Source organism: Paenibacillus sp. J31P13 (genome assembly GCF_056269295.1).
The window spans coordinates 115343-230685 of record NZ_JBWDNR010000005.1 but is presented as its reverse complement, the minus strand read 5'-3'; the positions used below and the strand labels follow the sequence as shown (position 1 = coordinate 230685).

106 protein-coding genes, 1 riboswitch and 1 other annotated feature (1 of these 108 cut by a window edge) are annotated in these 115343 nt (G+C 44.2%); of the genes, 31 read left to right on the top strand and 75 right to left on the bottom strand.

From position 1 onward, the window contains the following. Positions 1-115: 115 nt before the first annotated feature. The 11 genes from AC0YOD_RS18320 to AC0YOD_RS18270 form a co-directional block, all read right to left on the bottom strand. Entirely contained in the window at positions 116-982 is an 867-nt protein-coding gene (locus AC0YOD_RS18320; RefSeq protein ID WP_475800766.1) for a 5'-3' exonuclease, read from the bottom strand. Between the two features lie 35 nt (positions 983-1017). After that, positions 1018-2223, bottom strand: a complete 1206-nt coding sequence (locus tag AC0YOD_RS18315) for an aminotransferase class I/II-fold pyridoxal phosphate-dependent enzyme (RefSeq protein ID WP_475800765.1) — start codon at positions 2221-2223, stop codon at positions 1018-1020. 8 nt (positions 2224-2231) lie between these two features. Further along, positions 2232-2612, bottom strand: a complete 381-nt coding sequence (locus AC0YOD_RS18310) for an arsenate reductase family protein (RefSeq protein WP_475800764.1) — start codon at positions 2610-2612, stop codon at positions 2232-2234. A gap of 37 nt (positions 2613-2649) precedes the next feature. Next, entirely contained in the window at positions 2650-3621 is a 972-nt protein-coding gene (locus tag AC0YOD_RS18305; protein ID WP_475800763.1) for an RluA family pseudouridine synthase, read from the bottom strand. After that, the gene (locus tag AC0YOD_RS18300) at positions 3621-4193 is read right to left on the bottom strand and encodes a cob(I)yrinic acid a,c-diamide adenosyltransferase (RefSeq protein ID WP_475800762.1); all 573 of its coding nucleotides are present in this window, start codon (positions 4191-4193) and stop codon (positions 3621-3623) included. The genes AC0YOD_RS18305 and AC0YOD_RS18300 overlap by 1 nt, the downstream gene beginning before the upstream one ends. A 103-nt stretch (positions 4194-4296) precedes the next feature. Further along, a complete protein-coding gene (locus AC0YOD_RS18295) occupies positions 4297-5517 on the bottom strand; it encodes an aminotransferase class I/II-fold pyridoxal phosphate-dependent enzyme (RefSeq protein ID WP_475800761.1) in 1221 nt (406 codons plus the stop codon). 13 nt (positions 5518-5530) lie between these two features. After that, on the bottom strand, positions 5531-6022 hold the full coding sequence (locus AC0YOD_RS18290; RefSeq protein ID WP_475800760.1) for an Lrp/AsnC family transcriptional regulator: 492 nt from the start codon (positions 6020-6022) through the stop codon (positions 5531-5533). A 106-nt stretch (positions 6023-6128) separates the two neighbouring features. Continuing rightward, positions 6129-6533, bottom strand: a complete 405-nt coding sequence (locus AC0YOD_RS18285) for a spore coat protein (protein ID WP_475800759.1) — start codon at positions 6531-6533, stop codon at positions 6129-6131. A 57-nt stretch (positions 6534-6590) separates the two neighbouring features. Further along, positions 6591-6812 (bottom strand): hypothetical protein, encoded by a 222-nt coding sequence (locus AC0YOD_RS18280; RefSeq protein WP_475800758.1) that lies wholly within the window; start codon positions 6810-6812, stop codon positions 6591-6593. Positions 6813-7026: 214 nt separating this feature from the next. Next, positions 7027-7692 carry a DUF2642 domain-containing protein gene (locus tag AC0YOD_RS18275; RefSeq protein WP_475800757.1) on the bottom strand — a complete coding sequence of 222 codons (666 nt, stop codon included), beginning with the start codon at positions 7690-7692 and terminating at the stop codon, positions 7027-7029. A 114-nt stretch (positions 7693-7806) separates the two neighbouring features. After that, complete coding sequence (locus AC0YOD_RS18270; RefSeq protein WP_475800756.1) at positions 7807-8421, bottom strand: hypothetical protein; 615 nt, start codon at positions 8419-8421, stop codon at positions 7807-7809. Positions 8422-8816: 395 nt separating this feature from the next. Here AC0YOD_RS18270 and AC0YOD_RS18265 point away from each other — a divergent pair, with 395 nt between their 5' ends. Continuing rightward, complete coding sequence (locus tag AC0YOD_RS18265; RefSeq protein WP_475800755.1) at positions 8817-9170, top strand: hypothetical protein; 354 nt, start codon at positions 8817-8819, stop codon at positions 9168-9170. A gap of 89 nt (positions 9171-9259) precedes the next feature. After that, positions 9260-10330, top strand: coding sequence for a CotH kinase family protein (locus tag AC0YOD_RS18260; protein WP_475800754.1), 1071 nt, complete (start codon positions 9260-9262; stop codon positions 10328-10330). Between the two features lie 46 nt (positions 10331-10376). On the opposite strand, the gene cysK is transcribed toward AC0YOD_RS18260, so the two are convergent. The 5 genes from cysK to AC0YOD_RS18235 all read right to left on the bottom strand — a co-directional run bounded on the left by cysK (position 10377) and on the right by AC0YOD_RS18235 (position 16238). Further along, positions 10377-11294: a cysteine synthase A gene (gene cysK, locus AC0YOD_RS18255; protein ID WP_475800753.1), complete on the bottom strand. Its 918-nt coding sequence runs from the start codon at positions 11292-11294 to the stop codon at positions 10377-10379. Between the two features lie 25 nt (positions 11295-11319). Beyond that, the gene (locus AC0YOD_RS18250) at positions 11320-12525 is read right to left on the bottom strand and encodes an MFS transporter (RefSeq protein ID WP_475800752.1); all 1206 of its coding nucleotides are present in this window, start codon (positions 12523-12525) and stop codon (positions 11320-11322) included. 145 nt (positions 12526-12670) lie between these two features. After that, positions 12671-13279, bottom strand: a complete 609-nt coding sequence (locus AC0YOD_RS18245; RefSeq protein WP_475800751.1) for a hypothetical protein — start codon at positions 13277-13279, stop codon at positions 12671-12673. Between the two features lie 110 nt (positions 13280-13389). Then, positions 13390-13812, bottom strand: a complete 423-nt coding sequence (locus AC0YOD_RS18240; protein WP_475800750.1) for a DUF350 domain-containing protein — start codon at positions 13810-13812, stop codon at positions 13390-13392. Positions 13813-13871: 59 nt separating this feature from the next. Continuing rightward, positions 13872-16238 (bottom strand): endonuclease MutS2, encoded by a 2367-nt coding sequence (locus tag AC0YOD_RS18235; RefSeq protein WP_475800749.1) that lies wholly within the window; start codon positions 16236-16238, stop codon positions 13872-13874. Positions 16239-16415: 177 nt separating this feature from the next. On the opposite strand from AC0YOD_RS18235, the gene AC0YOD_RS18230 reads away from it, so the two are divergent. From AC0YOD_RS18230 to AC0YOD_RS18220, 3 genes are all read left to right on the top strand, one after another. After that, the gene (locus AC0YOD_RS18230) at positions 16416-16775 is read left to right on the top strand and encodes a phage holin family protein (RefSeq protein ID WP_475800748.1); all 360 of its coding nucleotides are present in this window, start codon (positions 16416-16418) and stop codon (positions 16773-16775) included. A 217-nt stretch (positions 16776-16992) separates the two neighbouring features. Next, positions 16993-17385, top strand: coding sequence for a cupredoxin domain-containing protein (locus tag AC0YOD_RS18225; RefSeq protein ID WP_475800747.1), 393 nt, complete (start codon positions 16993-16995; stop codon positions 17383-17385). Positions 17386-17624: 239 nt separating this feature from the next. Next, positions 17625-18305, top strand: a complete 681-nt coding sequence (locus AC0YOD_RS18220; protein WP_475800746.1) for an SDR family NAD(P)-dependent oxidoreductase — start codon at positions 17625-17627, stop codon at positions 18303-18305. 111 nt (positions 18306-18416) lie between these two features. On the opposite strand, the gene AC0YOD_RS18215 is transcribed toward AC0YOD_RS18220, so the two are convergent. From AC0YOD_RS18215 to pheS, 3 genes are all read right to left on the bottom strand, one after another. Further along, a complete protein-coding gene (locus tag AC0YOD_RS18215) occupies positions 18417-21734 on the bottom strand; it encodes a hypothetical protein (RefSeq protein WP_475800745.1) in 3318 nt (1105 codons plus the stop codon). Positions 21735-21932: 198 nt separating this feature from the next. Continuing rightward, positions 21933-24374 carry a phenylalanine--tRNA ligase subunit beta gene (gene pheT, locus AC0YOD_RS18210; protein WP_475800744.1) on the bottom strand — a complete coding sequence of 814 codons (2442 nt, stop codon included), beginning with the start codon at positions 24372-24374 and terminating at the stop codon, positions 21933-21935. Positions 24375-24398: 24 nt separating this feature from the next. After that, complete coding sequence (gene pheS, locus AC0YOD_RS18205; RefSeq protein ID WP_475800743.1) at positions 24399-25433, bottom strand: phenylalanine--tRNA ligase subunit alpha; 1035 nt, start codon at positions 25431-25433, stop codon at positions 24399-24401. Between the two features lie 60 nt (positions 25434-25493). Next, positions 25494-25786, bottom strand: a binding site (T-box leader). Positions 25787-26057: 271 nt separating this feature from the next. On the opposite strand from pheS, the gene AC0YOD_RS18200 reads away from it, so the two are divergent. Then, the gene (locus tag AC0YOD_RS18200; RefSeq protein WP_475800742.1) at positions 26058-27338 is read left to right on the top strand and encodes a class II aldolase/adducin family protein; all 1281 of its coding nucleotides are present in this window, start codon (positions 26058-26060) and stop codon (positions 27336-27338) included. 1436 nt (positions 27339-28774) lie between these two features. Here AC0YOD_RS18200 and AC0YOD_RS18195 read toward each other — a convergent pair. The 6 genes from AC0YOD_RS18195 to AC0YOD_RS18170 form a co-directional block, all read right to left on the bottom strand. After that, complete coding sequence (locus tag AC0YOD_RS18195; RefSeq protein WP_475800741.1) at positions 28775-29218, bottom strand: alpha/beta hydrolase family protein; 444 nt, start codon at positions 29216-29218, stop codon at positions 28775-28777. Positions 29219-29254: 36 nt separating this feature from the next. Then, the gene (locus AC0YOD_RS18190; RefSeq protein WP_475800740.1) at positions 29255-29461 is read right to left on the bottom strand and encodes a hypothetical protein; all 207 of its coding nucleotides are present in this window, start codon (positions 29459-29461) and stop codon (positions 29255-29257) included. A gap of 24 nt (positions 29462-29485) precedes the next feature. Further along, entirely contained in the window at positions 29486-30430 is a 945-nt protein-coding gene (locus tag AC0YOD_RS18185; protein WP_475800739.1) for an SGNH/GDSL hydrolase family protein, read from the bottom strand. 63 nt (positions 30431-30493) lie between these two features. Beyond that, positions 30494-31195, bottom strand: a complete 702-nt coding sequence (locus AC0YOD_RS18180) for a response regulator (RefSeq protein ID WP_475800738.1) — start codon at positions 31193-31195, stop codon at positions 30494-30496. Next, positions 31192-32052 (bottom strand): sensor histidine kinase, encoded by an 861-nt coding sequence (locus AC0YOD_RS18175; protein ID WP_475800737.1) that lies wholly within the window; start codon positions 32050-32052, stop codon positions 31192-31194. The genes AC0YOD_RS18180 and AC0YOD_RS18175 overlap by 4 nt, the downstream gene beginning before the upstream one ends. A 23-nt stretch (positions 32053-32075) precedes the next feature. After that, the gene (locus AC0YOD_RS18170; protein ID WP_475800736.1) at positions 32076-33398 is read right to left on the bottom strand and encodes a copper resistance D family protein; all 1323 of its coding nucleotides are present in this window, start codon (positions 33396-33398) and stop codon (positions 32076-32078) included. A 270-nt stretch (positions 33399-33668) separates the two neighbouring features. Between AC0YOD_RS18170 and AC0YOD_RS18165 the strand changes: the two genes are divergently transcribed. Then, entirely contained in the window at positions 33669-33815 is a 147-nt protein-coding gene (locus AC0YOD_RS18165) for a hypothetical protein (protein WP_475800735.1), read from the top strand. Positions 33816-33891: 76 nt separating this feature from the next. Here the strand turns inward: AC0YOD_RS18165 and AC0YOD_RS18160 are convergent, their stop codons facing one another. Beyond that, the gene (locus tag AC0YOD_RS18160) at positions 33892-34785 is read right to left on the bottom strand and encodes a helix-turn-helix domain-containing protein (protein WP_475800734.1); all 894 of its coding nucleotides are present in this window, start codon (positions 34783-34785) and stop codon (positions 33892-33894) included. 199 nt (positions 34786-34984) lie between these two features. Here AC0YOD_RS18160 and AC0YOD_RS18155 point away from each other — a divergent pair, with 199 nt between their 5' ends. The 3 genes from AC0YOD_RS18155 (at position 34985) to AC0YOD_RS18145 (ending at position 38831) form a co-directional block, all read left to right on the top strand. Next, positions 34985-35872 (top strand): AraC family transcriptional regulator, encoded by an 888-nt coding sequence (locus tag AC0YOD_RS18155; RefSeq protein ID WP_475800733.1) that lies wholly within the window; start codon positions 34985-34987, stop codon positions 35870-35872. Positions 35873-35980: 108 nt separating this feature from the next. Next, positions 35981-37264, top strand: coding sequence for a glycoside hydrolase family 27 protein (locus tag AC0YOD_RS18150; RefSeq protein ID WP_475800732.1), 1284 nt, complete (start codon positions 35981-35983; stop codon positions 37262-37264). 187 nt (positions 37265-37451) lie between these two features. Continuing rightward, positions 37452-38831: a Glu/Leu/Phe/Val family dehydrogenase gene (locus tag AC0YOD_RS18145; RefSeq protein ID WP_475800731.1), complete on the top strand. Its 1380-nt coding sequence runs from the start codon at positions 37452-37454 to the stop codon at positions 38829-38831. A 58-nt stretch (positions 38832-38889) separates the two neighbouring features. Here AC0YOD_RS18145 and AC0YOD_RS18140 read toward each other — a convergent pair whose 3' ends face one another. Continuing rightward, positions 38890-40221, bottom strand: a complete 1332-nt coding sequence (locus AC0YOD_RS18140; protein WP_475800730.1) for a VWA domain-containing protein — start codon at positions 40219-40221, stop codon at positions 38890-38892. Positions 40222-40371: 150 nt separating this feature from the next. Here AC0YOD_RS18140 and AC0YOD_RS18135 point away from each other — a divergent pair, with 150 nt between their 5' ends. Continuing rightward, on the top strand, positions 40372-40674 hold the full coding sequence (locus tag AC0YOD_RS18135) for a hypothetical protein (RefSeq protein WP_475800729.1): 303 nt from the start codon (positions 40372-40374) through the stop codon (positions 40672-40674). A 123-nt stretch (positions 40675-40797) separates the two neighbouring features. On the opposite strand, the gene AC0YOD_RS18130 is transcribed toward AC0YOD_RS18135, so the two are convergent. The 3 genes from AC0YOD_RS18130 to AC0YOD_RS18120 form a co-directional block, all read right to left on the bottom strand. Continuing rightward, the gene (locus tag AC0YOD_RS18130; protein WP_475800728.1) at positions 40798-41760 is read right to left on the bottom strand and encodes an aldolase catalytic domain-containing protein; all 963 of its coding nucleotides are present in this window, start codon (positions 41758-41760) and stop codon (positions 40798-40800) included. A 364-nt stretch (positions 41761-42124) separates the two neighbouring features. After that, complete coding sequence (locus tag AC0YOD_RS18125) at positions 42125-42877, bottom strand: GTP cyclohydrolase II (protein ID WP_475800727.1); 753 nt, start codon at positions 42875-42877, stop codon at positions 42125-42127. A 28-nt stretch (positions 42878-42905) separates the two neighbouring features. Then, a complete protein-coding gene (locus AC0YOD_RS18120; RefSeq protein ID WP_475800726.1) occupies positions 42906-43670 on the bottom strand; it encodes a DODA-type extradiol aromatic ring-opening family dioxygenase in 765 nt (254 codons plus the stop codon). Positions 43671-43819: 149 nt separating this feature from the next. Between AC0YOD_RS18120 and AC0YOD_RS18115 the strand changes: the two genes are divergently transcribed. Together AC0YOD_RS18115 and AC0YOD_RS18110 are read left to right on the top strand one after the other, a co-directional pair. Next, on the top strand, positions 43820-44173 hold the full coding sequence (locus AC0YOD_RS18115; RefSeq protein ID WP_475800725.1) for a winged helix-turn-helix transcriptional regulator: 354 nt from the start codon (positions 43820-43822) through the stop codon (positions 44171-44173). 97 nt (positions 44174-44270) lie between these two features. Next, positions 44271-44433: riboswitch (cyclic di-AMP (ydaO/yuaA leader) on the top strand. A 5-nt stretch (positions 44434-44438) separates the two neighbouring features. Continuing rightward, entirely contained in the window at positions 44439-44864 is a 426-nt protein-coding gene (locus tag AC0YOD_RS18110; RefSeq protein ID WP_475800724.1) for a hypothetical protein, read from the top strand. A 176-nt stretch (positions 44865-45040) separates the two neighbouring features. On the opposite strand, the gene kduD is transcribed toward AC0YOD_RS18110, so the two are convergent. From kduD to AC0YOD_RS18080, 6 genes are all read right to left on the bottom strand, one after another. Beyond that, entirely contained in the window at positions 45041-45796 is a 756-nt protein-coding gene (gene kduD / locus AC0YOD_RS18105; protein ID WP_475800723.1) for a 2-dehydro-3-deoxy-D-gluconate 5-dehydrogenase KduD, read from the bottom strand. A 4-nt stretch (positions 45797-45800) separates the two neighbouring features. Then, on the bottom strand, positions 45801-46595 hold the full coding sequence (locus tag AC0YOD_RS18100; RefSeq protein WP_475800722.1) for a DeoR/GlpR family DNA-binding transcription regulator: 795 nt from the start codon (positions 46593-46595) through the stop codon (positions 45801-45803). 25 nt (positions 46596-46620) lie between these two features. Further along, positions 46621-47451, bottom strand: a complete 831-nt coding sequence (gene kduI / locus AC0YOD_RS18095; protein WP_475800721.1) for a 5-dehydro-4-deoxy-D-glucuronate isomerase — start codon at positions 47449-47451, stop codon at positions 46621-46623. 152 nt (positions 47452-47603) lie between these two features. Then, on the bottom strand, positions 47604-48713 hold the full coding sequence (locus tag AC0YOD_RS18090) for a DUF1648 domain-containing protein (protein ID WP_475800720.1): 1110 nt from the start codon (positions 48711-48713) through the stop codon (positions 47604-47606). A 51-nt stretch (positions 48714-48764) separates the two neighbouring features. Continuing rightward, positions 48765-49157, bottom strand: coding sequence for a GntR family transcriptional regulator (locus AC0YOD_RS18085; RefSeq protein ID WP_475801028.1), 393 nt, complete (start codon positions 49155-49157; stop codon positions 48765-48767). 140 nt (positions 49158-49297) lie between these two features. Continuing rightward, complete coding sequence (locus AC0YOD_RS18080) at positions 49298-51271, bottom strand: glycoside hydrolase family 127 protein (protein ID WP_475800719.1); 1974 nt, start codon at positions 51269-51271, stop codon at positions 49298-49300. Between the two features lie 141 nt (positions 51272-51412). On the opposite strand from AC0YOD_RS18080, the gene AC0YOD_RS18075 reads away from it, so the two are divergent. Further along, complete coding sequence (locus AC0YOD_RS18075) at positions 51413-52285, top strand: helix-turn-helix domain-containing protein (protein WP_475800718.1); 873 nt, start codon at positions 51413-51415, stop codon at positions 52283-52285. A 678-nt stretch (positions 52286-52963) separates the two neighbouring features. Here AC0YOD_RS18075 and AC0YOD_RS18070 read toward each other — a convergent pair. Next, positions 52964-53998, bottom strand: coding sequence for a dienelactone hydrolase family protein (locus tag AC0YOD_RS18070; RefSeq protein ID WP_475800717.1), 1035 nt, complete (start codon positions 53996-53998; stop codon positions 52964-52966). A gap of 243 nt (positions 53999-54241) precedes the next feature. On the opposite strand from AC0YOD_RS18070, the gene AC0YOD_RS18065 reads away from it, so the two are divergent. Continuing rightward, on the top strand, positions 54242-55453 hold the full coding sequence (locus AC0YOD_RS18065; protein WP_475800716.1) for an aspartate aminotransferase family protein: 1212 nt from the start codon (positions 54242-54244) through the stop codon (positions 55451-55453). A gap of 130 nt (positions 55454-55583) precedes the next feature. Here AC0YOD_RS18065 and AC0YOD_RS18060 read toward each other — a convergent pair whose 3' ends face one another. After that, positions 55584-56318 carry an SDR family oxidoreductase gene (locus AC0YOD_RS18060; RefSeq protein ID WP_475800715.1) on the bottom strand — a complete coding sequence of 245 codons (735 nt, stop codon included), beginning with the start codon at positions 56316-56318 and terminating at the stop codon, positions 55584-55586. A 102-nt stretch (positions 56319-56420) separates the two neighbouring features. On the opposite strand from AC0YOD_RS18060, the gene AC0YOD_RS18055 reads away from it, so the two are divergent. Beyond that, positions 56421-56693: a hypothetical protein gene (locus AC0YOD_RS18055; protein WP_475800714.1), complete on the top strand. Its 273-nt coding sequence runs from the start codon at positions 56421-56423 to the stop codon at positions 56691-56693. Positions 56694-56696: 3 nt separating this feature from the next. Here AC0YOD_RS18055 and uxaC read toward each other — a convergent pair whose 3' ends face one another. Together uxaC and AC0YOD_RS18045 are read right to left on the bottom strand one after the other, a co-directional pair. After that, complete coding sequence (uxaC, locus tag AC0YOD_RS18050) at positions 56697-58103, bottom strand: glucuronate isomerase (protein ID WP_475800713.1); 1407 nt, start codon at positions 58101-58103, stop codon at positions 56697-56699. 20 nt (positions 58104-58123) lie between these two features. Then, positions 58124-59416: a Gfo/Idh/MocA family protein gene (locus AC0YOD_RS18045; protein ID WP_475800712.1), complete on the bottom strand. Its 1293-nt coding sequence runs from the start codon at positions 59414-59416 to the stop codon at positions 58124-58126. 131 nt (positions 59417-59547) lie between these two features. Between AC0YOD_RS18045 and AC0YOD_RS18040 the strand changes: the two genes are divergently transcribed. From AC0YOD_RS18040 to AC0YOD_RS18025, 4 genes are all read left to right on the top strand, one after another. Continuing rightward, entirely contained in the window at positions 59548-60399 is an 852-nt protein-coding gene (locus AC0YOD_RS18040; RefSeq protein WP_475800711.1) for a helix-turn-helix domain-containing protein, read from the top strand. A 149-nt stretch (positions 60400-60548) separates the two neighbouring features. Next, on the top strand, positions 60549-61553 hold the full coding sequence (locus tag AC0YOD_RS18035; RefSeq protein ID WP_475800710.1) for a Gfo/Idh/MocA family protein: 1005 nt from the start codon (positions 60549-60551) through the stop codon (positions 61551-61553). A 43-nt stretch (positions 61554-61596) separates the two neighbouring features. Next, positions 61597-62547 carry a cupin domain-containing protein gene (locus AC0YOD_RS18030; RefSeq protein ID WP_475800709.1) on the top strand — a complete coding sequence of 317 codons (951 nt, stop codon included), beginning with the start codon at positions 61597-61599 and terminating at the stop codon, positions 62545-62547. Between the two features lie 31 nt (positions 62548-62578). Then, on the top strand, positions 62579-63658 hold the full coding sequence (locus AC0YOD_RS18025) for a Gfo/Idh/MocA family protein (protein ID WP_475800708.1): 1080 nt from the start codon (positions 62579-62581) through the stop codon (positions 63656-63658). 64 nt (positions 63659-63722) lie between these two features. On the opposite strand, the gene AC0YOD_RS18020 is transcribed toward AC0YOD_RS18025, so the two are convergent. From AC0YOD_RS18020 to AC0YOD_RS17995, 6 genes are all read right to left on the bottom strand, one after another. Beyond that, positions 63723-65609: a glycoside hydrolase family 9 protein gene (locus AC0YOD_RS18020; protein WP_475800707.1), complete on the bottom strand. Its 1887-nt coding sequence runs from the start codon at positions 65607-65609 to the stop codon at positions 63723-63725. Then, a complete protein-coding gene (locus AC0YOD_RS18015) occupies positions 65609-66562 on the bottom strand; it encodes an aldo/keto reductase family protein (protein WP_475800706.1) in 954 nt (317 codons plus the stop codon). Before AC0YOD_RS18015 ends, AC0YOD_RS18020 begins: the two co-directional genes overlap by 1 nt. Before the next feature lie 66 nt (positions 66563-66628). After that, the gene (locus AC0YOD_RS18010) at positions 66629-67285 is read right to left on the bottom strand and encodes a ThuA domain-containing protein (protein WP_475800705.1); all 657 of its coding nucleotides are present in this window, start codon (positions 67283-67285) and stop codon (positions 66629-66631) included. 26 nt (positions 67286-67311) lie between these two features. After that, a complete protein-coding gene (locus AC0YOD_RS18005; RefSeq protein WP_475800704.1) occupies positions 67312-68007 on the bottom strand; it encodes an SDR family oxidoreductase in 696 nt (231 codons plus the stop codon). A gap of 50 nt (positions 68008-68057) precedes the next feature. Then, positions 68058-68516, bottom strand: a complete 459-nt coding sequence (locus AC0YOD_RS18000) for a VOC family protein (RefSeq protein ID WP_475800703.1) — start codon at positions 68514-68516, stop codon at positions 68058-68060. A 77-nt stretch (positions 68517-68593) separates the two neighbouring features. Then, positions 68594-69640, bottom strand: coding sequence for a LacI family DNA-binding transcriptional regulator (locus tag AC0YOD_RS17995; protein WP_475800702.1), 1047 nt, complete (start codon positions 69638-69640; stop codon positions 68594-68596). A gap of 287 nt (positions 69641-69927) precedes the next feature. Here AC0YOD_RS17995 and AC0YOD_RS17990 point away from each other — a divergent pair, with 287 nt between their 5' ends. Beyond that, positions 69928-71415 (top strand): WG repeat-containing protein, encoded by a 1488-nt coding sequence (locus AC0YOD_RS17990; RefSeq protein WP_475800701.1) that lies wholly within the window; start codon positions 69928-69930, stop codon positions 71413-71415. 93 nt (positions 71416-71508) lie between these two features. Here the strand turns inward: AC0YOD_RS17990 and AC0YOD_RS17985 are convergent, their stop codons facing one another. The 3 genes from AC0YOD_RS17985 to AC0YOD_RS17975 all read right to left on the bottom strand — a co-directional run bounded on the left by AC0YOD_RS17985 (position 71509) and on the right by AC0YOD_RS17975 (position 75134). Continuing rightward, positions 71509-72723 carry a GTP-binding protein gene (locus AC0YOD_RS17985; RefSeq protein WP_475800700.1) on the bottom strand — a complete coding sequence of 405 codons (1215 nt, stop codon included), beginning with the start codon at positions 72721-72723 and terminating at the stop codon, positions 71509-71511. Between the two features lie 195 nt (positions 72724-72918). Then, positions 72919-73992: a Gfo/Idh/MocA family protein gene (locus AC0YOD_RS17980; RefSeq protein WP_475800699.1), complete on the bottom strand. Its 1074-nt coding sequence runs from the start codon at positions 73990-73992 to the stop codon at positions 72919-72921. Beyond that, entirely contained in the window at positions 73989-75134 is a 1146-nt protein-coding gene (locus AC0YOD_RS17975; protein WP_475800698.1) for a Gfo/Idh/MocA family protein, read from the bottom strand. Before AC0YOD_RS17975 ends, AC0YOD_RS17980 begins: the two co-directional genes overlap by 4 nt. A 180-nt stretch (positions 75135-75314) precedes the next feature. Between AC0YOD_RS17975 and AC0YOD_RS17970 the strand changes: the two genes are divergently transcribed. The 3 genes from AC0YOD_RS17970 (at position 75315) to AC0YOD_RS17960 (ending at position 77957) form a co-directional block, all read left to right on the top strand. Continuing rightward, the gene (locus AC0YOD_RS17970) at positions 75315-76172 is read left to right on the top strand and encodes a helix-turn-helix transcriptional regulator (protein WP_475800697.1); all 858 of its coding nucleotides are present in this window, start codon (positions 75315-75317) and stop codon (positions 76170-76172) included. A 92-nt stretch (positions 76173-76264) separates the two neighbouring features. Next, positions 76265-76705, top strand: coding sequence for a MarR family winged helix-turn-helix transcriptional regulator (locus AC0YOD_RS17965; RefSeq protein WP_475800696.1), 441 nt, complete (start codon positions 76265-76267; stop codon positions 76703-76705). Positions 76706-76742: 37 nt separating this feature from the next. Continuing rightward, a complete protein-coding gene (locus AC0YOD_RS17960) occupies positions 76743-77957 on the top strand; it encodes an MFS transporter (protein WP_475800695.1) in 1215 nt (404 codons plus the stop codon). A 251-nt stretch (positions 77958-78208) separates the two neighbouring features. Here AC0YOD_RS17960 and odhB read toward each other — a convergent pair whose 3' ends face one another. From odhB to ilvB, 15 genes are all read right to left on the bottom strand, one after another. After that, positions 78209-79429, bottom strand: coding sequence for a 2-oxoglutarate dehydrogenase complex dihydrolipoyllysine-residue succinyltransferase (gene odhB, locus AC0YOD_RS17955; RefSeq protein WP_475800694.1), 1221 nt, complete (start codon positions 79427-79429; stop codon positions 78209-78211). Positions 79430-79435: 6 nt separating this feature from the next. Next, positions 79436-82360: a 2-oxoglutarate dehydrogenase E1 component gene (locus tag AC0YOD_RS17950; protein ID WP_475800693.1), complete on the bottom strand. Its 2925-nt coding sequence runs from the start codon at positions 82358-82360 to the stop codon at positions 79436-79438. A gap of 365 nt (positions 82361-82725) precedes the next feature. Further along, a complete protein-coding gene (locus tag AC0YOD_RS17945; RefSeq protein WP_475800692.1) occupies positions 82726-83688 on the bottom strand; it encodes an acetylxylan esterase in 963 nt (320 codons plus the stop codon). A 26-nt stretch (positions 83689-83714) separates the two neighbouring features. After that, entirely contained in the window at positions 83715-84953 is a 1239-nt protein-coding gene (locus tag AC0YOD_RS17940; protein ID WP_475800691.1) for an MFS transporter, read from the bottom strand. Between the two features lie 38 nt (positions 84954-84991). Then, entirely contained in the window at positions 84992-86515 is a 1524-nt protein-coding gene (locus AC0YOD_RS17935) for a leucyl aminopeptidase (RefSeq protein WP_475800690.1), read from the bottom strand. 180 nt (positions 86516-86695) lie between these two features. After that, positions 86696-88069 carry an ATP-binding protein gene (locus AC0YOD_RS17930; RefSeq protein ID WP_475800689.1) on the bottom strand — a complete coding sequence of 458 codons (1374 nt, stop codon included), beginning with the start codon at positions 88067-88069 and terminating at the stop codon, positions 86696-86698. Positions 88070-88305: 236 nt separating this feature from the next. Continuing rightward, positions 88306-89664, bottom strand: coding sequence for an anti-sigma factor domain-containing protein (locus AC0YOD_RS17925; RefSeq protein WP_475800688.1), 1359 nt, complete (start codon positions 89662-89664; stop codon positions 88306-88308). Then, complete coding sequence (gene sigI / locus AC0YOD_RS17920; RefSeq protein ID WP_475800687.1) at positions 89661-90485, bottom strand: RNA polymerase sigma factor SigI; 825 nt, start codon at positions 90483-90485, stop codon at positions 89661-89663. The genes AC0YOD_RS17925 and sigI overlap by 4 nt, the downstream gene beginning before the upstream one ends. A gap of 125 nt (positions 90486-90610) precedes the next feature. Beyond that, positions 90611-91027: a hypothetical protein gene (locus tag AC0YOD_RS17915; RefSeq protein WP_475800686.1), complete on the bottom strand. Its 417-nt coding sequence runs from the start codon at positions 91025-91027 to the stop codon at positions 90611-90613. A 275-nt stretch (positions 91028-91302) separates the two neighbouring features. Beyond that, positions 91303-91851 (bottom strand): peroxiredoxin, encoded by a 549-nt coding sequence (locus tag AC0YOD_RS17910; RefSeq protein ID WP_475800685.1) that lies wholly within the window; start codon positions 91849-91851, stop codon positions 91303-91305. Positions 91852-91994: 143 nt separating this feature from the next. Continuing rightward, positions 91995-93074 carry a 3-isopropylmalate dehydrogenase gene (leuB, locus tag AC0YOD_RS17905; RefSeq protein WP_475800684.1) on the bottom strand — a complete coding sequence of 360 codons (1080 nt, stop codon included), beginning with the start codon at positions 93072-93074 and terminating at the stop codon, positions 91995-91997. A 244-nt stretch (positions 93075-93318) separates the two neighbouring features. Then, the gene (locus AC0YOD_RS17900; RefSeq protein ID WP_475800683.1) at positions 93319-94863 is read right to left on the bottom strand and encodes a 2-isopropylmalate synthase; all 1545 of its coding nucleotides are present in this window, start codon (positions 94861-94863) and stop codon (positions 93319-93321) included. Positions 94864-95003: 140 nt separating this feature from the next. Further along, positions 95004-95996, bottom strand: coding sequence for a ketol-acid reductoisomerase (gene ilvC / locus AC0YOD_RS17895; RefSeq protein WP_475800682.1), 993 nt, complete (start codon positions 95994-95996; stop codon positions 95004-95006). Between the two features lie 119 nt (positions 95997-96115). Beyond that, positions 96116-96598: an acetolactate synthase small subunit gene (ilvN, locus tag AC0YOD_RS17890; RefSeq protein ID WP_475800681.1), complete on the bottom strand. Its 483-nt coding sequence runs from the start codon at positions 96596-96598 to the stop codon at positions 96116-96118. Next, complete coding sequence (gene ilvB / locus AC0YOD_RS17885) at positions 96595-98340, bottom strand: biosynthetic-type acetolactate synthase large subunit (RefSeq protein WP_475800680.1); 1746 nt, start codon at positions 98338-98340, stop codon at positions 96595-96597. Before ilvB ends, ilvN begins: the two co-directional genes overlap by 4 nt. Positions 98341-98909: 569 nt before the next feature. Here ilvB and AC0YOD_RS17880 point away from each other — a divergent pair. Beyond that, on the top strand, positions 98910-99371 hold the full coding sequence (locus AC0YOD_RS17880; protein ID WP_475800679.1) for a GNAT family N-acetyltransferase: 462 nt from the start codon (positions 98910-98912) through the stop codon (positions 99369-99371). 6 nt (positions 99372-99377) lie between these two features. Here the strand turns inward: AC0YOD_RS17880 and AC0YOD_RS17875 are convergent, their stop codons facing one another. The 5 genes from AC0YOD_RS17875 to AC0YOD_RS17855 form a co-directional block, all read right to left on the bottom strand. Then, on the bottom strand, positions 99378-99785 hold the full coding sequence (locus AC0YOD_RS17875) for a hypothetical protein (RefSeq protein ID WP_475800678.1): 408 nt from the start codon (positions 99783-99785) through the stop codon (positions 99378-99380). A 153-nt stretch (positions 99786-99938) separates the two neighbouring features. Next, positions 99939-100301, bottom strand: coding sequence for a 50S ribosomal protein L20 (gene rplT, locus AC0YOD_RS17870; RefSeq protein WP_475800677.1), 363 nt, complete (start codon positions 100299-100301; stop codon positions 99939-99941). Between the two features lie 46 nt (positions 100302-100347). Then, positions 100348-100548, bottom strand: a complete 201-nt coding sequence (gene rpmI, locus AC0YOD_RS17865) for a 50S ribosomal protein L35 (RefSeq protein WP_475800676.1) — start codon at positions 100546-100548, stop codon at positions 100348-100350. Between the two features lie 36 nt (positions 100549-100584). Then, positions 100585-101178 carry a translation initiation factor IF-3 gene (gene infC, locus AC0YOD_RS17860; RefSeq protein ID WP_475800675.1) on the bottom strand — a complete coding sequence of 198 codons (594 nt, stop codon included), beginning with the start codon at positions 101176-101178 and terminating at the stop codon, positions 100585-100587. 221 nt (positions 101179-101399) lie between these two features. Beyond that, complete coding sequence (locus AC0YOD_RS17855) at positions 101400-102638, bottom strand: glycosyltransferase family 2 protein (protein WP_475800674.1); 1239 nt, start codon at positions 102636-102638, stop codon at positions 101400-101402. Positions 102639-103359: 721 nt separating this feature from the next. Between AC0YOD_RS17855 and AC0YOD_RS17850 the strand changes: the two genes are divergently transcribed. Then, positions 103360-103932, top strand: coding sequence for a phosphatase PAP2 family protein (locus AC0YOD_RS17850; RefSeq protein ID WP_475800673.1), 573 nt, complete (start codon positions 103360-103362; stop codon positions 103930-103932). On the opposite strand, the gene trmB is transcribed toward AC0YOD_RS17850, so the two are convergent. Together trmB and AC0YOD_RS17840 are read right to left on the bottom strand one after the other, a co-directional pair. After that, the gene (trmB, locus tag AC0YOD_RS17845; RefSeq protein WP_475800672.1) at positions 103929-104690 is read right to left on the bottom strand and encodes a tRNA (guanosine(46)-N7)-methyltransferase TrmB; all 762 of its coding nucleotides are present in this window, start codon (positions 104688-104690) and stop codon (positions 103929-103931) included. The genes AC0YOD_RS17850 and trmB overlap by 4 nt on opposite strands. Positions 104691-104936: 246 nt before the next feature. Then, positions 104937-105146 carry a hypothetical protein gene (locus AC0YOD_RS17840; RefSeq protein ID WP_475800671.1) on the bottom strand — a complete coding sequence of 70 codons (210 nt, stop codon included), beginning with the start codon at positions 105144-105146 and terminating at the stop codon, positions 104937-104939. 290 nt (positions 105147-105436) lie between these two features. Here AC0YOD_RS17840 and mnmL point away from each other — a divergent pair, with 290 nt between their 5' ends. The 3 genes from mnmL to AC0YOD_RS17825 all read left to right on the top strand — a co-directional run bounded on the left by mnmL (position 105437) and on the right by AC0YOD_RS17825 (position 108051). Next, on the top strand, positions 105437-106429 hold the full coding sequence (gene mnmL / locus AC0YOD_RS17835) for a tRNA modification radical SAM protein MnmL/YtqA (protein WP_475801027.1): 993 nt from the start codon (positions 105437-105439) through the stop codon (positions 106427-106429). Further along, positions 106395-106985: a tRNA 5-(aminomethyl)-2-thiouridylate-methyltransferase MnmM gene (gene mnmM, locus AC0YOD_RS17830; protein WP_475800670.1), complete on the top strand. Its 591-nt coding sequence runs from the start codon at positions 106395-106397 to the stop codon at positions 106983-106985. The genes mnmL and mnmM overlap by 35 nt, the downstream gene beginning before the upstream one ends. Before the next feature lie 91 nt (positions 106986-107076). Continuing rightward, the gene (locus AC0YOD_RS17825) at positions 107077-108051 is read left to right on the top strand and encodes a type I phosphomannose isomerase catalytic subunit (protein ID WP_475800669.1); all 975 of its coding nucleotides are present in this window, start codon (positions 107077-107079) and stop codon (positions 108049-108051) included. 105 nt (positions 108052-108156) lie between these two features. Here the strand turns inward: AC0YOD_RS17825 and AC0YOD_RS17820 are convergent, their stop codons facing one another. Together AC0YOD_RS17820 and AC0YOD_RS17815 are read right to left on the bottom strand one after the other, a co-directional pair. Further along, positions 108157-110052: a B12-binding domain-containing radical SAM protein gene (locus AC0YOD_RS17820; RefSeq protein ID WP_475800668.1), complete on the bottom strand. Its 1896-nt coding sequence runs from the start codon at positions 110050-110052 to the stop codon at positions 108157-108159. Between the two features lie 154 nt (positions 110053-110206). After that, positions 110207-111751 (bottom strand): stalk domain-containing protein, encoded by a 1545-nt coding sequence (locus tag AC0YOD_RS17815; protein WP_475800667.1) that lies wholly within the window; start codon positions 111749-111751, stop codon positions 110207-110209. Positions 111752-111938: 187 nt separating this feature from the next. Between AC0YOD_RS17815 and AC0YOD_RS17810 the strand changes: the two genes are divergently transcribed. Further along, positions 111939-112889, top strand: coding sequence for an RluA family pseudouridine synthase (locus AC0YOD_RS17810; RefSeq protein ID WP_475800666.1), 951 nt, complete (start codon positions 111939-111941; stop codon positions 112887-112889). A 67-nt stretch (positions 112890-112956) separates the two neighbouring features. Continuing rightward, positions 112957-113292 carry a DUF1904 family protein gene (locus tag AC0YOD_RS17805; protein ID WP_475800665.1) on the top strand — a complete coding sequence of 112 codons (336 nt, stop codon included), beginning with the start codon at positions 112957-112959 and terminating at the stop codon, positions 113290-113292. 41 nt (positions 113293-113333) lie between these two features. Here the strand turns inward: AC0YOD_RS17805 and AC0YOD_RS17800 are convergent, their stop codons facing one another. Together AC0YOD_RS17800 and AC0YOD_RS17795 are read right to left on the bottom strand one after the other, a co-directional pair. Continuing rightward, positions 113334-115307, bottom strand: coding sequence for an ArnT family glycosyltransferase (locus AC0YOD_RS17800; RefSeq protein ID WP_475800664.1), 1974 nt, complete (start codon positions 115305-115307; stop codon positions 113334-113336). Beyond that, positions 115291-115343: the end of an MFS transporter gene (locus AC0YOD_RS17795; protein ID WP_475800663.1), read on the bottom strand. 1261 nt of this gene lie beyond the right edge of the window; 53 of the gene's 1314 nt are visible here — the last part of the coding sequence; its start codon lies beyond the right edge, outside the window — the gene reads right to left on this strand; its stop codon occupies positions 115291-115293. The genes AC0YOD_RS17800 and AC0YOD_RS17795 overlap by 17 nt, the downstream gene beginning before the upstream one ends.

Below are 115343 nucleotides of genomic sequence, written 5' to 3'. Positions count from 1 at the left end.
CCTAAAGCTACCTAAACCAACCTAGCTAGACCTAGCTAGACCTAGCCTATGCTCCTAGCCCTAACAAAAAAGCCTCTTTCAAAGTCGAATGACCGTGAAAGAGGCTTTTTACCGTCTAGCTTATTAAAGCAATTAAGCTTTTGAACTCTAGCTCATCGAATTTACGCAGAACGTTGTTACGGTCATATGCCCAGCAGCAGCCATCAAGTGGGGCAGCAACCGGCACATCGCAACGAATCGTTGCCAGCTCGCGGGATAAATGAAGCATAGCAAGGTCTGCCTCAATTTTAGCCCTGATCGTTTTGGACACAGCATCTAAATTAGCGAGCAGCCCTTCTATGGAGCCATGCTCTAGGATGAGCTTATGCGCCGTTTTTTCGCCTATTCCTTTTACTCCAGGGTAGTTATCGCTCGTATCACCCATGAGCCCCTTCATATCAATGATTTGAGCAGGCGTCAGCTGACGCTCCTCCATCAATGTATCAGGGGTATACACCATGTAATTGCCAATCCCCTTCTTCATAATCGCTACCGAGACACGATCATCAACAAGCTGCAGCATATCATGGTCACCTGTTACGACGAAAATATGAGCTTGATCCTTTAGAGCCGCCGCCAAGGTACCGATGCAGTCATCAGCCTCGAATCCTTCAATACCAATATTGGGTACATCAAAGCTAGCTACAACTTCTTTCACTAGCTCAAACTGCGGAACCAAATCCTCTGGAGCGGATGGTCGATTAGATTTGTAACCGTCATATTGCTCTGTACGAAAGGTTGTGCTTCCCATGTCCCAGCAGCAAGCAACATGAGTGGGATTAAAGGTATTAATGGCATCCATAAAATAGCGGACGAAGCCATGTACGGCATTTACGGGGACCCCTGCACTTGTTTTGCGAACACTCCCGCCAAAAGACGTAGCGAAATACGCACGAAACAAGATGGCCATCCCATCTACTAAAAGCAAACGTTGTTCACTCATTTTGTTTGTTCCTCTCTTTCTTACTCGTTTTACTATTATTGTCCGCGAATGAATTTCCCAATCCTTTTCGCAGCTTCCTTCAAACGTTCTTCGCTCTCTACCAACGCAATTCTCACAAAGCCTTCACCCTCTGAGCCGAATGCCTCACCTGGTACGACAACAACCCCCGTTTGCCGGAGCATTTCCTGGGAAATTCGTCTTGAGTTCCAAGGCTCATCCATTGTCCACTGCATAGGAGGAAGCTGCGCCCAGACAAACATCGTTGCCTTCGGAGCGACAATCGACCAACCCTCCCCTTGAAGTGCCTCGAGAAAAGCATCTCTTCTTTGCTCATAGAGCTTTCCTGCCTTGGGAGCATCGCTATTCATCATCGCTTCCTTAAGCGCAACCATACCCGCTTCTTGTATGGGATCAAACACACCATAATCGATGTTTGCCTTCAATTCGCGAAGAGCGCCTACTGCTGTTCGATTCCCAACTAGAAAACCGATCCTGCAGCCTGCCATATTGAAGCTTTTTGATAAGGAATGGAATTCAACCGCTCCCTCAATCGCACCTGGTATTTGCAAAATACTAGGCGGCTCGCAGCCGTCGAAGCCCATTTCAGAATAGGCTAAGTCATGAACAACTAATACACCATGTTTGCGGGCTTTCTTCAATAACCGTTCAAAAAACGCTAAATCTGCAACGGCCGATATGGGATTGTTAGGATAATTCAGCAGAATAAAAGTCGCTCTGTCCCATTCCTCATCTGGTATAGCCTCAAGATCAGGCATATAGCCATTCTCCTCACGCAATGGCATGAGTAAGCTCTCAACACCTGCTAAAGCCAAAGATCCTTCATAAATAGGATAACCTGGATTAGGCAGCATCGCCATATCTCCGGGATCACAGAGCGCCATTGCCAAATGAGCCAGTCCATCTTGAGAGCCTAGCAGTGTAACGATTTCATTCACAGGATCAAGATCAACGCCAAAACGATGTTTCATCCATTCCGCTGCATGCTCACGAAAGGGCAATCCGCTTTTTACAGCGGGATAAGCATACATATCACTTCGAAGAGCAGCATCACTCAGCGCTTGCCGCACAGCCTCTGAAGGCGGTTGATCTGGGCTGCCGATTCCGAGGTCAATAATATCCATTCCGCTCTCAGCGGCTGCTCGTTTCCATGCAGCAACCTCAGCAAATATAGAGGAGCCTAGAAGAGAGAGCCTATTTGATCTCCATTTCTTTTGCGGCATTCGTCCAATCACCCTTTTCCGTTGTTCCAAACTTGTTCATATTGCTCTTCTTTATAGCCAACGGTTACTGTCTTGCCGTCTGTCACGATTGGACGCTTGATGAGCATACCGTTTGATGCAAGCAAAGCATACTTCTCATCCTCAGTCATAGCTGGAAGCTTGTCCTTTAGGCCAAGCTCTCTATATACGTCACCCGAAGTATTGAAGAACTTCTTCAGCTCTAAACCGCTGTTTGCGACAAGCTCCTTTAGCTCATTCACTGTTGGTGTTTGTTCGACAATATGGCGGGAATTGACCTCATTGCCCTTGCTTTGCAATGATTTCAACGCCGTTCTGCAAGTACCGCATTTAGGGTATTGAATAATCGTTAACTCATTTTGTTTAGTCATTGTTGAAGAGCCTCCATTATATAGGTGTCTAACGACTTTAACTATCGTTAATATTTTCCGAAAGGATTTGCTCCAGTTGAAGAAGCTCAGGTGGGAGAGCAGCCTGCCATTCCATCCATTGCTTCGTCAGTGGATGCGTAAAGCCTAATATCTCCGCATGTAACGCTTGACGACCGACTGCTAATTCCCATTGCTCGACAACCCCTACCTTCGGACCGTACATCTTATCACCAATTAAGGGGCAGCCCAGATGCTGCATATGAACGCGAATTTGATGCGTTCGTCCTGTCTCCAGCTTCAATCGAATAGCAGAAGCAATACCTTTACCTTCATGGATACCAAATTGCTTTACTGTCTCGTAGTGCGTAACGGAAGGATAGCCCTCCGGCGTGACAATTCGTACATGTGGCTCATCTGGATTACGATCGATCGGTGCATCAACGGTTCCTTTTTCAGGATTTGGACTGCCATACACATAGGCTCTATAAAGCTTTAAAATGCCATTTTCCTGCATTTGCTCGGACAATTGCTGATGCACGTATGATGTTTTTGCAATTGCGACAAGACCGGAGGTTTCCTCATCCAGCCGATGTACAGGTCTAAACCTCACCTGTTCGCCTTGCTGCTGCCAATGATAAACAACTCCGTTAGCCATCGTTCCTGTATAATGACCATGTGTGGGATGAACAATCATCCCGGCAGGCTTATTCACGATAAGGAGACTCTCGTCTTCAAACACGATATTTATAGGGATTTCTTGAGGTAAAATATCTTCAGATATCTCCCGCTCCATCCTTACGCGAATGACATCACCTTGGACTACGGGAGCAGTCGTATACGCTCTAATCTCATTTACCGTGAGCCCATGCTCTGTTTGCTTCACTTGAGAGAGCAGCTTGCGTGACACGCCAAGCTGCCTCTCCAGCACCGTTCGCACGGATTTGCCATGCTCCGCTTCGCTCACAACGGCGATTAACGGTTTATAATATCGACGGTCCAGTTCTTCCATCATTTTTTGGGTTTGCCAAATACGTTAGCACTCCGTACATATTCCGTATCCGGTACACCTAATTTCGCATTTGCCACTCTTGCAGCGGCAAAGAAAAAGTCAGACAATCGATTTAAGTAGGCTTGAACCTCGGGATTAGCTGCATGTTCAGCGGCGAGCGTAACAACACGGCGCTCAGCCCGACGGCAAACCGTTCTGCATACATGAAGCTGAGCAGATAGAGCGCTGCCCCCTGGCAAGATGAATCTCGTTATCTCAGGTGCCTCTGAAATGTATTGATCAATTACACCCTCTAAACGAACAGCGGGTTCCCCATTTATTTTAAGAGGCGCTCCTTCCTGTGCATAGGCAAGATCTGATCCGCAATCAAAAAGCTCTTGTTGTATATCTATCAGCAGAGCAGCCATTTCAGCTAGATCCTCATACTTGGACGCTTCAGCCGCAGCTTGACCTACAAAGCAATTAAGCTCATCGATCGTGCCATAGGCTTCCACACGTATATCATCCTTGCGCACACGTCCGCCAATTAGGGATGTTTGACCACCGTCTCCAGTTTTTGTATATAATTTCATCTTCGTTAGCCTCGCTTTCATCTCAATCTCTTTAATCATACAAACAGCAGGCCGGATACGCTCCTGACCTGCTGCTGGTTGAGGTAAAAAATGATTGCAGTCTCTATCCCTGCTGCTTCACTTTATAAACAAAATTACTTATGCGATCAAGCGCTTCAATCAGATTCGTAACGGACGTCGCGTAAGAGCATCGGATATGCCCTTCCCCGCCTAGACCGAATACATCTCCAGGTACTGCCGCAACATTAGCTTCTTCCAGAAGCCGTTGTGCAAATTGTTCGCTCGTCAAGCCCGTTGAATCAATAGAAGGGAATGCATAAAATGCACCCTGCGGATCATGACAGTGAAGACCCATATCCCGAAATCCTTTGACAACAAGCCTACGCCGTTGATTATAAGACTCAACCATACGGTTCTTCTCTTCCAATCCATGCTTCAGTGCTTCGAGTGCAGCATATTGCCCCATTATCGGTGCACACATAACGGTAAACTGATGAATTTTAAGCATGGCTGCAATTATATCCGGATGTCCGCAAGCATAGCCCATTCGCCAGCCTGTCATTGCAAAAGCCTTGGAGAAGCCGCTGACAAGAATGGTACGATCCTTCATACCAGGCATTGCAGCGAAGCTTACATGCTTGGAATCATACGTCAGCTCAGCATATATTTCATCTGAGATCACGATCAGATCATTCTCTTCGACAATCTTTGTTATAGGCAGCCAATCCTCATAAGTCATTATGGCACCTGTTGGATTGCTTGGGTAAGATAAAACAAGTATTTTGGAACGAGGCGTGATAACCGCTTGAAGCGATTCTGCCTTCAATTTAAATTCATCTTTAGCATATGTCTCGATGCCTACCGGCTTGCCGCCAGTGAGCGTCGTAATTGGTGAGTATGATATATAACATGGCTCAGGAATCAAAATCTCATCTCCAGGCGTTATCAACACCCGAAGAGCAAGATCAATGGCTTCACTTCCGCCTACCGTAACAAGAATTTCATCTGCAGGATTATAAGCTACCGAGAATTGATCGTTCAAATACTGACCAATCGCCTCGCGCAGCTCAGGCATACCTGCGTTTGATGTATATTGTGTTTTTCCCGATTCCAGTGCGAATACTGCCGCTTCCCTAACATGCCAAGGCGTAACAAAATCCGGTTCGCCTACCCCAAGAGTAATGACATCCTTGCGTGTGCTTACCAAATCAAAAAACCGACGGATACCCGACGGTTTGATGCCACGAGCTAGCGGGGACAAGTAGTTAGTCATTGACTGTTGCTGCACAGGTGTGGTGGGTTGTTTTTGTTCATCTTTGATCATTGCCATCACCTTTTCACGGCGAAACCATCAAGCGATGGTCACCTTCATGCTCTTCGAAGATAATGCCGTCTTGTTTGTATTTTTTTAATATGAAAAATGTTTTGGTTGATAGTACCGCATCAATTGGTGATAATTTATTAGAAACAAAAGAGGCAACCTCTTTCAAATTTTTACCTTCAACTTCTACACACAGATCATAGGCACCGGACATCAAATAGACAGATTTCACTTCCGGATATAAATAAATACGCTCCGCTATTCCTTCGAATCCGCGACCGCGCTCTGGTGTGATTTGAACCTCTATAAGTGCTGTTACCTTCTGATCATCGATTTTGCTCCAGTTCACGACAGTTGCGTACTTCACAATGACGTGGTCGTTCTCAAGCTCAGTGATCGCTTGCTTCACTTCATCTACGGATACGTCAAGCATAGTTGCAATCAATTCAGCATCTCGTCGCGCATCTTCCTTCAGCAGATCTAACACTTTCAACTGTAATTCTGTCATTGTATAACTCCTTCCAATACGCGTGCGATTATAAAGAATATTTTACAACGAATTCGAAATTCCTGCAAACAAAGTGTCAACAATAAAAAAAGACCCCGAAGGGTCTCTACATGTAATGAGATTGATTTCCTTGTTGCTGGTTGAAGGGCTGTTGTCCGTTAGGCGTATACATCGAGTTGTTCTGTTGCTGTCCACCAAGATTTTGCTGCAAAAACTGTTTCGTCTTTTGCTGCGTTTGTTGATAGGACTTTGCCTGCTTGTCCAAGTCTTGGCGCAAAGCGGGTGAAGAGGTATTATACATGTTTTGCTGTTTCATTGCTTCGAACAATTGACCTTGCATCGTCAAAGTGCTGTTCATCAATTTCGTAAACATTTGACGAATATCTGGACAAGTCGATTCCGTTGCCGCTGTAGTATACTCGCGAACGATCCGTTTTAGATCAGAAAGCACTGTACTCACCAAATCTTCCTCAGTCAAAATAGGCTTATGCTGCTGTTGTTGCTGATACATTCGTTGTGCCTCCATTCATTTTTTAAAAGTAAGACTATACCTGTAAATCAGCTATCATTATTGTGGTTGAGTTGGCGCTATTTGTTGATGATGCTGAATAGCGTGAAGCAGTGAATCATAATGCTGTTGATGCGTTTGTACCATTTGCGCACATAAATTGCGAAGGGCTGGTGTAGTCCCTTCAATTGCAACAATTGCACATTGCTTAATTTGTAAATCCTCGTTTGACATAGAGTCTGCGATGTACTCCAGCTCTTTACCAGTCATTTGCTGCATCATGTGTTTTCTCCTCCAATTTTTTTGCTAGGCAAAGGAATCTCTCCACAAGCCCTAAGTAATGGTTAATCCAAATTTCGTACCACAAGTATTATGACCCTTTTTCCTTTATTTATGTGCTCATGCACTTTCAATTTTGTTAGCCGAGATATCAAGTAAAAAAAGACAAAGAGACTGTCACTATGCCCAATAACAGGCTAAGAAACAGTCTCTTTGTCTACGGAATATGAACCGTCTTTACATGATCAAAGTGTAAGAAGACGGAGTTGCCGCCTGCTGATGAGAGCTCAAGTATGCTCTGATCGACACTTTTCAAAACACCAATTTTGTTTGAATTTTCACCTAAATCAAGGACAACGAATTCTCCAATCAATTTTCTCAGCTGTTGATCAAATGTTCTTGCGAGCGTAAGCGGAGAGGGCTTAAGAGGAAATTGCTCGGGTGTTAGCGTATAGGGAGTTACATTCGGATTGTAAGGTATTAGATATTTCATATGGTGCAATGAAATAATAATCGTATGGTATACAGGGGAATAGAAAACAAAAAAATCATTCATGACAGTCGTTAAATAACCGTGGATGGACTGATTACCTGTAATATATACCTCTGAGAACATACCTTTTGCGTTCATTAACATCTTTCGATATGAAATGGGTTCATTGAAAGGCTCAAATGGCATTTCTGGCACTTCAAATATTTCTTCATCTTTTTGTGAAGCACGCAGCTGCTGAATATGAATAAGCGGTATATACAGGAATTGTGTTCCATTATGCAGCACTAAAATATCTTGACCAAACTCGATTAATTTCCCTCGTATGGGTGCCGCTTTACCTGAAACCTCCAATTCGACCCTTTGATCCAGCAGCGGATGACGGTTTTTCATGCGAATAACCTCCTTTTCATCCGGATTAATAGTAGCCGAGCGATGATGCTAGACCATCGCCCGATAAGTTTTTATCCTTTTTTAATTGCATGGCGGATCGATGCTTTTCCGGATTTAACGGCTTTTATTGCTTCGATTAGATCCAGATCGATTTCCTTGTGATTTATTATTGTTTTTGTTGTTGTTACTTTTATTGCCGTTTGAACGATTATTATTATTTAATTCACGAATGGCTTTGATATGATCTGTTTGTATTTGCAAAACTTCTCTGCCGTGAACCAATAAGACAGAGTTTCTATTTACTTGACAAAGGAAGCCTTCAACCTTTTCAGGTCCGTTTGTATTGATTTGTACAAATTTATGGCTTAATTCGCAAATTACGCCTTCGAAGTTTCTTGCTTTGATGAAATTTCTGCAACGATTGCCGGATCTGTTGCCACTTTTATTATCTTTACCATTAACCTCACTAATACTTTTCACGTGAGAAAGCGCAACGTAGACAACGCCTTTATCTGTGCATAATACGAGATAATCACTTTTGACAGCGAGTAATTTGCCTTCAAGACATTCAGGTCCTCCACGGTTGATCTTCACATTTTTACCAATCAAGCTCTCAAGGAAGTTATGGCTTTTGTTACAGCTTCTATGACTTCTGTTGCTCTCATTGCTCACATTGTTGCTTCGTTGACATTGACCTGCAAATTGACTTTGATTCCAAAAAATACTCATGATTAAATCCCTCCGATAATTTCATTAATAATAGTTTCCAATCTTAAAAACTTAAAATCTTAAAATCTTACAAAATACCGAGTCGAGCTATCGATCCCAAAAACTCTCAAACTATCAACCTTCAATCTAATAAACACTCAAACACTCAAACGGATTTTCCCAACTGGCGTCTGGATCCTATCACTTGCAAACTGATAATCTATCGGCATGCATCCCTCCATTACTCGCTTAACCTTCATCTGTCATGGGAGAAGATTTATAATATATTTATATGTATCTCCTAATGTAGAGTTACTAGATTACTAACCATTTATTAAAGATTGTGTCTTTTGATCTGTTACTAAATATAGGTAGGAATCATATTCTATAGCATGGTCATATAAGGAGGAATTTTTTTGCAAAGGAGCAGAAAGAGGAAAATAAATCAAGAAGCAAGAGCAAACCATGCGAGAGCTTACTTTATTGGCAATATCTCCGATGATGAATGTGCGATAGAGGATGTTTCTTATAATCATTCTGAAAGCGATCGAACTGTCGGCACTCGCTCGAATAATCAAATTAGCGATGACCGCACGACAGGCAATCGCTCAAGCAATCAAATTGACATGGACCGTACGAGCGGCAATCGCTCTTCTAATGGGAACCGGATAAAGATTGAACAAAGCAGCCATATATCTAACGGTTCCGAATCTGGCGATGGAATGACGGGATTCATATGGGAAATCAATATTAAATTCACAAAATTGTGACCATCTAGGCTAAACCTGAATACGGTGAATAAGATCATGAGCCTATCGTCTAACGGTAGGCTTTATCTTTTGCCTCGGGAGATGGTTAGATGGCTATGGAATCTTTGCCTGTTCGTTCCATTCAAATGAATGCTGATGATCTTCAAGATATAAAGGAGCATGCCTGGAACCATGTGTTCAAACCAGCTCAGCTTCAACGGGACGGTCAAACCTATGGTGCGCAATTTGGGCTACGTGGTGGTCATACTCGAAATTATTCAAAAAAATCGTACGAAGTCCGAATGGATAATGGAAGGACGCTTCATTGGAACGCGGAATATGATGATCCTTCGATGATGCGGAACGCGCTCTCCTTTTATTACTTCAATCAAATTGGTGTTCCTTCACCGGAGACCACTCACTTTTGGCTTATTCTTAATGGGGAACCGCAAGGTGTTTATTTGGAAATAGAAGCAGTTGATGAACTGTTTTTTGCAAAGAGAGGCATTTCTTATCGCTCGCTTGTCTACGCAGTCAATGATAGTGCGGATTTCAGCTTAACGGATCCGATATCCAAGGATAAGAAGCCTTCCTTATTTGACGGATACGAAATAAAGCTTGGTAAAACGGGGACAAAAAGCAGACTTGTATCTTTCGTGCGCAATCTCAATCGGATGTCCGGTCGTAATCTTAGCTTGCATGCCACACGCAAGCTGGATGTGTCTCAATATTTATTGTGGTTGGCCGGAGCCGTATTAACAGGAAATTATGATGGATTTGATCAGAACTATGCGCTATATGAGCATCGTACAAGCGGGAAGTATCGCATTATTCCGTGGGATTACGAAGGTACATGGGGGAGAAATTGCTATGGAAAGTCTTGCGGCAGCGATCTCGTTCGATTACAAGGGTATAATAAGCTAACAGAAAAGCTTTTTACATTCCCCTCTTGCCGTCGTAAATATCGGATGATCATGAGGAAGCTGCTGAAAACCTCTTTTACTTACGAGAAGCTTGAGCCTGTTATCCATAGGATGCATGAGCAGCTTTCGCCTGCTATTCGCAATGATTATACTCGCAAAGCAAGCTATGATACCTTCCTCTCCGAGCCATCCTTCATTCGTCATTACATCGAAGAAAGAAAAGAAATATTGCAGCAATCATTGCGGGAGTGGGAATAGACCACTCCCGTAATGATTTACTAGATCAAATACATCTTTGTTAGATTTAAAAAATATTCATGCTCATATAACGTTCACCTGTATCCGGAGCAATGCATAGAACTCGCTTGCCAGGTCCTAAGCGCTTAGCTATTTGCATGGCTGCCCATACTGAGGCACCAGAAGACGGTCCCAGCAGCAAACCTTCCTGTGTTGCCAAAGCTCTCATTGTATGAATAGCATCGTCATCCGATACCTGAATAATTTCATTATAAATCGAAGTGTTAAGGATAGAAGGTACAAAGCCAGGGCTCGTACCAACCAGCTTATGCGGTCCCGGCTCACCTCCTGACAATACGGGCGACCCTTGCGGTTCTACAACTGCCACATAAAGATTCGGAATAAGTTCTTTCAGCTTTTCACCTGTTCCGGTTATCGTTCCGCCAGTTCCAGCAGTTGCTACGAATGCATCAAGCTTGCCTTCCGTTTGATCCATAATTTCAATAGCAGTCGTTGTACGATGAATGTCAGGATTTGCGTGATTCTCAAATTGGTTAGGAATATAGCTTCCTGGACGCTCAGCTCGCAGTTCTTCTGCTCTGCGGATGGCTCCAGGCATACGTTCAGCTGCCGGAGTCAGCACGACCTCTGCACCATAAGCCTGAAGAAGCTTGATACGCTCAGGCGTCATGTTATCTGGCATAACCAAAATCATTTTATAACCTTTAGCTGCCGCATTCATAGCAAGTCCAATACCAGTATTGCCGCTCGTCGGCTCAATAATAGTGTCTCCAGGCTTAATAAGTCCGCGTTTCTCTGCATCTGAAATAAGGGAGAAAGCAGCACGATCCTTTACGCTGCCGCTTGGATTAAAGTACTCTAGTTTAACGCAAACCTCTGCGCTGTTCTCATCTACAAGTCGGTTTAATCTTACAACGGGGGTATTTCCAATTAATTGTGTAACATCGGATACGATTTTAGACATGCGCTTCCCTGCTTCCCTATGATGGTTAAATCCTCTTGCTCTGTTGCTGCTCTAAAAATGGCTTCATAAACCACCAGCCTGCAATCGGCACGATACCAACTGCAAACAACAGCCATGTAATGGCTGCCGTTGAATGATTCATTGGCAATAAAATTAAATAAGAGGATAAGCCAATGATCCTTCCGACTACAAGCCCTGCTTCTCGAAGCACGATAAATTCCTCCCGCTCCCTAGCGCTCTCCTCAGATTTACCGATAAGATCAAATACGCTGGAAGTCATTGGAATAATATACAACGGCATAAATAGAGAGGTTCCGATCCCAAACAATAATAATGTCGTGAAAGATACTTCCCAGAATAGAGGTAAAATAACAACTCCTATCATGACAGTACCAATCAGCATGGAGAGTTTGCGATTTTTTTTCTTTAGCATTTTACCGACTATCCAAAAACTGATCAGTGCGGTTAACGATGTAACAAGTGAAAAGGTTCCAAGCTTGCTTTCGTTTTGTGTTGCTACATACACTGTTAATCCGACTAAAAACATAAAGACACCTTCACGTACGCCCTGTGCAGCAATTGCTGGAAACATGCGACGCCAAGGATTTCCTTTTTGCATAAGCTGTTGAATCCCATGCTTCCAATTATAAGTACCTTGTCCATCCCTTTTCTTCAGCCAAAAGCTCAAGATAACACTAACGAGATAGATTACAAGCGATATAGTAAAGATAAGACGATAGCCCTTCTCCCCTTGCATCGTCGTTATGAGCAACCCCGATACCCAAGGAGCAACGATACCAGCCGCAGATGCCAGAAGACCGGCCCATCCGTTGTAGCGATCACGATTATCTGGTTCAGTCACTTCGAAATAAATAACATTGAATGCGATCCAAAAAAATCCAAGCGCAATTCCATACAGCATTCCAAGCGGCACGCTATAGGTTTTCGCCTGCTGACCCAGGAGCAGCACCGTGAAATAGAACACGCCCGACAAAACAATGCCGATACGCAAGCTGTACATCTTATTATGTTCTTTTACCCATTTCCCAGCAATCCAGAACGTTAAACCGCTCAATACATACTGACCCAATGTAAACCAACCGATCAGCATATAGGACTGACTGGCTTTCCAAAGATACACAGGCACAAAGGTACCGGATAATGCATTCGCTACACCGTAAAGTGCTTGAACAATAAGCAGCAGCACGCCCTGTCCGCCCAACGTTTTCACAAAACGATTCCTCCTCGCGCTAGCAGAAGGCCATGCTCTAGTCAGATCAACTATAAGCATGTCCTCCCTAAGCCGTTAGAATTACGTTTTGTAAGGTTCCCTGTTTTGCAGAAAGCCATGCCCGTCCAATATTGCCAGTTCCGTCCTATTCGTTTGGCGTTAAGCGCTCCAGCAAGCCATTTCGATCCTCGTGACTAAGCATAGTGGAGGTTTGATAGCATGACGGACAGACGTAGAGATTGATTTTGAAAGGAGTCGACAAAACTGGTGCGCCGAGAGATGGTGAAATTTTTGGTTGGAATTGTGGTTCACTTATTACCTGTGTTCCTGCTTCCAGCATGTATGATCGGCATGAAGGGCATTCCGGCACCTCGAATTGGTCGTCTAGAATGCGTTGAACCGTTTCCTCAACTGCAAATCTAGCGCTATCCGCACTCCGGTAGCCCTCACCCTTTTTCAACCAGCTTTTGTGATCGGAGTCATCATCGTCGTAAGCTTCTTCCTCAACGTCCTCTTCATCAGGTTCGTTTGATGCTTGGCCCTGCCGAGCATCTTTTCTTGCGTCTGAAGCTCTGGCAGCTTGAACAGCCTGTTCATACTCATCTTCTTCTACTTCATCCTCATCATAGCCAAGCTCAATTGTGCGGTATGCACTGAGTTCATTGCTGCAGTGGGGACAATGCTGTTCTGGTCCAATTTCCTCATCCCATACAATTTCTGTTAAACACCAAGGACATATAACTTGCTCTTCCATTATTTCTCTTCCCCTCTAGTGATTCATAATATATACGATACCAAATACAAAAAATAAAACAGCTACAACGGCTAAAATTTTCCACAAATAATTCATAACGCTTCCTCCACTTATAAAATGACGGTTGCACCGATAACATATGACAGCGATACCGATATAATCATCGCAATAAGTCCAACGGCACGGTTATCGCGAGATATTTCATCATCTATGCGAAATACAGGGGTCAAAAACTCAAATAAAAAATAAGCAGCCAATAGGATGACATACCCAAAAGCACCCCAAATCAAGCTCTGATAGACGGAGTCATTAGCTTCAATGGAGAATCGGAAAATATTGCATATTCCGAATATTTTCCCTCCTGTTGCCATCGCTACTGCTACATTTCCTTTTCTAATTTCTGTCCAGCATTTATATCTCGTTACCAGCTCGAAGATGGATAAAAATACGATGAGCGAAAGAACCGTTACCGATACATAAACAAGAGATGCGGCATACGGATTGCTAAGAAGCTTATCGACTTCATTTTCCATACGAAGTTCCCTCCTTCACCAGACATTTAGGCATGATCGTTGTACCAAAGGGCTAACCTCTACTTCAGCTCAGCAACGGTAACACCAATTCCGCCTTCACCGTAATTACCAATCCGGAAGCTCTTCACATGGCTATGCTTACGCAAATATTGTTGAATACCTGTTCGAAGCACACCCGTTCCTTTGCCATGGATAATGGAAACCTGAGCAAGGCCTGATAAAAAGGCTTCATCCAGAAATCGATCTACCTCAAGAATAGCCTCTTCCAGGTTTTCTCCGCGCAGATCAAGCTCCATCTTTATATTTTCTTCGCGAGAGCGCTTCAAGCTTGCTGCTTGCTTTAACGGTTGTGCTTTCGCTGTGGATGAGGATTTAACGAGCTCAAGATCATCCAGCGCTACCTTCATTTTCATTATACCAAGCTGTACGGTTGCATCAGAGCCATGCAGCTCGACGACAATTCCTTTTTGATTCAAGCTATATACGGTTACCTCATCGCCTGCTTCAATTTTTGCTGGTTTAGCAGCGCCTTTAGAGGCTCCGCGTTTAGCTTTGCGCTGCTCTGGAGCAGCCTCATCCAGCTTGCGTCTTGCCTCGATAAGCTTATGCTCTTTAACAGAAGCCCCTTCCTCCATCGCCAGCTTGCGCAGATCTGTAATAATCTGCTCAGCTTCCCTTTTCGCCTTAGCAATCGTCTCGCGGGCTTCATCTTGGGCTTTAAGCAGCATCTTTTCCTTCTGCTCTTGGAATCGTTCGCGCTCCGTCTCATGTCGAGCTTTAAGCGCCTCCATCTCACGGCGCAGCGATTCTGCGGTTTGCCGCTCACTCTCTGCACCTAGTCGATTCTCCTCCAAGGAAGCAATCATATTCTCCACACGTTGATCCTCTTCGCTTACTTCGCCTCTTGCCAGATCGATAATGGAGCGCGATAGTCCCAAGCGTTCGGCAATAGCAAAGGCATTACTTCTGCCGGGCACGCCCACAAGCAGACGATAAGTAGGGCTTAGAGTTGCAACATCAAATTCCATACTTGCATTTATGACACCTTTGCGATTGTAAGCATAGGCTTTCAATTCACTGTAATGGGTTGTTGCCACAATCCGGCTTTCCATGGCATGCACATGCTCCAATATCGCAATGGCGAGAGCAGAGCCTTCAGCAGGATCTGTTCCTGCACCAAGCTCATCAAGCAGAACCAAGCTTTTGGAGGTCATGGCATTCAGTATCCGAACGATATTTTTCAAATGACTAGAGAACGTACTAAGGCTTTGCTCAATGCTCTGCTCATCGCCGATATCAGCATATATGGCATCAAATACACAGAGCTGGCTGCCGTCTTCCGCAGGAACGAACAAGCCTGACATGGCCATCAAACTAAGAAGTCCAATGGTCTTTAGGGAAACAGTTTTCCCTCCTGTATTGGGACCTGTCACAATAATGGCCGTGTAGTTATTGCCAAGCTCCACATCAATCGGAACCACATGCTCAGGCGCAATTAGAGGATGTCTTCCTCGTTTAAGCTTAAGAAACCCTCTGTCATTCATTCGAGGCAGTGTCGCCTTCATGAGATGAGCAAGCCGAGCTTTGGCATAGGCAAAGTCAATTTGACCAAGCTGCCCTAAATTAAAAACCAAATCCTCAACGTGATCAGAGGTTAAGGCAGTAAGCTTCTGCAATATTTTCTCAATCTCACGTAATTCCCCAGCTTTAAGCTCACGAAGCTTATTATTCATTGCAACGATTGTCTCGGGCTCGATGAAGAGGGTTGCTCCTGAGCCTGATTGATCATGAACGATCCCGCCGAAATGTGAGCGGTACTCCTGCTTGACTGGAATAACATATCTGTCATTGCGAAGCGTTATAATCGCATCCTGAAGCATTTTTTGGACAGAGGAGGAACGAATCATCTGTTCCAGCTTTTCACGAATTCGGGATTCCCCGTTCCGAAGCTCTCGTCGAATCGATGCTAATTCAGTACTCGCGCTATCCATTACTTCAGCTGCCTCATCAATACAATCAAAAATAGCATCCTCAAGCGGCTTATGCTCGCTTATTTGATCCGCAATATCCTGAAGCATTGGAATTGGATTGTCTTGATGCAGATTGCTGATATGCTTCTTCACTCGGCGACCGCCACGGGCAGTAGATGCAATATCGAGCAGTTCTGCTGGATTAAGTGTGCCGCCAATTCGCGCCCTGTGCAGCGGTGCTTTAATATCCACTATGCCGCCGAACGGCGCACTTCCCTTCAGACGGTCAGCCATATAGGCTTCATCTGTAATCTGAAGCGCCCTCTTCACCATCTCCAAATCAGAAACAGGCATTAGCTCTTCAGCAACCGACATACCAAGTGATGTGGCAGCATGCTGTGACAATCTATGTATGATCTTTGGAAATTCAAGTGTCGTCAATATTTTAGTGTCCAACAATTAACACTCCTCTCGCTCCCTTATTATAGCCGAACCGCAGCCGCGATGCACGAATTCAAAGGCTCTTTCATACATAAATTCTACTCTTTTGGTCACAATATATACGATCGAACCGCATTACGAAGTCACTTTTGCAATTCAAAACGAAAGTTCATGCAAAGGAGGGTTTTCAATATGTCATTTATAGGCCATATCGTCCGCTTTATTGTTGCCGCGCTCGTCTTAATGGTCGTCGGGTTTCTGGTCCCTCAATTTAGTGTCGGAGGTTTCTGGAGCGCTTTGTTTCTCGCGGTCGTAATCGCGGTGTTAGGATGGGTAATTGAAGGGATATTCGGTAAAAAAGTAACACCTTTTGGTCGCGGCATCGTTGGCTTTATCGCCAGCGCAGCTGTTATTTGGATAGCACAGTTTATCGTAAGCGGCGTTACTGTTACTTGGCTTGGCGCTATATTAGCAGCTCTTGTCATTGGGATTATTGACCTGTTCATTCCGGTCAGCACGCCCTACGAGGCAGGTCGTCGGAGTCAGGACTAACTAAGCCTTTCGCGTCTGTATCATCAGCCCTTGAACGACCCTAATAAGGTCGCCAAGGGCTGATTTCATGTCAAGCTTTCTGGATCTGTTTACGAATTCGTCACAGCTTATTCATAAGTTTGTCATCTTGTTGTCCTGTATTTAATCGAGATTGCGTTATACTGTAACTAGTTCATATAATTATCCAATTTGAACAATAGAGAGGGGAGCTTTTACAATGAAAAAATGGTTACTATTTGCTTCTGCTATGTGTCTTGTTGTTGTGCTTGCGGCATGTGGAGCAAACAATTCAACGAACAAGGATGACAATACAAAACCTGCTACAACGACAACCGATGAGGGTACAGCATCATCTGATGTTGTCATTACTGCATCCAACTGGAAATTTGATAAAGACGAATACAAAATTAAAGCTGGCGAAACGGTTAACCTCAAGCTGGAATCCGTTGAAGGCATGCATGGCATTACAATAAGCAAAACAGATTATAAAATTAAATCTGGCGGTTCAACAGCAGTAACAATAACTGAGCCAGGTACGTATGATATGATTTGTTCCGTTCCTTGCGGCGCCGGTCATACCAAAATGAAAACTACACTTGTTGTCGAGTAATTATTAGAACAAGGATAAGGAAACTCGCGCCTCTGGGCTGCGGGTTTCCTTTTTTTTATGTATTGGCTTCATCTGTCAATTGAATAATCCTTTTTCTCTGCCATAAAATATAGAGAAGGCTTTGATACTAATATCAATTTTTTTGAAAGAAGAGTAAGAAAGTCTAATGGCTGTCCTCTTCCACTCTTGCCTTGCCTTTGATAAACTTATCACATTACAAATAGAACGGAGGAATCGCAATGGGATCATTAGACAATCGAGTAGCTATTATTAGTGGAGCCGGAACTGGACTAGGACGTGCAACTTCTCTTTCTTTTGCAAGAGAGGGTGCTAATGTAGTCCTTCTAGGCAGACGTACAGCAAAGCTGGAGGAAACGGCAAACACTATAAAAGAGCAGACAGGCAAGGACACGCTAGTTTTACAAACCGATGTTTCGGATGAGCAGCAAGTACAAGAAGCTGTTGAAGCTGTCATCGCACATTTTGGCCGTGTCGATATCATTTTGAATAATGCTGCCGTCCTAGAGCCGGGTACAGTACATGAATTAACAACGGAAGAATGGCATAATCAAATATCCATAAACCTAACCGGACCCTTTCTGTTAACCAAAGCGGTTTTACCGACGATGCGTAAAGCCAAATATGGCCGTATTATTAATATAACCTCCGGTTTATCTTGGAATGGTGCAGGCGGTTACGCCGCATACAGCGCCGCCAAGGCGGGATTGGAATCTTTAACTCGTACGGTTGCCGACGAAGAGCATGAGCATGGCATACTCGTAAATCTATACAACCCAGGAACCCTTCGTACGGAAATGCATGCAACGGGCAAAGAGCCTAGCATCGTTACACCAGACATTATTCGATTAGCGAGTTTGCCTTCTGGCGGTCCTACAGGTACAATCGTCTCTTATGGTTAGAAATCTTTGCTCTATACAAAAGAAAACCCCGCAGCAGCAAGCACGGCATTCGATGCCTTCACTTGTTTACGCGGGGTTTTTGTTATCTTGTTGAAACACTAATCTTTATTTCTAGCTTTGCTCAATTAGCTCAATCCACTCGTTGTATTCGGTTTGCAGCTTCGAATACTCATTTTTAAGCTTATGATGCTCCTCTAGCAAATCCGAATGATCCTCAGCAAGTCTTTCTGCTGAACGGGCGGCTTCGTCTCGCTCATATTGCAGCGATTCCGTTGTAAGCACCGCTTCATTACGCTCATCTTCCAGCTTTTCCAGCCTACGTGCTGCCTCAGCACGATCATTTGCCAGCTGCTCAAATTTGCGTGTTGCCTCATCTCGTTCTTTTGCCAACTGCTCAAGTTTGCGAGCTGCTTCGTCTCGTTCTTGTGCCAACTGCTCAAGTTGGTGAGCTGCTTCGTCTCGTTCTTGTGCCAGCAGCTCTAGCTTGCTAATGGCTTCATCTCGCTCCATTTCCAGCATAGAAGAATGCTCCATCAATAGCAGCTCTGATGCAGCAGCAGCCTCGCCCATTTCACGCTCCAATTGAGAGCGCAGCGCCTCTTCCTCAGCTTCGCGATCTTTTATTTCCCGCTCAAGCTGCTTCGCTTGCGCGGCTGCTTGCTCCGCTTGTTCCTGCTCAGCTTTCAACTGCTCATTCAGTTCACGTTCACGGGCTGCTGCAACATCAAGCTGCTGAGCTGTAATCCGTTCACGTGCAGCTGTTACCTCAAGCTGCTCCATTAACTCAAGCTCTCTAATGCCTAGATTATCTAATTCATCTTGCAACGCCTTCTCATTCTGTGCTTGTTTATCCAGCTCTGCTTTCAAAGCCTTCTCATTCTGCGCTTGTTTATCCAGCTCTGCTTGCAGTGCCTTCTCATTCTGCGCTTGTTTATCCAGCTCTGCTTGCAACGCCTTCTCATTCTGCGCTTGTTTATCCAGCTCTGCTTGCAGTGCCTTTTTATTCTGAGCCTGTTTATCCAACTCAGCTTTCAAAGCCTGCTCGCTCTGCGCTTGTTTATCCAACTCCGCTTTCAAAGCCTGCTCGCTCTGCGCAGCAGATGCTGCGATACCTTCGATTTCCTCCAGCTGAGATTGCAGCTTGCGAATCGTGTTTTCATAATCATGACGCAACTGCAGCAGCTGCTCTTCATGATTTGCAGCTTGTTGCTTCTGCTGCTCTGCATACTGAGCGATAACCTGCTTCGCGATCTCCTCTTGCCGTTCGGCTTGTCGCTTGCTCTGTTCTTCATTCTGGACAGCCAGCTGATTATACGTTTCTTCATATGCAGCCATTTGCTCTTTCAATTGTTCCTCATTTTGAGCAGCCAGCCCGTTGAATAAATCATCGAATTCAGCTTGCTGCGCCTTCATTTTCTCTTCTAATTCCCTAGCTGTCGCTTCATTTCGTTCGTTGTACTGAGCTGTCAGCTGTTTGCTTTGCTCTTCATATTGACTGACCAGATCTGCTAGCTCTTGTTCGTAATGAGCAGACTGAGCTTTATTTTGTTCATCATATTGGGCAGTAAGCGTTGCAAGCTGTTCCTCATGTTCAGCAATTAAATCGTTATAACGCTTGTCACGATCGCTAACCGCTTGCTCGTAACGCTGGCTGCTCTCAGCTGCCAGTCCTTTAAATAATTCATCATTCTCCGCTTCAACAAGTTTCAGTTGTTCTTCATGCTCCAGGCGCATGGCTTGAAGCTGTTCGTTCTTCTCTTGTTGAAGGGATAGCAATGCAATATCAAACTGCTCTTGCAGCGTATCCTGCTGCTTTTGAAGCTCGATCCGAAGATTCGTTACATGCTCGTCAGCTTCTTTTTTACGTGCAAGCGCCAGTTCTTCCTTCTCTAATTCAGTTTGCAAAAGCTGCTCCTCAAGTTCCTTTTGCTGCCCTTCAAGCAGAAGCGCTCTTTGCTCTTGTAGCTGCTCTAGTTCCTGTGCTTCCTTCAGTCTAAGCAGTAATTCTGTTGCTCGCTTATCTGCAGCAGACACATGACTGCGCTCCTGCACAAGCTTCACTTCTAGTTCCTCCAATTGCAGAGCAGTGAGACGATTATGCTCTTCCAGCTTCTCCAATTGATTTTGAGTTTCTTCTAGTTGAGTACTCAATTGCTTGAATGCCTCTTCTTTATCTTCATGATCCTGCTCTAGCTGCGCATAGGAGGTTCGGAAGGATTCCTCCTGCTCCATCGCTTGCAATAGCTGCTCGTCAGCTAATGCTATCCGCTGTTCTGCAGCTTCTTTATCCGCATTCCAATTTTGTTGAAGCTCGGCAATCTGTGTTTGCAGTCTGCTTCGCTCCTCCAGCCACCCATTTCTGCGACGCTCAAGGTCGGCACGGAAGGCTTGCTCCTTCTCTGACGCTTCCACCTTCCATGCTTGCTCCCGTTCTTCATTCAGACGTTTAAGCTCGAGCTCGGCCGCTTCTGCACTCGTTAACCAGCTCTGTTCACGCTCATCCCATTTGCTCTGCCAGCTTGCTTCAAGCTCATTAATCTTGCTATCTTTTTCTTCTGTAAGCGCTGCTATCGCTTGTGTTCCTTTGGCAGTTAATTCAGCAAGCTGAGCTTCTTTCTCCCGCACGACGGAATCAAGCTGCTCTCCCTTTACTCTCTCAAGCTCAGCAATCTGTTCTTTACTCGCACGTTCCAGCTCGGAGATCTCAGCTAGTTTAAGCTGCTCAAGCTCGAGCAGTTCCGCTTCCTTTTGCCCCAAAAGTTCAGTCAGCTGTATTTCATTTGCATGCTTAAGTTCATTCAGCTTCTCTTCACTAATACGATTTTGTTCGGATAGCTCTGCTTCCTTTTGAAGCTTCAGCTCAGCGATTTGAGCTTCTTTTTTATTTCGAAGCTGAGTAAGCTCCTCTTCCTTCTTATTTCGAAGAGCAGCAAGCCGCTCCACATTCTCACTAGTAAGCCGAACAATCGTTTCCTCTTGAGCTTTCATTGCTTCTGCAGCCGCTGCTTGCTGAGCAGCCGCTTGTTCATTTGCAAGCGCCAGCATCTCAGCAAACTCTGCTTCTGCATTCGCCTTCGCAGCCTGCAGCAATTCTTCGGCTGCTCTCTTTGTTTCCACGACCTCTGCTTGAAGCGCTTCCGTCTGTGAGCTAAGCTGCTCAAGCTGAGGCAGTAAAAGAGCCAGCTTCGCTTCCTCTTCCAACAACCTTATATTTTCGCGACGCAGCCGGAAAACTTCCTCTGTAATTTGCACAGCGGAGAGTACGGCAAGCTTCGGCATATCAAGTCTTGGGTAGCCTTTCGCCAGCTTTTTCATGCTGTCATCGATTGCTGTTGCAACCTTCTTCATATATTCTACATTTGAATGACCTTTTAGTTTATATTGCACTCCATATATATCAACCGTAACAACCGTTTGTTCAGCATCCATTAAGGCGAATCCTCCTAGTATCCAAGTAGAGCCAATCGAATACGGCTAGCGCTATCAAATGATAGGGCAACCTTCATTTTTCGGTAAAATATAAGCATTATTACTAATAAATAAACAATAATGTCTTATATTTGAAGAAAAAAAGCCGCATCGTAGCTCACTAGGAACTATTTCGATGCGGCTTTGAAGGTTTCCTGCCTACTTACGTAATTCTGCTCCAAAAGATTGTTCTAATTCTGCTACAACCTTGCCATGAAGCTCAGTTACCTCTTCATCTGTCAGTGTGCGCTCTCCGTGACGATAAACAAGCGATAGAGCAACACTCTTCTTACCTGCACCGAGCTTCTCTCCTGTATAAACATCGAAGATTTTCGCTGATTCAAGCAATTCGCCTCCAATACGCCATGCTGTATCGGTCAGCTTGCCTGCTGCTACCTCTTGATCAACGACTACAGCGATATCACGCTGCATTGCTGGATAACGAGGAAGCACCTTATATTTGATATCCGAGCTTGCTAGCTCATAGAGCAGGTCAAGTCCGATTTCGAGAACATACGTATCTGCAAGATCCTCTTCCAATTGAAGGGCAGGATGCAATTGTCCAACATAACCAATGACTGTTGGTCCATTCAACGTATCAATAAGAACAGCAGCTGTTCTGCCCGGGTGGAAATGTTCCGGCTGCGCTGCTTCGTATGTTACGCTCGCTGTTAAACCTAGTACAGCAAATACCGTTTCCAAAATACCCTTCGCATCGTAAAAATCAACCGCAGTCGCTTTCGCATTCCATTGTGCGTCTGAGCGATTGCCTGTCAATAGCGCTGCAAAACGATGTTTCTCCTGCGGCAAATGTGTCAATTGCTCTTCGTGGGTATGGAACACGCTGCCGATCTCAAACAAAGAAGCAGATTCATTTTTCCGATTACGGTTATAAGCCGCCGTTTCTAGAAGCTGTGCAATTAGTGTTGTACGCAGCACGCTGCGATCTTCACTCATCGGCATGGCAAGCTTAACAGGATGTGTATTCTCGGCAAGTGCAGGGAACAGCTTCGTCCGAGAAGGACCAGTAAACGAATAGCTAACAACCTCATGCAGTCCTGCATCTGTAAGACGCTTGCGCAGCTCGCGACGGATCATTTGCGGTTTTGTTAAAGAACCTGGCACTACATCGCCATGAATAAGCGTTGTTGGAATATTATCGTAGCCGTACAAGCGAGCCACTTCTTCAATCAAATCAACAGAACGAGTAATGTCTCCGCGACGGGAAGGCACATTAACTGTAAATTCATTGCTGTCCGATAGCTCATACGTGAAATGCAAACGATCAAAAATCGTTTTTACTTCAAGTCTAGAAAGCTCAGTTCCCAGATATCCATTAATTTTCTCTAACGTAACATTCACTTTGGATGGCTGAGCATCAGCAACAATAACCTCAACAATTCCTTCTGCAACTAAACCTTCAGCCAGCTCTGCAATAAGCGAAGCTGCACGATTCAGAGCCGGGATCACGCGTGCCGGATCAACTTCTTTCTCGAAGCGAATGCTTGATTCCGAGCGGAGTCCAAGCTGACGCGACGTTTTGCGAACGGTACCGCCATCAAATTTAGCTGATTCCAGCAAAATGTTAACGGTCTCGCCTGTTACCTCCGTGCTTGCTCCACCCATAACACCAGCGAGCGCTATCGGCTGTGTGCCATCTGTAATAACAAGCATATGCGGCTCTAGCTTGCGTTCTTGATCGTCCAATGTAACAAGCGTTTCGCCTTCTTTAGCTAGACGAACATCAATTTTCCCGCCTGGTAGACGGTCTGCATCAAATGCATGAAGCGGTTGACCGTATTCCAGCATAACGTAATTCGTTACATCAACAACATTATTGATGGGACGAACACCTGCAGCGATCAATCTATTTTGCAGCCACAAAGGAGATTGAGCGATTTTCACATTTTTGATATAACGAGCGGAATAATGCGAGCAATGCTCTTTCGCACTAATGCTAACAGATACTAGAGTGTCGGCTGCTACAGTAGAGTGATCCACTGTTACATCTGGCAAACGAACCTCACGCCCAGTCAATGCACCGATCTCATAAGCTACACCAATCATGCTTAGGCAATCTGAACGGTTAGGTGTCAAATCAAGCTCAAGCACTTCATCATCAATGCCAAGCACTTCATTAATTGGCGTACCGATTTTCGTAGAAGCTGGCAAAACAAGAATGCCCTCTTGTTGATCCTTAGGGAGCAGCTTTTCATTCAAGCCCAGCTCCTTCGCTGAGCAGATCATTCCTTGAGATTCAACGCCGCGCAGCTTAGCACGCTTAATCTTGAAATCGCCAGGTAGAACAGCTCCGATTACAGCAACCGGCACGAGCTGGCCAGCATCGACATTTTTGGCGCCGCAAACGATTTGAAGTTCTTCGTCCGTACCGACATCTACTTTGCATACATTAAGCTTATCCGCATCCGGATGCTTTTCCTTCGACTTCACATAACCGACCACAACGCCGGTAACGCCTTTGTTGCGTGATTCCACAACATCAATTTCAATACCGCCGCGCGTCATTTTTTCCGCAAGCTCAGCTCCTGTGAAGCCGGATAGATCGATATATTGATTTAACCATTTATAGGATACATTCATTTCTCTTCTTCCCTTCTCTCTTTGCTACATTCTCCCGAATTGGCCCAAGAACCGCAGATCATTCGTATAGAAATGACGAATATCGTCAATGCCGTATTTCAATAACGCGATACGCTCAACGCCCATACCGAATGCAAAGCCGCTTACCTCTTCAGGGTCATAGCCTCCCATTTCCAATACACGCGGATGAACCATGCCGCAGCCGAGAATTTCAAGCCAGCCTGTATGCTTGCACATCCGGCAGCCTTTGCCGCCGCATTGCACACAGGATACATCAACCTCTGCGCTAGGTTCAGTGAACGGGAAGAAGCTTGGACGAAGTCTGATTTGCGCTTGTGCGCCAAACATTTGCTGTACGAATTGCAGAAGCGTTCCTTTCAGATCGCTCATCCGAATGTTTTTGCCGATAACAAGACCTTCGATTTGATTGAATTGGAAGGAATGTGTTGCATCGTCATCATCACGGCGATAAACCTTACCTGGGCAAATAACCTTTATAGGCGTTTGTCCGTTCATTGCTTTCATCGTGCGAACCTGTACAGGTGAAGTTTGCGTACGCATCAAAATATCTTCTGTCACATAGAACGAATCCTGCATATCACGTGCTGGATGATTTTTTGGCAGATTCAATGCTTCGAAGTTATAGTAATCTTCCTCAACCTCAGGACCTTCTGCAATGGTATAACCTAGACCGATGAAAATATCCTCGATCTCTTGCGTAACTTTATTCAGAGGATGAATCGAGCCGACTGGCAGCGCTTTGCCTGGAAGTGTCACATCCAACGTCTCAGCAAGAAGACGGTTGTTTGTTTCTGCTTCTTGGAAAGCATTTTGCTTCTGATCGATAACAGACTCAATCGCTGCGCGAACATCATTGCCAACCTGACCGATAATCGGACGCTCTTCCGCGCTAAGTCCACCCATGCCGCGTAGAATCTCAGTCAATGCACCTTTTTTACCTAAATATTTTACCCGTAAATCATTAAGCTGCTGTGGGTTCTCCACTTGCTGAAGCTCCTGAAGCGCTTCGACGCGCAGCCCTTCCAATCTTTCCTTCATTTCTCTTCGCCTCCATATCATCTTTCAGCATTCAAGACACAAAAAAAAGCCCTCTCTCCCTGAAGGGACGAAAGAACCGTGGTACCACCCTAATTTGAATAACGCGCCTAACTGCTTCTTGATCTAACCTATGTTTCATTGGTTATCACATAAATATAGCAGCGGATTGCTATTCCTCTAGCCCCATAACGGCGGGAACCGGACACTCCCTACTCTCGCCAGCCTGCTGCGGCGGTTCAGGTGTCTGCTCCGGAGTGAACTTCGGCAGCCTATTTTCACAAAGACACTCTCAATCAACGGTGTCTTCTCCCTGTGCGAAAGCACTGCGTACTTTTCTCCATCATCGCTTTAGTCGATTATCAAACATTAATCTTTATTATATGCAAACTGCTGATGCGTTGCAACAACAAACACGCCTTTTCATGGCAATATCTAATGAATATACAATATGCTCGAAAGAAAATTTTGCAGACAACAACATTTCCAACGGAAACCTTTCCTCTTATAAGACTTTATAACTGATTCTTAGTTGTGATCAATATCACTTCAAAATATAATAAAAGAGAATAAAATAAAGATAAACAAACCGATTCAAAAATAAATAATCATTCAGGAGGTCTTTTAATGCAATTTGAGCTGCTGCATCCTTCCGATCAAATCATCATGATGATGGAGAGAATTTATAAATACGGCATGACAACGACATCAGGCGGGAATTTATCTGTTTTAGATGACAATGGTGATCTGTGGATCACACCAGCGGGCATTGATAAAGGAGAGCTTACACGTAAGGATATCGTCTGCGTAAAAGCGGACGGAACGATCGAAGGAAATCATAAGCCTTCAAGCGAATTTCCATTTCATAAACTTATTTATAGCAGAAGATCGGATATACGGGCTGTCGTTCACGCTCATCCACCTGCTTTGGTTGCTTTCAGTATGGTACGAAAGGTGCCTAATATTCATCTTTTGCCCCATGATCACCTCATATGCGGTGAGGTTGGCATGGCCAAATATGGCCTGCCGGGAAGTATGGAGCTTGGAGAGAACATCGCGAATATTTTCGAGGAAGGCTTCAACTCAGTGATACTTGAGAATCATGGTGTTGTCGTCGGCGGAGAGAATCTATTCCAAGCCTTTCAGCGGTTTGAGACATTGGAATTTACAGCTCGCATCGAAATTCAAGCAAGCCGAATCGGGCAGCCGATTTCGTTAGCAACGGAGCATTTCATGGATACGCGAGATGAGCTGCTGCATGAATTCAATCCCACAGCTTATAGCAGTTTAGAAAAGGAAGCACGCAGAGAAATGTGCAAGCTTATTCACCGTTCTTATGATCAGCAGCTATTCACCAGCACACACGGAACCTTCTCGCAGCGAATAGATGAGCACTCATTCATTATTACACCATACGATATGGATCGAAAATATTTGGAGCCGGGTGACCTGGTCAGAATCGATAAGGGCCGTAAGGAAGAAGGCAAGACACCAAGTCGATCGGTTATGTTTCATCAAGCCATCTATAATACTCAGCCGCATGTCAATTCCGTCATTATTGCACATCCGCCAAATGTAATGGCTTTCTCGGTCACTAAGGAGGTATTGGATTCGCGAACCATTCCCGAGAGCTACATTTTGCTGCGAAATATCCCTAAGCTCCCGCACGGTAATCTGTACACGATGCCAGAGGAGGCGGCGAAGCTTTTCCAAGAAAACACACCTATCGTTATTGCCGAAAACGACAGCGTCATCGTAACGGGACAATCCCTGCTCAACACCTTTGATCGGCTCGAAGTTGCCGAGTATAGCGCCAAAGCTATTATCGATGCAAGGTGCATCGGAGAGATCATTCATATGGAGGATGCGAGGATCAAGGAGATTGATGTGGCGTTTCGTTTGAAGTAATGGGAAGATTGTTTTTGAATGAAAGGCTGCTTTTGAGTAATCTAAAGATTGCTTTTGGAGTAATTGTAAGATTGCTTTTGGATTAATGAATGATGGGTTTTGGATGGAGTAATCGTAAGATTTTTAGCATCATTTTATGATGTAAAAGCATGATCACGTCTTGCATGGCCTTCATTAATTTCATTTGCTGATGCTAATCGACCATATCCGTAAAGTTAAGCCTATAGCAAGAACATTTAGCTTCAAATTACGATGCTATACCGTACTACTCCAATCACTTCTTTCGCTTAGTTTCAATAACTGAAACTAAGCAATTTTTTTCTCTTTCCGCACAGTTATAACTTTAATTAATCCATTTAACTTCAAATTTTGATGCTATCCCTTACCAATCCGAACTATTTTACCTTATAAATTCAATAACTGAAACTAATCGACCATTTCCACACAGTTAAGCCTATAGCAAGACCAATTAGTTTCAAAATATGAAGCTATCCCGCACTATTCCAATCTCTTCTATCGCTTAGTTTCAATAACTGAAACTAAGCGATTTTTTTATCTTTCCGCATAGTTATGATTTTAGCAAGCAAATCCATTTAGCTTCATAATATGATGCTATCCCATGCTAGTCCGAACTATTTTACCTATTACTTTCAATAACTGAAACTATTCGATCATATCCGCACAGTTATACCTTTAGCAAGAACATTTAGCTTCAAATTATGATGCTATTCCGTGCTAATCCAAACTATTCTTCCTTTTAATTTCAATAACTGAAACTAACCGACCAAATCTGCACAGTTAAACCTATGGCAAGACCAATTAGCTTCAAAATATGAAGCTATCCAATACTATTCCAATCACTTCTTTCGCTTAGTTTCAATAATTGAAACTAAGCGATTTTTTCTCTTTCCGCATAGTTATGGCTTTGGCAAATAGTTATACCTTTAGCAATTCCATTTAGCTTCAAATTATGATGCTATACCGTGCTAATCCAAACTATTTCACCCATTAATTTTAATTACTGAAACTAAACGAATCTTTCCCCACAGTTATTCCTTTAGTAACTCTATTTAGCTTCATAACATGAAACTATTCCATGCTAATCCGAATTATTTTACCTTTTAATTTCAACAAATGAAACTAATCAACCATATCTGCACAGTTATGCCTATAGCAAGACCATTTAGCTTCATCATATGAAGCTAACCTACGCTAGACCTACCAGTTTAGCGTCTAATTTCGACCAATCACACTAATGTAACTAATCTAATTTGGATTCCTCTATCCCGCTAAAAATAAAACAGGCCGCAACCTATTCGTCTTTAGCGAACGGAGCGGCCTCTTAATTTAGTCAATTAATATAATCAATTTATCTAATCAATTAATCTACTCAATTAATATGAGCACTGCTAAATTCCAATTTCACATCCAGCCTGCTAAGCGAACTGGTTGAGGATAAAAGAAACGATCGGCTCCGGCTGTTCAAGACTATGCGGATGATAGCCGACCCCTGGCTTCACGATCATTTCAATATTCCCTCCCAGAATGCGATAGCGCTCTTCAAGGAGGAGCGCATTTTCCTTGATCGGAACAGCCTCATCGGAATCGCCGGCTACCATTATGATTGGAATATTGGCGGCTGCGACCCCCTCCACCTTGTGAATGGGAGAACAACTAGCGGAAAGCGCACTATCCTCTGTTAATCCATAAACAGCCAGACACCCCTCCCATTCCTGAGCTGATCCCGCTCCTTCGCCTTTACCGCCAGGCCAGCTAAGAATGTCCAGTACTGGAGCGTCCAGGTATAACGCACTTACTCTCTCTGGATAAGCTGCTGCGTAATTAAAAGCATAGAGCCCGCCGCGGCTAAAGCCGAACAATACGGTTCGAATCGCAAGCCCAAACGCATCCGTAACTTAGTTTTGAAAATGATTCATCCGCTCTACTGCCCCCGGGCAGCCATACATATCACTTATCCCATAATACGCAATTGCCCAGCCTTGCTCTAGTAAAGCCTTATCGGCATATGGGAAAGCATCAAAAAATTCTGCACGCCAGATCCAAGGCCTGTCATCTGCAAATCCTTTTGGTTGGATAATGAATCCTTCTCTGCCCTCCTGCATTAAATCAACACGTTTAAAGCCCTTCTAATCTGACCACCGAACATCATGCTTATTTTGTGAGGAAGCGGCAAGCTCGCTAATTTCATTAGCCATAGCATCGCCTTCTTTGCAAGCAACCTCAAGAGATAATGCTTCCACTTTGGCTGGATTTGTATGACCCACATGCTCTCTCCAAGCCGCACTTAGCAGGCGATGACGTGACCACACTATCCTGTACAAAGGAGAATCATTTGGCGTAAGGACATAATCTGGTGTTTGCTCGAGCGTTATATTAAACAAAACGCGAAGAAGTGTTTTGGCGATCAACCAATGTCCTGCACCATTAGGATGAATACCGTCTCCTGTCATATAGGAGGGGCTTATCTCGCGTTCCTTCCCCCATTGATTGAGCATAGAATCATGTATCGACACGAGCGCATCCACCTCCCCTTCTAGTGAAAGCACCCAATCCGAGTAACGCTTCATTACTTCCTCATAGTCTCGATAAGGAATCATATAGCTATAATTAGAATGTCCCGCGTCGAGCAATTCTCCTCCAGTAAATGATGCAGCATCGAAAGGAGGAGGCGTCATCAAAATCACTTTAGCCCCGGCTGCCTTAATCTTGTCGACTGCGAGCATCATTCCATCTTGGTAGGCTCGAAGTCTATCTTCAGAGAAAGGATAATAAATACCATCATTCATTCCATAGCAAAGAACAACCCAGTCAGGTTTGCTCTCTAGCAAGGCGTTATCTATACGATCATGCAGGCAAGGACGCCAATAAGGATGATCGGGTTCACTTAATCCTGAGACCGTCTCACTGCTTACACCTAGATTAATAAGCGCGAGTTCATGCTCTGGTAAATGCTTCAAAAAATAGGCATCCATATATGCAATAAATGTACCCTCATCCGTAATGCTGTCACCTAGAAAAACGATCCTTTTCTGTCGTGGAACTAGCGCATCCTTACCGTATAATGGCTTCATTTACTCTTCTCCCAATCGGTTCATAGATTGATGAGTCAGTATATTTCATTCGATAGCAGTTGATTAATCAACTAGACCTTGCTCGAAAGCGTAACGCGTCAATTGGACGCGATTGTCGAGATGAAGCTTTTGCAAAATATTTCTTAGATGATTTTTGATCGTATGCTCAGACAGCCCTAGCTCGCCTGCAATCTCTCGATTCGAAGCACCCGTGGCAACACGCTCAAGCACCTCTTTTTCTCTATCCGTAAGCGGAGTCGTCATAGAGGAACTATTTCTATTCTGGGATACCGATTTTGCAACTTCCTGCTTCACGGATTGCGGTTTGCTAACTGAAAATTCCTGTAGTAAACGGAAGGCAAGCTCTTTCGACATCGGCGCTTCATCAAGGGAGACGGCGCGTAAGTATTCCAGCCATGCGGAAGGCGTTAAATTTTTGAGCAAATAGCCTTGAGCTCCTCGCTTTATAGCTTCGAACAGATGCGTAATATCATCGGATACCGTCACCATCACGATTTTTAAAGATGGCAACAAAAGCTTTAATCGCTGCGTCGCTTCAAGCCCCCCCATACCTGGCATATGAATATCCATAAGCACCAGATGAGGCTTTAGATCGGGAATCATCGCGATCGCTTCTTCCCCGCTAGCCGCTTCTCCTACAATCGAAAATGATTCGTCATTCATGACAATATCTCTCATGCCTTCTCTGCCATGTGGATGATCATCGACCAAAAAAACGCGTATGACATTCATATTATTAGTCATTTGAACTCACCCCTCCCTTTTATTTCAACCCTTGTTCCATTTGGCTGATTACCGCTCAAGGTCAGCTCCCACCCCATTGCTTTTGCTCGGTCCTTCATCATTTTAAAGCCGTATTTGCCTCTCTCATGGAGACTCTCTTCATCAACACCCGTCCCATCATCCGAGATGGAGCAAAGAAATAAACCGCTACTTGTCCCGCTGTCATCCATCTCGTCCTCGCCTGAGATGCTCACATTCTTCGCTCTTGCATGCTTTTGTACATTCATAAGCGCTTCTCGCATAATGGCGAGCAGCTCCACTTTCTGCTTGTGAGTAAGCACTCCCTCACTCATATGCCAATCCACTCTCGTCTCGATTCCATAGGTTTGCTGCATTTCAGCAGTAAGATGATGAATGCTCTGCATCCATGATAAATCCGCCGCCGTGGGTGATGTTTGGAGATTAGCAATGGATTGCCTTACATCTTCGTAAACGTGACGTATTGTCCCTCTGATCTGTTCTGTCGTTTGCTGCATGTCTGAATTTGATTTCGCTCTCTCCAGCTTATCCAGCTTTACGGAGAGCATGAACAAAGTTTGAGATATGCCGTCATGAAGCTCACGCGCCAGCAGCTCGCGCTCCTCGAAAGCAGCTTTCACGACGCCTTCACGCTTAAGTGATTCCTGCAGCTGCTCCAGCTTCGCGAACAATGCGCGCAATAGTGTTAGGGTGATGAGAAATACGAATATCGGTGCGAGAATATTGCCAAGCTCCATAGATATATATGGAAGCAGCAGTGTATGCCTAACATATTCCCATAATCCGATTGTTACTGTCGGTATCCATAAAATGAGCCATTTCAGCCACTTATAAGACATCTTGGCTCCCCTCTCTTTGCTGATTAATTATGGAACGGAATGCTTTGCCGCATTTCTGCTCCAGATTGGTCAATGATGATAAGTGCTGCTGTCCAAGCTCCACGCGACGGCAGCTCAACTTTCGTTGCGATATAACCTGTTTCTGTAAAGCCGGGGAATGATAGCTGATCCCGTGAAAAATCGCTTTGCAGAGGGACGTCAATGGGAGTTCGCAGAGGATGCGCATCCTCGCGCATCTCCAAATGTACCTCTGCAGGCGCTCCTAACTGCTCTGGCAGCCACACTCTAAGCTTAACCTGATTTGGACCCGGTCCATTTGGCGTTATGTTCAGCGAATAGTGTAATGAATTGCCCATTCTATGGTAAGAAAACGGCGCCATTTGGGGAATTGGTTTCGAATTTGTGAACACACCTACGATAACAAGAATGCTGCACACTAAAAAAACATTCAGTTTCAGCATTCTGCCATTAGGCAGTTCATGCCTCTTCGCACGTGCTCGCAACAAAAATCCGACGCCAACGACGAGAAGGGTAAGCAGGGCCTTCACAATCAACATCATTCCCCAGCTTGTATAAATGAGATAAGACCTGGAGGGCAATAGAATGATACTCATTCCGATTCCGCTCAGCGTAATAAGAACAAGCAATAGAAAAGTTACTCTTGTATATCGTTCAGCAAATCGTCCCGATTCCTTACGATCAGCAAACCAAAATAACAGCAGCAATACAAGGCCGCCCGATAGTGCGGCAGCAGCAGTCAGATGAATGGCATCCAATATAATGGCTATTATTCGACTTGAAAGCATACTGACGTGACCGTTAAAGCTCTCTGCCACTGCAAGCAGTAACACCCAAAGCATTTTAACAGAGCCATGAAGCTTATGTATGACAAATCCAAGCAAGGACAACGTAATCAATCCCAGCCATGTATAGCCTAATTCCGTTTTTGTTAATAATGCTATCCATGAATCAAAGCTGCTGCCTTCCTCGCTCTTTAACAAACTATTGCTGTGGAAAAAAACAAATAGAAGGACGGCAATTAGGAACGTACGCAATGCCAGATGGCTCCATTTATTCACGAGCAATCTCTGAGTATCAGTTGAATCTTTCCCCAGTATAATCGACCAGAGCATGATGCCGGCAGCCAACATAAATGTGACATAATACAAAATTCTTACCGTATAAAATACTGCCTCTGATACAGTAATGGCTTTATTCATATTCGTTCCCATGGATGAAGAATGCCCAGCGTGATCATGCGGCTGATCGGCAACAGCCTGATAAATAGGCAAGGCGTGCTGCGCTTCAGCGTGCTGGGGAATAATCAGCAGTATTGCAATTAACAAAAAAAGCGAAAGTATTATACCTTTAGAAATATAAGAAAGCCTTTTTTGGGAGAAAGACCGAAGGTTGAATTTTTTATGTGAAATGCTGCTCAAGAGGCCACTTCCTTTAATTTTCTCAGCTTAAGTTTACTAGACCGATACGAAAAGAACAATTAAACAATTAATAGAAAAATAATTAAAGAAGAGGCTTCTATTTCGTATCTTGCGTATAACGATGCGCTTAGGGGATCATCCTATAATTAATGAGTTACTTGAAGGGAGTTGCATCCATTGAAGGACAAAGATTTTCGAATCGCCGAGCTAAGTCACTCCACTGAAGCGTTGGAAGCGATTCGTAAGCTAGAACAGCAATTATCTCAGCAATACGGTACCGAAGTCGCATTAATTGCCTACTCAGCGGAAACGGAAGAAAAGTAATAAAGACAAAAGGCACTAGCCCCTTCAATTATGATTGGGCAGTGCCTTTTGTTTCTGTTATCGCCTCATACTGCCGCTAATCCATCTCATTCTCAAAATTCAAGTTAATCGGTTGCTCCGGCAAGGCTTCATCAACAGATTCATCTGTAGTCGGCGTCTTCTCATCAACCACTTCAAAGCGGAAATTATCGACCCAAACTTGGCCTCCTCCGCTTTGCAGAACGCCAAAAGAAATGGAATGACTATCCGCTGGAATATCCAAAACAATTTCATACTGACTCCACTCACTCGTATGTTTGATCTGACGATTTTGCATGTTATCAAACTTCAGCATTTCACCGTTTTTATGGTCTACACGCATCCATAAACCAGCCCATCCCGTAATGTTTTTCCCTTTTACGAAAGCCGATAGCTTTAGTCTTTGCCCGCGATATTGATCCGATCCGAACATCTGCATTAATGTAGCAAACCCGCTATCACTTGCTCCGGACTTTGCTTTAACGGTCGCTGAAGCTCTCCCCATATGCACCTCTGTTCGATCCAAATCAACCTCATACTCATGAATCAATTGCCCCGTAATGGTCCAGCCCGGTAGTTTGGAAATTGTACTCATTGTATTTCCTCCTTTATTTATTGTTCTAGAATAAACGCGATACTGATGAGGTGTAAGAAGATATGTTTTTTTGAAGGCGCGTGAAAACGCCTCTTGCGACTGAAAGCGAAACTCCAATGCAATATCAAGAATTCGCATCTCCGTTTGTGCCAGCAGTACGCCCGCCTTTGCCAGCCTGCGTCTTCTAACATAATCGGCTACTGTGATGCCTACCTTCGATAAAAAAATACGATAGAAATGCGGCGCTGAAAATATGCTTTTTCGTGAAACTTCCTTGAGTGTAATAGCCTCTGTAAGATGTGTCTCTATATAGTCAATAGATCGATTGACTGCCTTTTCATGGATATGCCCGCCCATCGCTTCCCCCTCCTCTCTATTTCAAATTAACACAAGGAACCTGCTTCTTTTTTGATCTTTTTTATCAAATCTATGTAAATTGAACTGCTTTATATTATAAAATGCTACTAATAGCAACCTTCCTTCTTCATACGCTAATTTACTGATAATGTCTCATCATTGCGTATCAAATAGATGACCAAGGAGATGTTCCATTCACATGGCTCAACAAGGGCAATCCCATGGCGTATACGGCTACCGATTTCAAGAACTGCCGCAGCTTCCGCTTTATCAGTTGTTTGCTACAGGCTACCAATTCATAACGGAGAGCAACTATTATTGGGATGGGCTAAAGCGCATTGATGGTCCTTTGTATCTCATTCAATATACCGTATCTGGCAGCGGCGAATTTAGACTTGGAAATAAAACACATACGATAAGCGAAGGAATGGCCTTTCTTGCTGAAATTCCTGGAGATCATCATTATTGCCTGCCCCCATCCAGCCAGCATTGGGAGTTTTATTTCGTTTTGATTCGTCAGCAGCATCTGCAGGAGCTATGGACCGAGCTAATTCAAAGCATTGGCGTTACTCCCTCATTTCAGCAGTCCAGTCCCGTCGTAAGGTCACTTCGCAGCTTATATGCGGAAGCCAGCGGCAATCGAATCGAAAACAGCTACCAAGCTTCATCGCTAATCTATCGCTTCATGATGGAGCTTTTTCAGTCAAGCAGCGTACAACAACAAAATAAAGCTGCTTGGCCAATACAAATTCAACAAGCAGTCGCTTACATAGAGAATGACTTTCATACCCTTCAAAGTTTAGATGATGTCGCAAGCGCGGCTGGTTGGTCGAAGTATTATTTCACAAGAGTATTCACAGGGGCAACGGGGATATCGCCAATGGATTATGTAACAAAGCTGCGGATTCAGAAAGCTGTTGAACTGCTGCGTCAAACTGAGCTAACGGTTGAGGAGATTGCGCAAAGCATCGGCTATTCCAGCAGCAGCTACTTCAGCAAAGTATTTCGAAGCAAAGTCGGCTTCCCTCCTCGAGATTTCCGCTTGGCGCAGCATCTGCCATCTATCGATCGATTGCAATTCGATTAGAGAGCAATATTTTACATGTGATCGCAATAAATTGTGCTATTCATGAGGTGTCGTTTCGTTTTAGGATTATTGTATAGAGCAATATAACGATAAGAGAGGACGATTACTATGACATCAACGCATCATGAATATGCATTAACACCGCCAATGGGCTGGAATAGCTGGGATTGCTATGGCGCAAGCGTTACGGAGGAAGAAATTCGAGGGAACGCCGAATATATGGCGAAGCATCTTAAAGACTTTGGCTGGGAATATATTGTCGTAGACATTCAATGGTACGAGCCTGGAGCGAACTCATCCCAATACCGCCCTTTTGTTCCGCTTGAAATGGATGAATATTCGCGCTTGCAGCCCGCTGTCTCCCGTTTTCCCTCTGCTGCGAATGGTCAAGGCTTCAAGCCGCTGGCTGATTACGTACACAGCCTTGGTCTGAAATTCGGCATTCATATTATGCGCGGCATTCCGAGGCAAGCGGCTCATAATGACACCAAAATATTAGGATCAACGGCAACTGCCCGCTCAATCGCTCATCCGAACTCCATCTGTCCTTGGAATACAGACATGTATGGTGTCGATGCATCCAAGGATGGCTCACAGCAATATTATAATTCTTTATTTGAATTATACGCTTCTTGGGGTGTCGATTTCGTCAAAGTAGATGATATCGCCGCATCCCGTCTATACGGGATTCATCTGGATGAGATTAAGCTGATTCATCAAGCTATTGAGCAATGCGGACGCAAGATGGTGTTAAGCCTCTCTCCTGGCCCTGCGCCGCTAGAGTATGCCGCACCGCTCAAGGAGCATGCCAATATGTGGCGGATGACTGATGATTATTGGGACTTGTGGCATTTGCTCTACGAGATGTTTGAGCGCTGCGAGAAATGGGCTCCCTACGTCACTGAAGGCGCTTGGCCAGACTGCGACATGCTGCCGCTCGGCCATCTAGGTATTCGCTCTGTCGATGGCGGAGCAAGTGATCGCTGGACAAGATTCACGAAGGACGAGCAGGTCACTATGATGTCCCTATGGTCTATATTCCGTTCGCCTCTGATGTTTGGCGGTGAATTGAGGGATAACGACGAATGGACAAATGCATTATTAACCAATGAAGAGGTGCTCCAGCTGCACCGTAACGGCCGTAATGCCAAGCAGCTATATCGTGTGGGAGAAAGAATAGTATGGGTCTCACAGGGGCAGTCTGGCACGTTATACGTTGCATTATTCAATGCAGGCGATCTAGAGGATACGGTTAGCGTATCACTTGATGAGCTCGGCTTGAGCGATGCTCCTCATGTACGCAATTTATGGGAGCGTGAGGATCTTGGACGTTTGGAGCTGCTTTCATTCAACCTTCCCCCGCATAGCTCTTTGCTCCTAAAGTTATCTTAATCTGATAAGGTTCGACAAAAGCTCCCTCTTTCGAATGTTGGCATTTCGTCCAAACATTTGAATGGGGGATTTTTGGTTTAAATCCATTAATATGATAAAGTGTTACATAAGCGTACCCGCCGAAGCCTTTTTATGAAAGCGGTTTTGCTTAATACAAGCTTTGCACTACAGAGGAGGTCGTATAGTCATGGCTAGTCAAACTGGTGCCATCGTACAGCAATCATTAAGTGCTTTAATGGGAGACCAAGCCTTTTTGTCAAATTTACAGGATCAAGCGCGTGAACAAGCCTTTCTTTCACTCGCTGCTATTTTATCAACACCTAATAAAGTACATAAAGCTTTTCTCCGTATAACTTTAGATAACGGCAACGTCGTTCGTATTCCAGCTTTCCGCATTCAGCATAATGATACACTTGGCCCTTACAAAGGCGGCATTCGCTTTCATGAATCCGTTAATGAAGAAGAGGTTACAAACCTTGCAGCCCTCATGACGTTAAAAAATGCACTGCATGAAGTTCCATTTGGCGGTGGCAAAGGCGGAATTATTATCAATCCGCGTAATTATTCCGCAAGAGAGCTTTATCTCATTTGCAAAAAATACGTGCAATACTTTAGTGATATTTTAGGACCAGACAAGGACATCCCTGCTCCTGATATGGGTACTGGGCAGCGCGAGATGGACTGGATGATGGCAGAATACAAAAGCATTCATCCCGGCCAGCCTTACCTTGGAAGCTTCACTGGAAAAAGCGTCATCAACGGCGGCTCTTTAGGCCGCAGAGAAGCAACCGGAAAAGGTGTATATTTCACCTTCCGCTATATGCTGCATGATTTCTTGAAGGCACAGAGCAGCTTGCTCACAGGAAGTGCGAATCCTTATGTCCAAACGGCACTTGCTCTTAAGGACCGTCCGCTTACACTTGCTGTGCAGGGCTTCGGTAATGTTGGCTCTATCGCTGCGCTTGAAGCCTATAAATGCACCTATTTGCAAAATAAAGTAGTTGCCGTCAGCGATCGTAACGTTACACTGTACAATCCAGATGGGCTCTCTATTCCTGCTCTACTGGACTACGCTCTGCTCCATCAAGGCGATTTGCCGTCCACTGAAGCGGCAATTGCTGAAATGAATGTGAAGGCAGAGATATTAGAGCGTGAGGCTGTTCTTTATCTGGACGTGGATGTGCTCATTCTTGCAGCGCTTGAGGAGCAAGTTCGTAAAGATAATGTGGAGCAAATTAAAGCGAGAATTATTGTTGAAGGCGCTAATGCGCCGGTCACTGGTGAAGCGGACGAAGCGCTATCTGCTCGGGGCGTTATCATTATTCCGGATATTTTGGCAAATGCCGGCGGTGTTATCGTATCTTACTTCGAATGGCTGCAGGGCCGTGACACGCAATTTTTAAGTGAAGAGCAAGTTTTCGTCATGCTATTTGATAAAATGCAACAAACTTTAAACGGCATTTTACCCGCATTCTTCGGCGAACCATTCACACTCCGCCAAAATTGCTATAATCATGCCGTAATGAAGCTCTCCAACGTATTGTACCAACTTGGAAAGCTCTATTAGAACAAAACGAGCCAATAAGCAGTCAAGCTTGCTTATTGGCTCGTTTTTTTATTTTCAATTACTCCTGTACGTAACGATTGATAACCTCGACAAGCAAATTGTTTAACAGCTTAACCTCGTATTTCCCAACTGCCGGTTCCAAATGCTCAGCTCCAATACCACTGTCATCGGTTAGAAATAAATAGGTGCCTCCCGTTGCTACTGCCATGAAACGCAATAAATACTCTGTATCTATACTTACACCGCTTGAAGCAATCGGGATAATGCGGATGCCTTCAGCCGCTGCATCCTCTGTAAGCTGCTTGATCTCATCAATGATTTGCGGGTCATCATGCGGCGGAGCATCCAATACTAGAAATAATAGTCGCGCTCGCGCTTCCTTGCTCCATTTATGCTCATGAATGGCGTCTCTCAATGCTTGATCAACAGCTTCTGGGTAGTCACCTCCACCTTCCGCTTTTTGTTTCGTGAATTGATCAATGACTTTATTCATATCCTTCGTGAAGGGATACGGCTTTACGATATAATCATCATTCTTATCCCGATAAAAGTTCGCGCTGATTTGCATGTCCAGTTCATTTCCATGCTTATCCGACACACGCTTAACAACATCCTTCAGCTCTGCCCCGAGGTAGTTCAGTTCATCCTCCATGGAGCCCGTTGTGTCGACAACAAACATAATGTCAACGCCGTCTGACAGCTCCGCCCCCAAGCTTCCCAATTCAACCTTGACGGGACCTTGACCCGAAATCTTCACTTCTTCCGTCGTTTTGCTTATCTGACCGGATTGTACCTGAATGGTTAATGTGCTTTGTTGCACGTTATCTTTATCGAATAAACCTGAATATACATAAGCTCTTCCAGCGGTATTCGTACGTGCCTTCCATACCGTCTCCTTACCATCCTTCAATCGTACATCTGCATCAGACACTGCTTTTCCATTTGAGGTCACCATGACCTCCATCCGTTGAAAATTCCAAAATTCCCAAATTTTCTTAGCCGAATCTGCTTCCAGACCGTTTATTAAATTTCCAAACAGCTCCCATTCTGATAGATCATCCCACTCGCCTGCTGTGAGCTGTCCAGCCTGTTCGGTTTGTTCTTCATCCGCATTGGGATAGCTGCGCTTGCCGCTACTCTTCCCTTCGACAGGTTCTTTCATAGACGGAACACGATTTTCATGGGAACTAACAGACGACTCCTCCGTTATAGCTTTGTCCGCTGCTGCGTTGCTGTTTTTCGTTTCCGTTTTTCGACCACTCTCAGAAGCTAGATTTGATGAAGAAGAACAGGAACTAAGCACTAGTATCATCGTCAGAAACATACAAATGAACACGCTGGAGCCCATTCTCTTTTTTTTCGGCTCTTTGAACGAATGACCCTTCTCCATCCCTTTATCCCCTTTTTTTGGTATTTTTAATTTTGACGCTTTCTGGTTTACAAATGTTGCATAAATGGATCAGTAACATTACAATCGGATAAAGATAGACGGACGGTTCAAGGTGAACAGGCATAAATAATTGTACAGGAGGACTTCATCGTGGAAACTTTTGAAATCATAGCTCTAGAAATAACGTATCAACAGCAAACAGCAAACCTTTCTTTCTCATCCGCGGAGTTAGTCCGCGTTACGGATTATGGAGACAGACTTTGGTATATTGATATTAATGATGTCAGTGACCCTGCTTTGTTAGCTTGGTTTGGGCAAAGCGAGGATATTGCAATCGATCTTGTCGCCGCTGCAACAAATGGTCGAAGCTTTCGAGGCAGAGGCTACTTCCATCCCAATGAACCGCATCAAGCGGCAGCTATTCGCGGTGATGGCGAGCTGTTTGAGGATTAAATCACGTATAGATAAAGCAAAGGGGCTGTGCCATCAGATTATCTTATCTGTTGGCACAGCCCCTTCTATGTTTAACAGAAAAAAACCACACCGCCCAAGGGAGGTACAAGTCATTTCCGCTTATTATTTGCGTGCAGAAACCTCAGGTGTTGTAAGGCGATCGTAGAACTCTACGGCTTTGTCCTTGTCTTCGGAATCACGAAGCGCCATTGCAGAACGAGGATGCTCATCCAAAATACCTGTAATCATGTAAGGAATAATGTAACCCCATTCTTCCTTCTCACGAAGAGGTACCATGAACTTCTCGATCATATCAAGAACAGGACGAACATTGTATTTCGTGTTTTCAAGCTCAGACACTAGCAGCTCCGTATTGCAGTTACCAGCAGCGCGGCCCATTCCGTATACGGATGCATCTAGAAGCTCAACGCCATGTTCTGCTGCAAGCAGGGTGTTGGCGAAAGCAAGCTGCAGATTGTTATGCGCATGAACACCAAGACGTTTGTTAGGAAGGTACTGACGGAACTTGTCAACAAGGTAGCTCATGTCTCTTGGTTTCAGGCTTCCGTATGAGTCAACAACATAAACAACATCAACCACGCTGTCATTGATCAACTCAAAGGCTTGAATCAGCTGGTTTTCCATTACGTTCGAAAGCGCCATAATGTTAAGCGTTGTTTCGTATCCGCGATCATGGAATACTTTAACAAGCTCCAACGCCTTGTCTACATCTTGAATATAACAAGCTACGCGAATGAGGTCGAGCATGCTCTCGCTGCGAGGCAAGATGTCGTTCTCATCAACACGGCCGATATCAACCAGTGCAGAAAGCTTTGTGTTGCCTTTGTTCGGGATTACTTTTTTCAAGAAATCGTCGTCCAGAAAACGCCAAGGGCCTGCATTTTCGGCGCCTTTAAGAAGCTTTGGCGAGTTTTTGTAGCCGATTTCCATATAATCGACGCCGGCTTCGTTCAAGCTTTGGTACAAATGCTGAACGAACTCGACACTAAAATCCCAGTTATTCACGAGTCCGCCATCGCGAATCGTGCAATCAACAATTTTACAATGACTTGTTTTTGAATGCATGCGTTGTTACTCCTTTAATTTGAACATGAGTTCAGTTTTTCTCATCATACTTGAAAAGGAGGAGGAACGCAAAATAATTTTGTCGTATATTGGCTATTTCACAAGCCTTTTTGTCACATTTGTGAGCGATATCCATCCAGCTTTTTTTTCATGGTTTCATAAGCAAAAGCAGCTATGACGGGTTAATCCATCATAGCCATAGACCAGAAACAACATTACACTTTCTAATGTCATCTATATTTATTTTTTCCAATATTGGTGCGCGTTTACAAGCTTTTTAGGCTTGCTATATTCGATTAATCCGCAATCGCCCTGCTCGGTTAAGCTTATGCCGTCCATCATCTCTATTTTTGCTTTACTTACCTTATTTTATACTTACCTGCATATCGGATTCTTGTTTAAAATGACCCGAGCGATTTCTCTTCGTACCAATATATTTCTCATTATAAACAGAGGTATTTCCCCAAAGCGGCACTCTGCCTGCAACACTTAAGCCAGATTTGCGAAGCGCATCTACCTTACGTGGATTATTTGTAATGATCGACACCGGCAAAGCACGCAGCAGCTTCAACACCGCAATTGCATCGCCGTAATCACGTGAATCATCCGCAAAACCAAGCTCTGTATTCGCATCAACCGTATCAAGACCATCCTCTTGCAGCAAATAAGCAATTGCTTTGCTGAACAAGCCAATTCCGCGACCCTCATGATTTGCCAAATAAAATAGAGCGCCAGTGCCATGCTCGCTAATTAAACGCATGGATTGCTTCAATTGAAAGCCGCAATCACATCTTGCGCTTCCAAATATATCGCCCGTATGGCAGATGCTGTGCATCCGAATAAGCGCATCCTCGTTATTTTCGAAATCACCATACACGAGAACACTGGATTGTTGAAGATCAGCATAGTGGAACTCATTCAGCTCCTCAACTAGCTGCTCTGCGGATTGCTTCTCGCCTGATTCCTTCTGAAGCCAGCTGTACCAATGGAATATTTTCGTTTCTCCATCCAGCTCAACCGGCAGCTTAACAGGGCCAATCACATAAATATCTTTATTGCCGTTTTGTGTATATTTAAGCTTATCTTTAATAATGGCCGCAATATTGGGCTTCATCATGCTGCTTCACCTTCTTATATATAGGATATCAAAATTCGAATGACAAGTAACTCAAAGTGCCAAACTCATAACTGCGATAAATGACCTTTGGCGCAGAATCGCTGTTCCCGCTGCCCATTGCAATAAATAGGGGAACAAAGTGCTCCGTACGCGGTACAGCTCTTCGGGCATGAGGTGCCAGCCCTTCATATTGTAACAAGGAATGAATATCCTTGCTGTTCATTTTATCAATGAGCCACTCATCGAACGCAACAGCCCAGCTCTCAGGCTCTTTCTGACCCCACTTCACTTCACGCAAATTATGAACGGTTACGCCGCTGCCGATAATCAGAATATTTTGAGCGGTCAAGCTTTGAAGCGCCTCTCCGATCGCATACTGATCCTCTGGGGAACGGAAAGGATTGACCGATATTTGAACGACAGGCACGTCAGCCTTTGGAAACATATGCTTCAAGAGCGTCCATGAGCCATGGTCAAGTCCCCGATCCTCATTATATGCGATCGCAATGCCTTTCGCTGTAAGCAATTGACCAACAACAGCTGCTAGCTTCGTTGATCCTTTAGCTGGATATTTCACTTGGTACAGCTCATCTGGAAAGCCGTAAAAATCATATATGGTTTCATACTCATCATCCTTCGATGAGATCGTAACAGCCTCGGTTTCCCAATGCGCAGTAAAAATAACAATCGCTTCGGGCTTTAAGCTTGCTCCTGTTCTTTGAAGAAACTGACTATATTCATTTTGCTCGACTGCGAGCATTGGTGATCCATGTGCTAGAAATAAAGGTTTCATAAGTATCGCTCCTCTTATTTCACTTACTATTTGTAACTAATTATAATTTCATAACTAATGTTAGTCAAGTAATTAACATTATCCATGTTTGCTTGTATGTATTAGTTATTGGAGTTATACTTAATTTCAAATCAAGAGAGGTGATAAGCATGGATCAACCAGCCCTTTGTCCCCGTTTCCAAAAAGGAATGGATATCATTAGCAAACGCTGGACCGGCCTAATCATATTTCAATTATTGTCTGGACCTCAGCGCTTCTGTGCTGTTCAATCTGCATTGCCTATCAGTGGCAGACTGCTGTCTGAACGTTTTAAAGATCTGGAGAGTGAAGGTATTGTCGATCGACACGTCTATCCCGAAATACCTGTACGTATAGAATACTCTTTAACGGCGAAAGGACGTGCACTTGAGCCGATTATTCGGGAAATACAAGTATGGTCGCAAGATTGGATCGCCCCTGGACCAGCCACTGAGCAGCTATTCAATGATGTAAAAAAGCCCTAGCTTCCTCAGTTTAGGGCTTTTTTCTTTTTACATTTATATGCATTTATTTAATCGTAGGGTTTACAAATAAACCGTATACGTTTAAAATTAAAGGCAAACCACATTCACGCTGAATTTTTCAAATGAAAAAGCGGGGGATCCAACGCGATCGTGATATTCACGGCTCGCAAGGGGTGAATCCAGGAATTTGTAACCCTGGTAGGGCATACTCTCTAACCCGAATCCGACAGCTAACCTCGTAAGCGAAGTAAGGAGAGGTTTATTTATGTTTTGTCAATCTGAAAACCATGTACCGTTTTTCATCGATCAGTCCCCTTCCTTATCCGTCTCAAGAATTGAATTATTCGTAATCCCCGCTATCGCAGTTGATGCCGCAGGCTTTCGCGTATGTCTTCGATTAACAAGCAATCAAGGCTATGGTTGGAGCGAGCTTTTTGTAGCAGATACCGAGGAAAGCATTGACTTAGATCGCTACAGCGATCTCCTTATCTCATTTATTGGTAACGTATCCCTTCCGCCGCTTCAAAATTTCCAGTATGACAAGTCCGATCAAGACGGACGTATTTTCGAATTGTTTGTTACTGCCGTCACTCAAGTAACGACAAGACCAGAAGAACAAATACCTATTGAACGCGATGCAGAAGAATTCGTATTGCGACAACGCTCGGTGAATTATATTTCTTTATTCTAAGACATTTTCGCGAGCAAAAAAGCCGCTCCGGTTTCTTTGGTTCCCCTGAACCTCAGTATGCCGGAGGGCTTTTTTAATTTGATCTCCAGATTATGAACACAAGAAAGGACTATCCTCCTGCAGCCAAAGCTGCAACAAGACAGTCCTATCCTATTAAATAAAATTGAATATGCCCATTACTTAACTAGCCAGCCGCCGTCAACAGCCATAATATGACCATTCATATAATCAGAAGCCGCAGAGGCCAAAAATACTGCCGGACCAATTAAGTCCTCAGACGTTCCCCAGCGTCCGGCTGGAATCCGCTGCAATATCTGTGCGCTGCGAACCGGATCCTCACGAAGCGCTTCCGTATTATCCGTGCTCATATAGCCAGGCGCTATCGCGTTCACTTGCAGACCTTTGCTCGCCCACTCACTCGCAAGCGCCTTTGTTAGTCCAGCAACCGCATGCTTGCTTGAAGTGTAACCAGGTACGTTAATGCCGCCTTGGAAGGTAAGCATGGACGCCACATTAATGATTTTTCCTGAGCCCTGCTGAATCATGTGCTTGCCTGCAAGCTGACAAAGTACGAACACAGAATTCAAATTGACATCAAGTACATCCTGCCAATCCTCGTAACTATGTTCAGCAGCAGGTGTGCGACGAATAATTCCGGCATTATTTACTAAGATATCAATTCGTCCCAGTTCATTAACTGTACGGTCAATGATGGATGAAAGCTTCGTACGATCGGAAATATCCGCCTGAATGGTTATGGCTCTCCGTCCAAACGCACGAACCTGATCCGCCGTTTTATCAGCAGGCGTACTATTTGTAACAAGTGCTACATCAGCGCCTGCTTGTGCCAGCCCTATTGCAATAGCTGCTCCAAGACCTCGCCCAGCGCCTGTAACGATAGCTATTTTCCCTGTCAAATCGAACAAACTCATGTTTTCACACCTTTCCTTTATTGCGATTTGAGCCATTCGGAAGCTCAGCTTTCAGTATTACAGGACCGTTTGCCTCATACTTTGCTGCTACCTCAGGTTCAATGCCATCATCCGTGATGATGTATTGGATCTCATTCAAGCCCGCAAATGTAATCAATGCGCCTTTGTCGAATTTATTATGATCCGCAAGACAATAAATCGTTTTCGCATTTTCCATATAGAGCCGTTTGACCTTCGTCAATTCTTCCGTAAATATAGTAAGACCGTACTCCAAATGGATACCCGTCGTAGATAGAAACAACTTGTGAACATTCAGACGTTTGATCCACTCCTGTGATTCGGCGCCGATAAGCAAATTATTATGGCGATACCCTCCAGGCACGACAAGTCTGACTTGATCTTTCGCAGTTAGCTCTCGAATAATTAGCAAATCATTCGTTAGGACCGTTATCGGTATATTTGGAAGGCGCTTCGCCATTTCTAGCGTTGTGCTCCCAGCATCAAGTGCAATAATATCATTTGGCTCAATGCAGGTAAGAGCAAGCGCAGCAATAGCTGACTTTTCTTGCCCATGTTTACTATTGGGGAACTGTAGAGGAAACAAGCTATCCTCACCGTTCACTTCAGAAACCGCCCCGCCATGCGTACGTTTAAGAAGCCCTTTCTCTTCAAGCTTTTCTAAATCCTCACGGATCGTTTTTTCTGTCACTCCGAATTGTTCACTTAGCTCGGAAACCTTAACCGCGCCAAGCTGTTCTAATTTCTCAATAATTTTTCGATGCCTTTCAGCAGCAAGCATGGAGCACCTCCAGTAGGGATTGCTTCTATTTTAGCTCGCTAGCAGGCACTGCGTCCATGTCTGTAAATGTATAGTTCTCGCCTGCCATTGACCAGCAGAACGTATAGTTGCTTGTGCCCACTCCAGAATGGATCGACCAAGGCGGTGAAATAATGGCTTGTTCATTCGCTACAACAAGATGTCTTGTCTCGGAAGGCTCACCCATCATATGGAATACGCGCGCATCGTCGTTCATGTCAAAATACAGATAAGCTTCCATACGGCGATCATGCACATGTGACGGCATTGTATTCCATACACTTCCTGTTTTCAGACTTGTTACGCCAAGCATGAGCTGACAGCTTTGAATACCGTCATTATGAATATATTTATAAAGAATCCGCTCATTGGATGTTTCTTGAGAGCCAAGATGAGTTGGATTCGCTTCTTCCATTGTCATTTTACGAGTAGCGATTTCTGCATGCGCAAGCGCGGAACAGAAATAGAGTTTAGCAGGGTTTGATTTATCTAGGCTGGATAGCAGTACTTGACGTTTTCCTTTACCTACATATAGAACATCTAACTTATTCAATTCATAGGTTTCACCGTCAACGGAAATCGATGCAGGTCCGCCAATGTTAAGAAAACCGATTTCGCGGCGCTCTAGAAAATATTCCGTTTTCAACGTTTCCGGATCCGCAAGCTCAAGCGCTTCATTAATAGGACTAGCACCGCCTACGATCATACGGTCATAGTGCGTATATGTCATTTTAATTTGATCCGGCTGGAACAAGCTCTCAATCAAAAACTCGCTGCGAAGACGCTCTGTCGTATATTGCTTTACATCAGTTGGGTTTGTTGTGTGACGAACTTCCATTGGGGTAAAACCTCCTAATAAGTTTGTTTTGGTTCGTTTTTAATTGTAACACACATTAACGAACGTAAACAGTATATTTTTCAAACATATGTGTCCAAACTTATTAGGAGATACCTATTAGAGTATTGTTCAGATTAGTTCTGTTGCTTTATTTAATCTCCCATCAGAATCGAAATGATGATGATAACGACGAGAGCAGCCATAATTACCCACGATAACTTATGACCAAAATTAATGGTCCAGCCGATGCCAAAGCGTTTCTCCAAGAACAGAGCCGGGTCAGCAGGATTGTAGTAAATGCCGCCAAGCTTCCAATAACGATCATCATCGGAGACCCCGCTTCCGACCGCGCTTGCACTTCCTTCAATACGAATACGACTCCCTCCTTGACCTAAACGGATGGATAACCAAATGGATCCAATCGTAATCATACCTGGAACTACCATGGATACAACTAGAATACTAATCGGATTAAGCTTCATTAACTGAGCTAGAGGAATAAATGAAAATAGGAGTGTCGTGAAAAATCCAGTAACAACAATAAAAACGGACCAGCTATGACGGAAAATAATATTGCGTTGACGTGAGGCTTCTGGATCTGCAACATCAATCTGCTGCTTACTGATGACAATACTGTAGTTAATAAAGAGGAACACAGCAATTAATATGAATTGAGTAGCAATAGGCCATAGTAAAGCTGAAAGAGATTTATCCACTACATGAGTAGCGTTTCCTGAAAAATCATACTTAAGAATCAATTCATTCGGAAATTGATCATAAAACGAAATAACAAGGATCAGTGTCGCTAAGGCTAGCAAAATATGCGGAATAAACCAGTATGAAGATACGGTTAGCTTGCTTCGCCGAAATGAAGTGTCAACAACTACAGTCTGCATGACGGGACTTCCCCATTGCCGTTCACGTTTCATTCTCTTCATCCTGTAATGGAAGAAGAGATACGTAGCAAAGGATATCACGATCACTGCGCACGTATAACCGCCAATCGCTATTGAAATTTGCCCCTCATCTGAAAGCTTGATCAGACTTACCGCAGTGATAATAAAAAGAATCGCATGAAGAACCGTCAGAAGAAATGCATATTTTTTTCTCATCTGCCGAACATCCTGATGCCAGTAAACTTCCTCTATAACAGAAATACCGAAGCTTTCCGTTCGTCTAGTAAGAAATGGAGTTGCAATAAATACAAAGCTTATAGGAATAAAAATTGTCACGAGCAGTAGCCAAACAGTCCATTGTTCCATCTAATATGACCAACCTTTCATTAGCAGATTATTTTGGAAAGTTGTGTAAAACTAACTCACATCGCCAGCTGAACGTATTTTTTTGAAAATAGAGCGGCATAAATCCAGCAGCGCTTCCTCGCTTACATTGTGGCATATCGACTCGCTGATGATCGGTCTCATCTTTTCCTCCAACTGCTGATAGAATGCTTCGTCTGCTTCAGGAAGTTCTCGCTGAACAACAACACCTTTCTGACGATGAATCTCAACGTATCCCTCCTGCTTTAAAGCTGTATAGGCTTTATTAACGGTATGCATATTAATACCTAGATCCGAGGAGAGTGAGCGTACGGAAGGCAACGGTTCTCCACGTGCAAGTGATCCGCTCGCAATTCCTTCAATGATTTGATTCGTCAATTGCGTATAAAGCGGAACATCCGATTCCAAATTGATTTTAATAAAGATCATGGTCACCACCTTTTCCGCTATATCTGTTATACATATACTATAACAGACAAACTGGAATTAGGTCAATAAAAAAGGAAGATGACTGGAAATTAAAGATCCAGCATCTTCCTTTTTTAATTATCTATTAATAATTACAACTACAATAGCTCCTTGACCCAAACGCTCATTTCGCCTTTTCCACGATTCGCCCATGCATAATAAGGAATAAAGGTTAAGCTGGTCTGCTCCAGCGCTGGTTTTCCATTCGACCGGTAAAGCTGATTACCCCATTCTTCAAAATGCAGTTTTTTCGCTTCCCCTGTAATAACCCTAATACCTCCAACAAGATTGTTAACATGGGATACTTCTAGCTTAGCATCCTGTGGTAAAAGCATTTGCTGAAGCTGATCTCCGTTATCAGCTTCCTCTATGCAATAAACAAGCGGTCCATGCTGCAAAGCAACTTTACCCGCATTTTGTTTCACAAGGGGATGGCTTCTTACTCTCAAGATCGGCATTTCAAGTTGAATTTGGGCCATGTCACCTGAATTCCACTCCCGATTAATTCTTACATAACCGTCAACTATTTTACCTGTAACCTCATAAACTTCACCATTTACTTTTACAGCTGCCTTGGATGCCCAATCCGGAACCCGCAGCGCAAGTTCAAACGTAACAGGCTCCTCCATTGTTATCTCATACTGTGCTGTCCCTTCCCACGGCATGCTCGTTTGCTGATTAAGCTTTATTTTGGCTTTATTAATCGCAAGCTCAACCTCTCCGCTAATATACAAATGAGAATATATCGTCTGACCGCTAACAGCATACATATACTCGCCCAATGAAGCCAGCAATCGTGCAATATTCGGAGGGCAGCACGCACAGCCAAACCATTCTTGACGAACTGGCTTAACATGCTTAAAATTTTTATTCCGTCCGTCACATACCTCAGGCGAAACCTCAAGAGGATTAACATAGAAGAAATGCTTTCCGTCACGTGACATGCCGGCAAGAACCGTATTGTACAAAGCCCGCTCCATTACGTCTGCATAACGGCTGTTTGGCTCTAGCTGAAGCATACGGTGTGCAAAAAAGATGAGACCAATGGAGGCACAGGTTTCCGCATAAACCGTATCATTTGGCAGATCATAATCGAATGAGAACGCTTCGCCCTCTGCCATCGACCCGATACCGCCCGTGATATACATTTGCTTGGAAACAATGTTGTCCCACAGTCTGCGGCATGCTTCTACTAAAGACTGATCACCTGTTTCGCGTGCAACGTCTGCCATTCCCGCAAGCATGTACACAACCCTTACTGCATGGCCCGCTGCCACATCCTGTTCACGAACCGGCACATGCGCTTGAAAATAGGCATGATCAATATGGATTCTGTTTTTGCTCCAATAACTGGTCCAGCCTCTGCGCTCGGCTTCCTCCTCGAAGAAGCTGGGTTTCTCACCGCGTTTATTGACAAAATAGAGACTGAGCTCTAAGTATTTGCGCTCTCCCGTCGTTTCGTAAAGCTTCACAAGCGCAAGCTCAATTTCTTGATGACCGTCGTATCCAGGAATCTGCCCAGGTCCATCTCCAAACACGACAGCAATGTCATCTGCAATCCGGCACACGATATCCAGCAGCTTCCGTTTACCTGTAGCTTGATAATAAGCAACCCCTGCTTCGATCATGTGACCCGCAGTGTAAAGCTCATGACATTCCGTCAAATTAGTCCATTTAAGCTCAGGAGCCTTAATGGTAAAGTAAGTATTTAAGTAGCCGTCTGGCTCCTGGGCTTGTCCGATAATATCTATCATCTCATCAGCAATCTGCTCTAGCGCTTCATCCCGCTTCGAAACAAGTAAATAGGCAACAGCTTCAAGCCATTTTGCAACATCTGTGTCTTGGAAAACATAACCATAAAAATCGCCTTTTTCTAACCCCGCAGCTATTTTAAAGTTACTAACCGCTCCGCTGCGCTCAGCGCCCTCTACCCTATCATTAATCGCGTCCCATTGGTAAGGCACAACGACATCACGTACTAAATCAATGTAAAACTCCCAAAAATCATCTGTTATTTGAACCTGACTAAGAGAAACTGGCTTTGTCCTATTTAAATGAATACTTTGTCCCATTTTCCAACACACCTCTCTGTTATCATTCCAATTGCATGCTGCTAAGTTCTATTGTATGCGTTACAATAGAACATAAATATAAGCGGATCAAACCTATTTCTTATAAAATTTCACACAAATGATAGAGAGGGCTGAGCGGGAATGAATGAGACAAGTGAGCAACTGTATTTCGCCGCGCCTCCGCTTCCTTATTTTTTGGAAAGCGGCTCGACGCACTATGAGCCTGGAGAACAGCATCCCAATCGAAAACAGCTTGGAAAATTCGATTTGATTCTAGTGGAATCCGGTTGTTTATTTATTGGAGAAGAGGAGCAGCACTGGCAGTTAACCGCAGGACAAACACTGCTGCTGCTTCCTGATCGTTATCATTACTCCGTAAAGCCTTGCGAGGAAGCTACACGCTTCTATTGGATTCATTTCCATACCGTTGGAGAGTGGCAGCAGACTGATCATGAGCATTCCAGCTTAAACCACGAGGCGCATTATAATATTTTTCTAACCTCCCCCTACTCCTTGCATCTGCAAAAGCAATGGACACTTCCTTATCCTGAGCAAGCTTTCCAATTGATGCGCAAATTAAACAAAGCGGAAGCCGAGCGTCAATCCAGCTCCTTCTGGGTGCAGCAGCAGAGCTTTGAGGAGTTGCTCCGCATGATGGATTTACGTCAAAATGACACCTACACGAGTCCGGCAGTGAAGCTTGCTGAGAAAACAGAAGCCTACATTAAAAATAATTATCGCTTAGAAATATCGAGTAAAACGTTGTCAGAAACCCTTAATTTTCACTATAACTACATCACAAGATGCATGAAGCAGGTATATGATGTCACGCCGATAGAATATGTAACTAGATACCGACTTGAACAAGCGAAGCTGTTGCTCTTAAAGACAGAGTGGCCCGTCGCCCAAGTAGCAGAGTATGTCGGCTTTGAAAACACACCTTATTTCTCCAATTGCTTTACAAGCAAAATGGGACTCTCACCGAGTAAATTCCGTAAGCAATTTACTGAATAAGGACAAGACTGCAGGTAGTTGAAAGGGATGAATCAGGCGCTTGAGTGAAGGTAGTTGGCTTTAAGCTTGATGGAGGGGCTTATTAGAGCTAGTTTCAAGCTCTATTTGTTTCATTTGAGTTTGTTTGATCAGAATAGAGCTAGTTTCTAGCTCTAATCCCCTAGTCGTAGGGTATTCGAGCCCAGTTTGAGCGAGAACGACCTGAATAGAGCTAATTTCTAGCTCTATTTTTTTCATTTTGGTTAGTTTGGCCCCATTAGAGCTAGTTTTTAGCTCTATTCCCTCAGTTAAAGGGCAATTCGAGCCCAGTTCCAGCGAGAACGAGCTAAATAGAGCTAATTTCTAGCTCTATTTGTCTCATTTGGGTTAGTTTGATCAGAATAGAGCTAGTTTCTAGCTCTATTCCCTTAGTTGAGGCACATTCGAGCCCCATTTCAGCGAGAACGGGCTTATTAGAGCTAATTTCTAGCTCTATTTGTCTCATTTTGGTTAGTTTAGCCCCATTAGAGCTAGTTTCTAGCTCTAATTCCTAGGTCGACAATCATTTCAGCTCAATTGGTAATGAGAGGGACGTTGAGGAAGCAAGGGGTAGTTTAGTGCATCCTTGCATTTCCCACTCTCTTACGTAAAATGCATTTATGCATCCGTCTCTCTTACTGTTACCGTATTGGTCGCTTATTACAATATCGTATTTTCAACAAGCGTCTTCTTTAACCAGTCATAAGATAAACGACCGCTTATTTCATGAGCGCCAGGGAACACGTCTGTTTCCAGCTTATCCTCTGCTCCCTCCGCTGCGTAAATCTCTTTAATTTCCGTAGCAGCTTTGCGGAAGCCCTCAATTGGGAAGATAGGATCACTTTCTCCTGATTCAAGAAATAATGCTCTTGGAGCGATAAGTCCAATCAGCTCCGGCAGCTCTGCATGTACAAGTAAGCCGGGTGTATAGTTATCCAAGCAGTGATTGACGGCAAAAATACTATCCTTAACCGTATTCGTAAACCCTGTCAGCACAGTAGCTTTAATACGCGCCTCTAAAACAGAAGCTGCATACCCAACTAACGCGCCTCCGGAGAATCCCATAAGACCAATACGAGTGGAATCAACCTCTGGACGGGTAGCTAAATAATTAAAAGCCTTTAAGGCTTCCTTAACCCGAAGCCCAGTAAGCGTCTTTCCAAGCATCATAAGCTGTGTTGAAAGCTTAAAGCAGGAGTTTGGCGCTTCTGGATTATTTGTAAAATCCGCAAGCAATCTGCGTTCCCCAAAGCCGATCACATCAGGCGCAATGACGATCATCCCGCGTTTCACTAGCTCTATTGCAAAATGCTGATGAATGCCGGGCACTCCCTCATCAGGCGAGCCATCCCGCAACAAGCCAACAATTTCCCGACTTCCATAGCCATGACCATGGATCGCTACAACAGCAGGCAGCGTGCCGCTCGGATGGTTTGGTATTAGCACGTAGGCAGCAAAGGTTAGATCCGGCGTAGCTGACAGCTCCACTCTTTCACGAATATATCCATCACACTCGACTCTTTCCAGTACTTTCGGAGTATGATCACTGTTAGACTCAAATGCTCCAATTGCATTTCGAAGCGTAGCTTTTAACTTAGGTCTCCGCTCATTCCTCATTTCGAACTTCGAATCCTGCTGATGCTTCTCAATCGCCTCATCATACAGCCGTTCTAAAAAAGAATCTCCGTTCCACATGCTCCTCACCCCCAAAAAAATGTAAACGCTTTATTTATTGAATACGCAAATTAATCTATTTCGTTTCGATAGAATTTATACCGTAAACACGCTTCTACTACAGTCCTTCTCTGGAATACGTTTTTAGCTGCCTTCAAAGCACTGTGATATTCATGAGCATAAATCTAGATATCACCCTATTGTATTTTTATTCTCAACGTTGTATATTTATACAATACTATTTCAATAAGCGGGTGATGGATAATGATTGATACGGAAGCAAAAGAAACAGTCAGCTTGCTTGCAGCAGCGGACAAATCCATTTTATTTACAACTCGTCGGCCAGATGTTGTGATGGAGCGCGGCGAAGGAATGTATTTGTGGGACACAGAAGGCAAGCGGTATTTGGATTTTACGGCTGGGTGGGCAGTTACCGGCCTAGGGCATTCCCCAGCTGTGCTTCAGAAGGCGATAGCCCTTCAAGCATCGACGTTAGTACATGCGAGCCCTGCCTACTATAACAAGCCTCAAATTCAGTTAGCCGAGCTCATCACTTCAGTGAGCGGTATGGATAAAGTATTTTTTGCAAGCAGCGGCGCTGAAGCGAACGAAAGCGCGATAAAACTGGCAAGAAAACATGGCTCAGTAAATATGAACGGGGCATATGAAATTATTACGCTCAAAAACAGTTTCCACGGACGTACCCTTGCTACCATGTCAGCAACGGGCAAAGCGCAGTGGAAGCATTTATATGCTCCGAAGGTAGAAGGCTTTAAGCATGTTCCAATCAATGATCTTGATGCTTGCTTTGCTGCTGTTAACAATAATACCTGTGCTATTATGCTGGAGCTTGTGCAAGGAGAAGGCGGTATTCATTCCGTAGATGAGGCTTATTTGTTTGGACTGCGCAAAATCTGTGATATGTACGGCATGCTGCTTATTTTTGATGAAGTTCAAACAGGCATTGGCAGAACAGGGAAACTATTTGCATTTGAGCATTTTGGGATTCAGCCGGATGTTTTGACGCTTGGCAAAGGTATCGGCGGCGGTTTTCCTCTCTCTGCCATGTTAACGAAGAGTAAATATGATTTGTTTGAGCGGGGTGATCAAGGTGGCACTTATTCCGGTCAACCACTGGCAATGGCAGCTGGGTATGCAGTGCTTCAAGAGGTATTGGAGCTAAACTTAACAGCCAATGCCGAGCGGCAAGGACAGTATCTGATTAATGGGCTGCGCGAGCTGGCTCGTGACTTTGCCATTTCGAACATTCGCGGCAAGGGGCTCCTGCTTGCTTTCGACGTTCCAGAGGGTGCAAGTACAGAACTTGCAGCAAAATGCTTCCTCGAAGGCTTACTCATCAATGCACTAAACCCATCAACGATTCGTCTTTCTCCACCTCTAATCGTAACCCAAAAAGACATTGATGAAATGCTCTCACAGCTTCGCAAAGCATTCGGACAACTGAAATTCGTATAACAAATGTGTAAATAATGAAGTAGCTAGCGAGCACTGTAGATGAATAATCTCATTACTGATATAAATGCAGGGCTCGCTCAGCAGCTTCAAATCCGACATTCTCAATGTTGTTCAACTATTATCTCATTCGCTACCAGTCAATCTCATTTCCCTCGTAATCAACATATTGGCATGCTGCATCTACCGCTGCTGTCCACTCCGGGCTCAATCTAGCTTCAATTAGCTTAATAATAGAACTGGCTGATTGCTCTGGCGTAATTGCCGCATCGGCATCAAGCTTACCCTGCATAAAGGTTTGCACCCAGCCGGGATGTACGACCAGCACTCTTCCTCCAAGCGGTCTAATCCCATTATGAATAAGCTTAGATTGCATATTCAGCGCTGCCTTCGACATCCCATACGCATACCAGCTATCTCGATAACAATCGCTAATACTTCCCGCTTCCGAGGAAATGTTCACTAGAAATTTCGATTGGCTTTTTAAAAGCAGCGGCATGAATGTCTGGCTCATTCGCAAGCTTCCTAACGTATTCACATTAAACACACTCATCATTTCGTCGTAATTCAGCTCGTCATGAATCGTTGCTTTTATATCTCCCAAAATAGCTCCATTATTTATGAGCAGATCAAGCACATCGGTTTGATCAGATACCTGTCGAAATGCACCTGCTACACTTTCATCCGTAGAAATATCCAGCCTAATGGCATGCAATTGTTTTCCATATTGTTCTTCCAGCTTTTTAAGCGACGCTTCCTCCACTCCATATTGCCCTGCAAATACACGGTATCCCCGCCTAAGCAAACCGCTTGCCAATGCGAGACCGACTCCACGATCTGCTCCTGTAACGAATGCTGTTGGATTCATGCCGTTTCACTCCCTTTCTTTTCAATATCACGAATGTTGGAAAAGCAGCTCCGCATACCCTAAATACAATTGTAATGCGCCTATAACCAGGAGGATAAAATTGTGCGTAAGACAGCTCGAGCCGGCAAAAACAAAGAATTTACAGTCTATGTACTTCCCGCATGGAAGTGGAAAGAATTTATTGCCTTCGAATTGATCGGAGGCTCTGCGTTTTATTTATTTTGCCGAATAGCAGCGCATTCTGAGCTATTTGGCATTGCCGCTAACTTCGCAGGACCTCAAATGCTTAAATATGTGATGGCTGCCTATCGAATGGACAAAAAGAAACGTCCTGCCGCTCCCGCCAAGCCAGCGAAAATACAGAACGTCCCATAATATTTAGAAGCCGAAGTATTGCTTGGCATTCCGATAAGAAATATTTTGAACCATATCCCCGAGCAGTTCCATGTCGTGAGGCACCTCACCATTTTCGACCCATTCGCCAAGTAAATTACAGAGCAGACGTCTAAAATATTCATGCCTTGTATACGATAGGAAGCTTCGTGAATCCGTCAACATCCCAACAAAGCGGCTTAATAGGCCAAGATTAGCAAGCGCATTCATTTGTTCCAACATGCCGTTTTTCGTATCGTTGAACCACCAAGCTGATCCCAGTTGAATTTTACCCGGCACACCGCCGCCTTGAAAACTCCCAATGATGGAGCCGAGCACGTCATTATCCTTCGCGTTAAGCGAATAGACAATCGTCTTAGGCAATAAATCATCTTTATCCAGCGCATCAAGCAGCTTCGCAAGTGGATAAGCAACCGCACTATCATTGATGGAGTCAAAGCCTGTATCTGGTCCCAGCTTGCCGAACATGCGGGAACTATTATTGCGTGCCGCGTTAATATGGAATTGCATCACCCAGCCATGCTCTGCGTACAAGCGTCCCAAGAATAGCAGCGTATAGGTCTTGTATTTCTTCTCTTCTTCTAGACTTACCTGCTCGCCATTCAGCGCTTTGGCAAAAATAGCTGCCGCTTCATCCATCGTTGTATCTGCATATGCCACATAATCAAGGGCGTGATCCGAAACCTTGCAGCCTGCCTCATTGAAGAACGACACTCTCGCCGCGAGCGCATTAAGCAGCACATCATATTGATCTATTTTTTGATCCGTTACTGCTCCAAGCTTTCCTATCCATTCTAAAAAGGTCGATCTGTTAATCTCCAGCACCTTATCTGGACGGAAGGATGGCAGTACCTGCACATCGAAATCCGGCAGCTCTTTAATCGCAATATGGTATTCCAACGAATCAACCGGATCATCCGTCGTACAAATAACCTCGACATTGGACATTTTGATGAGATCACGCGCATTAAAGGAACCACCCGCTAGCTTGGCGTTAACCGCTTCCCAAATGGCTGGCGCATTCTTTTCATTAATGAGCTCATGCACGCCAAAGTAACGACGAAGCTCCAGATGCGACCATTGATAAAGCGGATTGCCAATCGTTTGTGGGACTGTTTTCGCCCAAGCTAGGAAGCGATCATAATCGGTTACGCCTTCGCCGCCTGTAACATATTGCTCCTCTACCCCATTTGCACGGAGAGCCCGCCACTTATAATGATCACCATAGAGCCAGGCCTCTGTAAGATTCGCAAAGCTCGTATTCTCGTAAATTTGCTGTGGGCTTAAGTGACAGTGATAGTCGATAATAGGCATTTCCTTCGCATAATCATGGTATAAACGGGCAGCCGTTTCGTTTGATAGCAAAAAATCGTCGTCCATAAATGGCTTCATTTCAGCGATTCCCCCATATCCTATTTGTAAAATTTGACCAAGTCATCAATCTGAATCGCTTGCCCCGTCTGTATGGAACGGTTAGCAGCGATACCCGTTAGAATTGAACGCGCGCCATCAATATGATTCGCCGCGCGATTGAAAGGATCCTCTACTGGCGTTCCAAATAAATCATTGAGCAATACAGGATCGCCCCCGCCGTGACCCCCGACGCCTTCTTCGACTTCAACCTCGTAAGGCGCATCAAACATTGGGAATACCTTAATCGTTTTCTCCTTCAAAGCGCCTTCCTGCGATTTCTCTCCGCCAGAATTGACGTATGACTTCTCGACAATGTTCATTTCCAAGCGGCCTTTCGTACCGTTAAATGCAATGCGGTAACCTTCCCACGGCAAGTAAGCATTTAATGAATAGGTTAGAATAGCATTGTTTTTGTAGCGTACAAGGACGCCCATCGTATCTTCGATATTAATACCGTCTCCGAATACACTCTGATCACGGCGATAGCCATCCTCATGTTCCGCATCCAAATACATCGATTTCAAATGCTCATTTTTATCCAAGTGCAGCGCAAAAGGATCATTTTCCGCATTTGGATTTCCTGTCGCACGCTCATAGAATTTCGTTTCACCACGTTCCTCTGCATTTTCTCTTCCATAGAATAGAAGATCGCCAAAGGCGAATACCGATTCCGGCTGCGACCCAATCCAGAAGTTAACGAGATCGAAATGATGCGTCGATTTGTGTACAAGCAAGCCGCCGCTGTTCGATTTGTTGCGATGCCATCTGCGGAAATAATCAGCTCCATGCTCCGTATTAAGCAGCCATTCAAAATGAACGGAAGTCACTTTGCCTATCGCACCATTTGCTATCAGCTCTCTTGCCTTCGTATGATGCGGCGCATAACGATAGTTAAAAGTAACGCGAACATTACGGCCTGTACGCTCGACTGCATCCAGTATTTCTTGACACTTCTTCTCGTCCACTGTCATCGGCTTCTCCGTTACCACGTCGCAGCCTAGCTCAAGAGCGCGAATAATATACGTATGATGTGTGCGATCCAAGCTTGTCACAATGACAGCATCCGGCTTCTCTATCTCAATCATGCGATCAAATTCATTCGATTTATAGGTGTTTACTGCTTCATAATTGTATTTATCAACTAGAATCTTATTAGCATAATTCATTCGAGTTTGGTTTATATCACAAAATGCCAGCAGCTCCGAGGTTTCTCTGAAATCGGTTGCAAGAGCACCGTAAAAAAATTCTGCCCTGCCGCCGCTGCCTACTAATACATAACGTTTTTTTGTCATTAGAAAAACTCCTCCTCTGATTTGCTTATTTTCATATTACGCATAATATTCATTTATTTCTCTTCAAATTATGCTATATTTTCTATAAACACCGCTTTTCTTGCGTTCAAATAAGAAAGGAGAGCATTCATTTGGCTGATTCGTCCGAAACCTACAGCTTCGGCTCCACATCCGAGCTTTACATTGAATATATGAAGCGTTCAGAGCCTTTTACAATGTCAGATGAGCATTATCATGACTATTACGAAATTTACTATATGCTCTCTGGCAAGCGTATCTATTTTATCCGTGACCGATCCTACTCCGTAGAACAAGGCGATCTTGTTTTTATTAATAAAAATGAGCTTCACAAAACGATGCAAACCGGCGAAGCCTCGCATGAGCGTGTTATCATTCATCTTGACGATGCCACAATCAAGCGCCTGTCTTCTAATCACTCTGCCTTTCTATTGACGCCGTTTCAGCAGCAGGGTCATATTATTCGTCTGCCCAGGCAAGAGCAGCTCGTTATCGAAGGAATCATTCGAAAAATGTTGACGGAAATCAGCGTAAAAGGAACCGGCTATGAGCTAGTTCCTAGCTGCGCGGTAACCGAGCTTTTATTAACCGCAGCTAGATTTTTAGAACAGCATGAACCCGTATCCTTGCATAATGACACCCCTATTCATGCCAAAATATCTGAGGTCATCCGCTATATCAATGCTCATTACGAAGAACCGCTGCGGCTGGGCACGCTTGCCCAACAGTTTTTTATAAGCCCCTATTACTTGAGCCGCATGTTTAAAGAAATGACCGGCTTCACGTTCTCGGATTACGTCATTCTAACTCGAATAAAGGAGGCACAGCGTCTGCTTCGAGAATCTGCGTTAAGCATTACGGATATTGCAGCATCTGTCGGTTTCGATAACTTTTCCCATTTTGGTAAAACATTCAAAAAAACAACTCGTCTCTCTCCTCGTGGTTATCGTAAGCAGTATGTATAATATATATGATAAATGTCGTGATTTCGTATAAATATAGTCACCAAATTGCACTAAAAATAAGATTATAAATGTGTTAGATTATAATTGTTGTCATAATATTATATAAACATAACCTGCTTCATATTCGTCGTTCTGGGAGAGATGATCAGATGATTAGAATTGGTAAAATTAGCTATTGGCATGTACACGCTTGGGATTATACAAAGCAAGCACAGGAGCATCCAGATACAGAAATAGTCGCTGTGTGGGATGAGAATGAGGAACGCGGAGAAGCGGCGGCAGCAAAGCTTGAGGTTCCTTTCCATGCAAACCTTGAGGAAATGCTGCAGCGAGATGATATCGATGCCGTTATCGTTGATGCGCCGACCTCGATGCATGCAGAGGTAATGGTTGCTGCTGCAAAAGCAGGCAAGCATATTTTTACAGAGAAGGTCATAGCCGCAACCTTGAAGGATGTTAATATTATACTGGATGAAGTTGCTAAAAATAATGTAAAATTAACGGTATCGCTGCCTCGTCTTAATGACGGCTATACGCTAGCTATTCGCGAAATTTTGTCTAAGGGATTGCTTGGCAAGGTCACTCTCGTTCGGGCGCGTTTGTCACATAACGGCGCTATTGCGAATTGGCTTCCAGAGCATTTCTACAATTTGGAGCAATGCGGCGGCGGCGCTTTAATCGATTTAGGTTGTCATCCGATGTATTTGACCAGACTGTTTCTAAATGAGCTCCCTACTGAGGTATCCGCTCAATTTGGTTATGTAACTGGCAAAGAAGTCGAAGATAATGCTGTTTCTGTTTTATCCACCCAATCTGGAGCTGTTGGAATTGTTGAAGCTGGCTTTGTAAACAACTATTCTCCATTTACGATTGAGGTGCATGGCACAGAAGGAACGCTGCTTTACGGCACGCCTGAAGAGAAATTGCTGCTTCGCACATCATCGGCTGGCTCTGAGCTCTCTGAGCAATGGACGGCACAACCGATTCCAGCGGCTAGAGAAAGTGCTTTTCATCAATGGGTAGAGCATATCCAGAAAAACACAACAGCGGATGAGAACATTAGCTTAGCCATTGATTTAACGAAGCTGATGGAAGCATCCAATCGTTCTGTCAATGAGCACCGTGCTGTCAGCCTGAATGAACTAACCCAATAACCCAAAAATCTACTTACATTACGTACGCTCAGGAGGCGATGACATGCCTAGCTTTCCTTATGAAATGATGCTTGAGCGGAGAGATGTGCTTGAGCGCTTGGAGCTTTGCATCAGATGGGGGCCGTACGACATTCATGTGCTTCGCTTCCATATGACGCAATTTCCGCCTGGGAGAATTATTGGCTTTCATAAACATGCGGAATATGAGTTTCATTTCATTCCAAGAGGCAAAGGCAAGGTCATCATTGTCGATCAGGAGTATGCGTTAAGGCCGGGAATGTTCTATTTAACAGGACCAGACATCATGCACTATCAGGAAGCCGATCAACATGAAGCCATGGATGAGCTTTGTCTTCATGTTGATATTATCGATCGCACGGAGCAAGAGAATTCTAATGATTCTCCGTCATCTGCCGATCATTGGGAGAGTGCGGAAGCGCGAGATTGTATTGAGAAATTGAGAACGCTTCCGTCAATCCCGGCAACCGATCTTTACCATGCCATGCCTCGCTTTCTAGAAGCATATGAGGCATGCAGCGAAAATTTTGTCGGCAGCTATACCACAATCAAGCAAACCGTCATTCAAATTTTACTTCGCGCAGTAAGGGCCTATGATACCGAGAAGGACCAGCAGCAATTACCTACCCGAGATATGAAGGCTTACCGGTACCGGTTGGCGATGGAATACATATATGCCAACTATGATGGTCCTATCACGCTCGAAGCTGTTGCAGACAAGCTCAATTTAAGTGCAAGGCATATTCAGCGGCTCTTTAAAGAACTCCACCACGGACATAGCTTCAGTCGTATTTTAGAAGATATTAGATTGAAGGTAGTATGCCGCGAGCTGGAAAACACTGATCGGTCTATTGAGAAGATTGCCATGCTGGCCGGCTTTACCGGCGGCAACTACCTGCATGCTGTATTTCGCAGAAAGTTTGGCGTCACCCCTTCTCAATACCGAAAGAGCTCGCGTCAGAAATTATCTCCATAAATCCATTTCATTAATTAGGAGGAATTTTATCATGTCAAAAATATACAAGCTAGCTATTATCGGTTGCGGTGGTATTGCGAACGGCAAGCATTTGCCAAGTCTCAAAAAACTAACTAACGTTGAAATCGTCGCTTTTTGCGATATCGTTGAGCATCGCGCTATTGAAGCAGCAGCATTATATGGCGCAGAAGGCGCAAGCGTTTATACGGACTACAAAGAATTGCTTAAAGATTCAACCATCGAAATCGTCCATGTATGTACGCCAAATGACTCCCATGCAGACATCTCTATCGATGCGCTGGAAGCAGGCAAGCATGTCATGAGCGAGAAGCCTATGGCGAAAACCGCGCATGACGCGCAGCGTATGGTAGATGCGGCTCGTCGTACGGGCAAGAAGCTTACTGTAGGCTACAATAACCGCTTCCGTTCAGACAGTCAGCATCTGAAAAAGCTCTGCGCAGCTGGCGAGCTTGGTGATATCTATTTCGCGAAAGCACATGCCATTCGCCGTCGTGCTGTACCTACATGGGGCGTATTCCTTGACGAAGAGAAACAAGGCGGCGGACCGCTTATCGATATCGGAACTCACGCGCTTGATTTGACGCTTTGGATGCTCGATAACTACAAGCCGAAGGTTGTACTCGGTACGTCCTACCACAAGCTGTCGCAGCGTGAAAATGCAGCGAATGCTTGGGGCCCATGGGATCCTGCCAAATTTACTGTTGAAGATTCCGCATTCGGTATGGTTGTTATGGAGAATGGCGCTACGATTATGCTTGAATCCAGCTGGGCACTTAATACGCTCGAAGTTGACGAAGCAAAATGCTCCTTGTCAGGAACTGAGGGCGGCGCAGACATGAAGGATGGTCTTCGCATCAATGGTGAGAAACACAGCCGTTTGTACACAACGAATGTGGATCTAAAAGCTGGAGGCGTTGCTTTCTATGACGGCAAAACCGAAACGGATGCAGATCTTGAAATGAGAATGTGGATAAAAGCAATTGACGAGGATACCGATCCTGTCGTGACGCCGGAGCAAGCCTTCGTCGTTTCACAAATTCTTGAAGCGATTTATGAATCGTCCAAAACAGGTAAAGCGGTTTACCTATAAGCAACCAAAAAAGAAGCCAGCCGAGTCTATTAGACAAGGCTGGCTTTTCTTTTGGTATGGAGAACTAGTTTACGAAAAAGGATGTCAGCATGATGACTGGCGCGTTGTAATCAATCGCATATTCATTGCTTGAATAGGATGCCCTTACATCTAAATAAGCTTTGGCTGGTGCGAGTTCAGTCTTTACCGCATCCAAATCCGGATCACCGCCATAACGATTAGGTCCTCCGACGACCAGACCAGGAATCATAATACCGCTTGAAGTCTGAATGCGATGGTGAGGCTCCAATGGAAAACGGCTTCCGATACTCGTTACATAGCTGAAGCCTGTTGCACTTCTTCCAAATACATGATGAAGCTGTTCAAGTGCCGCAGTTTTATAGGCTTCATTTGGCTGCATCAGATTCGCAAGCATAAGCATACAGCCGTAAGCCGCCCCTGTTTTCACAGATGCCCACGTATATTCATCCGTTTTCAGAGTGTTTAAATAGCCGTCGCTCTCCACCCGGATAAGAAGCTCTTCTGCCCGCTCTACGAGCGCTTTGCGAATGATTCCCTTCCACTCGGCACTCGTCTTGTCCCCATTATAATAAGCCCATTGGCCGAGCAGCTGTGCATTTCCCCAATTGATTGCTTGAGGCGACCTTTTGAGTAGAAAATCATATCGTTTCGTTAGTGTATCGCTGTATTGTATTTCTCCCGTGGTTCGGAACAGCTCTGCCAAAGCCCATAACCGCTCTTCCGCGTCTGATTTTTTCCCATAGGCGCCTGAACCGTTGTCCTGTCCAACATCATTGCGGAAGAAAGCAGCTTCGTTTGCGGTCAAAAAATGCTGCGCCTTCACAGCTGCTGTCAGCAGCTTCTCTGAGTAGACATTGTCAAATGGTTGATAGATACGGGCTGCAAGAGCAGTCGCACCAACAAACTGAGCCGTCCCATAGGAAGAGAGACCGAACACATAACGTGTTTGTGTGTCGGTATCTGGTGTTACAAAGCCGGTCCACTCTGCGCCACTCACTTTGTGGTACACAGCTCCGTCGGAGCGTTGCATACGCAGCATCCAGTCTAGCTCATACTTAAGCTCCACCAATATATCGGGCATTGCTGGCTGTTTAATCGGAGCTTGAAGTCCAGCAGGAAACTGAAGCTGACCAATTGGGAAAGCTTCCGGATTGAGCTCGTAGGCAAGCAGAAGCTGAGCAACTGTCACTGCTGCGGGAGGTATGTATTTGCCATAGTCGCCAGCATCATACCAACCGCCTGAGACATCCATGACTTCCCCCTTGCGGGATATGCCGTCATCGAAAAAGACTTCCGCTTTCGCATCCTGCAAATGCCCGCCCTTCTGCTTCAAGCCGGTTACAGCATCATCAATATCTACGCCTGTTCGTTGCAGTGTGTAGGAGCGCAGCATAAGCGCGAGTGGGTCTTGATAAGGGTTGGCTCCAATTTCAAAGGGATAGGAACTGCCAACACCATCTATCGTTACTCTATACAATCCGCTTCTTTGAAAGGGAGAGAAATCCGCCCTTCTTACCAACATTCGCGAGGCTTCATCCATAAAGGCTTCTGACATGCTTCCTGCAAATACTTGTTCTCCACTTTCCTCGTCTATAAGTGCAAAAGAATTTTCAGCAGGCAGCTCACCTTCTACAATTGCGATCTTCGAGTGCATCGTTGCATATCCTACCTGATCAACTTTCACTCGTACCCCCTGTTCACCTGCTTCAACAGAAATAGCAGGATTTATAACTGCCTCCTTGGAATCTGGCGCAGATGGAGATGTTGTTGAAGCTGCAGATGGAGAAACTTCAATTGAATTTATTACCTTTTGCCGATCCACTTTATTCCCGCCTTTTGATTTCATTCCTGTAAATACCAGTATTACAGCGACAAAAATAATCACGGCTCCCGCTGCGATTAGAAATAGAGCCCTTCTGCGCTGAAGCATTAGTCCGCCAATATCGTGTCAATTCGCGTGATGAGCTCATCCGTCAGTTTAAGTTCGCTCGCTTTGCTATTCTCTACAATTTGTTCAGGACGGCTAGCGCCAACCAGCGCACTTGCTACATTCGGCTGCCTCAGTACCCATGCAATGGCAAGCTGTGCTACGGAGAAGCCAATCTCCTCTGCCAAGCCTTTCAGTTCCTCCACGCGGGATAGATGCCAATCACTCAGATAACCGCCAATGAACATATTAGAGCTTGCATCCAGCGCGCGGCTGCCCTCCGGTTTGCCCGCTTCCCCTTTGCTGTACTTACCAGTAAGAACCCCCTGTGCCAGCGGTGAGAATACAACCTGGCTGATCCCGTTGCGTTCACTTAGCGGAATGATCTCCTTCTCGATTGCCTTATGGAACATATGATATTGCGGTTGATTAACTACGATTCGGTCTAGCAAATATTTATCCGCTACACCAAGCGCTTCTTGAATTTGAGCCGCTGACCATTCACTCACGCCAACATATAACACCTTGCCTGAGCGTACAAGATCCTCAATCGTGCGGAGTGTTTCATCTACTGGCGTATTCGGATCGTAACGGTGACAATAATAGATGTCCACATAATCAAGCCCAAGCCGCTTCAAGCTGGCATTTGCCTGCTCCAAAATATGCTTGCGAGACAAGCCCTTGTCATTCGGTCCTGACCCCATTTCACCGAATACTTTGGTCGCAATGACATAGGACTCGCGTGCATAGCCTCGCAGTGCTTCTCCAACTACTTCTTCTGCTTTTCCGCGCATATATACGTTTGCTGTATCGAAGAAATTAATGCCAAGATCATAGGCCTGCGCAATCGTTTTGGCAGCCGTTCCATCATCTACTGAATTGCCGTAAGTCAACCAGCTTCCAAGACTAATCTCGCTCACCTTCAAGCCTGTTCTTCCAAGTCTCCGATAGTTCATAATAACCTCCACAATATTTATTTTTGATTCATGTCTATCCCTATTTCTAGGCTGCCTCATTTATAATTATTCGTTATTTAGATCGACAAGCCACTCCACTTCATGCTTGAGCCAACTCAAAAAATGAGAGTCTAGCAATCCATCAGGGCGATGCGCCGGCGTCAAACAGCTAACTTTCCCAGCTCCATAGGGATGCCGCCAGCCTGCTACAGACTCCCCGTCTACCGAGGATGAGCGAATAAAGACCTCCGTATGATCCACATCACAGTGTACAAAATAATGCTCATCCATAAACTGAAAGGTTTCGCTTCGTCCCTCTTCGCCAGCTGCAGTATAGACTACCTCTTGATGCTGAGCGGGATGCGAGATGAAATAGCCGCGAATCATTTTCAAGTAGTCACTGTCTAATGGGTAAGACGCCAGACCAGAATGCCAGGACAGCCAGCCTCCCCCATTCTCAACATACTGAACAATCTGATCCGCTAGCTCAGCGGTCATCCATGTTGCCTCAGGCTGTTCAATGGGTGAGAGCCTATTCTCTGCAAATAAAATAACTGCATCAGGGTCACTCACCAGCTCGGCTGATAAGCTAACCGCATCTTTAACAAAATGCAGCTCCAGCTCCTCAGAATCAGTTCGCTCGCGCAAGGCGCTGGTTAGTGATTCTCGAGCAAGCTCCTCTTTATGATAGAAATCACCTAAAAGAGCAATTATTTTCTTCATCCAACTACACCTCTCTTCCTTGTGCCTTATAAACTCATCGAGTTACCCAGATGATCAACAAACATAGCCTCAGCTTGTTTTTTCCGCTCTATGATATCTAATATGCCCGATGCAGCGACTGCCGCATCACCAGGTGCATGCTCACCGCCCATATCCGTTCTAATCCAGCCTGGATGAACAGCATGAACGACAAAGTGCTGAGGCTCCAGCTCTCGGCGAAGCTGAGCAGTGAACATATTCAGAGCGGACTTGGAGAGCGCATACGAATAGTCTCCGCCATACGCGCCTGCAAAGCTGCCCGCTTCCGAGCTTATATTTATAATGCTTTGCTGACTTCCTTGACGAAGCATGGGCAAGAAATGCTTAAGTACCATAATCGGTCCAAATAAATTGGTCTGGAAAGATTGCTCTAGCCCTTCCAATTGCAGTTCCTCCAGCTTCTGATCCCGTCCAACTAGTATCGCAGCACTGTTGATGACGGCATCCAAACTAGTCATTCGGTTTGCCGCCTGCTCACAAGCGTATCGAACCGAGTTCTCATCCCCAACATCAAGCGGCAGTATCGTTAATCTTTCTGAGAAACTAGCGTACAGCTCCTGCAAGCCTTCCGCAGAAGAACTGGGACCGCGAACCCCAGCAAGCACATGATGGCCTCGCTCGCATGCCTCTGCAGCAAGCGCTAAGCCAAGCCCGCGATTCGCGCCGGTAATCAGTATGTTCATAAATAATCATCCTCCTATCTGTTACTTCTCGTGATTTTCAGCGGCATTTTCTATTTTTTATCGTTCTCTAGCAGCTCTAGCATAATTTTCAATGGCTTGAACGTATCCATATAAGCATATCGTCCGCCGGTGTATTCCCCTTTTTGGACTAAAGCCATACCGTTCTTCTCCATTGAAGCAACCTTTTCTTTCATGCCGTCTACAACGAATGCGATATGATGCGGACCCTCTCCATGCTGATCAAGATGCTCTCTCCACGTGCTTGGATTCTCGTCAGGCTCAATGAGCTCAAGCTGTAAAGCGCCCATATCAAAAAACGCAAGCTTTGCGCGAGCTGGAGAAGATTCTCCTTTATACTCTGTTTGCGCTTTATCCACCGTATCTGTCCAGAACCAGTTCGGTTTCTCTACACCAAAAAAATCGGCATATGCCGCTGAAGTTTCTTCGATATTATGAACTAATAGTCCAATTTGAGTGATAGTCTTTGTACCAAGTATATTTTTTTCCATATTTATCATCTCCCAATCGTTTTTTTGTTATGACTGGCTAATAAACACGCGTTAATTTAAAAATAAATAAAATCATCCTATTCATTCCTCACCTCCTGACAGGAATCACGAATGACAAGCTCTGTGCTAACAGCAATCGATTGAAAATCTTCCGCTCCATTTTCAATGCTTGTAATTAAAGCTTTTGTCAGTCTATCCATCATGTCGGCAAAATCCACCCGAATCGTCGTTAAAGGAGGGTTATGATGAGCACTCCTAATATGATCGTCAAACCCTATTATCGAAATATGCTGCGGAACGCGAAGACCTGATTCATTCAGCGCCCGGATCGCGCCAAAAGCGACACTGTCATTTGCTGCGAAGATAGCCGTAGGAAGCTCTATTTTCAATGCAAGAAATGTCTTAATGGCTTTGTAGCCGCTTGCCTCATTGAAATCGCCCGGCAATACCCATTGCCCTCCAATAGGCAGATCATTACGCAACATGGCTTCTTGAAATCCTTTCCACTTTGACGGTCCAGAATGTCTATTCATGTCTCCGTTAATCATGCCAATTCGCTTATGCCCCAGACTGACTAAATGATCAATCGCTTGACCTACTCCTGTTTCATTGTCAAAGTTAAACACCAAACGATTGGATTCTGTTCGTCCAGGTAAATGCTGATCTACTATCGCGACCATAAACCCATCTGCAATCAGCTCTTCTATGAGAGGCTCGTGATTAGCTGCTCCAATAAAAATACCTCCATCAATTCTTCGTTGATAGAAGCTTTCCTTAATTGCGCGTGCTTCATCTCGCTCCCTCAAGTCACGAACGATATGTGTCAGCACATAATAACCCTGTGAAGAAGCGCTTTCAATAATACGTGCAAGCAATAAGCTTGATATGCTGTCGCCGGATACACGGCCTGAATCAAACATAAATAAGCCAATGGTTCGCGTTCGCTTACCTGCCAGCACTTGAGCAGAAAGATTAGGGTAATAATTATATTGCTGAATAATCTTCATAACCTTTTCCTTCGTCTTCTCAGGTACGTTGGCATAGTTGTTGATCACTCGACTGACTGTGCTTCTGGAGACACCTGCCAGCCTAGCGATTTCATTGCTGTTTATTTCTTTGCTCAACCAAAGCCACCCTTCCTGTGAACGCGTGTTTATGGGAAGATACTACCAACGATTCGAGGAACTGTCAATTCATATTTCATTATGTAGACATGGGATTAATCGTATAGCACTCGTTTAAAAAGAGAAAATGATAGCATCTCTCTATAACGACAGTTATTTGTAATATATTTTGATTTAATAAATATTTTCATAGAATTACTAGAAAATAATTAGTATAATTAATCAGGGTAATTTATCCATATGATGGGTTTATTATTACTATACAACTGTTAAAGGGGTTTAATGAAGTGAAAAAGGTAATTAGTATTTGGTTATGCATGGCATTAATGTTTTGTATTGCTCCTATGGTTCATGCAGAAACTACAAATCAGACTCCAAAATATTTACCCTATTATGATGTAGGTGAATTAAGCGAAGGCTTGGCTTGGTACAGTGAATACAATGAAAGTGATGAATCTGAGCTTTATGGTTTTATCAACTTAGAAGGCAAGGTCATTATTGAAGCGAAGTATGAATATGTTTCCAACTTTAAAGATGGTCTATCTGCAGTTGTGCTAGATGGAAAATCTGGTTTTATTGACAAAACCGGCAAAGTTATTATTGATCTTCAATACGACGATGTTGCAGATGAGTTTACTAATGGACTAGCTTATGTGATTAAGAACGATAAAGTCGGTTTTATCGATAAATCGGGCAAAGAAGTGATCGCACCCCAATATGAGGATGGCTATCGTTTTACTGAGGGACTAGCCCCTGTCAAAAAAAATGATGTTTATGGTTTCATTGATATGAATGGCAACACGGTCATTCCTTTTGAATATTATTATGCTCTTAACTTTAGTGACGGTATTGCTCCCGTTTATGAAGATGATTTGTATGGCTTTATCGATACGAAGGGTAAACTCGTTATTAATTATAAATACGAAGATATTTTACTAAGCACAGAAGGTCTCACAGCCGTGTATGTAAAAGGTAAATGGGGCTTTATCGACAAAACAGGCAAAGAAGTGATTAAACCACAATACGATGAGGTTGGTCAATTCAGTGAAGGCTTGGCTGCTGTAATGATCAACAATAAATGGGGTTTTATCGACAAAACAGGTAAAGTGATCATTAAACCTACCTATTTAGGGACATCATTCTTCAAAGAAGGCTTAGCACTAGCAATTAAATCAAATGGAAAAGATAATCTATTTGGTTACATTGATAAAACAGGCAAAGAAGTAACGAAGTTTGACGCTAATTTTTACGGCTATGGTTTCAAAGAAGGTTATGCTTTAGCCTATGATTTGAGCGAAGAAAGCTATTTTTTCCTTAAAAACCCGCTTACTATACCTGCAGCTTCCGCATCAGCTAAGCCGACAGCTTCAAAGGTACTCGTTAATGGAAAACTGGTTTCATTCGAAGCGTACAACATTAATGGCAGCAATTATTTCAAATTACGTGATCTTGCCGTAGCTGTAAACGGCACGGACAAAAATTTTGAAGTTAGCTTTGACGGAACAAAGAATGCCATTAATTTATTGCCTAAACAAGCCTATACCAAAGTTGGCGGAGAGCTTGCCCCGGCAACAAGCACGGGTGTTAAAACAGCTAAGCTGACGAACTCGAAAATCTATGTCGACGGCAAAGAGGCTCAGCTCACAGCTTACAATATCGGCGGAAATAACTACTTCAAGCTAAGAGATATTGCAAAGGTATTTGATATCGGCGTTACTTATGAAGGTGCTACCAGCACGATCGGGATCGATACAAGCATCTCTTATACGGAGTAAAAACATTTCATAAACACAATAATAGGATCGTCTCCTATGCCTTCGGTGAAATCCGCGCATAGAGACGATCCCTTTTGTTTTTAATAGATTCTCTTAATGCATCATTGTCTCCAACTGCTCATCCCCTGCTTTTGGGAAGCTGTCCTGCAATTGATTCCAATCCTGCTTCATCTCTTCATCGTTAAGCAAGCAGTTGTCTAGAGATTGAACCAGCTTAGCACGATTCATTTCAATGCCAATCCATACAACTTTATTCACACGGTCACCGTATTCTTCATGCCATTTGTCAGCAAGGTCAGGATCTTCCTGCAAAATAAGTGTTTGCTCGGCTAATGGCAATGCTGCAGCCCATTTACCAGCTGGTCCGAATTGGATAGAAGGACCCGCCTGACTCAAGCTCTGTGCCATATCATTGCGTGTTGCCAGCCAGACTATGCCTTTGGCGCGAACGATTTCTTCGGGCCATGCTTCCATCCAGTTCATAAGCCGCTGCGGATGGAAGGGTTTTGAGCGCTCGTAGACGAATGATGAAATACCGTATTCTTCTGTTTCCGGTGCATGTACCGGCGCCTGCATTTCTTTAATCCAACCCGCCGATTGACTAGCTTCATCGAAATCAAACAACCCTGTGTTCAAGATTTCCCCGGGCTCTACCTCGCCCTTGGTGGAGCGAATAAATTTGGCACGCGGCTGCAAAGTGCGAAGCACCCCCTCAAGCTCTCTGAGTTCATCCTCGCCGACAAGATCACATTTATTCAAAATGAGAACGTCACAAAATTCAATTTGATCAATAAGCAGATCAACCACCTCGCGGGTATCCCCTTCATCAACTGCCTGACTGCGCTCCAGCAGCGTCTCGCCAGAGGAGTAATCATGCCAGAAACGATAAGCATCTACGACCGTCACCATACAATCCAATCTGCAAAATTGTGATAAATCAATTCCTTGCTCCTCATCAATATAGGTAAACGTCTGTGCAACAGGCATAGGCTCACCCACCCCTGTTGATTCAATGAGTATGTAATCGAAGCGATTTTCCTTCGCCAGCTTCTCTACCTCCTTTAACAAATCCTCTCGCAGCGTACAGCAGATGCAGCCATTCGACATTTCGACTAGCTTCTCGTCTGTTCGAGAGAGTCCCCCGCCTTCCTTTATTAGTGTTCCATCAATATTTAATTCACTTAAGTCATTTACAATGACGGCAACCTTCAACCCTTCGCGATTATTTAATACATGATTCATTATCGTTGTTTTTCCCGCGCCCAAATATCCACTTAAAACGGTTACTGGTATTTTATTGACTGTCATGACGACCACCATCCTATACTCATTTTCAACAAAGTGTAATCATTACGATTAATAATCAAAAAAATATTCGTTTCCTTTAATCGTAATTATTACGTTTAAATGAGTATATCAATGAACCTTCTACCCGTCAAGCTCGTAGTCCTTACAAAAAAAAGCTGCCCCTAAGTCATAGACTAGAGAAGCAGCTTTATTTACTTATTCCACTCTAATTGCATGCTTCTGAGCCAATAGCGACAACTCAGCTGCTTTAAACGTATGCTCCTGCGTCATAGCAAGCTCTGTCCCATTCAAACAATCGAGAATGAGCTCACCAAAATACGGAAAACCAACCTTGCCGCTAAGCTGCATATGCTGCTCGCCATCGGCATTTACAAGAAATAATTGATCACTCTCGTTATTCTTCGCAACATCCAAATACTTGCGCAGCTCGATATAACCGTCCGTTCCCATAATAATCGTACGACCGTCGCCCCATGTGCTGAGACCGCTTGGCGTCAACCAGTCCACACGGCAGTAGCCTGTCGCTCCATTATCGCCAACGACTGTTATATCACCGAAATCCTCAAGCTCTGGATATTCCTTATTCGCATAATTAGCTACTTTACTGCTTGCAATTGTTGCCTTTTGATTGCCTGTAAAGTATAGAAACTGCTCCATTTGATGCGAACCAATATCGCAAAGAATACCGCCGTATTTTTCTTTCTCAAAAAACCATGCTGGTCTGGAAGCCGCGTTAAGGCGATGCGGTCCAAGCCCAATTACCTGCACGACACGGCCAATCGCACCTTGTTGAATCAATTGTCCAGCATAGACCGCACATTCTGAATGCAGTCTTTCGCTATAATAAACGGCATACTTCTTTCCTGTCTCCTCGTATGCGATTCGCGCAGCATCCAATTGCTCTAATGACGTGAAGGGAGCCTTATCTGTAAAATAGTGCTTCCCGCTCCTCATGACACGTACACCAAGCGGTCCGCGAGCAGACGGAACGGCTGCCGATGCTACTAGCTGTACCTCAGGATCCTCAAGTATTTGTGCTTCCGAATTCGCAGCCATCACCTGTGGATATGCTTTCAGAAAGGCTTCAACTTTCGAGGAATCAGGATCATAGACCCATTTAAGCGTTGCCCCCGCTTCTACCAAGCCATTACACATGCCGTATATATGACCATGATCGAGGCTAATAGCGGCGATGATAAATTGACCAGCCTCTACTACCTTATTGGGCTTTCCCTTAGGTGCAAACGTCATTCCATCTCCCTTACTCATTTCACAACTTCCTCCTTGGAGTTCTTGTGAAAGGTAGAGTTTTCAATACGCTCCTGCAAATATTGATGGAACAGATCTTCATCAATGGGAAGATCAACCCATCCATCTGTCCAAGTGGACAGCAGCATTGCATTGGAGAGCATTAGTCCCTTAATGCCTTCCTCGCCTGGCGCGATAAGCGGCTCATCGAAAAGAATAGCATTCACAAAATTTTGTGTGATTCCCTTATGATCCGGATAGCTTCCTTTGATCGGAATTTCACATTTCCAGCATTCCGGCTCGCCGAAGCCGCCTTTAAATTGTTTATTGAATTCAGGCTCCGATACAGGAAGGCGCCAAAAGGTTAATGTATTATTTTCGATGACAATCTTACCTCTATCACCGCTGACTTCAAGCCTATTCGTACCTGGTGCCTCGCCTGTCGTTGTAACAAATACGCCAGTTGCACCATTTTCGTATTCCACAAAAGCGGTCACATCATCCTCGACCTCGATATCGCGATGCTTGCCAAAATAACAAAATGCCCGTACACGCTTTGGCATCATACTGATCGTCCACTGCCATAAATCTAGCTGATGCGGATCCTGATTAAGCAGTACGCCGCCACCTTCGCCAGCCCATGTTGCACGCCATGTGCCCGAATCATAATAGCTTTGAGAGCGGTACCAATTTGTAATAATCCAATTCGTACGCTTCACTTCACCCAATTCACCGTTATCGATCAACTGCTTCAGCTTCACATAAATCGGATTCGTACGCTGATTATACATCATGCTGAATTTCACATTCGCCTTACTTCCCGCCTCGTTCATTTCTCGAACCTGCTTCGTATATACCCCAGCTGGTTTCTCACACAGCACATGCAGCCCGCGCTGGAAACAAGCAATTGCAAGCTCTGGATGAGAGAAGTGAGGAGTTGCAATCAATACGCCATCAACTAAGCCCGAATCCATTAGCTCAATTGGATCTGTGAACAAGCCAGCTTCTTCGCCAAGCCGCTCCTTCGCCTTTTGCAAGCGCTCTGGCACACTATCGCTAACTGCCGTTACGACGACTCCACTAACCTCGCCCTTTAATAAATAAGAAAGATGTCCTTGTCCCATATTGCCAAGCCCAATGATACCTAAACGAACAACCTGCATGCTGCATTCTCCCCTTTGAATGGACTGTATATTAAAAATAGGTCTAAGCCTTAATGTTCCTGCTAATATACTAGCACTTCACACACTTGCTGACTTCATTCGAATTAATGATTTTAAGCTTTTATTTGACTCTAGTTGGTGTATAATGATCATAATTCCAAAGGGGGCAATGTTACGGCTATGCAAATGAATATAAACGCGCCTATCACTATGGGGTCTAATTCTGATTTTAATGCTCAAATCCCTTATCATACTCACTTTCATTATGAAATCTACTATTTTCATGGCGGTAAAGCCAACTATCTCATAAATGATCGTATTTATGTACTCGAACCTGGAGATTTGCTTCTCATGCACGGCCTAACCTTACACAGAGCATATGTTGATCCCGAGGTAGAGTATCACCGTACAACCCTTCATTTCGATCCTTTTTATTTTCAGCAATTCATTCAGCCTTCTTTTTCAACAGATCTGCTAGCGCCCTTTCAAATGCTCCAAAATGTAAGATTACAGCTGCGCGGCTCCGATAAACTTGAAGTAGAAGCAGCCTTGCATAAGCTTGATTTGCTCTATAGAAGGCAGGATTCCTTCTCACAGCAGCGAGTACAAGCATTATTGATCGATCTTCTCATTCTCATTAATCAGCTTTGCCAGCAGCCGCTTAAAGAAAAGCAGACATTCCCATCCTCAAAGGAGCATCATGTGCAAGGGGTGATCTCTTATTTGGAGACTCGTTACGCTGAAGATATAACACTGGAATGCATTCAGAATGAGCTTCATCTTAGCAAATATTATCTAGCTAAAACGTTCAAGGAAGTTACAGGCATTACGATTTTTCAATTTCTAATGCAGCGTAGAATTTATCAAGCGAAAATTCAATTAATTGATGGCATTAAGCCGATTACAGAGGTTGGCTATGAGGTTGGCTTTAAGCATCCATCACATTTTAGCCGCGCATTCAAGCTTCAAGTGCAGCTTACCCCTGAGCAATATCGCAAGCAGCATCAGCTTCATGCACATTCAAATAAAAAAGTATAAACATACATAGCAATGGGAGTTAAATGAGTGCATGTAGTTGACGCATTTACTTGATAAGCGTATTATTGTTATAGCAACTAAATTAAAAGCAGGTGAATCAACTGGAAATAAAAGAATCGGTAGGCTACCTCATTAGCAATACAGGCCGCAAATTAAATTACAGACTGCAGCAGCTCTTTCAAGAGTATGACGTTACCCCAGAGCAGTGGTCATTGCTTGCATGTCTTGTTGAGTATGATGGGATTACCCATAAAGAACTAGCACTGCGAATAGAGAAAGACCCCGCCAATATTACTCGCCTAGTCGATCAACTGGAAAGAAAGAAACTTGTTAACCGAGTTGCTAATCCCAATGACCGTCGCTCCCAGCTTCTCTATCTCACTAATAAGGGAAGAGCCAGTGTGGATTCACTAGCTCCGATTGAAGCTGCGTTTATTGAGCAAATCATTAGCGATCTCACAGAGGAAGAAATTAAAGCCTTCAAAGAGACCCTAGCGAAAATAAACAAAAACACCGAATATCCGAATTTATAAGCTGTAAAACCATCATCTGAGAGGGGAACATACACAAATGAATAACAATAAATTATGGAGCGCAGACTTTATAAAGATCTGTTTAAGCAGCTTTTTCCTTTTCTTTGCATTCTATACGATGGCAACTGCGCTTTCGGATTATGTCACGAATGGATTAGGCGGTACGGATACACAAACGGGTTTATCGATGACCGTGTTTATCATTGCCGCCGTATTACTTAGACCGTTTGCCAGCCAACTCATGAATCGGTTTGGGGAACGTAAAATCGTTATTATATCATTGCTGCTGTTTTTACTGCTTTCCATTGCTTACTTAGGCGTTTTCGGTTACGGTATGCTCTTGCTTGTTCGTTTTTTCCATGGGGGTACCTTCGCTATTGCCACAACGTCGACCAATACGAAGGCAATAGGCATCATACCTGAAAATCGCAAAGGCGAAGGCATTAGCTATTTCAGTTTATTTATGAGTCTTGCAATGGTTATCGGTCCATTCGTTGGACTAACCATTACGAATTATGGCGGGTATACAGCAATGTTCGCCTTATGCGCAGTGTGCTCATTAATTGCCTTTGTGCTTGGCGTCTCAACCAAACGGAAATCTAATCCACAGACTGATGACGTACAACAGCCAAATCAAGTGAAAGAAAAGCTGCATTGGCGCAACCTGATCGAACGCAGATCCATCCCAATTGCACTCAGCGGCTTTGTTGTAGCGTTTGCTTACAGCGGTCTGGTGACCTTTATGTCACTATTTGCTCATGAACAGGCTATTGATCAATATGCCAGCTATTTCTTCGTTTGCTTTGGTATCATGATCGTGTTGCCTCGCCCGCTTGTAGGGAAGCTGCTTGATCGCGTTGGTGAACATGTGATTGTTTATCCTAGTATTGCGATATTCGCAATCGGCTTTTTGATGCTTAGTCAAGCTAGTTCTCCAACTATGCTGCTCCTATCCGGCGCTGTTATCGGTCTTGGCTATGGTGCAGTCCTTCCATGTTTTCAGACCGTAGCCGTTCTTGCTGCTCCGCCGCATCGCCGGGGGCTTGCAACAGCTACCTTCTATCTGCTGTTTGACCTTGGCTATGGTATTGGCTCTTATTCGCTTGGTGCATTAGCTTCAGGCTATGGCTACAGTGCAATGTATTTACTTTGTGCTTTTGTCATTGCCTTCTCATCCGTCATTTATTACGCTCTTCACCATAAGCGCAAAAAAATAATTACAGCACCCGAGGATACTCTTATCGTCTCCTAATATCCATTAAAAATGCCGCTAACCGAGCTTCGGTAAGCGGCATTTTTTTTCTATCATGGAACGCAATATTCCTAGCCTTTAACGCCTGCTACATTAAGTCTTCCAATAATGTAACGCTGAAAGATAAGGAGTAACATATTCTTTTCACTTTTATTTTCTAGCATCACCCTAAAGTATAAAAAAGGACTGCCTTCAAAGTAGAAAACTCTACTTCAAGGACAGTCCTTGTATACTTTACTTTATATGCTTGATTAGCCTTCAAGAAGAAGTGATTCTGGATCTTCAAGAAGCTGCTTAACTGTTACTAGGAAACGTACCGCTTCGCTTCCGTCTACGATACGGTGATCGTAAGAAAGAGCAAGGTACATCATAGGACGGTTTTCCATGCGAACATCATCAATAGCAACTGGGCGAATTTGAATTTTGTGCATGCCGAGAATACCAACTTGCGGTGCATTAAGTATTGGTGTCGACAGCAATGAGCCAAATACACCGCCGTTTGTGATGGTGAAGCTTCCGCCTTGAAGATCAGCGATCGACAATGTGTTGGATCTAGCTTTACCAGCAAGATCTACAATGTTTTTCTCGATCTCAGCGAAGCTCATACGATCTGCATCGCGAACGACTGGAACAACAAGTCCTTCTTTCGCGGAAACCGCAATACCGATATCATAGAATTTTTTCGTGATGATCTCTTCGCCGTCAATTTCCGCATTAAGCAATGGGAAAGCTTTAAGCGCGCCAACTACTGCTTTCGTGAAGAATGACATAAATCCTAGATTTACATCGTTTTTCTCGAAGAAGGCTTGCTTGCGGCGTTTACGCAAGTCAAGGATCGCCGTCATGTCAACTTCATTGAAAGTCGTCAACATAGCTGCAGTCCGTTGCGCCTCAACTAGACGATTCGCAATGGTAACCCGGCGACGAGACATACGTTTACGTTCAGTCGGCTTAGCATCCTTGCTAACGCTAGCTGGTGCAGCTTGTGTAAGCGGAGCAGAAGTAACAGGTGTAGCTACTGCTGGAGCTTGTACAGCTTGAGGCTGCGTTAAATCAATGCCTTGTTCACGAGCACGTTTGCGTGCTGCTGGCGATGCATTGATCAATGTTGCTTCACTAGCTGGCGCAGATGGTTGTGCAACCGGTGCTGCAGGTGCCGCTGGAGCAGCTACTGGCGCAACTGGAGCTGCTGCTGCTGGTTGCGCAGCCGGAGCAGCAGGTGCGGATGCACTGCCTGCTCCTTCTCCGATTGAACCGATTGCTTCGCCTACAAGCACAACGTCTCCATCTTGTTTGGCAATACGGGAAACAACACCGCTATTGTCAGCACTAATTTCAATGTTAACTTTATCAGTCTCAAGCTCTAGTAGGACATCTCCTTGATTAACGGAGTCGCCTTCCTTCACAAACCATTTGGTAATCGTGCCCTCTGAAATGGACTCGCCTAATTCTGGTACTATAATTTCAGCCATCAGTCACTACCCCCTTATCAAACTTGTTTCAACATGCTTACCGTTCAATGCTGTTGAAATAATCCATTTTTGCTCTGCTGCATGTACCTCTTGGTGACCGCTCGCTGTACTGGAGCGATCTGGCCTGCCTACATAGCGAACAGCTGCCTTTTTAGGCGCTACTGCACGAAGACGCGGCTCCATGAAACTCCATGAGCCCATGTTTTGCGGCTCTTCTTGTACCCAAATAATCTCTTCGAGCTTATCAAATTGCTTCACAATACGTTCGATTTCAGCATGTGGGAATGGATAAAGCTGTTCCACTCTCGCTACGCGAAGCCATTCGAAATCTTCAGCATTCGTTGAAGCAAGTGTCTCTTCAATATCGATTGCAATTTTGCCCGTGCAAAGCAGCAAACGTTTCACTTTATCTTTCTTATCCTTTGTTTCGGTAAGGCTGAATTGCGGCATTACCGGTTTGAAGGAGCCTTCACTGAAATCAACGCCATGTGAAGCTACGCGCGGATTACGAATCAAGCTCTTAGGTGCCATTAGAACGAGCGGACGTACATGCTCAGTACCAAGGCTTGCAGCTTGCTTGCGAAGCAAGTGGAAATATTGAGCCGACGATGTTAGATTGGCAACTGTCCAGTTGTTATCAGCTGAAAGCTGAAGGAAACGTTCCAATCTAGCGCTTGAATGCTCAGGTCCTTGACCTTCATAACCATGCGGAAGCATGATGACAATACCCGATTTTTGTGACCATTTTGCACGGCCAGCTGAGATAAATTGGTCAAAGATAACTTGTGCTACGTTTGCGAAGTCACCGTATTGTGCTTCCCAGATAACGAATGTTTCCGGTGCAAATACATTATAGCCATATTCAAAGCCAAGCACTGCCGTTTCAGACAATGGGCTGTTATGAACAGCAAATGAAGCTTTCGCTTGCGGTAAAATATGCATAGCAGAGAACTTAGTCGCATTGGCATTATCGTTAAGTACAATATTACGATGCGCAAAAGTTCCGCGCTCCGAATCCTGACCACTTAGACGAATTGGCGTGCCGTCTGCCAAAATCGTTGCGAACGCAAGTGCTTCGGCATGTGCCCAATCAACCTTTTCGCCATCATTCAGAGCAGTAGCTCTGCGCTGCAAAATACGTTGAAGCTTCGTATATTCCGTAAAGCCCTCTGGACGATTAAGCAATTCCAAGTTGATTTCCCGAAGCGCTTCACTTGGCACAGCAGTACGTGCTTCTTCAGTAGGAGCAAGAACTGATGCATGCAGCTCATTACTTGATTTCGGCGTACCTTCGCTTGCTTTGACCGCATCATAAGCAGCTTGAAGCTTGCCGTGAGTACGTTGACGCAGCTCTTCCACTTGTGCTTCCGAAATCGCATTTTGATCCTTCAGCTGTTGGCTGTAAAGTACGCTAACAGTCGGGTGATTACGAACTTTCGCATACATAAGAGGTTGAGTTACTTCCGGATCATCCATCTCATTATGACCGAAACGACGGTAACCGATCAGATCAATAACAAAGCCCTTGTTATAACGAAGTCTGTATTCACAAGCAAGGCGAACAGCAGCCAAGCATGCTTCAGGCTCATCCGCATTGACATGAACGATTGGAATGTCAAAGCCTTTTGCAAGATCACTTGCGTAATGAGTCGAACGTGAATCTACGCTGTTTGTTGTAAAGCCCAAACGGTTGTTTGCAATAATATGAAGCGTACCGCCGTTGCGGTAGCCTTGAAGTTTGTTGAAATTAAGTGTTTCAGCTACAATGCCTTCACCGATAAATGCAGCATCGCCATGAACACAAATGGTAACTGCCTTTGTTACATCCTGCTCCGGCATTCCCCGTTTGCTGCGATCTTCTTGCGCAGCACGTGTGAAGCCTTCTACAACTGGATTAACAAATTCAAGGTGACTCGGGTTGTTCGCAAGCGTAATTTTTGCGCGAACAGTCTCGCCATCCTTAAACGCACGATCAGCACCAAGGTGATATTTAACATCGCCAGTCCAGCCATGGTTAATGCCCATAGAACCTTCAGATGGGATGTGCTCTTTGTTAGGCGCATGGTGGAATTCAGAGAAAATTTTCTCATATGGCTTGCCTAGAACATGCGTAAGTACATTCAAACGACCGCGATGCGCCATACCAACAAGAATGTTGCTCGCTCCGTCATGTGCAACTGCGCGAACAATCTCATCTAGTACAGGTACGAGCATATCAACGCCCTCGATAGAAAAGCGTTTTTGGCCTACGAAAGTACGATGCAGGAAGTTCTCAAAATATTCGACTTCCATAAGTCTTTCAAGCAGAGCAGAACGCTCTCTTGGTGACAACGGAGCAGGGAATGAACCTGATTCCGCTTGCTTATGAAGCCAGTCACGCTCGTTTTCATCATGTATATGTGTGAATTCATAAGCCGCTGAACGGGTATAAATTTCTCTTAGACGCGTAATAGCGTCCCAGCCGTTAAGAATTGATGCCGGCGCATTCTCCCAAATAAGCGATGCCGGAATGGCTGTCAAATCCGCTTGTGTAAGTCCAAAGGTTTCTGGGTCCAGCAGCTTCGTATCAGCCTCAGCGCTTAATCCAAGCGGATTGATATCCGCAGCTAAATGGCCGTATCTGCGTATATTCAGCATAAGCTGATGTGCAGCCACAACCTTCTTCAACATATTTGCATCAATTGCTCCTGGCGCTCCAGCCGTTGGTGCAGCTGTAGCAGCTTGTTGCGTGCTCGGTTTAACCGATGGGCTCGAGATTGCTCCTAAAGATATGGAAGGCGGCGCTCCAAAGCGAACAAATAGTTCACGAAGCGATGCTTCAACAGAAGCCTGATCAGTTAGAAACCGTTCATATTGCTCCTGCACATATCCTAGATTGGGACCATAGTAGCTTTGCCAAGGCGAATGATTACGCTCATCATGGATGCTCATTGCAGAAAATTCCACCCTCTCTATTCATAGCCATCCTATTATTTTCTAAGACGAAGCTCTCCATACATGCCCGTCTTCTTGCTTTGTCACAGTTACATTGACTTGCAATGATTCCTGTTCCAAAACGTTTAACTCATCCATTTATAATTACGTATTCGATCTGGTAAAATATAAGAAATTATAATTAAAAAAATAATAATTCCTTATGACTACATTAAAATAAGAGTACAACGAAGCCTAAAAAACGCAGCTGCAGTACTTACTTATATTTTAGTACATACAACGCTTGCCATCCATAACCATATTAGCATTGATATCATCCAATTCAAGCATTGATTGTCGTTATTGCGAGTAAATATTTCTAGTTATTCATTTTTAAACACATTCTGCAAAAAATTAATCGCCGCTCTCTTCTGATACTCACTGACTTCATGTCCAGAGAATGGATAATCATTAATCTGCTTGTCCGAATCGATTCGATTATAAACCGCATAAATCGTTTCAGGCAGACATACCGTATCTTTCCACCCAGCTGACATCAAGACTGGAGCTTTAATTCGGCCTGCTAGATTAAGCATATCGAAATGAGCTAGTGTTTCTAGAACATCTTGCAGCTGTTCCGGGTATCTTTTCACATACTGAGCAATTTCTGTCAACGAACCTGTCGAATGCATAATTCCGTGATCCAAATGACACATGTTAGGAATATCTGCAACGACCGCGCTTACCTTTGGGTTAAGAGCTGCTGCCAGCAGTGCGAGCCCTCCGCCTTGACTAGCACCCATAACCGCAATACGCGTTTTATCTACTTCATGCTGATTGGTTGCTGTATCGACTGCCCTTATAGCATCCATTATGACTGCATGATAATAACTGGATTCCTTATTCAGAATGCCTTGGGTAATCCAGCCCTTGACTGAGCCGCTTGCTGATGTTAAAAGGTTGCCGGTTTCTCCGCCTTGGCCCCGGACATCAACTGCAAACACCGCATATCCCAGCAGCAACCAAGTCGCATAACGCTCAGCTAACCCTTTATCACCGGTATAGCCCTGATAAATGACGACACATGGAAGAGGTTTTCCCTCCTCATGGGACTGCGGCAAGAGATATAAGCCATGAATCGGTGTTTCATCGCCGCCCTTATATGTTAGTCTTTCTGCCTTAATCGTAGGAAAAGGCGTTTCAACCTTCTCTCTCCTAATATCCAGCGGCTTCTTGGCATAGCTGCTCAATATATCTGCCCAGTAGCGCTCCAATTTATCAGCACTCATTGTTAATGGCGGGTTACATTCCGCTAATTCATTTTTTCTTCGTTCACTAGCATACATCCTAATATGCCCCTTTCATTCTTGCCTTATTTCTTATCTCTCAATACTAAAGGACCGATTACAAGTGCCATCAACATGAGCAGCGCTCCTGTAAATAATGAAATACCATAGCTCTTCACCCAATACGGCCCATCTTCTGTAAGCTTATAAATCCATCCGCCAAGAAGCGGTCCCATAAACCCAGTAATACCCGTAATCGCAGAAAACACAGCAATATACATAGGTCGTTCTGATTTCGGAGTATCCCCGATAATAAAATTAAAAGCTAACAAATTATAACCGCCAACACCAACACCAAGTACGATATGAACAAGTATGAGTACAAATATGACAGGTAAAATCTCCATACCAGCCCAAAGCACACAGGCCGCTGCAATAATTGGTAGTGACCATTTCAACAATGTCCTCGTAGCAAATTTACTGTTCAAATTCCCCCAATAATAGTAGCTGAACATCATCACTATCATTTGTACGGTAGTAATGATCGTTACCCAAGTATAGTTGAGATTTATGATATCGAGCATGACATAAGAGAACAGCGGAACGGCAATGTTTTGAATCAGTATAAAAAAAGCCAGAAAGAGTGTAGCTAGCAAATAAGCTCGGTCACGCAATGGTTTTTGAAGCATTTTCAACTTTGATGATTCATTTGATCGCTCTAAGGGTGGATTGGGATAGCGATACAACTCCAAACCATTCCATACTGTTGCTGCAGCGCAAATGATATACAAGACGACGAAGCCTTGACCTTCCGGCATTCTGTTCAGTATTTGACCTCCAATGAGAAGGCATAGACTTGCAACCGCCCAATGAATGGTGCTTCTTATGCCAAAGTAACGTCCTCGAACTTTAGCAGGCACCATATCAGCGACCAAAGAGGTCCAAAGCACCCCTCCCGATTGAGCGGAAATAAATGAAAGCGTAAACATACAAATGTAAGTGGATACCCAGTAAGGCTGGGGTACCCAGAATGGGATTAATCCTGTTGCCGTCCAAATGATACGATGGCTAATACCGAAGATCATAACAAATAGACGTCTGTTCTGAAAGCGATGAATATAAAATGCAATAAGAATTTGAATTAAGTTTACAAAAGCAGGAATCGCGAGCGCAATACCGATTGCATCCGATTTTGCACCCATGTATAGGAGGTACGCTGTAAGCAGCGGCCCTCCTAATAAATTTCCTATAATGGTTGCAGGTATTCCCTCGACTACAGCAGTATGCAAGCTTCTCCGCTGTTCAGACATTTTTCGCCTCGGCAATAGGATTCCCCTTAGCATGAAGACACTCTCCGCTCTACCTACTCGTGATCGACTATCAGTTCAATGAGCGTCCTTACCATAACCCCTGTTGCCCCTTTTGGTTCCCAGCCTCTGCTCGACTCCAACCAAGACGTACCCGCGATATCAAGATGAACCCAAGGCAAGCCCTCTGCAAAATGACCAATAAATAAGCCGCCCGTAATGGTTCCGCCATATCTGCCGCCGCTATTTTTCAGATCAGCCGCATCGCTTTTAATTTGCTTCTTATATTCTGGATAGGCAGGCAACTGCCATATGCGCTCGCCCGCACGCTCTGATGCTTTCTGCACCTGGTTGAAAAGCGCATCATTATTCGTCACTGCACCGGTTGCTTCGCGTCCAAGCGCAACCATAACTGCACCGGTCAATGTAGCTACATCTACAAGCTTAGTAGCGCCTCTAGTTATCGCGGTCGTCAATCCATCCGCAAGAACAAGTCTGCCTTCTGCATCCGTATTCACTACCTCAACGGTATGGCCGCTCATCATTCGAAGCACATCACCAGGTTTAAACGCGCGATCCGAAGGCATATTCTCAGCCGTTGGGATCACAGCTATGACATTAACAGCTGGTTTTAGCTCAGCGATTACACGCATTGCGCCTAGCACCGCTGCCGCTCCGCCCATATCCGAGATCATTTCCTGCATACCGTCAGCTCTCTTAAGCGAGATACCGCCTGTATCAAACGTAATCCCTTTTCCTATTAATCCCCAGGCTTCTTCGGAATTGGGATCGCCTTTATAATGTATAACAATCATGCGCGGAGGATTGATACTGCCTTGACCTACTCCGAGCAAGCCTCCCATTCTTTGCTCAGCTGCACTCCACTCGTCTATCACTTCAATTTCAAGATCATGCTCACTAGCCAGCTCCTCTGCATGATAAGCAAGCCTCTCAGGAGTAAGATCATTACCTGGCAGATTGGTTAAATCTCTTGCCAATATAACGCCTTCTACATAAAGCAAACCTTTGGCGATACCCTTCTCCCATGCGGAATCATTCTCTCCCGCGACTGTTGCTCCATGCGGAACAAAAGCAACCTCCGCTAATTGGAATCGTTCAGCTTGCTCGCGATTGAGCGGTTGACGTTCATGCAGAGCAAGCAGCAAGCCCTCTGTCAATGCTTGAGCAGCAAGCTCAGCACCAATACCAGTTGCTGCGTTCGCAGTCAAGGCTTCCGGCAGCAGCACCTGAACGGATTTCGCTTGCAGTTGCTTTAACGCTTTCGCAGCTGCCGCTGCAGCTAAACGCAGACTGTTCGATGAGCCGTCTTGCTCATAGCCTACAAAAATAATATGATCTGCTGGGTATAGACCCAGAGTAGCAATGATTTTTACTTGTTCCCCATCTGCTTTAAATAATCCTTTGGCAAATAGAGCTCTTACCGCCTCGTCAATTTGTGGCAGGATAATGGGATGTGTCGACGCTTCGCCTTTAAGTTCCGCTTTGTTTACGAAGCGAATGACTGCATCTGACGAACGTTTATCCGCATGATGAACGCCATATGTTATTTGAACACTCATTTTATTGCCCTCGCTTTCATCATTTAGAAATTGTACCTAAACTGGTCTATGTAAGTGGATATTAACTCGTTTTCAACCTCATTATACCTAACGTACTTCTACTTTTCCATGATGTTTATTGAGCAATAACGAAAAGAGACGATCCTGCCCGTAAAGGCTTGACCGTCTCTTCTCATTATTCTATTCTGCAAGCGGCAAACAAATAATAAACTCTGTACCGACATCAGCTTGGCTTTCCACACGAATCGTTCCGTTGTGATTCCGGATAATCCGATAACTGACCGACAAGCCAAGTCCAGTTCCTGATTGCTTTGTAGTAAAAAATGGATCAAAAAGCCGACTCATCGTCGCTTTTTCCATTCCTTTTCCATTATCTCTAATACTGATCTGGGCAAATTGCCCATCGCTTTTTGTAGTAATATCAATAAGGCCTCTGCGTTCGCCATGCACCTCTTCGATCGCATCTAGCGCATTTTTGACCATATTCAGTATAACCTGTTTGACCTGCTTCACATCAATCGAAACCAAATTATTGGAAGAATAACATTCTGCCTTTATCTCGCAGTTGCGCATGAGCGCTTCACTCTCTGTGAGCAATATCACTTCTTTTATCAAATGATCGATAGACAATAATTGCTTCATAGGCGCCGAAGGCTTTGATGAATTGAGAAACTCATAAATAATGTCGTTAGCACGATCAATTTCTGTCAAAATAATACGTGCATATTCTTCCTTGCCTACCTCAAGCAAATAGGGTCGCAGCAGCTGTATAAATCCTCTAATACTCGTCAACGGGTTGCGAATTTCATGTGCAATTGCAGCTGCTATTTTGCCCAGCATAGCAAGCTTGTCATTTTGCAATGCGGTTTGCTCAATTTGCTTATATTCTGAAACATCCTTCACACTGATTAAGAAATCGCCGTCTAATTGATCACCATATGTAACCGTTACGAGCAGGTGCTTGCCATCCTTATGCTGGAATTCATAGTAGCGGCTGTGCATAAGAAACATTTCTTTGTATAGCCTCAAAACAGTACGCTTTGTGCTGCTTGTTAACTGTGAATGTCTAATAATTTCTTTAATATTGCACCCTATCAAGGTCTTGCGGGGAATATCAAGTAACTTGGCCATTTGTACGTTAATAAAAGATAAAATACCGTCGCTGTCAAACAAGGCAATGCCGCTGTCCATATGTTGCAATACGTTTTCATATTTATTTTTAACCATTTCAAAGGAACGATTGGATCGAAATAACATCTCTCGCATCTCACTAAACTTCTGATCCGCCGATTGATCGGGCTTTAACCTAAAGCGACATGCTACCATGATTTCCATCAAAAATACAAAAGAACGATTATACAGTCGGACCGCTTCCTCCGAATCTACATTTGCTGCTAACGTCTGTATGCACTCTTCATGTACGGCAATAATCTCTTCCGGATTAATGCCATAAAGCTCTTTACCTAGCTCATTGGCATGAAATAACGACACTTCCTTACCACTTCGAATGTACTCGGCGAGCGCCGGGAAATAGCGCTTTCGAATGGCCTTCATCATGTACTCCTCCCCGGCAACATGTATGGACAGCGGTTACAATTACTACTAATCATAGGTGTTGTTTACAATCGCTGTCAATCGGAAATACTGTCGAATTTTGTGGTTATCTAGTTAAAAAGACATTCCATAAAGCATGAGGGACTCCAGTCACTTCTCAAGCAAAAAATGCGTGAAAAGTCGAATTTTGACGTCGATTCTCATGCTCCCGTTTTTTTATAGTAAGCTCCATATTGTTACTTCCACTTGAACCAATACCCATTGCTCCAATGATATGAGCTATAATTATTATTCCCGTTTTTCTTATCGCTCCAGCCTTTATTGCCTTGATCCTTCTTACCAGAATCCTCTTTATTCCCTTTGCTATTTACACCTTTATTATCTTTATTGTTCTTATTGTCTTGGCGGTCTTTATCCCATTTATCCCTTTTTTTATCATCCTTATCATCGTCATCGTCGTCATCGTCGTCATCATCGTCATACTTCCAGTGACCTTTCTCATTCCATTTATTATATTTATCGCTCCACTTATTATCGTTCTTATCCCCCTTCGGTTTGCTGGTCGACTGAGGTTTATTTGTTGCAATTGGACTTGTCGTCGGCTTATTTACTTTCGGTTTTTCTACTTTTACCGATCCATTGCTAGTTGGTTTAATCGGTTTAACCGGTTTGTTTGCTGTTGGAGTCGTTACTGGATTTGCGCTTGGTTTGACAGCATTCGACTTCTCATCATCCTTTTTTTGCTGCTGCGCCTTCGCTTTCTCCTCTTTCTCTTTTACAACTAACGCCTTCAATTTTTCTTTGCTTATATCCGTTGCATTTTCTACAATTGTTTTCACGCCACCTATCGAAACTGTCGCTTTGTCGATAGACTGCCCCTTTAATTGCTCCAATTCAATCTCATAGCCCTCATCCTTCGCCATGAGATAAACAGCCATTTTGCCTGAGGAAATTCCGTTTACATCCGCTTCCTCACGCACCTCAGTGGGCACTGCCATCGTAGTCACTTGAGCGGTAGCGGTTTCTCCATCTAATTGTTCTAATAGATTACGGAGCGTCTGATCGACTTTTCCCGCTAATATAGACTCATAATCAAGATTTAATCCCGTGCTGTTACCCATCATAATGCTTGTTACAAAAATATCCTTGTTTGGTGTGTCCAAATAATGTGAGACTTTAGCTCTCTCCAAAATAGTGCCTACAACCGTCTCCACATTTACTCCTTTGAACTTAAGGTCTTTAATTATCTGCTCTCCGTCATCATTTAACGCTCGCAGCTCACGTACCTTCTCCTTATCATCAACGCCGATTTCGATACTAGGATTGATATCCATACTCAAATACGCTACAACAGAATGGTCCGCTTGCTGAACGAACAGAAAAATGGGCAAGAACAGAAGCAGCATTACTGCAGCGGCACCGACATACCAGTAAGGAGTCTTAAATGAATAGGCCGCCTTCTTCTGTTCTTCCTCAAAAGTGATTTCTTCACCAATTTGCGGTTTGCCTTGAATAGGAGCACGCAAAAACTGGCCGTCTGCTGTTACGACAATAGCATGTTGTTTATGAATACTCATGACGACTCCACGTTTCATTTGCTTACCTCCGTATTCTCACTAAATTGGTCCTCAGCTACATGTAAATAATCATGCATAAATGGATACCTTCCTGAAACAATAAGAGCAATTGCAATTATATATTTCCGATTTCGTTCTACCGTTTTGCGAGATATCCCGCATAATACGGTTAGATCTTTGACCGGGAGTTTTTTCGTTAGTAGGAGTGACTCAAATAAATCTTTATGACTTGCCAGTGTCTTCGCAATCCCAATTAACAATATTCTAGAATCTGTATGCTTTGGGGAATTTTCAACAAGCTCTGTAAATGTAATACCAAACTGCTCCAGCGCTTCATTCAACTCGCCAATTTCTAGTTTTCTCTCATCCTCGGTACGCTTTAATTCATAAGCTTGTAAAGCTTGCTTTGACTCAACTGCATTATAATAAGGCTGATCTTCATCTTCCGTATCAAACATGCTGTAGGGTACGACACCTGAATGCCTCTGTTCTTTTCGGACATAGTCAATAAGCCGACGGCGTATGACGGTTTCAGAAAATCCTAGAAATGATTTGCCAGCGTTGTTGTCGAACTGATTGATCGCCTCATTAAAGGCTAAAAGGGCTACACTGAACTCATCATCTCTATTGGGATCTACGTACCGCTTGCAAAATCGACTTGTTACTTTCAATATATAAGGTTTATAATCTGCGATGAACTGCTCTCGCAGGGGCTCGTCACCTTGATGAATGTGAGCAACCCATTGTTCCGGGGTAAGCTTGCTCTCACTCTCATCGGTATCCTGGGAAGTGACCTTCCTCAGAAAACGCTTGAACAATACAAGTAACAACCGTTCCACCTCACTACTAGTATGATTCGTTTCTGCATGTACGGTTTGAGAGGGTACATTACTTCAACTTACTACTTATTTTTATAAAAATAAGCCTCCGAAAAAAGGAGGCTCACAAATTCGACTTAATCATACTAAACGGATGTGCGTCGTTGCCGTAACTTATTTCTTCTGCTATTCAGCATGCCTAGGCGTTTCTTAATCGCCAGCTGCCATTCTGTATCCCCGATCTGCTTCGCGAAGCTAAGCAAATCCAGTCCCATATCGATTTGACTATGAACAACATCCATAGGATCTTCATTTTCATGATTGACGCAATTTTCAAGTAAAGCCTTGCTGTCTTGTTCTACATACTCTCCAAAATCAACCTCTGCAGCTCCATCGCCATGTGCATACTCTGCTAAAATTTCGTATTCATTTTCAATTAAATAATGAATAGCAACACGGTGACAAACCGGACAAAAGAGAATCGGAACATTATTTATTTTCGTTCGAAAATGCTTTAAGGTACCATTCGTGCCAATCATACTAGCTCCACAGCAAAAACTCATTGACGACCCCTCCTATAAGGCTTGCACAGCAAACCTACTTCGTAAGCATCAACTAAGGTATGTGATAACTAACTTTCTTCATAAGCATTGACCTAAAGGATTTGCTTAGCAAAGCCTTGTTAGCATTCTTCAAAGAACTGCAGCTAGTTATACCTTATTCGCTTTTAATACCCGAGATTCCTGCTATCACTTTACAATAACTATTACCCAATAACATAAAACACAAAACCCGCGCCATATACGGCGCGGGTTTTGTGTTTTATGAGAAATTTCTATTATTTCGTTACTAGTGTTTGTTGACCAGGTTTCCAGTTAATTGGGCAAAGACCGCCTGATTGCAAAGCTTGCAATACGCGAAGCGTTTCATCAACGCTGCGACCAACATTGTTATGGTTAACAACTTGATATTGAACTTCGCCTTCTGGGTTGATGATGAATAGGCCGCGAAGTGCGATACCTTCTTCTTCGATCAATACGCCGTAGTCACGAGCAACGCTTTTCGTGATATCAGCAGCAAGAGGGAATTCAAGTTTACCAAGACCATTGTCATTAACTGGTGTATTGATCCAAGCTTTGTGGCTGTGCTTGCTATCAATGCTGACACCAAGAATTTCTGTATTAAGGGCTTTAAAGTCTGCAGCAGCAAGACTCAAAGCAGTAATTTCTGTAGGGCATACAAAAGTGAAGTCAAGTGGGTAGAAGAACAATACCAACCATTTGCCTTTGTAATCCGCAAGAGATGCTGTACCAAAATCTTGACCGTTTCCTGTTGCTGTTTCCATTGTGAAATCCGGAGCCTGACGGCCTACCAAACGTTCTGCCATAATAGAAATCCTCCTTGACTATCCATATATTTTTTATATCTGTCACTTCGTCTGTGTGACTTACCTAGTAAATAATATCACTAGTCTATAATGAAGTCAATATCATAATAATTACTTTTTTATAATAATTATAATCTGGAGTCTTATTTTCTAAGTGCAGCTACGATCAAATCGCCCATTTCAGTTGTACCGATCGCTTTGCTCTTATCAACAGCAATGTCACCTGTACGGTGGCCTGCATCCAATACTTCTTTAACAGCCGCTTCAATTGCCGCTGCAGCTTCGTGGTAGCCGAAAGTAAGACGGAACATAAGCGCAACAGATAGAATGGTTGCAATTGGATTTGAAATGCCTTGACCAGCAATATCAGGAGCTGAGCCATGTACCGGTTCGTACAAACCAAAGCTTCCTTCGCCAAGCGAAGCAGATGACAACATACCGATTGAACCAGTCAACATAGCTGCTTCATCGCTAAGGATATCGCCGAACATGTTTTCAGTTACGATTACGTCGAAGCTTGAAGGACGACGAAGCAACTGCATCGCACAGTTATCAACAAGTACATGCTCAAGCTCAACCTCTGGATATTCAGGAGCGATCCGATTAACCACTTCACGCCATAGACGGGAAGTTTCAAGAACGTTCGCTTTGTCAACTGATGCTAGACGTTTACCGCGAGTCATAGCAATATCGAATGCTTGACGAACGATGCGCTCAATTTCTTGTACATTATATACGCACGTATCAACAGCTTCTTCGCCGCCTGCCCCTTCACGACGGAATTTCTCACCGAAGTAAATACCGCCAGTCAACTCACGAACTACGATTAGATCCGTGCCTTCTAGCACTTCTGGCTTGAGTGTTGAAGCTTCTTTCAAACAATCAAAAACAGTAGCAGGACGAATGTTGGAGAACAAACCTAGCGCTTTGCGAATGCCAAGCAAGCCTGTTTCCGGACGAAGCTCCTTGGAGTTGTTATCCCATTTCGGACCGCCTACAGCGCCAAGCAATACTGCGTCTGCGCCTTTACATAGATCAAGTGTTTCTTGCGGCAACGGGGTGCCTTTCTCGTCGATAGCAATACCGCCGAATAAGCCGTGCTCTGTTTCAAACTTGTAGCCGTAAAGTTCTTCGGTTTTCTTAAGTACTTTAAGCGCTTCTCCTACTACTTCTGGACCGATTCCGTCGCCGCCAATAACAGCAATTTTTTTAACTTCTGACATAATAATTGTAACACTCCTCTTTTTCAATTAAACTTGTCCGTACTTGGGCAGTCTAAGCTCCCTTATTAGAACAAAGCTATCAACTCATTCTCACTCTATTATCATTTGTACCATAAAAATAGTGATTTTACAAAGATATAAAATCTATTTACTTTATAGACTGTGACTATAAAGACTTAGCGTCATATAAAAAAAAGCCCATTGCTCTTTTAAGTTAAAGGCAATAGGCTTTCCCAAATATTAATTAGATCAGGCTCATCTTATCGCGACGGCCTGGTGTTTTACGTTTTTCAATCAGTCGATTAAGCGCATCAATATAAGCGCGTGCACTTGCTTCTAGTATATCTGTGCTTAATCCACGGCCTTGTGCAGATACTTCATCTTGTTTCAATACAACATGTACCTCACCAAGAGCATCTTTACCTTGTGAAACGGATTTGATGGAATAATCCTCAAGCTCTACGGTCTCCTGCGTTACTTTATCTATAGCATTATAGATGGCATCCACAGAACCGTTACCGTTTGCCGTTTCTTCCGTTGTTTCGCCTTCTACTTTACGAATGCGAACCGTTGCATTTGGAGTGGATTGATTGCCATAGTTCACTTGAATCGTTTCAAGTGTGAACACCTCAGGTGTATCAATTAGCTTTTCCTCCAAAATCGCAAATAAATCCTCGTCGCTAACGGTTTTCTTGCGGTCTGCCAAATCCTTGAATTTAGCGAAAGCCGCATTCACCGCATCCTCTTCAAGCTCAAAGCCCAGATCAATCAGCTTCTCACGGAAAGCAGCACGGCCGGAATGTTTACCTAGCACAAGCTTGGATTCTTTCAGACCAATCGCATCTGGAGAAATGATCTCATAGGTCGTTTTTTCCTTAAGCATGCCATCTTGATGGATGCCGGACTCATGCGCGAACGCGTTTGCACCGACAATGGCTTTATTCCCTGGAATAACCATACCCGTCAGCTTGCTGACAAGACGACTTGTTTTCGCAATTTCCTTCAGGTTTAGCGTTGTTTGAGCGCCAAAGTAATCTGGACGCGTTGCAAGTGCCATTGCAATTTCCTCAAGAGCAGTATTACCCGCACGCTCACCAATTCCGTTAATCGTGCCTTCCACTTGGTCAGCACCATTCAAAATTGCAGACAGAGCGTTAGCAGTCGCCATACCTAGATCATCATGACAATGCGCGCTAAGCTGGATCGTTTCAATATTAGGTACGTTTTCTTTCAGTGTTTTGAAGATGTTTCCAAATTCAGCAGGATTTAAATATCCGACTGTATCAGGAATATTTACGACTGTAGCGCCGGCTTTAATCGCCATGTCTGTAACCTGACAAAGGAAGTCCAGCTCTGTACGACCAGCATCCTCAGGTGAAAACTCGATTTTATCAAAATACTGCTTTGCGTAACGAATTGCACGTTCAGCAGTTTCTAGCACCTGCTCCTTCTCCATCCGAAGCTTATGCTTACGGTGAATAGGACTAGTAGCTAAAAACAAGTGAATGCATGGATCCTGCGCACCTATAAGCGCTTCGCGAACCGCATCAATATCCTGTTCACGCGAGCGTGACAAACCGATAATAGTAGCATTTTTAACGGCACGAGCAACAGCATTCACAGACGCAAGGTCGCCAGGCGAAGCTGCAGGGAAACCAGCCTCAATACGGTCTACACCCAGCTTTTCAAGCTGTAGTGCGATCTCAACCTTTTCCTTCGTGTTAAGGTTTACACCCGGAGATTGCTCTCCGTCACGCAGCGTTGTATCGAAAACATATATTTTCCGCATTTGTGCTATGCACCTCCATGAACAGAATGATCCCGGTGCGCACTTGGAGACGCGTGACGATTCGTTAGCCTTATCGTCACGCGATCCGGCGAACCGGGATATGATTGTTCTACTAAAAAATAAGTTTCAGAACGTTCTTATTACTTCTTGATCCAGTGCATCAATTCGCGCAGTTGAGCACCTGTTTTTTCAATTGGGTGAGCAGCTTCGTTACGACGAGTAGCCGTAAGCATTGCACGGTTTGATTGGTTTTCCAAGATGAAGTCACGAGCAAAACGGCCGGATTGAATATCTTCCAATACGCGTTTCATTTCTTTCTTCGTTTCTTCAGTAACGATACGAGGACCTGTTACATAATCGCCGTATTCTGCTGTGTTGGAGATAGAATCGCGCATCGATGCCATTCCGCCTTCATACATCATGTCAACGATTAGTTTAAGCTCATGCAAGCACTCGAAGTATGCCATTTCAGGAGCGTAGCCAGCTTCAACAAGTGTTTCGAAGCCCGCTTTAACTAGTGCTGTAGCGCCGCCGCAAAGTACTGCTTGCTCGCCGAACAAATCTGTTTCTGTTTCTTCTTTGAATGATGTTTCGATAACGCCTGCACGAGTACAGCCGATACCTTTAGCATATGCAAGACCAACTTCTTTAGCATTGCCAGTAGCATCTTGCTCGATTGCGATTAGACCAGGAACGCCAAAGCCCTCTTGGTACGTACGGCGAACCATGTGACCAGGGGATTTTGGAGCTACTAGGAATACATCTGTATCTTTGTTTGCTACGATTTGACCGTAGTGAATGTTAAAACCATGGGAGAACATAAGTGCCGCGCCTTTTTTCAGGTTTGGAGCAATTTCTTCATTGTATACTTTTGCTTGTGTTTCATCAGGAAGCAAAATTTGTACAACGTCAGCTACTTTAGTAGCTTCTGCAACAGTAAGTACTTCAAAGCCGTCTTTTTTTGCAACGTCTGCGGATTTACCAGGACGAAGTCCGATAACTACTTTCAGGCCGCTGTCGCGAAGGTTTTGCGCTTGCGCGTGACCTTGGCTACCGTAACCGATAACTGCGATTGTTTTACCTTGTAGTACATTTAGATCAGCATCTTTTTCATAGTACATTGTAACTGCCATATTAATAATTGCCTCCTTTAATTTAACCCTTTTGAGCGGGTGTTTAAGCAGAGAATGACGCATGTACAGCGGTTCTCCCCTTAAACTCCCGCTCAAAAGGAATGTGAAATTTATTGATATTACTTATTGCCTCTGTTTAGTGCCGTTGCTCCTGTACGAGAAAGCTCGCGGATGCCATAAGGCTTAAGCAACTCTACCATTGCATCTATTTTCTCTGTGTCTCCTACTACTTGTACGATAAGCGAATGAGTGCCAATATCAACAACCGCTGCGCGGAATGTCTCAACTACCCCGAGTATTTCCGGACGAATTGCCGGCTCTGCATTCACTTTGATAAGTGCAAGCTCACGAGCAACCATTGGATTAGAGCTAAGATCTACGACTTTAATGACATCGATCAGCTTATACAATTGTTTCGTAATTTGCTCGAGGGTATGATCATCACCTGTAGTGACGATGACCATACGCGATAAACCAACCTCTTCGCTAGAACCAACTGTTATGCTTTCAATATTAAAGCCACGGCGTCCGAACAGGCCGGATACGCGTTGCAGAACGCCGGGCTGATCATTAACGATTACTGCGATCGTGTGTTTTTTCATTCTGCATCCCCCATGATCATTTCGTCGATCGTGCTTCCTTGTGCTACCATCGGGTAAACATTCTCCCCTTTGCGTACAACGAATTCAACGACCGCAGGACCTGGATGATTAAGTGCATCTGCCCACGCAGTGCGCGCTTCCTCTTTGTTCGTAGCGCGGAAGCCTTTAACGCCATACGCTTCAGCCAGCTTAACAAAGTCTGGGCTGCCTGAGAGGTCGATATGGCTGTAACGATTATCGTAAATAAGCTCCTGCCATTGACGCACCATACCAAGCACTTGATTGTTAATAATGACAACTTTAACCGGAATATTGTTAATCGCACAAATGGCAAGCTCTTGCGCACACATCTGCATGCCGCCGTCACCATTGATGGAAACAACTAAACGATCAGGATTCGCCATTTGAGCACCGATAGCAGATGGGAAACCAAAGCCCATTGTACCAAGTCCGCCTGAGGTTACCCATGAACGCGGTTTATTAAATTTGTAATACTGAGCCGCCCACATTTGATGCTGACCTACGTCAGTCGTTACAATAGCATCACCGTTTGTCGTCTCATGAATCAATTCGACTACCCATTGCGGTTTCAGTTCGACATCAGAATCCGTGTAGCTGAATGGATGTTCTAGGCATGAAGCTTTTAGCTTCTCACGCCATGCATCAGCTTTATCTGCAAGTTTAGCTTGTTGGTTAACCACTTGAAGAACCGTTTTCACGTCACCTACGATCGGAATATCCGTTGGTACGTTTTTACCGATTTCTGCAGGATCGATATCGATGTGTACAATTTTCGCAAGCGGTGCAAAACCAGCTAGCTTACCTGTTACACGGTCATCGAACCGTGCGCCGATATTAATGAGCAAATCTGCGGATTGAATGGATTTATTCGCTGTATAGGTGCCGTGCATACCTGGCATGCCAAGGAATAAATCATTACCGCTTGGGAATGCCCCAAGTCCAAGCAATGTCGTTGTAATTGGAATTTGCGTCTTCGTTACAAATTCGAACAATTCTTCATGTCCGCCGGAGTATACAACTCCTCCGCCCGCTAGAATCAGTGGACGCTCCGCTTCCGCGATCGCTTTAATGAGCTTATCAACTTGCTGCTTGTTAGGGGATACCGTAGGGTTATATCCGCGAATGCTCACTTCCGTAACTGGCGTGAACAATGTTTTTGCTGCGGAAATGTCTTTTGGTATATCTATCAATACGGGACCTTTGCGGCCCGTGTTAGCAATGTGAAAGGCTTCGTGAATCGTACGTGCTAAGTCATTTACATCTCGTACTAAATAGCTGTGTTTTGTAATTGGCATTGTAATGCCAGTAATATCAGCTTCTTGGAAAGCATCGCTTCCGATTAGGCTGGAAATAACATTACCTGTGATTACGACCATTGGGACGGAATCCATATAAGCAGTTGCGATACCCGTTACAAGGTTAGTAGCACCGGGACCGGATGTTGCGATACATACGCCAACTTTACCGCTTGCACGCGCATATCCGTCTGCTGCATGGATGGCACCTTGCTCATGTCGAGTGAGCAAATGATTGAAATCGGGATTACCATGCATTGCATCATAAATGTAAAGCACTGCTCCACCTGGATAACCAAATACGCAGTCTACGCCCTCCAGCAATAAACTACGAAGCAATATTTCCGAACCAGATATGATTTCGGGCTTCGAGAGCCTTGCCTTCAATTCCTCTTTTGACTTCAAAGTTGCATCTTGCGTTACCATTAGTCATCCTCCTCTCAGAAAAAACAAAAAAACCTTTCGCTCCTCATGCTTCAATAGAAGCAACGAGGGACGAAAGGTATATCTTCCGTGGTACCACCCAAATTCGTTATACGTCTCCCGATGTATAACCTCCACAGGTAAGAACATGATCAAATAATGATCAATTACTGTTCAAACCAATGGCACTTTAACGCTTGCCCTGCGATTTCCCCTAATAGACAACATCTCTGTTGTTTTTCAAGGAAACAGCTCCGAGGTGAGCTCGTAGAAAAGGGGTTTTGGCGATGGTTGCAGCTAATCCATCTGCTCTCTGTTCAAAAGAGCCCTTAACACTTCGTCCTCATCAATGCTGATAATGTATGTACCACATGGTGCTCTCACCGGTACGTGGTAGATAAGACTTTCCTTATTATATGCTGTGAAACATGGTTCGTCAAGAACCATCCTCAACTCTTTGTCAAATTCTGTTCGGAGCACTCTGCTCCTTAGACACATATACTATTTTAGCCGTAATACGGCAAACTCATGCAGCGTATGGAAAAAAGCGCCGCAGAAATGGAATGATGATCTTGATACGATTATACGATCCTCGAACCGACCAAGCTGAGCTTGTTCGCCTTATTCGCACCGAGCTGATTCCTTTATCCCATACCGTGCATCAGCATGATGCTCAAACGATCCGTGAACTGCCTAAGCGTTTTAGGCGAGGTATTACCTATGTTGCAGCCCTTTCAAAAAAAAGTCCTCCGGTGTCCTTCCTCCATTTTGAAGTAATGGGCGAAATTCTTTACTTAGATATGATGGTTACGCATCCTGATCATCGGAATCGTCAATGGGGTAGGACATTAATCGCTCATGGCGAGGCCTACGGCCTAACCCAGCAGTGTAAAATAGCTAGAATGTTCGTTGATCAAGTGAACGCCAAAGCCCATAACCTATACAATAAGCTTGGTTACATGACTATAAACTACTATCCAGACCTTCGCTGCTATGAGTTGGTTAAACCGTTGACCCCACTAATGAATACCTAATTGTCCTTAAAAGCCTTGGTTGTTATACACTTGGTTATTATAATTTTGGTTATAGCCTTGGTTGTATCCCTGGTTATATCCTTGGTTGTTGTAGCCTTGGTTATTATAGCCGCCACCGCCACCATACCCATTTCCATAGCCGCATGAATTGTAATTGTTGTTGCAGCAATTTCCACCGCCGCCTCCGAAGCCAAATGCACCTATTGTACCGATTGCTAGAAGATCAAATAAAACGAGAGGTATTATCGCTTTTGTTTGAACATGCTTCCCCTTATCTTTTTTCAGAGGCTCCATGATTAATTTATTCTGACTTATTCTAACGAGCTTGCCTGTGACGACTGTTCCGTCTGGACGCACTGCATAAATGGATTGGCCAATCAACTTCTTAGCTTCTTGTTTTGAAACATTGCGCATGCAATATCCCTCCTTTCCTGTTGTTCTCCAACATATTCAGAGAGGGAATCATTTGCCTGTTTGTTTGTCCACTGCGTTTATAATTGTACGCAAAAAAAGCTGCCCAGCAGTCATCGAAATGACAGCATAGGCAGCTCCTATTTAAATTAACGACTATGAAGCGTTAATTTTTTCCTTAGCGATTCCTGCAAGTGAGTTGAACGAAGCGATATCGTTAACTGCAAGATCAGCAAGCATTTTGCGGTTTACTTCTACGCCCGCAAGTTTCAAGCCGTGCATGAATTTGTTGTATGAAAGTCCGTTGATGCGAGCAGCCGCGTTAATACGAACGATCCACAGTCTGCGGATGTCACGTTTTTTGTTGCGACGGTCACGGTAAGCGTACATAAGGGACTTACCAACTTGCTCCTTCGCTGTTTTAAACAGGCGATGTTTGGAACCGAAATAACCTTTAGCTAGTTTAAGGATTTTTTTGCGTCGACGAGTGCGGACAAAGCCGCCTTTGACTCTTGCCATTAGTATAAACCTCCAGTAGATTGATTTTGCTTATTTTGTCTTAAAATTATTTAATGTTGGATAGACCTTGTTTCAAGCGTTTTACATCGCCAGCTGCCATAAGCGGTTGCGTTGCAAGTACGCGTTTTTGACGGTTGGACTTACCAGAAAGCAAGTGATTGCGGTAAGCTTTGTAACGTTTTACTTTACCAGTACCGGTAATTTTGAAGCGGCGTTTCAGACTGCTGTGTGTTTTCATCTTCGGCATTTCAGTTTTCCTCCTTAAGGGTTATCATCCAGTTATTTAACTAGTGGTTTTGGGTGCCAAAATCATAATCATGCTCCGGCCTTCCAGCTTAGGAGCGCGTTCTACGCTGCATAATTCGGCAACCTCTTTAGAGAGACGATCCAAAATCTTTTGACCAAGTGATGCATGTGCAATTTCGCGACCGCGGAATCTTACGGATGCTTTCACTTTATCGCCTTCATTTAGAAACTTAACTACATTACGATATTTCGTTTGATAGTCGTTTTCGTCAATGTTAGCACGGAACCACACTTCCTTAAGATCAACGATCTTTTGGTTTTTGCGGGCTTCCTTTTCTTTCTTTTGTTGCTCGTAACGGAATTTTCCGTAGTCCATGATGCGACATACCGGTGGTTTAGCCGTCGGAGCGACATTTACCAAATCCAGATTTAGTTCAATCGCAAGCTGCATTGCATCACGAATCGATTTAATACCGATTTGCTCGCCCTCAGCGCCTACTAAACGTACTTCTCTGGCCCGGATTTCATCATTGATTTGATGTTCTCTGCTAATAACGTGCCACCTCCAAAATGGTTGTTTGTTGTTTTCACACAATAAAAAGATGCGGGCTCGTATGAACCCGCATCTCATAATCGTACATGTATGTCAGTGCATCGTTTCGTGAGAAACAATGGTATGACTATCGATTATCGCGAACCAGTCAGCCTGAGCCGAAAGGTGAGAAGCGGGTGCTTCTGCTTGAGCGTCATTAAGTTATTTGTAAATGTTACCGAGTTAATATACCATAGCCTTCAAACTCATGTCAACACATCTGTCTATTTTTTCTCTATATGACAAAGCCATGCATGATGCTATATCTGTTTGCTCTGCACTTCTTCAAGTCTAATTACACGCGTATGCTGTGTATGACTCCACTTTTTGTTGTTTTGTGTAAAGAAGGCATGAACCGTAATGGGCCACCATGACAGTGTAAACAGCAAGAAGGTTGGAATACGCAAGTACAGTTTCCAGGGTACCTTTGCCAAGTACATCGCCAATGGAATTTGAATAAACACATAAGCCATATACGGAATTGCAAACCATATCGGCAGCATATTATATACGGATGTTACGTTATCGCCGCCTGAGAGGAGAATATCGCCCCAGACAATTGCGGTAATGAAAAACCCTGCTAAATAATTATAGGCATTAAAAACATACAAAGCAGCATCGATCTTGGTCATGCTGCGTTCTTTAATTCCTTGCCAAAGGAGTGGAAGCATATGTTTGCGAGTCACATCAAAGTGGCCTTGCATCCAGCGCAAGCGCTGACGAGCAGAAGCTTGGAACGTGATTGGCTTTTCGTCAAACACCTTTGCTTCGAAATTAAACTTCGGATAAATGCCCCGTTTAATACAGCGGACCGTAAACTCCAAATCCTCTACGAGACTAGTCGCGCCCCAGCCCATTTCCTTAAGCAAATTAGAATCAAAGCACATGCCCGTTCCGCCAAGGAAGTTAGCCAAGCCTAGATTTGTCCGCGGCAATTGCCAAAGACGATTACAGAACCAATAGTTAATGGCATTAGCGGAGCTAACCCAAGAGTCATTTGGATTTTTTGTGTCCAAATAGCCTTGAATGACCCGGAAGCCATTGCACAAATCATTATTCATATACTGCAAGAAGTCAGCAGCTACGAGATTATCAGCGTCAAAAATAGCAACACCGTCATAGTTCTTCGGTTTCTCCCACAGCTCTTTCAGCATCCATTCCACTGCGAAGCCTTTACCGCGTTGGTTAGGATTCTCACGAACACATGCATAAACACCTTCATAGCTGTTAACGACAGCGACAGTATTGTCGGTGCAATTATCGCAAATAACGAAAATATCGTAAAGCTCGCGTGGATATTTCAGTTTCTGTAGATTTTCAATTAATGCGCCAACGACCTGCTCTTCATTGTGAGCGGCTACCAACAAGGCAAATGACTTTTTTGGTGCATGCGAAAGATCTTCTTTTTTGCGGCGCCATCCATAAAAAGATAAGAACAACTGGTATACGCCTAGTGCTGCAAACAAAATTTGAACAACAAACATAATCGTATTGAACATTCGGTACTGCCCCCTTAAGACCCCATTTTTGCTTGCTTCAACACATCCATAACGGATGCCCGACAAGCTTTTTATTATATATTTTCTCTTTATACGAGCGCTTATCTGTAAACGCTTCGTGACCATTACTGATTCTCCACAGAAATAACATCTTTGTCAAAAGTTGAATAAGACGCCCTAAGGCTTAATCTCGGCAGAAAAACGCTTGCATTGCTGCTAGGTAAGAACAATCCCTCCTTTTTCGGCGATTCAGCCTTATTTTCAACCATTTGCTTACTTTTTAGCACTTACGTCCTTATTTACGTTAAAATGATCTAAAAGGTTTCTTCACTCACCAGCTGACTATATGTCTAACAAGTGAACGAGCTGTCAAACCATGACATGATTCGCTGATTCGACATTATTTTCAAACGCGAAACAAAGCTCATGGGAAGAGCTCTAAGATATGTCCATTACAGTTTTACCATCAGGAGCACATTATTAAACAAAAAAATGAAATCAATATTTATAATGAGGTTAAATGACTTTCCGTCCACCATTATTTGGAGCGTATCCGTCCTCTTTTCAACCCATTTGCCCATTGAAATACAATGATGAAACGAGTGTTTTTTTTATTGTTTTTTAATAATGGGACAAGAAATAGTTTACGCTCCACGAACAAAAACATGTTAAAATTGAAAAAATAAAGGAATAGTAAGCCACCGTTAGGAGGATGACAGCGATGGAACGAATGATAGGCTGGCTGAAATTAAATGAGCAACGCATGCTGATTTGGGCTAATCGAAGACCTGCTGGGGGGAAAATACACAAACTGTTTGATAGATGGTTAAGCACAGTTACACATATGGGCGGTGCTACCTTCACACTAGTCACCGCTCTCATATATGCACTGCTTGCACCTGCTCCATGGAATATTACCGGTTGGCAATGCTTGTTGGCTGTTACGATCAGCCACTTGCCAGTCGCTATTGTAAAAAGAAAGTTTAAGAGACTTCGTCCCTATCAGGCACTGCCTGATGTAAATACGGGTCATAAGCCTCTTGTGGATTCTTCTTTCCCTTCCGGTCACACTACCGCAATTTTCGCATGGCTTGTACCTATTTTATTGACCACGGGCGTATGGCTCATCGTATTGGTGCCGCTCGGGCTAATCATCGGAATATCAGTAGGCTGGTCAAGAATGTATCTTGGTTTGCATTATCCATCCGATGTTGCCGCTGGCGCACTTATTGGTACTGCGACCGCCTTCGTCGTCAATTATTTTTGGATTAGTTCATCAGTGGGCTTAAATTAATCCTCTTCATCCGCCTCGGAAGCGGCATCGTTCGCTTCCACTTCTTCCTTAAGCGACTTCTCCAGCTTCGCTTGACGGTGCTTTTGAAGCGCCTCAGTACCAATCACAACCTCACAGCGATAAATATTTTGTCCTTTTTCCATAAACTTCATCTCATATTCCGTAAATACCAGGTCCTCACGAGGACCTTCTTTATGCAGATGCAAGGAAATATTGCGCATAACGAGCTCCATCTCAGCAAAGCTGTTCAGTGAGAACTCAAATAGAGATTGCGAATCCGTTTTGAAGTGTATTTCACCGCGCTCGTTGAGCAGGTCGATGTATTTTGCTACCAGTCTCGGATGCGTAAGACGTCTGCGTGCATGCTTGCTTTTTGGCCAAGGATCACTGAAATTCAAGTGAACACGTTCGATTTCACCCGGTGCAAACATCGTTTCAATACCTTCAATGTTCGCTCGCAGCAATGCCAGGTTAGGTGGATGTGACTCGCCCTTTTGTTCCCATACTATTCTTGCCTTATCACTTGCACGGCGCAGCAACTCATCATACATATCGACGCCTATAAAGTTAATATGCGGATAGCGCGCACTCATTTGACTAATGAAACGTCCTTTTCCCATACCAAGCTCAACATAAATCGGCTGATCATTTCCAAAAAACTCATTCCATTTCCCTTTGTGGGGAGCCGCATCAAGAACAACTAATTCCGGTTGTCCCTCTAGACTTTCGCGAATTCCTTTTCTTCCTCTTAAACGCATATTGAGTGATTCCTCCAATGTATCGTATCTACAATTAAACTAGTCCTTATTGTGCCGAAGAAACGCCTTATTGTAAAGAGCAATGACTTAGCACTAACACATGATGCTGAGCATTTTGCATCATCTCTCCTTTTTTTCATTAAGAAATGAGATTTATATGCCCATTTATATACTCAGCCAATATGTAAAAAAAAGCCGCGGCCTGTTGGCACTGCGGCTTAATTATTGTATCCTAACTCGTATAGTTTAGAGCAACAATTGGTATGGAATCGGTCCATTCTCTTGTTGATCTCGCTCGTAGGTTTCAAGTAATACATCATTTAGCTTCTTACGTGCAGAAATTTCTACGCCATGATTATTGTGAAAACGCACTCCAGTAAGTGCCATCATTTCCTTTACTGTAAGTTCTACTGTAATCTTGTCATCGCCATAGGGAATTTTTGCTTGTGTACTCATTTCTAATCACCTCATCGATTTATTGTATTAACATTTCCATTTATTCGACGTTTCATCCATAGGAGATCGATTGGGGCATGTGAGGTATATTTGTTGTTATGTCGCACTTTTAATATAACACTTCATGTAAGGTTACGCAAGCCTAAAACGACCATTTCCCAAAATATTTTCCAATTAAAGCGTTTTCCGAACGTTCTCATTACTAAGGTACATCAAACATGGCTTTTCCACTCGATTTTCGCTAAAATAGGGGATGTAAGTCTTGAAAGAAGGGGAAAAAAATAAACCAAATTAATACATTGTCAGATCAGCAGCCGCTGCTTTGGAACGATAAACGATTTCATACATGGAATTACGAAATGCGAGAGCAGTTTGGCGGCAAAGTATTCAAGGTTATGCTGGATGCCGGATTTACGTGCCCTAACCGTGACGGTTCTATCGCAAAGGGCGGCTGTACATTTTGCAGCGCGCGCGGGTCAGGTGATTTTGCCGGCAGCAGACGAGATGATCTCGTCACGCAATTCAATAACATTCGAGATCGCCAGCATCAGAAATGGCCAGAAGCGAAATATATTGGTTATTTCCAAGCCTATACAAACACTTACGCGCCTGTAGAGGAGCTTCGTGAGTATTATGAGGAAATTCTCAAACAGCCAGGTGTTGTCGGCTTGTCTATTGCAACACGTCCTGATTGCTTACCCGATGATGTCGTCGATTATTTAGCTGAGCTGAATGAGCGAACGTACCTTTGGGTAGAAATGGGCTTGCAGACGGTTCATGAATCCACCTCAGAGCTCATCAACCGCGCACATGACACGGCATGCTATGAGGATGCTGTACGCCGACTTCGGGAACGCGGCATTCGAGTCTGTGCCCACATTATTTACGGGCTTCCGCAGGAGACGCATGAAATGATGCTGGATACAGGACGTGCCGTCGCGAAGATGGATGTGCAGGGAATCAAAATTCACTTGCTCCATCTCATGCGCAAAACGCCGATGGTTCGCCAGTATGAAGCTGGCTTGCTGCAATTTTTAGAGCAGGACGAGTATGTTAATCTAATTGTCGACACGCTGGAATTTTTACCGCCGGAAATGATCGTTCACCGGCTAACCGGCGATGCCCCGCGCGACCTACTGATCGGTCCCATGTGGAGTCTCAAGAAATGGGAAGTACTGAACGCCTTCGACGATGAGCTGCGCCGCCGCAAAACTTGGCAAGGCAAACTTTGGAATCCGGAGGTGAAGCATGGGCTTCCTATCTGTACTAAGCATGGCGCATAAGTGGATTACTGAACGAACTGCGCCTGGTGACAACGTGATCGACGCTACTGCAGGCGGGGGCGTCGACACATTGGCACTTGCTGAGCTCGTAGGTGTTAATGGAACAGTGCATGCCTTCGATATTCAACAGGAAGCGCTTGATCGAACAAATGAACGCCTTGCTCCTCTTGCAGCTGCAGGTAAACTGCCTAAGGTGACGCTTTTGCTCCAAAATCATGCGAAGATGGTTGAAGCCGTTGATCCTTCTATAATAGGACGGACATCAGCAGTGATGTTCAATCTTGGCTATTTGCCAGGAAGTGCAGACCTAACCGTCATTACCGAACCAGCATCAACGTTGAACGCATTAAATGGGGCTTTGACTCTGCTCCGTCCGGGCGGTATCATTACTTGTGTTTTGTATCCTGGTCATCCGGGCGGATCGGAAGAGGCAGCAGTCGTTGAAGCTTGGGCTGCTAATCTTCCGCAAACCGTTGCACAAACCGTCATCTATCGACAATCACAACGGCCAACAGCACCTTATCTTGTCGCTTTGGAAAAACGTCCAACCCAATAATCCTTTATTTATATTTAACCGAAATAATGGATTAAGAATCTCGTATTACAATTTCAACATACATACTAAAGACATGGGAGAGAGAGATACTATGACAATTAAACCTTATCCTTTACAATTTAAACCGGAAATGAAAGAGAGAATTTGGGGAGGACGAGCGCTTGAGGGCTTCGGTCTTACGCTTCCTGAGGGCTCTATTGGCGAAGGCTGGATGATCGGCGACCACCCTAATGGTACGACTAAAGTCATGAATGGAGAGTTGACTGGCGTTGGTCTCGATCAAATCAGAGAATCATACGGTCGCCAATGGTTTGGTACGAAAGGCTTCTCTGAGAAGAACGGCAGATTCCCTCTTCTTATCAAGCTGCTCGATTGCAATGACGACCTCTCCATCCAAGTCCATCCTACCGATGATTACGAGGGGCTTCCTGCAGGTGAGCTCGGTAAAACAGAAATGTGGTATATTCTGGATGCTAAGCCCGGTTCAAAAATTATTTACGGCCTCAAAGAAGGCATTGACCGCGCCGCTATGGAGTCAGCTATTGCTGAAGGTCGCATCATGGACACGCTTCAAGAGGTTTCTGTCGAAGCAGGCGATGCTTTCTATATACCTGCCGGCACCGTTCATGCGCTATGCTCTGGCGTCGTAGTAGCCGAAATTCAACAAAACTCCGATACGACTTACCGATTGTTTGATTACGATCGTCCTGGTCTTGACGGAAGTATGCGTGAGCTTCATATCGAAGACTCTCTCAATGTTATCGCTTATGAAGGTGCTGGCGCTCAACGAATGAAAACAGATCAAGCCGTTGCCGGCCAATGGCTGACAATCGCATCATCCCCTTATTTTATCGTTGAAAAAGGGATTGTAAATGCACCTTGGCAGCTTGCGACATCGCTCGAGAGCTTTGTCATTCTTGTCATTGCTGAAGGGGAAGGCAATGTTAAATGGGAGGATGGCGAGCAGTCGGTAAAAGCAGGCCAAAGCTTCCTTCTTCCAGCTAATTTGGGCGACTATGAGCTTTCCGGCAGCATGACTGTTCTTCGCAGCGTCGTACCTGCTTAATAAAGCGTACTATGAATGCAGTTCTAGTAAAATAATATTTAATTCTTATACATGAACAAAAAGTCCGGCATCTCATAGGATGCCGGACTTTTTCTATAGATTCGGTTACTCTTGCAAGGTCAGCGCCTTATTCTCCGCTTCAACTAACAACATGAACGGACGAGGCTTCGGCTTCGTAGTGCCAGCCTCCAGCGCATACAGCATGACAAGCAACGTATCTTGCTCACGCAAAATCTCGCCCGTTGCAAGGAATGTCGCTAAATCAAATGGCAGTCTCTCCATTACTGCATGCTTATGAAGAGCTTTCTCATTCAAACCAAGTGCTGCAAACTCTGGGGATACTTCCTCCGGACGGTCAGCTAGACGTTTCATCCAACCATTCCATTCCGCTTTGTCCAGCGTGAATTCCCACCAGTTTTTCCGCGGCTTATAATTATGATTAAGGAAATAATCATATTTCATCAGCCCAAGAACGACATCCATGTCCAGACGTGCTCCAGCGGTTGCCAGCACCTCTTCCAATGATACGGCTGCTAATTTGCCTTCCTCTGAAGCAGGAAGTGATTCAACGGCTTGTCCTTCCGATAAAGGCAAGGAGTGAAGGAATGCCCAGAGCCTAGAGAATAGATCCTCCAGCTGATGTCCAATCTTCTGCCAGCCGCTTCGTTCCCAGAAATCCCCGAAGGCTTGGAAGAAATCGAACGGAGAATTGAATACGCGATCAACCAAATAGATCAGCGTATGATCCATGCGATGCGCATTCCAGTATTTCTCCAGTACATCCTCGACTCGTTTAATGCGAACGATATCACTGAATGGCATCAAATCATTGCCGAGCATTTCATAGGGCGATCTATCCATATAAATATAGCCCCATTTATCTGCCTCACGGCGAAGGCCTGTACCTCTTAGCATTTTGAGAAATCCGAGCTGAAGCTCTTCCGGTCGAAGTTCAAATACATCATTGAACGTACCCCGGAATGTATCATAGTTCTCGAGAGGCAATCCCGCAATCAAGTCGAGATGCTGATCGATTTTATTAGAATTTTTAACCTTCAAAACAGTACGTACGAGCTTCATCCAGTTTTGACGGCGTTGAACGGCTTCATTGGTTGGATCATTGGTCGATTGGACGCCAATTTCAAATCGGAATATTCCCGGCGGCGCATGCTCAGCCAAATAATCAAGTACCTCGGGCCGCATAATATCTGCGGTAATCTCGAACTGAAACACGCAGCCGCGATGATTTTCAATCAAGAAATTGAATATCTCAAGCGCATAGTCACGTTTAATATTAAAGGTGCGGTCTACGAATTTAATAAGCTTCGCGCCTGCATCAATTAAATATAAAATATCAGCCTTCGTTCGTTCCATATCAAAGTAACGAACGCCAACCTCGATGCTCGACAAACAGAACTGACAGCTGAACGGACAGCCTCTGCTTGTCTCAAAATAAACGACACGGCTGCCCAAATGAGGAATATCCTCCTTGAAGCGATGCGGAGACGGCAGCTCATTCAAATTCAGCTTCGGACGCGGCGGATTAATGAGAACCTCAACGCGATCCTCACGCTGCTTCCGATACGTAACCCCAAACACCATATGATATTTTCCATCACCTTCGATTTCAGTCAACAAATGATGGAAAGTCTCTTCTCCTTCACCGACAACGATAAAGTCAACCTCTTGCACGCGATCCATCCAATAGTCCATATCATAACTAACCTCAGGACCTCCAAGAATGATTTTGATCTCGGGCATTATTTTGCGAAGCATGTTAATGACGGTTATCGTTTCTTCGATGTTCCAAATGTAGCAGGAGAAGCCTACCACGTCAGGCTTGCGCGAGAAAATATCCGATACGATGTTCATAACCGGATCTTTTATCGTATACTCCGCGATTTCAATATCGAATGTCTCGCCGCTGTATGCCTTCAAACAGCGCAAAGCGAGCGAAGTGTGTATAAATTTAGCATTTAATGTGGACAGTACCACTTTCATAGCATAACCTCTCTAACTTAAGCATTTGCATGCCTAGCGCATTTTACGAGTCCGCTGCGCCAGCAGCAAGATGCCTTCTATTGTACAGAAAAATGAACAAAAAAAGAAGAGGCACCCGCTATCGCATGCTGCGAAGCGAACACCTCTCCATTTTTTAGGTTCTTAGTTTAATGTGAACCTGATCTTTGAGCTGCATATCAATGACGGGATAACGAACGCGCCATTTGTCTCCGCCCAGCGCCGTTACCTCACCAGGAGCGAAGTCGAGAGGCTCGAATCCATAATCACGCTCATAAGAAATGAGTACTCGAATTTTCTCATTCGGCAGCATGCGATGCAGATCATAACCTAAATTCAGGGTCCATAACCGCAACTCGCTCGCTGATGACGTTCCATAATACATATAAAATATAGGATCGATATCCGCTGTAAGAACGAGCCAGCCTGACGAGTCACGCTTAGCTTCCCATTTTGTGAACTTCGCTTCATCATCTGTAGTCATCACTGAGGAATATTGATCCTTCAGCAGCTTCTCAATATCAGACAAAGGAGCACCAACTAGTGTATCGGGCAGTCGCGATTGCAAGAACTTCGCAGTCTTTATCTTCTCTTCGGTAATATCCTTATACAAAACAGCAGCATGCATAACCGATACCGCAAAGTTCAAATTGGCACTGCTGTCCAAACCTGATGTTGTAATGCCAACAAGATCTCCATATTCATTAAAGAGCGCACCGCCGGAGCTGCCATGATCAATGGGAGCACTCGTCTGTATGTAACGGACACTTCCTTCAAATATAATATTACTGATTAGGCCGTCTGAAGCTGTATTTTGCATCCCTAGCGGACTTCCAATTGCTACAACCCTATCGCCCTTTTGGGAGTTTAGTCCATATCCAAGCTCTACCGTTTGAAGATCAATCTTGTCTACAGTCTTAATGATAGCCATATCAGTTGACGCATTAAAATTGACTACTCCCGCTATTTTCATCTCATCTCCATAAATCGTAAGCGCAGTAGCAGAAGTTGCATCAACCATGACGTGGTGATTGGTAAGAATCAAATTATCGCCAATAACAATCCCGCTGCCCTGTCCCACATTCGTCATGATAAGTACGACGCTCTCATCATATTTATCTACTAAATCTCTAGTTGAAAGCTTTGGTATATTTTTCTGTTCTTCAATCCATTTATCGTACTCTTCACGCTCAGCCGCTTCCAATGATAAGATACGAACCGCATTCGCAGCGCTGTCCCATTTCACCGTTGCTTGGAAAGCTTCTGAAATGAAGCGAACCGGTACAAAAGTAACGCCATTACGCACGACGGCTGGAGCATCCAGCTTTACGGTTTTGCCATTAATGACAGCTTCCTTCTTGCCTACCTTAAGGGAAATCGTTAAGCTGCCCTTACGGCCGATTATAGTGCCGGTTTTGGCCTCCCATGTAACCTTTGCGCCTAAGGATGTGAAAATATCACGCATTGGAACGAAAGTTACGCCTTTTTCTGCAAAAGCAGATGCACTGAGTGAAAGCTTTTTGCCATCTATAAATACTTGAATCTGTTGACTTACAGCAGTGGCTTTCGCAGTTATACTAGCTGCTGATACGGATTGCCCGCTTAGAGCAGATACCGGAGCAAGCAGCAAGCCCATTACGAGCACCGGGCTAAGCAATGACTTGAATAATTTTGATTTCACGATTCGTTTCCCCCAACCTCTTCCATTTCACCCATATGATACAGGTCTATGATATCGTACCATTCCTTCTCGTAATTTGTCTATGAAATCAGCTTTCATAGACATCATTCTCCTATCGAAATACAAGATTAGAACAACACCCGCAAGTCGTGTTATAGTAGGAGCAATAAATGTAGGAGGTTTTTACATGAACAGGGGGAGAAAGCGCCCAGCTACAAAAATTCAGAAAGCACAGCCAGCTCAAGGGGATAAGGCCAAGTCCTATCCCGTTACGGAATCCATAGAGCTGCTGCCTTTTCTCATAAAAAACATATCAGGCGCTGGACGCAACGTAATAAAATCAATTTTGGCGCATGGACAAGTAAGCGTCAACGGAAAATCGACGACAGCGTATAACTTGCAGCTTCAGCCTGGTAACACCGTTACCGTCAGCAAGGAACGCCCACAGGAAAAACCCCCTTTGGAAGGGCTCTCTATCCTATTTGAGGATGAGCACATTATAGTAGTGAAGAAGGATGCGGGACTACTATCGGTTTCCTCTGATTCTGGACAGGAGAATGAGGTAACAGCTTACCGTCAGCTGATGGCTCATGTACGAATAGCAAATCCAAAAAACAGAATTTTTATTGTTCATCGTTTGGATCGGGATACATCCGGCGTCATGATGTTTGCTAAGAGCGAAGAAATCCAGCAGAAACTCCAGAACACCTGGCAGGATACCGTACAAGAACGAATCTATGTCGCTCTTGTCGAAGGCAACGTCAAGAGAGAGAAAGGTACAATCAGCTCTTGGCTGAAGGAAAGCAAGACGCTCAAAATGTATTCTAGCTCCTATGAGAATGACGGCCTGCATGCCGTTACCCACTACAAGGTGCTGCGCACAAGCAAAACCTTCTCACTTCTGGAGGTCCAGCTCGAAACGGGACGAAAAAATCAAATTCGAGTTCATATGGAAGATATCGGACATCCGGTTGTCGGCGACAAAAAGTATGGCGCTAAAACGCGTATCATCGGCCGACTTGGATTGCATGCTCGCGTGCTGGCCTTTACACATCCCATTACGAACAAGCTCGTTCGCTTTGAAACAGAAATACCGAAATTGTTTCTCAAACCATTCCCACCGAATGAACAAGCCTAAAATACAAGAAGCATGCAAAGCCGTCATAGGCATTGCATGCTTCTAATTTTGAAAGGAGATAGACCCAATGCCCCATTTATTATTTCGAGGCGTTCAAGCTGAGCAGCTTCGAGCTGTAACTGCACCTCTTGCGGAGGAACTGGCAGCCTTATGTCAATGCGGTACCGATAATTTTACGATGGCATGCCTGCATACAACGAGTGTATTTGGAGAAACCCCAGACGAACCTAGCTTTGCCCTCATCGAAGTTGGCTGGTTTGAGCGAGGTCAGCTGGTAAGAGACAGCTTCGCCCGCTTAATAACCTCATATGTTCAAAAGCTCGGTATTTCTGAAATCGAGATCGTATTTCATACCTATCGAGAGGATAGCTATTATATTAACGGGTTGCCGGTTGAATCCTAAATAATCATTATTTTACTTTAGATATCAGCGTGCACTTCTTATTATTCGCTGGAAGCCCATTTCACATCATCAACATTAATCCAACTGGAGCCTCCCATAATGTACACATTTATCTCATCATTCTCTTTGACATGGATGGGAGGCAGCTTGATTTGTATATAGTCCATCTGAGCTTCAATAGCCGCTTCCTCTATCATTACACCATTTATACTAACGCCTATTTTTCCACCAGGAGCGTCTGTACTGACCATTGCTGAAAGAGTAAACTCCCCTGCTTGCTGGTTAGTAAAGATTTGAGATACGGTTCGCTCTTGACCGGGATCCAAATACAATAAATTAGAGCCGCTGTAAGGCCGATTGATCCCTATTCCAGTTCCGTTAACAAGAGTCCAAGCTTGCTCTCCTTCTTCAAAGCCGCCATTATGAAATCCCTCCTGAACAACCGGCTCTACTGCTTTGCCCTTTCCGCTTACAACGGTATAGTGCTTAAAGCGCTTAATCGTATAACCTGTCTCTTCTGAAGGAATATCCTCACTATTATTATTAAATACATAGGCTGCATTCTCTTCTTCTCGCAAACGAGGCTCTTCAAATACATACCTATCAAAGGATTGAACAAACTGGAAGGGAGCTCCCGGATTACTGTATTGAACCGTTGACTGGAACACTCTCGGATCTGTTTTCTCATAAAAAAGCACATAAATATAGGGCATCATCACTTTATCCGTAACATAAATTCGCTCATCGGTTTGAGTTGAAGCATATTGTATCGCCTCTCCGAAGGATTCGTAGAAAAGCGGGCTGATTTGTCTCGGATATTCCGTAAAATATTGCACACAAAATGATCCGAAAAAGATTGTAAATGCCGTAACGATAACTACAAATGAATATTTCACTTTTTCGCTCAACCATAGTAAACCTGCAATTGCTAGAAAAATAGTCGGATAAAAAATGATATTTATACGATTAATGTTCACATCCGTAATAAGTGACATCAAAACAGCCGTCAGAAACCAAAGGCCAATAATGGCATTTTCGATTGTCCCCTGTTTCACTAACCGATTGCTCATATACAAGATTCCAATTGCTATTAATGGCAACGCTATAGGATACATATAACCATATACAGGCATAGCATTCCAAGGCAAGCCATCATTTTGCGTAATGAACAATTGTAAAAATTGCTTAAAGTGCTGGATGAGCATATCGAACGCATTCCCTTGAAACGCCGTTGATACTTGTTCTACCCGCGGTACAGTCAGTTTAGGAATGGTAAAAAGCAGCGTCTTGATCTCCGCCGTATCGAATCGATTGATAAAAACAAATAATGCGATCGGCAAGGATAAAACAACCAATAACAGGCCATTCCAAAGCAGCGTTCGCAGCTGGAGCACCTTCTTAGCAAGAAGCAAAATAACGATCCCCAAACCGAATACGGGCACAAAAAAATAAGCAGTTCCGTATGCATAAAAGGACACGGCGATCGTAATGGTAAAGCCGATCAGCCACTTCGGCTGCTGCAGCGCTTTGAACAAAAAATAAACGGCGAGCAGCACCATTGAAGGAAATAGATTAGACTCAAGAGCCCATCTTGACATCATAATATGCCAGGGGGATATCACAATAAAGAAAGCTGCAGCCGCAACTGCATGCTTCCTCTTGAAAAGTTGGTTTGCTATTTTATAGAACAAAAACATACTTATGAGGCCAACCAAAATACTTGCAGCACGAACGGATAATACATTTAAGCCAAACAAATAAATAAAAGGCATCGATAAGTAAGCATAAAGTGCATTTTGACCGCTTCCCCATGCAATGAGGTGAATCGGCAATGAAATGCCGTTACGGTCGATTCCGTAATGAAGAATGGAATAGGCATCATATCCGATCGAAGCCTCATCTTGATTCAATCCACCTGGTATAGCACCAGCGTAAATGGTTCTAACCGCTGTACCTATCAGAAACAAAAATAAAATCAAGCGATGCTGCTTCAACCATTTAAATACTTTTGTCATTATGCGAAGTCACCGCTTTATTAGAAGTAGGAGCAG

What these genes read in the sequence shown, in the direction of transcription:
- AC0YOD_RS18155 (WP_475800733.1), top strand. Translation starts at nt 34,985, where the DNA reads ATGGCTCAACAAGGGCAATCCCATGGCGTATACGGCTACCGATTTCAA.
- AC0YOD_RS17910 (WP_475800685.1), bottom strand. Translation starts at nt 91,851, where the DNA reads ATGGCAGAACGTTTGGTAGGCCGTCAGGCTCCGGATTTCACAATGGAA.
- AC0YOD_RS18120 (WP_475800726.1), bottom strand. Translation starts at nt 43,670, where the DNA reads ATGAAACCTTTATTTCTAGCACATGGATCACCAATGCTCGCAGTCGAG.
- pheT (WP_475800744.1), bottom strand. Translation starts at nt 24,374, where the DNA reads ATGAATGTATCCTATAAATGGTTAAATCAATATATCGATCTATCCGGC.
- AC0YOD_RS17925 (WP_475800688.1), bottom strand. Translation starts at nt 89,664, where the DNA reads ATGAAACGTGGAGTCGTCATGAGTATTCATAAACAACATGCTATTGTC.
- ilvN (WP_475800681.1), bottom strand. Translation starts at nt 96,598, where the DNA reads ATGAAAAAACACACGATCGCAGTAATCGTTAATGATCAGCCCGGCGTT.
- AC0YOD_RS18020 (WP_475800707.1), bottom strand. Translation starts at nt 65,609, where the DNA reads ATGCTTCAGCGCAGAAGGGCTCTATTTCTAATCGCAGCGGGAGCCGTG.
- AC0YOD_RS18025 (WP_475800708.1), top strand. Translation starts at nt 62,579, where the DNA reads ATGTCAAAAATATACAAGCTAGCTATTATCGGTTGCGGTGGTATTGCG.
- AC0YOD_RS18080 (WP_475800719.1), bottom strand. Translation starts at nt 51,271, where the DNA reads ATGGGACAAAGTATTCATTTAAATAGGACAAAGCCAGTTTCTCTTAGT.
- AC0YOD_RS18215 (WP_475800745.1), bottom strand. Translation starts at nt 21,734, where the DNA reads ATGGATGCTGAACAAACGGTTGTTACGGTTGATATATATGGAGTGCAA.
- odhB (WP_475800694.1), bottom strand. Translation starts at nt 79,429, where the DNA reads ATGGCTGAAATTATAGTACCAGAATTAGGCGAGTCCATTTCAGAGGGC.
- AC0YOD_RS17820 (WP_475800668.1), bottom strand. Translation starts at nt 110,052, where the DNA reads ATGAAAGTGGTACTGTCCACATTAAATGCTAAATTTATACACACTTCG.
- kduD (WP_475800723.1), bottom strand. Translation starts at nt 45,796, where the DNA reads ATGAGTTTGTTCGATTTGACAGGGAAAATAGCTATCGTTACAGGCGCT.
- AC0YOD_RS18075 (WP_475800718.1), top strand. Translation starts at nt 51,413, where the DNA reads ATGAATGAGACAAGTGAGCAACTGTATTTCGCCGCGCCTCCGCTTCCT.
- AC0YOD_RS18115 (WP_475800725.1), top strand. Translation starts at nt 43,820, where the DNA reads ATGGATCAACCAGCCCTTTGTCCCCGTTTCCAAAAAGGAATGGATATC.
- AC0YOD_RS18305 (WP_475800763.1), bottom strand. Translation starts at nt 3,621, where the DNA reads ATGGAAGAACTGGACCGTCGATATTATAAACCGTTAATCGCCGTTGTG.
- AC0YOD_RS18185 (WP_475800739.1), bottom strand. Translation starts at nt 30,430, where the DNA reads ATGAAGCCATTATACGGTAAGGATGCGCTAGTTCCACGACAGAAAAGG.
- AC0YOD_RS17945 (WP_475800692.1), bottom strand. Translation starts at nt 83,688, where the DNA reads ATGTATGCTAGTGAACGAAGAAAAAATGAATTAGCGGAATGTAACCCG.
- AC0YOD_RS18285 (WP_475800759.1), bottom strand. Translation starts at nt 6,533, where the DNA reads ATGTATCAGCAACAACAGCAGCATAAGCCTATTTTGACTGAGGAAGAT.
- ilvC (WP_475800682.1), bottom strand. Translation starts at nt 95,996, where the DNA reads ATGGCAGTTACAATGTACTATGAAAAAGATGCTGATCTAAATGTACTA.
- pheS (WP_475800743.1), bottom strand. Translation starts at nt 25,433, where the DNA reads ATGAAGGAAAGATTGGAAGGGCTGCGCGTCGAAGCGCTTCAGGAGCTT.
- AC0YOD_RS18290 (WP_475800760.1), bottom strand. Translation starts at nt 6,022, where the DNA reads ATGACAGAATTACAGTTGAAAGTGTTAGATCTGCTGAAGGAAGATGCG.
- AC0YOD_RS18160 (WP_475800734.1), bottom strand. Translation starts at nt 34,785, where the DNA reads ATGGGCGGGCATATCCATGAAAAGGCAGTCAATCGATCTATTGACTAT.
- AC0YOD_RS18100 (WP_475800722.1), bottom strand. Translation starts at nt 46,595, where the DNA reads ATGCTTGCTGCTGAAAGGCATCGAAAAATTATTGAGAAATTAGAACAG.
- AC0YOD_RS17810 (WP_475800666.1), top strand. Translation starts at nt 111,939, where the DNA reads ATGAACAGGGGGAGAAAGCGCCCAGCTACAAAAATTCAGAAAGCACAG.
- mnmM (WP_475800670.1), top strand. Translation starts at nt 106,395, where the DNA reads ATGGGCTTCCTATCTGTACTAAGCATGGCGCATAAGTGGATTACTGAA.
- infC (WP_475800675.1), bottom strand. Translation starts at nt 101,178, where the DNA reads ATGAGATGCGGGTTCATACGAGCCCGCATCTTTTTATTGTGTGAAAAC.
- ilvB (WP_475800680.1), bottom strand. Translation starts at nt 98,340, where the DNA reads ATGGTAACGCAAGATGCAACTTTGAAGTCAAAAGAGGAATTGAAGGCA.
- AC0YOD_RS17960 (WP_475800695.1), top strand. Translation starts at nt 76,743, where the DNA reads ATGAATAACAATAAATTATGGAGCGCAGACTTTATAAAGATCTGTTTA.
- AC0YOD_RS18060 (WP_475800715.1), bottom strand. Translation starts at nt 56,318, where the DNA reads ATGAATCCAACAGCATTCGTTACAGGAGCAGATCGTGGAGTCGGTCTC.
- cysK (WP_475800753.1), bottom strand. Translation starts at nt 11,294, where the DNA reads ATGTCTAAAATCGTATCCGATGTTACACAATTAATTGGAAATACCCCC.
- AC0YOD_RS17915 (WP_475800686.1), bottom strand. Translation starts at nt 91,027, where the DNA reads ATGAGTTTTTGCTGTGGAGCTAGTATGATTGGCACGAATGGTACCTTA.
- AC0YOD_RS18140 (WP_475800730.1), bottom strand. Translation starts at nt 40,221, where the DNA reads ATGGAGAAGGGTCATTCGTTCAAAGAGCCGAAAAAAAAGAGAATGGGC.
- AC0YOD_RS17930 (WP_475800689.1), bottom strand. Translation starts at nt 88,069, where the DNA reads ATGAAGGCCATTCGAAAGCGCTATTTCCCGGCGCTCGCCGAGTACATT.
- AC0YOD_RS18300 (WP_475800762.1), bottom strand. Translation starts at nt 4,193, where the DNA reads ATGAAATTATATACAAAAACTGGAGACGGTGGTCAAACATCCCTAATT.
- kduI (WP_475800721.1), bottom strand. Translation starts at nt 47,451, where the DNA reads ATGGAAGTTCGTCACACAACAAACCCAACTGATGTAAAGCAATATACG.
- AC0YOD_RS18005 (WP_475800704.1), bottom strand. Translation starts at nt 68,007, where the DNA reads ATGAACATACTGATTACCGGCGCGAATCGCGGGCTTGGCTTAGCGCTT.
- AC0YOD_RS17900 (WP_475800683.1), bottom strand. Translation starts at nt 94,863, where the DNA reads ATGCGGAAAATATATGTTTTCGATACAACGCTGCGTGACGGAGAGCAA.
- AC0YOD_RS18315 (WP_475800765.1), bottom strand. Translation starts at nt 2,223, where the DNA reads ATGCCGCAAAAGAAATGGAGATCAAATAGGCTCTCTCTTCTAGGCTCC.
- AC0YOD_RS17850 (WP_475800673.1), top strand. Translation starts at nt 103,360, where the DNA reads ATGGAACGAATGATAGGCTGGCTGAAATTAAATGAGCAACGCATGCTG.
- rplT (WP_475800677.1), bottom strand. Translation starts at nt 100,301, where the DNA reads ATGGCAAGAGTCAAAGGCGGCTTTGTCCGCACTCGTCGACGCAAAAAA.
- AC0YOD_RS18320 (WP_475800766.1), bottom strand. Translation starts at nt 982, where the DNA reads ATGAGTGAACAACGTTTGCTTTTAGTAGATGGGATGGCCATCTTGTTT.
- AC0YOD_RS18275 (WP_475800757.1), bottom strand. Translation starts at nt 7,692, where the DNA reads ATGAAAAACCGTCATCCGCTGCTGGATCAAAGGGTCGAATTGGAGGTT.
- AC0YOD_RS18045 (WP_475800712.1), bottom strand. Translation starts at nt 59,416, where the DNA reads ATGACAAAAAAACGTTATGTATTAGTAGGCAGCGGCGGCAGGGCAGAA.
- AC0YOD_RS18015 (WP_475800706.1), bottom strand. Translation starts at nt 66,562, where the DNA reads ATGAACTATCGGAGACTTGGAAGAACAGGCTTGAAGGTGAGCGAGATT.
- AC0YOD_RS18230 (WP_475800748.1), top strand. Translation starts at nt 16,416, where the DNA reads ATGTCATTTATAGGCCATATCGTCCGCTTTATTGTTGCCGCGCTCGTC.
- AC0YOD_RS18220 (WP_475800746.1), top strand. Translation starts at nt 17,625, where the DNA reads ATGGGATCATTAGACAATCGAGTAGCTATTATTAGTGGAGCCGGAACT.
- AC0YOD_RS18245 (WP_475800751.1), bottom strand. Translation starts at nt 13,279, where the DNA reads ATGGAAGAGCAAGTTATATGTCCTTGGTGTTTAACAGAAATTGTATGG.
- AC0YOD_RS17970 (WP_475800697.1), top strand. Translation starts at nt 75,315, where the DNA reads ATGCAAATGAATATAAACGCGCCTATCACTATGGGGTCTAATTCTGAT.
- AC0YOD_RS17950 (WP_475800693.1), bottom strand. Translation starts at nt 82,360, where the DNA reads ATGAGCATCCATGATGAGCGTAATCATTCGCCTTGGCAAAGCTACTAT.
- AC0YOD_RS18125 (WP_475800727.1), bottom strand. Translation starts at nt 42,877, where the DNA reads ATGATGAAGCCCAATATTGCGGCCATTATTAAAGATAAGCTTAAATAT.
- AC0YOD_RS17980 (WP_475800699.1), bottom strand. Translation starts at nt 73,992, where the DNA reads ATGAGTAAGGGAGATGGAATGACGTTTGCACCTAAGGGAAAGCCCAAT.
- AC0YOD_RS18070 (WP_475800717.1), bottom strand. Translation starts at nt 53,998, where the DNA reads ATGTGGAACGGAGATTCTTTTTTAGAACGGCTGTATGATGAGGCGATT.
- AC0YOD_RS18180 (WP_475800738.1), bottom strand. Translation starts at nt 31,195, where the DNA reads ATGACTAATAATATGAATGTCATACGCGTTTTTTTGGTCGATGATCAT.
- trmB (WP_475800672.1), bottom strand. Translation starts at nt 104,690, where the DNA reads ATGCGTTTAAGAGGAAGAAAAGGAATTCGCGAAAGTCTAGAGGGACAA.
- uxaC (WP_475800713.1), bottom strand. Translation starts at nt 58,103, where the DNA reads ATGAAGCCATTTATGGACGACGATTTTTTGCTATCAAACGAAACGGCT.
- AC0YOD_RS18310 (WP_475800764.1), bottom strand. Translation starts at nt 2,612, where the DNA reads ATGACTAAACAAAATGAGTTAACGATTATTCAATACCCTAAATGCGGT.
- AC0YOD_RS17825 (WP_475800669.1), top strand. Translation starts at nt 107,077, where the DNA reads ATGACAATTAAACCTTATCCTTTACAATTTAAACCGGAAATGAAAGAG.
- AC0YOD_RS18295 (WP_475800761.1), bottom strand. Translation starts at nt 5,517, where the DNA reads ATGATCAAAGATGAACAAAAACAACCCACCACACCTGTGCAGCAACAG.
- AC0YOD_RS18000 (WP_475800703.1), bottom strand. Translation starts at nt 68,516, where the DNA reads ATGGAAAAAAATATACTTGGTACAAAGACTATCACTCAAATTGGACTA.
- AC0YOD_RS18175 (WP_475800737.1), bottom strand. Translation starts at nt 32,052, where the DNA reads ATGTCTTATAAGTGGCTGAAATGGCTCATTTTATGGATACCGACAGTA.
- AC0YOD_RS17875 (WP_475800678.1), bottom strand. Translation starts at nt 99,785, where the DNA reads ATGCGCAATGTTTCAAAACAAGAAGCTAAGAAGTTGATTGGCCAATCC.
- AC0YOD_RS18090 (WP_475800720.1), bottom strand. Translation starts at nt 48,713, where the DNA reads ATGGAACAATGGACTGTTTGGCTACTGCTCGTGACAATTTTTATTCCT.
- AC0YOD_RS18010 (WP_475800705.1), bottom strand. Translation starts at nt 67,285, where the DNA reads ATGAAGAAAATAATTGCTCTTTTAGGTGATTTCTATCATAAAGAGGAG.
- AC0YOD_RS18145 (WP_475800731.1), top strand. Translation starts at nt 37,452, where the DNA reads ATGGCTAGTCAAACTGGTGCCATCGTACAGCAATCATTAAGTGCTTTA.
- AC0YOD_RS18190 (WP_475800740.1), bottom strand. Translation starts at nt 29,461, where the DNA reads ATGCAGGAGGGCAGAGAAGGATTCATTATCCAACCAAAAGGATTTGCA.
- AC0YOD_RS18035 (WP_475800710.1), top strand. Translation starts at nt 60,549, where the DNA reads ATGATTAGAATTGGTAAAATTAGCTATTGGCATGTACACGCTTGGGAT.
- AC0YOD_RS18240 (WP_475800750.1), bottom strand. Translation starts at nt 13,812, where the DNA reads ATGGAAAATGAAGTCGATAAGCTTCTTAGCAATCCGTATGCCGCATCT.
- AC0YOD_RS17935 (WP_475800690.1), bottom strand. Translation starts at nt 86,515, where the DNA reads ATGAGTGTTCAAATAACATATGGCGTTCATCATGCGGATAAACGTTCG.
- AC0YOD_RS17805 (WP_475800665.1), top strand. Translation starts at nt 112,957, where the DNA reads ATGCCCCATTTATTATTTCGAGGCGTTCAAGCTGAGCAGCTTCGAGCT.
- AC0YOD_RS18260 (WP_475800754.1), top strand. Translation starts at nt 9,260, where the DNA reads ATGGCTATGGAATCTTTGCCTGTTCGTTCCATTCAAATGAATGCTGAT.
- AC0YOD_RS17985 (WP_475800700.1), bottom strand. Translation starts at nt 72,723, where the DNA reads ATGACAGTCAATAAAATACCAGTAACCGTTTTAAGTGGATATTTGGGC.
- AC0YOD_RS18110 (WP_475800724.1), top strand. Translation starts at nt 44,439, where the DNA reads ATGTTTTGTCAATCTGAAAACCATGTACCGTTTTTCATCGATCAGTCC.
- AC0YOD_RS18225 (WP_475800747.1), top strand. Translation starts at nt 16,993, where the DNA reads ATGAAAAAATGGTTACTATTTGCTTCTGCTATGTGTCTTGTTGTTGTG.
- AC0YOD_RS17855 (WP_475800674.1), bottom strand. Translation starts at nt 102,638, where the DNA reads ATGTTCAATACGATTATGTTTGTTGTTCAAATTTTGTTTGCAGCACTA.
- AC0YOD_RS18130 (WP_475800728.1), bottom strand. Translation starts at nt 41,760, where the DNA reads ATGCATTCAAAAACAAGTCATTGTAAAATTGTTGATTGCACGATTCGC.
- AC0YOD_RS18280 (WP_475800758.1), bottom strand. Translation starts at nt 6,812, where the DNA reads ATGATGCAGCAAATGACTGGTAAAGAGCTGGAGTACATCGCAGACTCT.
- AC0YOD_RS17975 (WP_475800698.1), bottom strand. Translation starts at nt 75,134, where the DNA reads ATGCAGGTTGTTCGTTTAGGTATCATTGGGCTTGGCAATATGGGACAA.
- AC0YOD_RS18150 (WP_475800732.1), top strand. Translation starts at nt 35,981, where the DNA reads ATGACATCAACGCATCATGAATATGCATTAACACCGCCAATGGGCTGG.
- leuB (WP_475800684.1), bottom strand. Translation starts at nt 93,074, where the DNA reads ATGTCAGAAGTTAAAAAAATTGCTGTTATTGGCGGCGACGGAATCGGT.
- AC0YOD_RS17840 (WP_475800671.1), bottom strand. Translation starts at nt 105,146, where the DNA reads ATGAGTACACAAGCAAAAATTCCCTATGGCGATGACAAGATTACAGTA.
- AC0YOD_RS18200 (WP_475800742.1), top strand. Translation starts at nt 26,058, where the DNA reads ATGCAATTTGAGCTGCTGCATCCTTCCGATCAAATCATCATGATGATG.
- AC0YOD_RS18030 (WP_475800709.1), top strand. Translation starts at nt 61,597, where the DNA reads ATGCCTAGCTTTCCTTATGAAATGATGCTTGAGCGGAGAGATGTGCTT.
- AC0YOD_RS18065 (WP_475800716.1), top strand. Translation starts at nt 54,242, where the DNA reads ATGATTGATACGGAAGCAAAAGAAACAGTCAGCTTGCTTGCAGCAGCG.
- rpmI (WP_475800676.1), bottom strand. Translation starts at nt 100,548, where the DNA reads ATGCCGAAGATGAAAACACACAGCAGTCTGAAACGCCGCTTCAAAATT.
- AC0YOD_RS17800 (WP_475800664.1), bottom strand. Translation starts at nt 115,307, where the DNA reads ATGACAAAAGTATTTAAATGGTTGAAGCAGCATCGCTTGATTTTATTT.
- AC0YOD_RS18270 (WP_475800756.1), bottom strand. Translation starts at nt 8,421, where the DNA reads ATGAGTATTTTTTGGAATCAAAGTCAATTTGCAGGTCAATGTCAACGA.